Source organism: Larsenimonas rhizosphaerae (genome assembly GCF_026240105.1).
GTDB classification, from domain to species: Bacteria; Pseudomonadota; Gammaproteobacteria; order Pseudomonadales; family Halomonadaceae; genus Larsenimonas; species Larsenimonas rhizosphaerae.
The window spans coordinates 1-115,343 of the sequence record NZ_JAPIVE010000003.1; the positions used below are offsets into that span (position 1 = coordinate 1).

The following is a 115,343-nucleotide window of genomic DNA, read 5'->3' on the forward strand; positions in this document are numbered from 1 at the left end:
TCAATGTTTTTCTTTTCGATCAATCCTGAAAATCAAAACCAAATCAGTAGGTTGCGCTACTTCAGCTGCCTGGCCGTTTGCGACGTCCCCGGCAGCGGATGCGTACTTTACGCTCGCACCGCCCCGAACACAACCCCTTCGATGAAAATTAATTACCCGAAAAGCAGGACCCCCGCTGAGAGGCACTCACAGCGGGGGTCGGGCCCTACATATCGCCGTAAAAAGATTCAGATACTGTCTCTACGCCGAGAAATAGGCTCCATCTTCTGCTCGGCACGCTCAAGCGTCATGGCATAACGCTCAGCCACCAACTGCCGGGAAGCGGTAATGTGACGACGCATCAGGGTTTCGGCGAGCTCTTCATCACCTGCGGCAATCGCATCCACAATGCGGTGGTGCTCGACAAAGGCGCGCTGCGGCCTTGTTCCGGTAGCGCTGTACTGCGTGCGATAAAGACGAACCAGGTAATAAAGGTCATCACATAATGTTGTCATCAACATTCGGTTGTGACTGCCTCTGACAATATGGAAATGAAAATCCAGATCCCCTTCTCGCTGCATGTAGGCTTCATCAGGCGGAAGGTCCTGCTGGCGTTCGTGTGTATCCAGAAGGCGGCGCAAGGCTTCAAGCTCTTCCTGCGTCATATGACGCGCAGCAAGGCGTGCCGCCATGCTTTCAAGCGCTTCACGAATATCAAATAGTTCCAGCAGCTCACGCATCGATAACTTGACGACACGTGCCCCTACATGCGGTACGCGCTCGATCAATCGGTGCGTTTCCAGGCGACGCATCGCCTCACGCAGTGGCCCACGAGAAATACCATAGCTTTTGGCAAGCCCGGGCTCGGTAATACGACTGCCTGCAGGCAGATGGCCACGAACGATGTCGTCCTGCAGTTTCTGGAAAACGCGTTCAGCGATCGTACGAACTTCAGTAGCGGACGAAGTAGTCATGGAAGCGTGAGTTCAACCTGCTTGAGTAACAACATGGCTCTAAAGTGACAAGCCTTCATGGAGACACCATAGCATCAAGGATTGTCGGCTGATATACGCCGCTCAATCAGCCCGGCCAGAAACCGTGGCTTCTGAAACGGCAGAGAGTGATCGGTATCAGGTAACTCATGAAAGGACCATCCAGTTCGAGTCTCAGCCAGATGATGGTGATAATCCTTCATGCTTTGAGGACTATTCCCCCCCACCACACTGATGACATCGTGCTGGCAGGACAGCAGCGTCTCCCGGCAGGTTGTTGAGATGGCGGCCGTCACACAGTCAAGCGCATGTGCAAAGCCTTCATGGCGGCGTGCAAGGCGGCGCACGGCAACCTCTTCCACACGCGAATCACGTGTTCGATGGGGTGAAATCAAATCAAGAAAATGCCCTACCCCTTCTACTGGCGACTCGCCTTCCCGAATAATCCGTGCCGCGGCGCTGTATTCATCACGAACTCTGATGGTCAGGGCCCGGTCCATCCGCTCAAGCAACGCTGGCTCGAGCAGGGTCATGTGATGTATTCGCTCACCTAGACGCGCTTTCAAAAGCATGGCCGCCAGCCCACCAAAGGAGTAACCCGCTATATCCATATCTGCTATCTGCTGCTGATCAAGCAGCTCGCTGATATCATCAACCACATCCGCCATAGAAAAGGGAACATCACGCCCCCCGGGATGCACTGTACGCCCTGCCCCGCGAAGATCGGGAATCAGCACGTCCCGGTAGCGGGAAAGATGAGGCAGCAGGCCACCCCAGCAGACAGCACCCGAGAGCCCGGCCCCATGAAGCAGCAACAGCGGCCGTGTCAGGTCACCTTCCGCTCTCACCAGGCGCTGCCAGTAAACGCATTGGTCTACGCGCGCCATCCTGCCATGTAATTGCTGCCAGCCTTTTGCCATACGGAGCGCTCTTCCAATCCATGTTCGATACGCCAGGATGGTACCATCCAGCACTCGTTTCAAGCCCAGTGCGCCCGTTCAAAACGAAGACTGCCATGACACGCCAGATATTGACTACGCTGCCCTACGCAGAAACACCGCTTGATTACTTTGCAACCATCAAGGAATGCCCTGGTGCAATATTGCTCGATTCGGGAAGGCCCAGGGCTACCTCGGGGCGCTTTGACATTCTATCAAGCGACCCACGCTGCATCCTGACAGTAGACGATAGCGGCATTCACTGGAGCGGTGACGTTCCGGACGCGCTGCTGCAGGAAACAGATCCTCTGGTAGCCCAACAGGCCCTGCTGAAGCAGTTCGATATCACTACGCCGATAACCGACCTGCCCTTTACGGCGGGCCTGCTTGGCTTCTGGAGCTACGACGCCTCTCGCCTCGTCCAGCAGTCTCCTCGTCAGCAGACTCTCCCCGCCACTCCGCCCTGGGTTCGTGTGGGCTTCTATGACTGGGCACTTGTACTGGATCATGATCTGAAAAGCGCCACACTTGTCTGCAGTACAGAAGAAACCCCGGCGCGCGTTGCAAAACTGACCAGAACAACGCCCCCACCTTCAGGCCCCTTTTATTGCCGAACCCCCTTTCAGGCACAGTGGCACCGAGAGCAATACGGGGAAGCCTTTCGACGCGTACAGGACTACCTTCGCGCCGGCGATTGCTACCAGATCAATCTGACCCAGCGGTTCAGCGCCCACGTGGAAGGAGACAGCTGGCGCGCCTACTGCCAACTTCGACATGCCACGCCCACTCCCTTTGCAGGCTATACAACATGGGAAAATGGCGCGCTGCTGTCCCTGTCCCCGGAGCGCTTTCTACAGTGCCATCACGGAGAGTTGATGGCACAGCCCATCAAGGGTACCCGCCCTCGCGGTGAGAGCCCCACCGATGATACGGCTCAGGCCAGCGCACTCATGGAAAGCCTCAAGGACCGGGCCGAGAATGTCATGATCGTGGACCTGCTTCGAAATGATCTAGGCCGGGTATGCACACCCGGTAGCGTGATGGTGCCTGAACTGATGGCACTACACTCGTTCCCGAATGTTCATCATCTTGTAAGCACCGTCACTGGCACCCTGGCCCCTGAACACACTCCCCTGGATGCTCTGATGGCTGCCTTTCCCGGCGGCTCGATCACCGGCGCGCCAAAGCATCGGGCCGTCGAAATCATTGATGAACTCGAACCCGTGGCACGAACGCTCTACTGCGGATCGCTGGGTTATGTCGATGTACGGGGATCGATGGATACCTCCATCATGATTCGAACAGCCGTGATTGATGGCCAGCAGATGCACTTGTGGGGCGGCGGTGGCATTGTGGCGGACTCCGATGAACAGGAGGAGTTTGATGAATCGATCGCCAAGATCCGTCACTTGATGGCAGCCGTGGAAACATGTGCCATGGATGGAAAGCAATAAGCTTTGAACAGATCGATATTGGGAGAGGCCACACTGACTTTGATAGGCTCTATGCCATCAATGGGCGCTGCACGTGGCGGCGGGCAATCACTACCGTGAGGAAAACATGGATATAGACACTATCAACGAACGCTACGGCCAGGACGCTCAGGCGCTGGTCAAATGGGCCCTCGAACAAGGTGGCACCCCCATCGTGACCACCAATTTTCGCCCGTTCGAAGCCGTCATTCTGCACATGGTGGCGCAGTTCAAGCCAGATATCCCGGTAGTCTGGATGGATTCCGGCTACAACACCCCGGCGACCTATCAGTTTGCCGATGAAGTAACCACGGCTCTGAACCTGAACCGCGTTGTTTTTCAGCCTCGCCGCACCCGAGCGCACAGAGAAGCCATCGATGGCGCTGTACCGGCGCTGGACGACCCGGCTCATGAAGCGTTCACTCATGAAGTAAAGCTGGAACCGTTCGAGCGCGCACTGCGTGAGATGGCACCCACCGTCTGGTTTACCGCTCTGCGGGCTTCAGATACCCAGCACCGAGCCAGCATGCAGCCGGTAAGCATCAACAGCGATGGCCTGATAAAGGTTGCCCCCCTGCTGCACTGGTCATCAAAGGATCTCTACGAATACCTTGTGGCGCACGACCTGCCCAACAACTTTGATTATTTCGACCCGACCAAGGGCGAGGAGACAAGGGAGTGTGGCCTGCACCTCTCACATTGATATCCTGATCATGAGACACGAAAAAGCCCGGCTGCCAAGCCGGGCTTTTTCGTGAAGCTCAGACACGCTACCTGACGGGTAGTACCACTTGGTCAAACAGTGAAGCCTCGTGTCTCGGGCCGGCCTCCAGGGCGGCATCCACGCAGTCGCGATCCAGATGACCGGCAAAGCGCTGAAGAAAGTCGTACATGTATCCACGCATGAACGTTCCACGTCGAATGCCAATGCGTGTAATCGAGCTTTCAAACAGATGCCCTGCATCAATCGGCACCAGATCGTGATCAGCAACCGGATCAACCGCCATGTGCGCCACGATTCCAACCCCCAGGCCAAGGCGAACATACGTCTTGATCACATCAGCATCCGAAGCCGTCAGCACCACATTGGGCGACAGCCCCTTGCGCTTGAAGGCCTCGTCGAGTTGCGAGCGCCCGGTGAATCCAAAGGTATACGTGACAAGTGGATGCTCCGCCAGGGCATCAAGCGTCAGCGGCTGGCCCGCCAGCGGATGATCTCGTGGCACCAGCACACACCGGTTCCAGCGATAACACGGCAGCAGAATCAGATCGGAGAAATGCTCCAGCGCTTCGGTACAGATGGCAAAGTCAGCCTGCCCGTCAGACACCATCTGCGAAATCTGCCTGGGTGTGCCCTGCTGGATGTGCAGTGCCACATCCGGATAATGCTGACGAAATTCCTGAATGATCGAAGGCAGGGCATACCGCGCCTGCGTATGCGTTGTCGCCAGCGAAAGATGACCACGCTGCTCATCGCTGTGCTCCTGTGCCACCTGCTTGATATTGCCTACGGTGCATAACACCTGCCCGGCCAGATCAATGATGGCACGGCCGGCCGGAGTCACGCGGGTCAGGTGCTTCCCACTACGTGCAAATATCTCGACGCCCAGCTCATCCTCAAGCAGGCGTATCTGCTTCGAAATACCTGGTTGCGATGTAAAAAGACTCTGCGCCGTGGCAGATACATTGAGGTTATGGCGGGAGACTTCCCATATATAGCGCAGCTGTTGGAGTTTCACGTAGCCCCCGGGCCCTGCGTAAAAGGATTTTTTTAATGCTATCAGGGAATAAAATAATGAACAATCATTCCTTTAAGGAATAAACGAGGCAGAGTAGGATACTCGGCTCGTATTGAATCCATGCCTGTTCCGGAGCCCGTTCCATGGATGTAATGGACCTGTTGATGTATATACTCGCCGGCGCTGGCGTTGGCTTTGCCGTGGGGTTGTCCGGAATTGGCGGCGGGTCATTGATGACACCGTTACTGCTGCTGTTCGGTTTTCCACCCAATGTGGCTGTTGGCACGGACCTCCTTTATGCTGCCCTGACAAAGTGCAGCGGCGCCTTCAGCCACCAGAAGCAGGGACATATTGACTGGAAGGTCGTAAAACGGCTGGCCATTTCAAGTCTGCCATCGGCCGTTCTGACGGTATGGATGCTGGATTACTTTTTCGACGGCAGCCACGCCTACGGCGACCTGATTACCAGCATGCTGGGCATCATGCTGATCGTGACGGCCGGTATCCTGATCTTCAAGACGCCCCTGCAACGCTTTGCCTCACGCCAGGATGGCTGGATACAACGTCACATTCCGGGACTGACGATTGCCTCGGGACTGATCCTTGGCGTTTGCGTAACCCTGTCCTCGGTAGGAGCCGGGGTATTCGGAACGGCCATCCTGATGCTGCTTTATCCGGGGTTTCGCTCCGGCCGCATCGTGGGCACGGACATTGCTCACGCGGTACCGCTGACCCTGATTGCCGGTACGGGCCACCTCTTTCTGGGGAACGTGGACTTTGCACTGCTGGGCGCCCTGCTCATAGGGTCCATCCCGGCCATTCATCTCGGGGCGCGCATGACACGCTTTCTTCCGGAAATGCTACTGCGCACCCTGTTGACCGGATTACTGCTGCTGTTGGGCATTCGTTACGCCTTTTTCTGAGCAGTAACCCTTGGGTTTTTGTTTAAAGCGCCCATTTACTACCTCCACAGGGGGATGTCATTTGCCACATTATCAGGCAACCGCTACCATCCCATGCAATACTGCGACGCAGTTGACTGATCTGGAGAATCTTATGAGTAATAATGTGGATGTAACTTCCGCCAACTTCGAGCAGGAAGTACTGAAATCCGACAAGCCTGTCATGCTGAAATTCTGGGCGCCGTGGTGCGGCCCCTGCAAGATGATGGCACCGGTCGTTGAAGAAGTCGCCGAAGAGAAATCCGACAGCGTCAAGGTGGTCAGCATCAATGTTGATGACGCACCCGATATTGCTGCAGAACAGGGTGTTCGCGGCGTACCGACGGTTGTCATGTTCAAGGAAGGCAATAAGGTTGCCTCTCTTGTAGGTGCTCAGTCCAAACCGCAGCTGGTACAGTTCATCGAACAGAACGTGTAAGCCAGACGGTCGTTATAAAAAAACCCACCTTCCGGTGGGTTTTTTCATGGGCGCCCTATTCTGTCTGCGCTTCTCGTATTTTTTTCCGGCGCCGTCGCGTTGGCCCGATCATGACAGACAGCCACCGGGTATCCGGATGACTATCAAGGGCAATCTTGAGCGACATGGTCAACGGCACTGACAGGAACATGCCTACCGGCCCCAGTATCCACCCCCAGACGACCAGAGACAGAAAGGCGACCAGCGTAGACATGCCCAGTGTCTGGCCCATCACTCGTGGCTCGACAAAGTTGCCCAGAATAAAGTTGATGCAGGCATAGGCTCCTCCCAGCATCGCCGCCTTGATAACCCCGCCTTCAGGCATCACCAGCGTCAGCAGTACCGCTGGAATCGCCGCCAGAATCGAGCCAATATTGGGGATGTAGTTCAGCAGAAACGCCATGACTCCCCAAAGGAAAGCAAACTGAACCCCCAGTAACACGCAAGCCAGTGAGACCAGCAGGCCGGTGACCAGGCTGATTACCGTCTTCACAACCAGATACCGCTGAAGTGTCAGTGAAAATTGCGTAAATCGCCGCATGCTTGCTTCAGGCTGGTCAAGTGCCAGCTCAAGCTTTTTGGGAAAATCGAGGGTTTCATAAAGCACAAAGACAATCAGCAGAAAAACGATCAATGTCTGTGAAAGCGCGCTGCCTACCCCACCCAGCAGCATGGGCATCAACCCGGTAATCTTGTCCGGATCAAAGAAATTTTCAGCCGAATGTCTGCTGACCGGAAGTCCCACACCTGCAAGCCAGTCAAGCGTTGAACCATAATAGGACTTGAGCTTGACCTCCATGTCCGGCAACTGATCGATAAAGGCATTGAGGTGGGAGGCAATCAAGGTACCAAAGGCCGCCATCAGGATAGCCAGACAGGCCAGAACCAGACACACGGAAGGCGTTACCGGTAGCCCCTTTCCATGCAGCCAGCTGACAGGGCGAGAGCACAAAACGGCAATGAATACCGATAGCAGGACGGGAACAACAAGGTCAGCCCCCACCTTCAGGCCGGTGATGATGATCACCAGCGAGGCCAGTGTCACTACCAGGTGATAGGGATAGTGGCGTTCGGAGTGTTCTCTGTCTTCCATGACAAGGTCCTTGAAAGTATAAAAAGCAGGCGAAGGGTATCAGATGCCCAGGCTGCGCAAGGCGCCAACGAGCCGACAGGCCTTGTCATCGAAAAAAAGTGGAGGGACGGCACCGCTTGCCGATTACTCAGCGAGAATAGCCTGCATCGAATCGTTGCAGTTCAAGAAGATCCACCAGAGGCTGAAACTCGTCGCGGTTACGGTCATTCATGTCCATTAACGTGCGGTGAGCATCAAGTATACGCTCACGAAGCCCCTCTTCGTCCACCTTCACCACCGGCAGATCATACAGCGGGCCAACATTGGGAGGCGGCGCCTCACTGAGCGTAACGTACTGCCCGAACCCCATGACCTCGAACATGCGAAGCACATCAGGATGGCTGGCAATGACCACCGGCTGACGGTTCAGGCGCGCCTTTATGGCAAGCGCGATCTTGGCCAGAAACCCGAGCGATGTCGAATCAAGATTAACGACATCGCGCAGATCGATAATCACATCCTCAAGATCCGTCAATCTCGCAAGCGCCGACACCTGCTGATCCAGAGTAGCGCACAGGGTCAGCCGAACGTCACCGGCCAGCTTGAGGATAAAGACATGATCTACATAGGCGGCTTGAATGCGTGCCTCAGTCATCGTGAAAACCACTCAGCATCATGATCGTCAAATCGTCAGGAAGAGCATCCCCGAGCACCAGTGACCCCTTGAGGTCGGCAATGGTCGCGGACTGTGCCACTCGCTGACGCAGCATTTCAACCTTTTCATCAAGAGTATCGGCATGAAGACAATCAAATACACCATCAGAGCATAACCAGAGACTGAACTCGCCTGCCAGCTGGCGCTTGAAAACCGGGAAGTTGACACCGGGGAACAAACCGATGGGCGGCCCTTCTCCCTCCAGTACGCTGACCGATGCCTCTTCCTTTAGAAAGGGCATGGGCATCTGGGCACCAAGCGCGTAATACAGGGCATGATCACGCCGGTCAATCATACCGACCAGCACGGAAGCATGCTTGCCAACCCCGGTCTCGAGGAGGTTGAAGTTCAGACTATCAAGCATCGCAGGCAGCAGGGCTTCAGGACGCTCACCATCCCAGGCAGCGATCGAACGCTGAATGAGCGACTTGATCAATACGGTCACAAACGCTGACGAGGCACCATGCCCAGAAACATCGATAAAGCTGAACAGACTGTAATGCTCACCCAGACGCCGATAATCAAGGAAGTCGCCGGACAGGTACAATGACGGCGCCAGCCAGTAACTGGCTGACACGCTATTGAGCTGCGCAGGCGACAACGGCAACAGTTTACGCTGGATCTGGCCGCCGGCGTACAGGTCTTCACGCAACAGGGTCAGATGAGTCTGAAGCTGCTCGTTCAGTGTCTCAAGCCGGTCCCGATCGCGAACGCTGGCACGGCGAAGCTCGAGGTTATCCAGCGCACGCTGCACCAGACGCAGAAAAAGCGTCTGATTGGCCATGGGGTCAATCAGATAATCCTCCACGCCTGCATCAATGGCGGTCACCACATCGACGTGATCGTAATACCGCTCACTGACAGCAAGCGTTGGATAAAGCTGTGCAACTTCATCCCACTGACGCCCCTCCAGTGCCGTGACATGCACCACTATCAGGGACAGTCGTCGACTCAGGCCTGCCACATCATCCAGCGGAAGGGGCTCGAACCCCTCACGTATCAGCAGCTCCACGAGCTGGTTACGCAAGGGGCCTGGACGGTCCACAACTCCGATCAACGGGCGGGATGCCATCATGAGTGTCCGGTACCGATGAACATGCGCAGCAACACTGAATTATTGAGAGAAATCATCATCACTGATATCCATGTTCCCGGAAGCAAACGGGTCTTCCGTCGCCTTGCCGTCATTGATGAGGAACTGACGGCGTTGCAGGTAGGCATCACGAATGAAGCTGTAGCGATCACCCTGCATCAGTTTTTCCTGCTCGAGGAGTGCCGCCCTGCCATTGACGACATCCACGGCTCGCAGGGAATAACGCACCTTGTCTTCCTCGACATGAGTCACAGGATCAAGATACCAGTTGACCGGGAAGCCGGCCGAATCACGCACCGTACTGGGCCCCAGAAATGGCCATACAATGTAGGGCCCCTGACCGACGCCCCAGGTGGCGAGCGTCTGACCGAAATCCTCGGGCTGCTGGTTCAGCCCCATTCGTGCGGCAGGATCCAGTATGCCGCCCAGTCCCAACGTGGTATTCAACAGAAAACGTGATCCGGCCACGCCGGCATCGGTCAGCTTCCACTGCAGGACACTGTTGAACAGATTGCCCAGCTCGCCAAGGTTGGAAAAGAAGTTGCCCACACCATCACGCACCGGCTCGGGTGTCACATACTTGTACCCCTGAGCGACAGGCTTGAGCGCATACCGGTCGAGCGTGTCATTGAAGGAGAACACGGCCCGGTTGTAGCCCTCCCAGGGGTCAGCCGGGTTCGACTGACCACCGGTACCGGCACATCCGGTCATGACGGCACCGGCCATGACAACGGCAATAACTGCGTTACTGGATCCCATAATTATTCCTTCCACGTTGGTCCCGAGCAGGACCTGTCCCTTGTTCCCTGCGAAAATGCCAGGCGACACCCTCGAGGGCGACTACCTTACACCGCTCACCCGTCTGCTGCAGCATCGAGCTTGCACGATTTATCCTGTCTGACCTTCGGTAATCTCCTTCCAGCGCCGTTCAAGACGCTTCGCGGAGACCGGTTCAAGAGTGCCAAGCTGTTGCGCAAACAGCGAAACGCGCAATTCCTCGATCCACCAACCAAAGTCTACTAGCTCTGTATCCGGTACGCCCTGCTGGAGTGCGCGAGACTGGCGATTGACCAGGCGCTGTTCAAACGCATTGATCTCGTCCATCGCCAGCTGATCACGACGCAGTTCGCGCGGCGCTTTCTCGAGGCGAATCAAGGCCGCCTCCATATACCGAGGATAGTGTCGGAGCCATTCGCCTGAGTCGGTTATAAACCCACGGTAGACCAGTCGCGACATTTGCGCCTTGATATCGGCATACGTACGCGCCAGTTGAAGATTGACCTGGCCCTTTAGCTGCTTGCTGACCTGCAGGTGTCCCTTGAGCGCCGGCTCGAGCTCACGAAGCAGTGTTTCCGCGACAGGCACCACCTCACTACGGCCTGCCTCGATTCGCTCCCGCATGGCCTCGGTATCACGAGGCAGCGGATCATATGCAAAGGCCTTGAGGAAGCTGGCATCGACCACATCGTTTATCAAATCCCGCCGTGAGCCGACATTGGCAAACAGCAACACACACCGCTCAAGTCCGGTCAGCGATTTTGACAGGTAACGCACCTGCTCCGGCAAGGCCAGCATGGCCGCACGCTTTATGCCATGACGATGATGGTAATCGGCCTTGGCCGGATGATCGTAAAGACTGACGCCCAGACTCGCCTGCTCATCCACCAGCGCCGGATAAGCCTCCACGCGGATACCAGCCTGGTCCCGCACAAATGAAGCAGGCAGCGATTGCAGAGGGAAGGCATCGAGGCCGGTCTGTTCAAGATTGTCACTGGCCAGTGCCCGGGTACTGAGCCGCGCCTGCTCGCTGAAGCGACTTTCCAGCTCATCCGCGTCACGTCCCTCGCCCAGAAAGGAGCCATCGTGGGCTACTACCCGGATATTCATGATCAGGTGCGGTGGAAGCTGATCAGGCTGCCAGACATCCAGTGGCAGACGTACCCCGGTCTTTTGCCGCATGAATTCAGCCAGAGCGGCTGAAAGTGGCACGTCCGCCGGCACCAGCGCTTCAAGCGCTGCATCTACCCAGTCGGGGATCGGTACAACCTGACGACGGTACTGCTTGGGGAGGGACTTCATCAGCGCGATCGCGCGATCCCGTAACAACCCAGGCACCAGCCACTCAAGCTGGGCTCGCGGCAACTGGGACAGCATGCTGGCCGGTACGGTAATGCTGACACCATCATCCACGGCACCAGGTTCGAAATGATAACTCAGCGGGTAACGTACGCCGCCCAGATTCAGCTCGTCCGGATAGCGCTGTTCGGTCACTTCCTCGGCGTTGCGCGCCAGCAGGTAGGCCTTGTCCAGCATCAGAACCTGCGGGTCCTGCTGTTCGGCGTGGCGGCGCCACTTCTCGAAACTCTTGCCGTCCACGACCTCCTCTGGCAGGCGGGCTTCGTAGAACTCGGCCAGTGTATCTTCGTCAACGAGAATATCGCGCTTGCGCGCTCGGTCCTCAAGGGCCTCCACTTCATCAATCAGGGCTCGATTGTGTTCGAAGAAAAGACCCCGCGTCTGATACTGCCCTTCTACCAGTGCATGGCGAATGAAAATGGCGCGGCACTCTTCCGGAGCGATGGGGCCGTAATTGATACGACGACGACTGACCACCGGCAGACCAAACAGTGTGACCTGCTCCAGAGCAATCACCTGCGCCCGCTTCATTTCCCAGTGCGGGTCGCTGTAGCTTCGCTTGACCAGATGACCGGCCATGGGCTCAACCCATTCCGGCTTGATTGCGGCCACTTCACGTGCATAAAGGCGCGACGTTTCCATCAGCTCGCCAGCCATTACCCATTTCGGCGTCCGTTTGCCCAGGCCGGAGCCTGGATGAATCACAAAACGCCGGTTGCGAGTTCCCTGGTACTCCCGCTGTTCATGCTTGAGACCAATATTGGACAGAAGGCCTGCCAATAGCGCCCGGTGCAGCTGCTCCCCCTCGGCGGGCGTCGCATCAAGCTCAAGCCCCATCTCACCGATCAGCTGACGCAGCTGTCGGAACGTATCGTGCCACTCGCGCAGCCGGATGTAATTCAGGTAATTATCACGACACCATCGGCGCAATCCGCTGCCCGACCGCTCGGAACGCGCCTCGTCAAATCCCTTCCACAGATTGAGCCAGGCAACAAAGTCCGAGTCCGGGTCCTGCCACTGGCGGTGCTTTTGATCTGCCGCCTCACGCTTGTCAGCCGGGCGCTCCCGCGGGTCCTGCACGCTCAGGGCACTGACCACAATCAATGTTTCACGCACGCTACCCAGCGGGCCGGCCGCCACGATCATCGCAGCCAGACGCGGATCGATCGGCAGCCTGGCCAGTTGACGTCCCTGATCGGTCAATCGGTGACGTTCATCGACAGCCCCCAGCTCGAACAGCAGGCGAAAGCCATCGCTGATGAATCGCTGGCCGGGTGGATCCACAAACGGAAACTCGGCAATGTCTCCAAGTTTCAGGGCCAGCATCGACAGGATGACCGAGGCCAGGTTGGTTCGCTGGATTTCAGGCTCGGTAAATGCCGGCCGCGATAGAAAGTCCTCTTCACTGTAAAGACGTATGCATACACCATCGGCGATTCGGCCGCAGCGTCCCTTGCGCTGGTTGGCACTGGCCTGACTGACCGGCTCCACCGGCAGCCGCTGCACCTTGGCCCGGTAACTGTAGCGACTGATACGCACCAGCCCCGGATCAATGACATATCGGATGCCGGGTACGGTCAGTGACGTTTCGGCCACGTTGGTCGACAGCACAATGCGGCGGCCGGTATGCGAGGAAAAAACCCGGTTCTGCTCGCTGTTGGACAGCCGCGCATACAGCGGCAGGACTTCGGTATCACGCAGTCCGGCCCGCCTCAGCGTATCTGCGGTTTCCCGAATCTCTCGCTCCCCCGGCAGGAAGATCAGTATATCCCGGGGGCCGGTATACCAGTGGTTTGCCCGCTCGATGGTATCGATTTCTTCCACCGCCCGAACAATGCCCTGCTGAAGTGTCAGGTCATCCTCCCCCTCTTCATCACGTACCAGGGGCCTATACAGCGTCTCGACCGGGTAGGTTCGACCGGAGACTTCTACCACGGGAGCATCGTTGAAATGGCTGGAAAACCTTTCTACATCGATGGTCGCGGAGGTAATGATGACTTTCAGGTCCGGCCGGCGCGCGGTCAGACGCTTTAAATACCCCAGCAGGAAATCAATATTGAGGCTGCGTTCATGAGCTTCATCAATGATGATGGCCTCGTAACGGGACAACCAGGGGTCATGCCGGGTTTCTGCCAGCAGTATCCCATCGGTCATCAACTTGACCAGCGTGGTATCGGTGGTCGTATCCGTAAAGCGCACCTGATAGCCGACAGCACCGCCCAGCGGCACCTGAAGCTCTTCAGCCAGACGCGTCGCGACCGAGCGGGCTGCCAGCCGACGCGGCTGGGTATGACCGATCAGACCTCGCTGCCCAAGCCCGAGCTCAAGACACATCTTGGGCAGCTGCGTGGTCTTGCCGGAACCGGTTTCACCGGCAATCACCACCACCTGATGGTCGGCAATCGCCTGCCGAATGGTGTCCCGCTTTTCTGCCACCGGCAGCTCCGGCGGATAGTCGAGGACAAGGGGCTGTGCCTGACGACGCGCACGTTGCGAGGCGGACGCGTCTATCCGGCGCTCGATATCGTCAAGCGCCTGATCAATCGGCTTGCCTTCGGCCAGCCGGCGCTTGAGCCTGTCGAGCCGACGCGCGAGGGCGCCGGCATCACTGCGCATGCAGTCATCGAGTTGACGAAGCAGAGCCTTCCGGCGTGCGGAGGCATCCTGTACAGGTGTAGTCAAAGGAGGTACCACGTATTGGGTAAGTCATGATGGCGCCTTCACCGGCACTCAGGTCGGAAGCGGCCAGAATAATGGGCGTATTGTAGCGGCTGTCAGGGCAGCGTCCACCCTGGCGGCAGACGCTACCCCAGGTCAGGCAGCCTGATCGTCGCGCAATTTGCGACGCAGCACCTTGCCGACGTTGCTCTTCGGAAGCTCATCGCGGAACTCGATCTGCCGCGGCGTCTTGTAGCTGGTGAGGTGCTTCTTGCACCATGCACGCAATGTGTCCTGATCAAGAGCGGGATTGCTGCTGACCACAAAGGCCTTGAGCATTTCGCCACTGTCTTCATGAGCCACGCCCACCACAGCGGCTTCCACGACATCGGGATGTGAGACCAGCACTTCTTCCACTTCCGTCGGGTACACATTGAAACCGGATACGATCACCATATCCTTCTTGCGATCGACAATACGTACCACACCATCCTCTTCCAGTACGGCAATGTCGCCTGTCAGCACCCAGCCATCGCAGATGGTGCCGTCAGTCGCCTCGGCATTCTTCCAGTACCCCTTCATCACCTGCGGCCCTCTGACGCACAGCTCCCCCGGTGACTTGCGAGGCTGCGGCTGCCCCTCATCGTCAATCACCTTCAGGGAAGTACCGGCCACCGGCCGGCCAATGGAGCCCAATCGAACATCATCCGGAGGATTGACGCATACCACCGGGGACGTTTCCGTCATGCCATAGCCTTCCAGCACATCACAGCCGGTTACCTGCTTCCATTGGCCGGCTGTTTCCCGGGAAAGCGCCATGCCACCTGAAATGGTCAGTTTCAATGCTGAAAAATCCAGCGACCTGAATGCATCCTGTTTCAGCAGGCCTGAAAACAGGGTATTCAGCCCGACAAAAACACTGAATCGATGGCGCTTGAGCGTGGCGATGAACCCCTTCATGTCCCGCGGATTGGGAATAAACACACTGTGATTACCGGTCCAGCAACAGAACATGCAATTCACGGTAAAGGTGTAGATATGGTAGACCGGCAAGGGAGCAATCACGATCTCATTGCCTCGCCCAATCGCTCCCTTGAGCACTTGAGCCGTCTGCAGCATGTTGGCGATCAGATTGGTATGGGTCAGCATCGCGCCCTTGGGCTTGCCGGTCGTGCCGCCTGTATACTGCAGTACGGCCAGCTCATCTAGTGCGGGCTTGTGCCGCTCATAGGCAGGCGAGGTCGCCAGCACGTCACGCATCGATACGGCCTCCGGCAGGTGATAGTCAGGCACCAGCCGCTTCAGATAACGCGCCCCCAGATTATAAACCCATCGTCTGGGCGCATCATGCAGGTCAGCCACATCCGTTATCACGACCCGTGTAATACCGGTATGAGGCAGGGCCTCGGCCACCCGATCAGCCATGTGAGACAGCACCAGCACCCCTTTCACACCGGCGTCATTGAACTGACTGACCATCTCCTCGGCGGTGTAGAGGGGGTTGGTATTGACCACGACCATCCCCGCCCGCATCGCCCCGAATACCGCCACCGGATACTGAAGCAGGTTGGGCAATACAATGGCAAAGCGATCACCGCGGTTCAGGCCACTGTGATGCACAAGCCAGGCGGCAAAGCGGTCAGCATATTCATCCAGCGCCTTGTAGCTGAGCGTTTGCCCCATGCAGGAAAAGGCTGTGCGGTCATGGTAACGCTCGCAGGCTTCATCAATGACGGCCAGCACCGAGTCATAACGTTCAAGGTGCTCCAGCGGCTCACCTTCCAGTAACCACGAGGGAGTATTCATGAATAGTTCCTTGTTCTGACCCGGGCCCGGTCATACGCGCCGGCGAATAAAAGGTATGCCATGCTATCACTATCGGTCGGCAGGCCTCGATATTTGCCTGCAAAAACACCACCTTGGTCGAGTACGCTGTCGTAGACAAGGCAGCGCAGCCCGGCATAGCAATCGCCTTCACCGCAGATTAGTCTGTGCTTACATTGATACGCCATAGGACACCCCTTGATGAGTGCTGTATATACGGACAACTCCCGGACCATCGGTCAGACACCCCTGGTCAAAATCAACCGGCTGACCAGCCACCCCAGACTGTTCGCCAAGATCGAAGCCAGAAATCCGGCCATGTCCGTCAAATGCCGTATTGGTGCCAGCATGGTGTGGGACGCCGAAAAACGTGGCGTACTACGCCCCGGCATGGAAATCATCGAGCCCACCTCGGGCAATACCGGTATTGCACTGGCCTTCGTCGGCGCGTCTCGTGGCTACCCGGTGACACTGACCATGCCCTCCTCGATGAGCATGGAACGTCGTCAGGTCCTGATGGCCCTGGGCGCCACCCTTGTGCTGACCGAGCCCGCCAAAGGCATGAAGGGCGCGGTGGATCGGGCAAGGGAAATTCACGATGCCGATCCCGAGCGCTACTTCATGCCGCAGCAGTTCAATAACCCGGCCAACCCGGCCATACATATCGAAACCACCGGGCCGGAACTCTGGGATGCCCTTGATGGCAACATTGACGCGCTTGTTGCTGGTGTTGGCACCGGCGGCACCCTGAGCGGCATTTCGCAATACTTCGAACACCATCGTCAGCATCCCCTGCACAGTGTAGCCGTGGAACCGGCCGAATCACCGATCATCACCCAGCACATGAACAGTGAGACCATCTCGCCGGCACCACACAAGATTCAGGGTATCGGGGCAAACTTCATTCCCGGCAATCTGGACATGTCGATTGTCGATCAGGTAGCAACCGTCAGCAGTGACGATGCCATGGCCATGGCACGGCGCATCATGAAAGAGGAAGGTATTCTCTGCGGCATTTCCTGTGGGGCAGCCATGGTGGCTGCCCTGAGGCTCGCCGATGATCCGGCCTGGGCTGATCGCACCATCGTCGTCATCCTGCCGGACAGCGGGGAACGCTACCTTTCGAGCCCGATGTTTGAAGGCATGTTTGACGACGCCTGATACCTGACAGCCCCTTCAGATGACACAACGCGGCCCACGGGCCGCGTTGTGTCATCCAGCATCAGCTGTCTTCATCAGACCCCAGATGCGGCTCACGCCGCTGCGTCCGGCGACGGCGATTTACCGCAGCCCTGCGCCACAACAGCAACAGCAGTGCAGCAGCAGCCACTGCCCAGACCCAGGGCATGGCGGCATAATGCTTCAACACCGGCGCCAGGGTCTGCCATTTCTGCCCCGCCAGGGCCAGCCAGCCCTGCAGATTATCCGGAGTACCTGCATCGGCCTCGGGAGCACGCTCAGGCATGTCACTGGCCGTGATGTCCCCGCGAGACTGCGCATCGTTCAACGCGGAATCAGCATCCGGATTGAGCAGCACATCCGGTAAGTCAATGGTGCGCTGCGCATTGCCAATATCCACGGTTGCCTGCAGGTGTACCGGTACGGTCTGCGGCGGAATATCAGCCGGCAGCGTAACGCGCCATTCACGTGGAGCTGCAGGTGTTACCGTCAGGGGCTCACCCTGCAGACTGGCCATGACGCGCGCCGTGTCATGATTCAGATCGGCCTTGACGGCCTGGACGCGAATAACCCCTTCACGCGCATCAAGTGAAGCGCTCAGGGCCGGCACGACATTGACACTCTTTACTCGCAGGCGTTGCAGGTCTTCCCCCTCTGCCAGCAGTCTAAGCCGGGCATTTCCCAGCTGACTCACACCGTCCAGTCGCCCCTGGTAGTGGCCATTATCATCGCGACTTTCGAGTTCGGTATTCGCCAGTACCTTGCCCTGATTACTGACCAGACTGGCACGCATCGACAGAGGAGCCACGCCGACATCACCGGCGCGCACCGTGTCACCGTTGCTTTCAAGCCAGGCATCCAGTGGACGCGGAAAATACTGGTACAGCGTAGGAGTCCCGGTATCGACCTGCAGTCGCAACCCGGAATCGATCATGATACGGCTGCCCGGGGCCAGACTACCCTCCACCTTCCACATACCGGGCATGGGAGATGGCAGAGTGACCAGGTCAAACCGGTCACTGGTCTGCCAAAGTGCCTCCCCGGGCGCATCCGCCGTCAACTGCTGCCCATCAGGGCCCACCAGCCGCAAGGGCGAAGCCCCTTCCTCATGAAAAAGCAGGGCGCGGACGCTATCCACGCGATTATCCAGCCGAAAGCGACCCTGTGTCAGCGGCACCTGCTGAAACGGAGCTACCTGGGAAAGTACATCAAGAAAGGAGCGGGTCAGAGCCGCCGAGGTATCTGCAACGCTTGCCAGCCCACCCGTCTGCTGGGACAGCGTGGTCAGCAGTGCTTGGTCGGTGTGATCCGACAGGGCAATGGTATCCACCACAATGCCACGACGCACGAATTCCGGTACAAGCTCGTTCAGCAGCCGATCCCGGGACGCCTGGTCGCGGGCAGTCTTGTCACCGGTAGAAGGCGATGGCAGATCCACCATGCCGTCGGTCAGCAGAATCACATGAACGGGCCCCTGCCCGGAGCGGGCGCCCTGCAGGGCACGGGAAAGCCCCTGCTCGATATCGGTAAACTGCTGATAGCGTGTCAGTGCGGGCAGCGCATCAACGACGGAAGCCCGCCATGCACTGTCGGCTGACGCCATCGGCACCGGATTGTCCACCCGGCTGCCGAAGGTCCAGAGCCCGCCGCGGGCATCAGCGGGCAGCAAGGCACTCCAGAGCCTGATACCGCTGGCCCGAAGGTTACGCGGATCATTGGCCTTCATGCTGCCTGATACATCGACCAGCAACCGAACGGAGGGGGGACCGGGCGTGGAATCAGCCATCGCCGCCGGCCCCCCGGTCAGCAGAAGCATCATCCCCAGCAGGACCATCGTCAATGTGCCGGGGCTGCGCCTGTCTCGACGAATATTCATACATTCTCCCTGCATGGGTGGCGAACTCTCACGTCTGACGAACAGTCGGCTCGCGCCTAGCCTCGGCCGTTCCTGTCGCTCGCCGTTTTGCCGGTGTGTCATTGTCATCGTCATTGCTGCGTGATGAGCCGACGCGGCGTGCCAGCAGCAGCGCCAATCCAAGCCCTGCCACCATCCCGATCACCATGACAAGGCCGGCACCGGACACCTGACCGCCGTCATGCTGCAGGATACCCACGACAAAAACGATCAGCGCAGGCGCCCAGCCGGAGTAGCCCAGCTGCTCCTCGGGCCCTGGAATGGAAAACATGCAGGGCGTCAAAAGCGCACCGGCCACCAGCCCGGTCACCACCAGACGCGGCAGGCGCGCCATGAAGCCGATGGCAAGGTAGCCTGTCACCAGCACCACCAGTGACAGGCCAAGATAGGTAAGCCACAACAGCGGCTGTGAATCTGAAATCAGCACAATGAAACCCCGGTTTACTCGATCTGCAACGGATCAGAGCGCACCCGACCCACGGGTATTCATACCGCGTCAGATACGGTCGCTCTGTGCTATGGTCGCGTTACTTGCACCACTCACGGCATGTTACACGACCTATTATGAAAGCACAGCCAGCGACTCGTTCCCCTGCACAGCTCTTTTATCGCTCCGACGACCCGGATTGGCACTGGCTTGAACAGCGCGATCACCCGGACGTGGAAGCCTTCCTTGTGGCCACCAACGCTGAAAGCGATGCCTGGTTCGAGCCGCTGGAAGCCACCGTCGATCACCTCTATCGGGGTCACCTTGCGCGCCGCGAACTGGCGGTCAAGGGCGTTCCCTCGCCTCTTGATACCCATGTCTACTGGAGCGATACGGCAGCAGATGCGGAGTATCCTGTCTGGTGGCGCCATCCCATCGGCGAACCGGATGCCTCCCAATGCCTGCTGGATATGCCGGCGCTGGCACAGGGAGAAGACTTCATAGAACTCGGAGACATGGCCGTTTCCCCCAGCGAGCGTTACCTTGCCTGGACACTGGATACGCAGGGCAACGAGTACTTTGATCTGTATCTGCGCGATCTGGAAAGCGGAGAAACCCGCAGGCTCACAACGGATATCGGTCCCGAGGTGGTCTGGGCCGAAGATGATGACACGCTACTGTTTACCCGCTATGACGAAACCCAGCGGCCGGCAACGGTCTGGTGGCTAAGTCATGCCCGCAATGAAGAGCAGTGTCTGTTCGAGGAAAGTGATCCGGAATTCTGGGTAGGTATCGACAAGCTCCGTTCACGTCAGTGGCTGCTCATCGACACTGCGTCCAAGACGTCTTCGGAAACGTATCTGGTACCGGCAGGCGCACCGACCACCGCGCCGCGCTGCGTCAGACCACGCAGGCCAGGCGTCGAATACAGCCTCGATCACCGTCCCGGCCGGTTCTACATTCTTCACAACGAAGCCGCGCCCCACTTCGAGCTTGCCGTCGCCCCGGAAGCCGACCCGGCCGCCTGGACACCATTTATCGCTCACCGCGACGATGTCACCCTTGACGGCATGGACTGCTTTGACTGGGGCATCATGCTGGCCGAACGTGACCATTCACAGGCTCAGGTCTATCTGCGGCGCATTGAACTGGATGACGCGCATCAGACGCATCACGACAGCTACCTGGCCCTGCCCTCGCCCCTGTGCCATCAATCACTGGCCGACATGCCCCACTTTGACAGCCGTGTGCTGCGCCTCAGGGAAGAGTCATTCACCATTGCGCCGCGCTGGGTCAGTCTGGATCTGGACAGTGGTAAGCGTACCGTTCTGAAGACGCAGACCGTACATGGCGACCTGCAACCGGACGACCTTCACTGCGAACGTGTCTGGGCCGAAGGCCACGACGGCGAACAGATTCCGGTGTCGGTCGTGATACGCAAGGACCTCGTCGGCAAGGGGCCTCTTCCTACCCTGCTGTACGGTTATGGTGCCTACGGTGAAGTACTGGACCCCTGGTTCTCGATTGCCCGACTGGAACTGCTGTCCCGTGGCATGGCCTTTGCCGTGGCCCATGTCCGTGGTGGCGGAGACCGGGGTGAACCCTGGTATCTGGCCGGCAAGCTCGAGCACAAGCAAAACAGTTTTCACGACTTCCTTGCCGCGCGCCATGCCCTCGTCAATCAAGGCATCAGCGACCCAACCCGCATCGCAGCCTATGGCGCCAGTGCCGGCGGGTTGCTGGTGGGTGCGAGTCTCAATATGGAACCGGAAGCATTCAGCGCTGCCGTGCTGGACGTGCCCTTTGTCGATGTGTTGAGGACCATGGAAAACCCGGCCCTGCCACTGACCACGGCAGAGTACAGTGAATGGGGCAATCCGGATGAGCCGGACGTCAGACAGCGCATTGAAGCCTACTCCCCGCTGGATAACATCGAGGATCTGCCGTACCCGCCGGTTTTCCTGCAGGGCAGCTGGCACGATACCCGAGTCCCCTACTGGGAACCGGCCAAGCTGTATGGCCGCCTCAATCATTTGAGCGCCCTGCGTGGCCCGGTCCTGCTGCGAACCGACATGACCTCGGGTCACGGCGGCGCGTCCGGCCGTTTTGCGGCATGGAAGGATGGTGCGCGCCAGGATGCCTTCATCCTGTGGGCACTCGGAATGGCCTCACGTCATGTGAGCGAATAACGTATCACGCAGGAAACAACAGCCACGGCGCCTGACGCCGCCGTGGCTATTCAATCGGCAGGATCTGAATGATGTGCTCGTCCAGTGCCTCTTCAGGCACATCCCGCTCGGACACGGCCCAGTCGCGGACACTTTTCCCCGTACGGTGCATGCGCCGGTCGTTGCCGCTGATCAGTGGATGCCAGCCTGCCAGACGTCGCCCCTCCGCAAGGCGGCGATAGGCACAGCTGTGGGGCAGCCAGTTGAAGCGATCAATGGCATCACGCGTCAACCGGGTGCAGGCCGGTACGCGCTCGAATCGGTTGGGATAATCACTGCAACGGCAGCTGCCGATATCCAGAAGCTCGCAGGCCACGTTCAGCACGGCCACTTCCCCGGCATCCTCCAGCTTGATCAGGCAGCACTGACCACAGCCGTCACACAGGGCTTCCCATTCGGGGTCGGTCATCTCCTCGAGCGGGACGGTTTCCCAGAAACGCTCACGAAGCATCAGTACCGGCCTTCCGTCGGTGCCCGATACATGTCCAGCATGCCGGGCTCTTTCGCCGGCGGCATCTGCAGGTAAAAGCCCTGCTGACGTACTGATGTCATGACCTTGACTGCCGTTGTTCGTGCCATCGGCTTGTCAGGTATCAGCATGATCGGCATCACCATGATGGGCGGGCCGAATACCTCTCTCAATGCATCCGGCAGATCCTTGAGGGAGTCGCCCCTCACGACGTAGAGATACATCTCATCACGCCGTGAGCTTTTATAGATATCGCACAATAACCGATCAATCATGTCCGTGCTCCGTGTAGTACGTCTCCGCGACCGACTGAATGTCTTCCGCAAGCAACGTCTGGCGCCATCGGGTGACAATTTCGACAGGTTGACCGGCCAGAATCGACATGACCCACCCTTCAATGTCACGGCGGCTGCCCAGCAGTTCTGACGAGATGTTCAGCGCCTCGGCCCTGGCCGTAACCACAGCCTTGAGCGACTTGAACAACGGTTTGAAGGGCGGAACCTGTGGTGCCGGCAGCGATGGGGAAAGAGCCTCCGGCTCAATGGCCAGCACGTCCTTGATCATCGCAAGCAGGGTATCACCTTCCCGTTTCACAAACGGTGGGCGCACCTCATTGATCTGGGACAGTTCAAACCGATTCTTCGGCAGCGCCACGGCCAGATCAAACAGCAGCGTATCGGATGCCAGCCGCTTGCGCGGCATATCCCTCAGGCGAACTTCCTGCTCCCGCCACAGACAAAGGCGGCGAAACGCCTCCAGCTGCCGCGGCTCCAGCCGCCATGCCTGACGGTGACGAAGATAACGATGCTCGTCATCGCGAGGCTGTTCTGCCCGACTGACCAGTGCATCACACTCCTCACGGAACCAGGACAGGCGCTGCGATGTTTCAAGAGATGCCTGCTGGCGCCGCCAGATGGGTTCCAGATACAACACATCCACGGTGGCATAACGCTGCTGCGCCTCACTCAATGGCCGCATCAGCCAATCCGAGCGGGTCGCATCCTTGGGCACATGAACGTCCAGATAATGCTCTACCAGACGCTGATAGCTCATGGAGGTTTCACCTCCGGTAAAGGCTTCGGCCAGCTGGGTATCCGCCAGGGGCGCCGGAACGATTCCCAGCCACTGGCGCAGTACTTCCAGATCCTCGGAGCAGGCATGCAGAAGCTTCAACGGGCCATCGCGGCCCATCAACGAGACCAGCGCCTCATGGGTACCGTCAAGTGCCGCCATATCCACCAGAAATATCCGATCCGGGGTTCCCATCTGCAGCAGAGCCGGTACAGGATGAAAGGTGGTTTCCCGAAAGAATTCGGTGTCGATCGATAATACGTCGCAGGCCGCCAGACATTCACAGGCCGCAGCAAGGGCATCAGGCGTATCGACCCACTGGCCGGGCATCACTTCAGGAAGGGCATTAGTCATTGAAAGGTTGTCGTCCCATAAAGGCGCGGCTCAGCGTCCCGCCGTCCACGTATTCCAGTTCCCCGCCCATGGGTACACCATAGGCCAGCCGTGACAGTGTCACGCCCCGGGGCTTGAGTTGCTGCGCGAGGTAGTGGGCCGTGGCCTCTCCCTCGACGGTCGGGTTGGTGGCCAGAATCACCTCGTCCACCCCGGCCTGTTCCATCACGGCGTCCAGCGCATCAAGTCCGAGGTCATCCGGCCCGATGCCGTCCAGTGGTGACAGGTGGCCATGCAGGACAAAATAGCGCCCCCGGAAGCCGCCGGCCTCTTCAATGGCCAGCATGTCTCCCGGAGACTCGACGATGCACAGCAGCCGGTCTTCTCGACGCGGGCTTTCGCACAGCTCACAAAGCGGCTGTTCGGTCAGGGTTCGACAACGCTGGCAATATCCCACGTCTTCAGCGGCCTGCATCAGTACACGCGCCAGTTGACGACCGCCGTCCCTGTCGCGCTCCAGCAGATGCATGGCCATGCGCTGAGCCGTCTTGGGCCCGACACCCGGCAATACGCGCAAGGCATCCAGCAACTGGTCTACCAGCGGAGAAAACGCCATTAGAACGGCATCTTGAAACCGGGTGGCAGATTCATGCCCTCGGTGACTTCGGACATGCGTTTCTGAGAGGTTGCCTCGACCTTGCGTACCGCATCATTGACCGCAGCTGCCAGCAGGTCTTCCAGAAACTCCTTTTCCTCGGTCATGACTGACGGGTCAAGTTCGATACGCGTCACGTCATGACGGCCATTCATGGTGACCTTGACCATGCCGGCGCCGGACTCGCCATGCACTTCTTCCTTGGCGATATCGTCCTTGGCTGCCTGCATCTTTTCCTGCATTTCCTGCGCCTGTTTCATCAGGCCACCCATGCCACCTTTAAACATGCCGACACTCCTTGTAATGATTGAAAGTAATCGCCGGTTCAAATATTCCGGCTGTTGGATCAGGCATCAGGCTCGAACGATACCACGGAGGTCTCGATCAAACGGCCTTCAAAAGCCTGCTCCAGTGATTGAATATGGGGATCACGACGCAGTGCATCAACGGCTCGGGCCTGGCGCTCTGCGGCCAATCGGTCCCGAAGGCGTTTGGGCGTTTCAATCGCGTTATCCACCGCCTCGACGTCAAAGATGACCCGGCGCGGCGTATTGACCGCGCTCAGGGCTCGCTCAAGTCGGTCGCGATGCACCTCCGACAGCATGGCGCTCTGGGAGGGATCGAGCAAGAGCGTCAGTGTATGGCCATCGTCCTGCCCCAGGGCACAGTGCGCGACCAGATTGGCTGTCAACCCACTCAGGGAGAGGTGCCGGAACAGCGCCAGCCAGGCAGCATGGTCCAGCACATTGCCCGATACCGTGGACACCTCATCAGATGATGGCGCCTCGTCGAGGGGGGCCGGACGCGGATCGGTAATCGGCGCCGGCTCAGGCGACGGCACCAGTGTCGCGTCGGCCACTGTGGCATCATCTTCCGACACTGCGGCATCATGCGCCGATGACGGGACGTCCTGCCAGTCCGGCGTATCATCATCAAGCGACCAGGGGGGCGGCTCGGGCACCTCACCGGCCGAAACGTCAGTCGTCTCGGCCGGGGGCGTAAAAGGGGAAGAAGTGCCTTCGGCCGCCTCCCGAGTGTCGGGTTCATCGAGCGGCGGAGCATTATCAAGGGCCGCGGCAGGCTCAGGGACATGCGATAAACGCCCGGCTTCACTGTGCTCTACCGGGGCCTGCGACGGTGCCGTGATCGGCAACGGCGTCTCTGCCGGGCGCGGCACTCCCTGCGGGCGAAATGCGAGCATGCGAAGCAGCGTCATTTCAAGAGCGGCACGCGGCTCAGGCGCCTGATTCATGTCAGCACGGCCCTGCAGCGCCATCTGGTAATAAAGCTGCACATCCTCGGCAGTAAAACGCGTTGCCAGATCAATTACAGCCTCGCGATCACCATGGGCATTATCCACGGCATCGGGCACCATCTGAGCGATGGCCAGCCGGTGAAACAGCCCGGTCATTTCATCAAGCACACCACTGAAATCAGGGCCCTGCTCTGCCAGCTCGGCAATTTCAGCCAGCAGGCGGCGAGCATCCATGGCAGCCAGCGCTTCTGCCAAAGCCATGACGTGATGGTGGTCCAGCGTGCCGAGCATGGTCGCTACATCATGACCTTCTACCCGGCCGTGACCAAAGGCAATGGCCTGATCCGTCAATGACAGCGCATCGCGCATCGACCCGTTGGCAGCGCGGCCCAGCAGCCACAGGGCGCGCTCGTCAAAGCTCACCCCTTCCTGCCCGAGCACGTAAGTCAGGTGAGAGACGACCTTTTCCGGCGGCATGTGCTTGAGCGAAAACTGCAGACAGCGCGACAGTACCGTAACAGGCAGTTTCTGGGGGTCGGTGGTGGCGAGCAGGAACTTGACGTGGGGAGGCGGCTCTTCGAGGGTCTTGAGCAGCGCATTGAAACTGTGTGTCGACAACATGTGAACCTCGTCGACCAGATAGACCTTGTAACGGCCCTGGGTCGGCGCGTACTGGACGTTGTCGAGTAATTCACGAGTGTCTTCCACCCGGGTACGGGACGCAGCATCGACTTCGATCAGATCGACAAAACGGCCCTCGTCGATCTCGCGGCAGGTTTCGCACACGCCACAGGGCGTGGAGGATACGCCCTGTTCGCAGTTGAGACACTTCGCCAGAATGCGCGCCAGCGTGGTCTTGCCGACGCCGCGGGTACCGGTAAACAGATAAGCGTGGTGCAGCCGCTCCTGATCCAGGGCATTGATCAATGCACGCGATACATGTTCCTGTCCGACCAGTTCGTGAAAAGTGCGCGGCCGCCATTTACGGGCCAGAACCTGATAACTCATGAAGCACGCCTATCCTTGGGCAGAACCCGACACGAAACTCGGACGTTCATCGGGCAAAGCCGCTGTACGCCACCTGGGCCGTTCATTCTATAGAGTGCAGACGTTGAGGCAAGACAGAAGGCAAACGCGGCAGGTTTTACCCCGCAGAAATGGAGGCGGCCCCTCTCAGCCACATCCCGGCACACGACTCCATCACTACCGTTGCTCCCTTCCGGGCCTGGCGGGGTTCGCGATTTCACGTTGCGGGAGGACCAAAAGGAGCCACCATAACGCAGCAGGTAAAGGCGCAGTAAAGTGCGTCTCTGCTGAATTGGGCGGCATCATAACAGCGCCCTGAACAGATCACAAGGCGCATTTCCCTGGCGCCGGCGCATCGACTCATTACGGCAATGATCGACCCATTGCATATCGCAGGATGCGAGCACTCGCACAATGCGCGAAGATACTCTTCTCTGACGCAGGAGACCTGCCCGATGCCCATTTTACTTGTCGAAGATGATGTTCTGCTGGCCGAAACGCTGGTTGCCCTGCTGAAGCAGGCCGGCAACGCGGTGGAACATATTGCCGATGGCGCCCGCGCGCTGGACAGGGTCAGTTGTGATCCCCTGCCGGACTGGCAACTGGTGCTACTGGACCTGAACCTGCCAGGTGCCGGTGGACTTGACATACTGGCCCGCTTTCGCTGCCACAATACACATACACCTGTCATTATTCTGACCGCCCGCGGAGCCATTGCCGACCGAGTCAAGGGACTTGATCTCGGTGCGGACGACTATATTGCCAAGCCCTTTGCGCTGGATGAGCTGGAAGCCCGCATTCGTGTTCAGCTTCGTCGTCATGACAGCCGCAATGAGCTGTACCGGCTGGGGCCACTGGCCTTTGATGGCATCACCCAGCAGATCACCGTGGAAGATACTCCCCTGCCCCTGCCCCCCCGCGAACTGCGCTTGCTGGGATGTTTCCTGCGGCACGCCGGCAAGGTGGTGGACAAGGCCACCTTGCTGAAAGAGGCATTCGGTGATGACGAAGCCATCGCCGACAGTGCATTGGATGTGTATATCCACCGCCTGCGACGTCGCCTGCCTGACGATATCGTGTCACTTCGCACGGTACGCGGGCTGGGCTATATACTGGACAGGGCATGATGACCTCCACAAGCCTTGCACGGCGCTTGAGCCTGTGGCTGCTGATTCCGCTGGCCCTGTGCGGTGCGGTACTGCTCGTCACTGCCTGGAACAGCGCACGCCATACCGCTGATCGGTCCTATGACCGATTGCTGGACGCGGCGTCGCGCGCCATGGCAGAACAGGTAAGGTGGCAACATGGTCATCTCTGGTTTGACCTGCCGGCCTCGGCACTGGACATCCTGGCCCCGAGCGGGCAGGAACGAGTGTTTTATACACTGGTGGACCGCACAGGCACTGCCCTCAGCGGCAATGCCCATTTGCCCGCGCCAGCCGACCACGACCATCCGTCGGCTGACTTTTCGACCACCACCCTGCCCTGGCACGGCATGATGATTCGGCTGGGGGTGCGTCAGGTCACGCCGTCGGGCTGGGGCGAACCGTCACCGTTTGAAATTCGCGTTGCCCATACCCTGGAAGCCCGTGACCATCTGGCCAGAGAGCTGTTCATGGCCTCGGCATGGCGTCTGCTGGCCATGCTGATACTGGCGGCACTGGTGGTGGTCTGGCTGATCCGACGCTCACTGTCGCCCCTGAGGGTGATTCGTCGGGAGCTTCGACGCCGCAGTGCCAATGACCTGTCGCCACTGGCTCTGCCCACACCCCGTGAACTCAAGGAGCTGGTCAATGCCCTGAACGACCTGCTGGCACGCCAGCGTGGCGCTCACGCCGAACAGCAGCGATTCATCGGTGATGCGTCACACCAGCTGCGTACCCCTCTGGCCGGCTTGAGCGCCAGCGCCGAACTGGCGTTGCGTCAGGAAGATCCGGCCCAGTGGCACGCGGCGCTCAAGGTGCTGCACGTGACCAGTACGGATGCGGCACGCCTGGCCTCGCAGCTCCTGTCCTGGACGCGCTTGCATCATCCCGAGTCAGGCATTGAGAACGAGGCCCTGACCCTGTCGACCGTCGCTAGACACGGCGTGGTGCGCGCCATGGAGCAGACCGGCTTTCGCCATATTGATGTAGGCCTTGATACCGAGCAGGGGGATGCCACGATTACCGGGGCCGGCTGGCAACTGGAAGAAGCCCTGGCCAACCTGCTGGATAATGCACGCCGCTACGGAGCAAGCTGCATTACCGTCGGCACCCGGGCAGACCCACCATCCCTGTGGGTTGAAGATGATGGCCCTGGCATCGAAGCACACGAACGCGCCGAGCTGATGAAGCCTTTCAGACGAGGCGGCCAGAACGGGCCGACCGGCAGCGGCCTTGGCCTGGCCATTGTCGATGGCATTGCCCGGGCGCATGGCGCCGACCTGACACTGACCACCCCTTCCCGGGGCGGGCTGCGTGTCACGCTAACCTTTCGGACACCATCATGAGCTTTCATTTGAAACACCGCCTGACTCACCGCGGACTGCAGACCGTCGCCCTGATCATTCTACTGGTCGGCAGTACCGCTCACGCCAGCGCTGCTCGTCCGCAAACGACCCTGACACTTGAGGCACAAACGCCTCAGCATGCTCAACTGCGGATTGATGGTGCGGTAGACGAACACATCATTGCTCCGGTACTGACCGCCTTTCAGGTCGCCAACCCGCATGTACGGGTGGTGTATCGCAACTTTTCCACTGAAACGCTTTATCGCCATTACGATCACCTGCCCGATCAGGACAGTGCGGATCTGGTCATTTCATCCGCCATGTCACGGCAATATGCCCTGGTCAACGAGGGGCATGCCCAGCCTCTGGGGGCCAGCATCAGTGATCACTGGCCACGCGACGCCCTGTGGCGCAATGAGCTGGTGGGACTGAGCTTCGAGCCGATCGTCATGGTGTTCCGCCAGGACCTGCTGAAGGATGCCCTGCCCCGCAGCCATGAAGCCCTGCTTGAGTATCTGACGACCCACAGGGAGGCCCTGCAGGACAAGGTCGTTACGTATAACCCTGCCAAAAGCGACACCGGATTCACGTTCACCGCTCAGGATGCCCAGCAGTCGCCGGGATACTGGTCACTGATCAATGCCCTTGGCGGGGTGCATGCCGTACAGCTTGACTCAACGCGCCCCATGCTTGAAGGGCTGGCTGCCGGGCGTTATGTGATCGGCTACAACCTGATCGGCTCCTATGCCTTTCAGGCCGCGCGGGACAATCCGGCACTGACGGTGGTGGTTCCCGAGGATTATGCCCTGGTGCTGCAGCGGCTGGCCTTCATACCGCGCTCTGCGCGACATCCGAACGCGGCGCGCCACTTTCTGGCCTTTTACACCAGTGAGGCCGGACAGCAGGTAGTGGCTACCCAGGCCATGCTGGGTGCCCTCCACCCGGCAACACGTGGCCCCGGGTCGGCCAGTGCCCTCAAGATGGGATTTGGCGGCAGTTTGCGCCCCATTCATTTAAGCCCCGGCCTGATGGCACTGGTGGACCCCCTCAAGCGTCAAAGCGTACTGAGCCGCTGGCAGCGCGAATTCACCCGCAACACGCCACACCCGGATGACAGCATCCGCTGACCAGGGCATGCTTGCCCGCCGAAGATGCAAGGAGACTACCGCGATGGGAAATGTTCGCGCTGATCAGATGCTGGTCAGCCAGGGGCTGGCACGCTCCCGCACACGGGCGCAACGATTGATCAGGCATGGCCGGGTACACATCGAGCGCCAGGGACGGCAGATCCTGCTGACGCGCCCGGGCGAAAAGTGTCCCGAAGGCAGCAGGTTCATCGTCACTCCGGACCCGGAAGATACTTACGTATCTCGGGCAGGTCTCAAGCTGGAGGCCCTGCTGACGCATACCAGTGTACCTCTGGAAGGGCTCGCCGTGCTCGATGTCGGCCAGTCCACGGGCGGCTTTACCGATTGCGCACTTGCCCACGGCGCCCGCCAGGTCATCGGGATCGATGTCGGCCACGAACAGCTTGACGATGAATTACGCAAGGATGCGCGGGTCATCTGCATCGAAGGCTGCAATGCCCGCACCCTGACGCTGGAAACGATTGCCGAATGGGCGCCTGAAGGGCCCGACGCTGTCGTGATGGATGTGTCCTTTATTTCCCAGACTCTGATTCTGCCGGCACTGGCGGCACTGATGCCTTCCGGGACGCCCCTGCTCTCGCTGGTCAAGCCACAGTTCGAGCTGAGCCCGGACGCGATCAACACCCGCGGCCTGGTCCGCTCGACCGATGATTACGATACCGTTCGTACCCGGCTGGCCTCGTGCTGTGACACCGTGGGGCTCGACCTGCTGGCATGGATCGACAGCCCGATCACCGGTGGAGACGGCAATCGGGAGTTTCTGATGCATGCCCGTCGCCGCTGATCAGGGGGATGAAGGGTCAGGCGTTTGCCGTGTCTGCACGCAGGACGCCTGACCCTGCTGATTGTGGAGCCATACATCCATCTGCTGGAAGGCAATGCGAATACCGGCCTCGCGGAACATGCGATCCACACACCGATTGATTTCATCAGTGACCGGCAGACGATCGCCGAGGTCACTGACATGTACCCGCACTTCAAAGTCAAAGGCATTGACGTTGTAGGCCATGCAGAACACCAATGGCTCCGGATCTCGCAACACACGTGCATTGTCCTGACACGCCTTTAAAAGCAGCGTGTGGACCTCATCGAGATTGGCCCCGTGTGCTACACCGAACTTCAGCACAACCCGCGTGATGTTATCCGACAGGGACCAGTTGATCAGCCGGTCCGTCACGAAGGTCTTGTTGGGAATGATGATTTCCTTGCGGTCAAAATCGGTCACGGTCGTGGCCCGGATCCGGATCCGACTCACTGCGCCATGCAGCTCTCCCAGCGTAATGGTATCGCCGATACGGATCGGGCGTTCAAACAGGATAATCAGGCCTGAAATGAAGTTGGCGAAGATTTCCTGAAGACCAAACCCCAGCCCGACACCCAGCGCCGCTACCAGCCACTGCAGCTTGGCCCAGGCGACACCCAGCGTACTCAGCGCATAGACGATCCCGCTGACCACGATGACATAAGACAACAGCGAGGTTACCGCATAGGCCGTGCCGGGCTTGAGTGACATCCGCGACAGCACCATGACTTCCAGCAAGCCGGGCAGGTTCCGCGCCATAACGCTCATCAGACCGAACGTTGCCAGAGCAATGAGCACATTGGCCAGCGATACCTGGGTCATCTCACCGTCGGCGGCACTGGCCGCATGAATGGTCCAGACCGTGACCGTATCAAGATATGACAATACCGCCAGCAAATCGGCCCAGATAACGTAAAGCAGCGCACTGAACGACAGGATCAGGATCAGCTTGGACAGGCGCAGCGACTGCTGATTGACCTGCTCCATGTCCAACGGCGGCTCTTCGATGGTATCAAGCCCGCCCCCTTCTGCGCCCTCCTGGACCTGTGCCCGGCGACGCGCCACTGCACGGCGATAGGCAAGCCGACGCGCGGCAACAGCCAGCCCTCTCACGACACTGGCTTCCACCACGATCCAGAGGGCAAAGATATACAGCGTATTGATGAAGCGGCCGGTGAGCCGCAGCGCGGTGTATTCGTAACCCAGACATACCAGCACACCCAGTATCAGCGGCACCATGGCCAGCACCAGCCCCAGCAGGAGCCGAAACAGCCGCACACCGATGTAGGGCGTATGTGCCAGTACCACCCGCACAAGAAAGACACTCATGGCGACCAGGCCAATCAGCAACAGCAACAGCCCGGCCGGATGGTCGGCCAGCTGGCTGTCTGCGTTTTCGGCGAGAGCGGTAATCATCAGGACAGGGATCATCGCCATGCCCAGCCACAGGAACAGGCTGCGCAAGCGGGCAACATAGCCCGGCGCCCAGTGAAAATGGCGCTCGGCTACGCCGTCACGCACCAGTAGGCGACGCATGAGGGCAAACACGCCCCAGGCCAGTGACAGACGAAGCAGCCCTTTTCCCAGAGACAATGAAAATCCTTCTCCGCCATAGTGGAGCAGCCCCCCCAGAGCACCCAGCAGCAACGGGCCAGTGGAAGACAGAATCCAGTTCAACAAAATCGCCTTTGGCGTATGCAGCTGGCTATCCCGCTTGAGTCGTCCGACTTCATCATGCAGCATCAAAAGCCGTTTCTTGATGCGACGTCGGAAAAAGGCCACCAGCCCGGCAAGCCCCAGCGGTAGCAACATGACCAGGGCCCGCAGAGAAGGCACCTGCCACAGGCTGGCTACCGCATTTCCCCAGGAAGGGTCGTTCAGATCCCGCCACAACGATGACGGCAGTGCGCGCAGCCAGCCAACACCCAGGGGCTGCCCATTGGCCGCCCAGAACAGCTGTTCCTGAATGGTGTGATTGACACTGTCACTGATCGAGACCAGCTGCTGCTGATTGAGCTGTAAATCAATTGCCCTGCCCAACAGATTGCCGTACTCGCGGTCGAGCTGGTCCAGAAGGTCTCGCCGTGCCGCATAAAGCTGCATAAGACTGCTGCGCACCTGATCGGAAACCTCGGCGACATTGGCCTCTTTCATTTGCTGACTCAGAAAGGTGTCGGGACTGGCCAGTGCGTCACGGGTCTGAGACAGATCAAACTGCTCGAGGCGCACCTGCCCGATTTCTTCCTTCAAGCCGCGATCCATTTTGACATCAGCAAGATCATCACGCTGCTGACGCAGGATGCGCGATAGCAACAGACTGCCTTTCACGGCATCAATCTGCTCACGCAAGGTGCGCTGCACCTGACGCACGTTATCAAGCTCCGTACTGGCTGAAATACTTTCACGGATCAGCGTATTGACGCGGTCCGTGGTATCCAGCAGCTTTCGGCTTAACGCCCGATTGCGATCGAGCGCCTGCTCGATCAGCGGTGAATCAAGGGTGGCTTCACCATCGGTTCGGGTGGCATCGGCAATTGCCTTTTCAGACTGATCACGGCGCTTTTGATTGATCAGGGACTGCAACACCAGAAGGTTGTTGTTTTCCTGCTCAATCTGACGATCCAGCAATTCGCGATGCGCCAGTGCCACATCGCGCAGGGCGGTATTGTTTTCAAGCTGGCGCCGATTGTAGTCAATACGCTGATTCAGCAATGCCTTGCGTACCACCAGAGACTGCCGCATGACATCGGACAGGGGCTGGCCGCTCTCGTCTTCATTGCTGCCAAGGGTGGACTCGATCGCCTGCAGATCGTTTTGAGCATTACTGATAACCGACTGCGCGCGCTCAGGCAGTGTCTGGGCGTTGATCAGTGCCCGGTTGGTATCAGCCATGGTGGATTGACGCTGCTTGAGCAACTCGATGGATTTACCGGCCCGATCCACCAGTTCGCTCAGACTTTTTGTCTGCAGGGCATCGGTATCGGCACTGGCCGACTCATTGAGCGATCGAAGCGCCTCGCGGTAACGCCGCTGGCGGGACGCTGCATGGTTGATCCTGTCATCAAGATCTTCCAACTGAGCGCGCAATGATGTTAATGCTGTCCGGTCATCAAGCGTCGCCTCCAGGGTTGCCAGCTCCCGCTTGTCATCGGCATTCGAAGACGCAGTGGAGGACAGGCGGGCAATCTGCTGCTCCAGAGTCGCTGCCTCCGGAATCGACGTATCCTGTGCCAGTGCCGCATCGCTTGCGATCCAAAGGCATGCCATCACCACCAGCGCCTTCAAGACGCCACACCATCCCTGCCCTGTCATTGTTTGCCTGCCATCCGTTGTTCATGCCCTGTGCGGCGCCATCATAATCCCCCCGGCGGCGGGTAAAAAGCGTGTCCCGATGAATGTGACACTTTCTCAACCGGCTTAAACGCTGATTAACAGCTCGAACACTTTTATTATCCGGATAGTGCCTTGTGTGGGGGAGCGATATACTGCGCCCACTTTTTGAGGCTGGCGCCGTATCCGTGCGGCCTTTCAATGTTCCTTCGCCTCGTACAGGTATCCATATGGCTCGCTTGATTCGCTGTTTGCTGCACTGGCCGTTACTGGCTCTTCCCCTGATTCCTGCATTGGTTCACGCAGCCGACCTCGGCGAATCGTCTACCTCGGATAATGAAAAAACACGGCAGGTGGCTGACCAGTCACAGCGGCGCACTGCCTTTGAACGTCACGCCGAAGCCAATCCGCTGGCGATTACAGTCTATCGGCGCAACTACCTGCTGCCGATGACGTACAACTTTAATCCCGATGAAGGCAATTTCCGGTACATCAGCGGAGAACCGGTCGATAACCGCGAAGTGCAGTTCCAGCTCAGCTTCAAGATCAAGCTGCTGGATGATGTCTGGAACGACAACGGAGATCTTTTCTTTGGCTATACCCAGCGCTCCTGGTGGCAGGCATATAACTCGGATGCCTCGGCCCCCTTCAGGGAAACCAATTATGAGCCGGAGGTGTTTGCGAGTTTTGACAACAGCCTGTCGCTACTGGGCTGGACCAACACCATTAACCGCCTGGGGGCAGTGCATCAGTCCAACGGCCGCTCGGATCCTCTTTCGCGCAGCTGGAATCGCCTGTATGCAGAAAGCATCTTCCAGAATGGCAACTGGTGGCTGAGCGTCAGACCATGGTGGCGCATTCCGGAAAGTGACAGTGATGATGACAACCCGGATATCGAAAATTATCTGGGCTATGGCGACATCATGCTGGGGTATGCTCGCAACAACCAGGAGTTGACCTGGTCCATCAAGGGCAATCCGGGCAAGGGCCACTATGGCAACCAGATCGACTATTCGTTTCCGCTCCACGACAAGCTTCGGGGGTTCGTCCAGTACTATAACGGCTATGGCGAAAGCCTGATCGATTATGATCATTACACGCGCCGCCTCGGCGTAGGCCTGAGCTTCAATGCCTTTTCGGCCGGCCTTCCCAGCGCACCGGACCATGCCCCTCTTCCAGTGGCAGCAGCCAACGGCAGTGATGCGCCGGATCCGTCGGAAACAGTCCGCATCCGCCGCACGCTGGAATCAAACATTGAAAACAACCCGCTGGCCATCTCGGCGTATCGCCGCAATTACATCCTGCCGGTGACCTACAACACGCGCCCCAATACCCGCTTTTTCGACCAGATCGGAGATGGTTCGAACGTCGACAATGCGGAAATCAAGTTTCAGTTGAGCCTCAAGGTCAAGGTCTGGGATGACCTGTTTGGCAGTAATGGGGATATCTATTTTGCCTATACGCAACGCTCATGGTGGCAGGCCTACAACGATGATGCCTCGGCCCCATTCCGTGAAACGAATTACGAGCCGGAAATCTTTGCAAGCTTTGATAACAGCCTGACCCTGCTGGGCTGGACCAACACACTGAACCGCATCGGGTTTGCCCACGAATCCAATGGTCGCTCGGACCCTCTTTCCCGTAGCTGGAATCGCATTTATGCCGATACCACCTTCCAGCGTGGCAACTGGTGGCTGACCGTCACACCGCACTGGCGCATTCCTGAAGGCGACCGGCAGGACAATAACCCCGACCTTGAAAACTATATCGGCTACACCGACATGATGCTGGGTTATGCACGCCATGGTCAGGAAATCACGTGGACGGCCAAGGGCAATACCGGCAAGGGCAATTACGGCAATCAAATCGACTATTCCTTCCCGCTGCACAACAAGTTGCGTGGCTTCATTCAGCTCTATGAAGGCTATGGTGAAAGCCTGATCGACTACGATCATTACAGCCGCCGCATCGGTCTTGGCTTCAGTTTCAACGCATTTCAGGCCGGGATGCCCGGTTATATTGAAGACTAACCGATTACTGCTATGCTGGAGTTGAACACCCTAAATCACCGGAGGACGCTACATGGCCATGCAGCCTATTGAACCGCAGGATCAAGCTCGTAATGTGAGCAAGGAACAGCTTTATGATGATCTTCGCCAGCTTTCAAGCACCGTTGAAGAACTGATGCAGGCTACCGCGGATGATTCTCGAGAGAATGTTTCTCGCGTACGCGAGCAGGCTGAACAGCGCCTGGCAGCAGTCAAGAGTCGTCTGAGTGAAAAAGGCGAATACGTACGGGAACAGGCGCTCGAGAAATTCGACTGCGCTGATAACTATGTCCATGAAAATCCGTGGGCCAGCGTCGGTCTTGCTGCAGGCGCCGGTGTGGTTCTCGGGTTGCTGCTCGGACGTCGCTGATGCCACAGAATGACGGACCTTTCGAGCGCCTTTTCGGCGCATCGCGTAACGTCATAAGCTCGATGATCAACGCAGGCGAAACTCGCCTGCGTCTTTTTGTTGTAGAGCTTGAGGAAGAACGTTCACGCCTGATGCTGATGCTCATTCTTGCAGGCATCGCCATGCTGCTGATCGCATTCGGCATCGGTATGCTGATGCTGCTGATTGTGGTCATGTTCTGGGAAGATCACAGACTGATGGCCATGGGCATAGCCTCCGGCATTCTGATCGCTCTGGGCCTTCTACTGGCATGGCGCGTTCGAGCCATCGCACGACGCCCAAGCCTGCTGAAATCGACGCTGAGTCAGTTCAGCGAAGACCGACAGCATCTGGAGCAGCATCGTGAAACTTCGTGAGCTGGAAATTCGCCGTGCCCAACTGGAACACCAGGTCATCCAGGATCGGCTTGATATAAGCCACAGTGCACGGGACTGGCTGGAAGCGACAGCCCCGATGGACAGGGGATGGCAGAAGATAGCCCGCTACAAGGGTGTACTACTGACAGGGGCAAGCCTTGCGACTGCATGGCGGGCCCGACGCAACAGGCGTCATGAGCGCAAGGGTATCGCAAGGCATCTGCGCAAGGGTATTCTGGCTTACACCATGTTCAAGCGCGTCAAGGGGTTGCTGTCCCGCTAGGCGGGGCGCGCCTCTTTCAGGCCATGCGCCCGCCCCCTTATAAAGCCCGTCCGCAGGCGACACCACTGGCCCATGCCCACTGGAAGTTGTGACCTCCCAGCTGTCCGGTGACGTCCAGCACCTCACCTATGAAATAAAGCCCCGGCTGATTGACCGCTTCGAATGTCTTTGAGGATACCTCACGGGTATCCACACCGCCCAGCGTTACCTCTGCAGTACGCCACCCTTCCGTGCCCGACGGTTTGAGGAACATGGCCGAGAGGTGCTGACTGATCTGCAGGCACTGCGCATTGGAAAGGGCTGCCAGAGTGCCTCCCATGTCATACCAGTCACTGAACGCTGCTGCCAGCCGATGAGGCAAGAATGCCTTCAACCAGGTCTGAAGCTGCCGGCGAGGTGTCTCTGCTCGCGCCTGCTTTAGCAGCTCAAGAACATCCTGACCGGCAAACCAGTCGATGACAATGTCCTCTCCCTCACGCCAGTGCGTGGACAGCTTCAGCATGGAGGGACCGGAAAGCCCACGGTGAGTCATCAGCACCGGTTCCCGATAGCAGCCGTCACCACAACGAGCCTCAACAGGCACGGCCAATCCGGACAAGCCGGAGAAGCGCGTTTTCCACTCACCACTGAAAGTGAAGGGCACCAGGGCAGCCCGCACCGGCAGTACATTAACGCCAAACTGGCGCGCCAGGTCGTATCCAAATCCGGTCGCCCCCATCGTCGGGATCGACAAGCCGCCGGTTGCCACGACGACAGCATCAGCCTCGATGCTTCCGCGAGACGTTTCCAGCCGATAGCCGCCCTGCTCCCAAGCCGTTACCGAGGCAATGGTGGTCGAGAGCGACAGGGTCACCCCTGCCCACTCACACTCGGTCAGTAACATGTTGGCAATATCCCTGCTCGACTCCTCGCAAAAAAGCTGACCAGGCTCTTTCTCGACATACGAAATACCATGGCGCTCTACCAGCTCCAGAAAGTCGCGTGGTGTATAGCGTTTCAAGGCCGAAATACAGAAATAGGGGTTGTCGGAAAAGAAATCTGCCGGCGTCGAATTCAGGTTGGTGAAATTACATCGACCGCCCCCGGACATCAGGATTTTTTTGGCCGCCTTGTTTGCATGGTCAAGCAGCTGCACATGATGCCCACGATAGGCCGCCGCCGCCGCACACATCAGCCCGGCCGCACCTGCACCAATCACTATAATGTCGCGCGCTTCTGTCATGTCGTTATCGCTTTAACCATCACTGCCCGGCCTCATTACTTGAAAAAATATCGTCCTGATACAGCAGCGCCGCATCGTGTGCGGCGCTGCAACCTGCTTATCCGTTTATTTCTTCGGATCAGGCGGCGTCTCGACATGGCCACCAAACTGCTTGCGCATCGCTGACAACAGCTTTTCACCATACGTATTATCGCTACGGGAACGGAACCGCGTGAATAGCGCCGCAGACAGCACATTGGCTGGTACTGCTTCCTCGATGGCCGCCTCGATGGTCCAGCGCCCTTCACCTGAATCGTTGACCTTGCCGCTATACCCTTCAAGGTCATTATCTTCGGCCAGCGCAATGGAGGTCAGATCCAGCAACCAGGATGAAATCACGCTGCCACGACGCCACAGCTCGGCAACATCCGCCAGCTCGATGTCGTAGCGCATGTTCTCGGGCAGCTCTTCCTTGTTACGGTTCTTCAGGATATCAAACCCTTCGGCAAACGCCTGCATCATGCCGTATTCAATGCCGTTGTGTACCATTTTTACGAAATGGCCCGAGCCATTCGGCCCGCAATACATATAGCCCTGCTCAACACGCGGATCGCGCGTGGCACGAGATGGGGTCTTGTCGATATCCCCCTTGCCAGGAGCCAGCGTTTCAAAGATCGGATCCAGCTTTTCAACGACCGGTTGTTCACCACCGATCATCAGGCAATAACCACGTTCTCGTCCCCATACGCCACCGGACACACCCACATCTACATAGTGGATACCCTGCTCGGCCAGTTTTTCGGCGCGACGCACATCATCCTTGAAGTTTGCATTGCCGCCGTCGATCAGGGTGTCATCGCTGCCAAGCTTGCCTCGCAGCGTCTCGACCGTCTGTTCCGTAATATCGCCGGCCGGCAGCATCAGCCAGATGACACGGGGCGCAGGCAACGCGTCAATCAGCTCATCCAGAGATCCAACCCCCTGCGCACCTTCGTCAGACAATGTGCTGACCGCCTCGGCACTGGCATCAAAGACGACACACTCATGGTCGGCATCCATCAAGCGACGGGCAATGTTTGCCCCCATTCGACCCAGCCCGATAATCCCTATTTTCACGAAAACGCTCCTTGCTTGCACAGCATGCATAATGGCTCAGACCAGAGGGCCCGGTAATCTGGGAAGGATTCTAGCAAAAAGAGCGAAATACCGGCTAATACCGAAGCAACTTTCTTTTACAGCAAAAAGGCAGGGATACTTTGAAAATGTAACTTTGAAAAATCTTAAGGTAACCAAATGAAATCACTTGAGCACAGCTTCAGTCGTCTTACTGCCTCATCCTCGACCCAAGTCAATCGTGACACAAGACAGTGATGAGAGGGACCGCACCATGGCAACACCATCCAGGGAGACATTTGTAGCGCTGGACTGGCTGCGCTTCGCACTGGCCATCTATCTGGTAATGTTTCATACGCTGAAAAATTATCCGGAAGTACAGGCGCTTCCCATGGTACATAGCCTGTTAAGCCTCGGCTTTTTCTCGACCAGTACATTTTTCGTGCTGTCGGGCTTTCTATTGACGCACGTATACCTGGGGCCGGGCCGACGCGCCGAGATCAATAAAAAGAGCTTTTTCATTAAACGGTTAAGCTCTCTCTACCCGATCCATATACTGGCCCTGCTGCTGGCCATCCCCCTGGCGCTCACAGCCTCGGGCTCGATGGGCACCGTGATGGTAGACCACAATGTCAACGGCTGGCACATGAATGCGCCCGAGACGCAGGCCTACGCCCTTGATACAACAGGGTGGCTGGTCAACCTGGGGCTCAACCTCTCGCTGCTACAGGCATGGAATCCGCTATATACCGTCTTCAATCAGCCGGCATGGTCACTTTCCGCCCTGCTGTTCTTTTATATTACCTTTCCCTATCTGGCACCCAGGCTGCGCGCTACATATCGGCCCGCTCTGCTGCTGACCGTACTGTGCCTACTCTATCTGACCCCCTCGCTGTACATGTTTTTCAGCGACACCGTCACCCCCATCGCCCACGGCATGATGCATCGCAATCCGCTGCTGCGGCTGCCGGAATTTCTTGCAGGTATCGTGCTGTACCGGGTGTATGATCTGAAGCCCGCATGGCTGGCTGCCCTCACCGGACATACCGGCAAATGGTGGTCAATCGGATTCATCCTGCTGTGCCTTTGGGCCACGGCCATGCTGTACCAGTTCGTCGGCGGCCAGTGGTATTACCTGGTTCATAATGGCCTGTTACTGCCGGCTCAACTGCTGCTGGTCATGCTCTGTGCGCGCAGTCGACTTGACCCTCGCACATGGAGCGCAGGCGTTGCTGCCCGCCTGGGCATCGCCTCGCTGTCGATCTTTGCACTGCATATTCCGCTGTCCATGATGGCATCAAAAATTGAAAAGGCGAGCTACGCCCTGTTCGACATCATTACAACGGATGCCACTCTCGGCATGCTGCCCCATCTGGCAACTCAGGAAGAAAGAAGCCTATGGGTATACCCGATCTATCTGGCAGTGGTGATCGTAGCAAGCGCCCTGTTTCAGACACGTCTGGTCAATCGAATGCGAGACAGGCTGCGTGCACGGTTCCTCAAACCAAAACGCGGTACCAGAACCACCTACTCCTCACAAGCCTGAAGTACACCCTCTGCCCCCGGCATCTGCCGGGGGCAGAGGATTATCAACCCCGTGAATACTTCCACATCAATGCCAGCGCAACCTTTCAGGCAGACAGTCGTATTTCCGGACGCGTAACGAGCAACGTATCGACCGTCGCTCTCCCCACTCCGCCCCCCCTGTCAAGTCGTCTATGCTTTGGAAACATTTACTCATCCGTCAAAGGATATGACGCATGACCGCACCTGCTCCTGATGTTCGACGTACCCTGCTGGCCGCCATACTACTGGGCATCGGTTTCATGGCGGCCATTGATGAAATCATCTTCCACCAGTTACTGGTCTGGCATCACTTCGTGGAGAGCGACAGCACCGTTGCAGCCATCATTTCGGATGGCGTGCTGCATACCATGGAGCTGGTATTGCTTGTAACCGGGGCGGCGATGATGCTCAGACTTCACGAAACCCACCATCATGCGCCTGGCTATCGTGGCCCGGGATTTCTGCTTGGCATGGGCGGCTTTCAGGTATTCGATGGCATTGTGGATCACAAGCTGCTGGGGCTGCATCAGGTACGCTATGTCGACAACCTGATTGTGTACGACCTGGCCTGGAACGGCGCAGGTATCGCCCTTCTGGCCGTCGGTTATGTGCTGCTTCAGCGAGCCCGGCGCGGGCAGGCCAGCACTCAGCTGTCATGATGGCACTGAGGTTGCTCACTGCGCTGGTGGGGTGCGCGTATGTGCTCGGTGTATGGCAACAAAAGCAGCGCGGACAGTCCTGGCCCGGTTATCGCACGGCCCTGTTCATTTCAGGCATTGTTCTGATCGAACTGGGCCTGTCGCCCATCGTGATGCATCTGGCTCACCATGATCTGCGGGCCCACATGATCCAGCATTTGATGATCGGCATGTATGCGCCTGTCGCGCTGGTGTTCGCCTGCCCCATGACATTGTTGCTCAAGACCCTGCCGACACGGGGCGCCCGAGGGCTCGTCGCCTTGCTTGGCCACCCTGCCGTCCGACTCTGGAGTCACCCGATAACCAGTGTAATATTCAATATCGGCGGTATGGCCATGCTGTACCTCACCGGCCTGTACGTGGCCCAGCTTCACTCACCGGCACTGGCACTTCTGGTTCATTTTCATTTTATGGCCGCCGGCTGCCTGTTTACCTGGGCCGTGGCCGGGCCGGACCCGGCACCCTATCGTCCCGCCCTTCCTGCTCGACTGATCGTTCTTGTCATCGCCATGGCATGCCATGCCGTACTGGGAAAATGGATGTACTTCATTCAGGCCCCGGCCATGCCAGGCGCCACGGTACAGGACATCACCCAGGCCGCCCAGTGGATGTTCTACGGCGGAGAACTGGCCGAAGCGATACTGGTGTTTGTACTGGTACGCCAGTGGCTGGCCCGCGAACGCCCTCCTCATACTACCCCGCGGGCCTTGTGGACAGGACCATGACGGCGAACCAAACGCCACCGGCTCGTTGAAAGGAGATCCTGTACCTCAACGGCGATTGAAACCCTCTGGCCTGACACGAAAAAACCAGCCATGAAAGGCTGGTTTTCATTAACTCTCAACAATACAGAAATATTGTCCTGAACACACTGCGAAGCCTGATATCGCCCCGGTAAACGGGGCGGACCTCAGCTTGGCAGGTACTCACGGCTCCAGCTTTCCGATACAACGCCGTCTTCAATCAAGCGGTCGATGTCATCAGCTGAGTGGCCGAGCTCCTCAAGGACACTTCGGGTCGACGCTCCGTACTTTTCAGAAGGCACCATGGGATAGATCCTTCCCCGCCTCGGGCGAATCGCATAGGGATCAAGCTGTGTAATCACATGCCCGCTGGGATGGTCCTCGTAGACAGAAAAGGAATAGCTGCCCCGATCGATGCCCGTGGCATGCTCATCTGCCGGATGGGCATTGTAGGAGCGAAGCGTTTCGAGGTTTTCACACACGGCCGCAGCGATATCGGCGGCCTGCAACCGCTCTACCCAGTCCAGGGCGCGCATGGTCACAAACCGGGGGGCCAGAAAAGCGGCGCGTTCGCTTGCCGGCACCTCGGCCAGCCCTTCCAGGCCCTCGACATTGGCGAACTTGTGCAGTTCCTGCTCATAGGCGCTGATCAGCAGGATGCCATCAGATGCTGAATAGAAACGTGACAGATCATCGTAGCCATTGACTTCCCGCCCTGCCGGCTCATCAAAGAGCCCGCGACGCTCATAGTCGTAACAGAATGGCATCTGAGCCAGACCGCTCAGGGCGGACAGCGAGGTCTTCACCCGATCCACCCTGCCGGTCTTGAGCTTTTGATACAGCGCTGTCGCTATACCGAGCGAAGCGCCGAAACCACACATGACATCAATGGTGCCAACGTGAGCGTGCTCTTCAGGCGTGTCCATGCTGCCGCCAAAGCGCAGCATGATGCCGGTGGTCGCCTGCACCAGATCGTCGTAACCGAGGTAATTGGTCCGTGGGCCGGGCAGTACACCGCTGAAACAGTCCAGTTGACAGAAAATGGCCTGGGGATTCAAACGCTTCATGCCTTCTTCGGTCAATCCCATGCGGCTCACCTGCTTGTCGGTGGCATTCCAGACCACCACATCGCTCTGGCGGATGAGCTCCTCGAGAATCTCGCGTCCTCGTGGCTGCGTGACATCGGTCAGCACGGATCGCTTGGAGCGCATGTGAGACAAACCGAAGATGACCGTGTTCCAGCAGTCATAAAAGGGCTTGGCTGGATCGATCTTGATGATTTCCGCTCCGAAGCGAGCCAGATAAGCCACGGAATGCGGCCCGGCGATCACGTTGCACAGATCAAGAACCCGAACCCCCTCAAGCCAGCCATCGCGAGCATTCTTGGCACGCACCCTTGGCAGTTTGGTCTCGATCCGAAGCAGAGCGTTCAACGCTTCCTGATAGTTGACCCAGCGGCGTGGTGCAGGCGACAGCATCTCCGCACTGCTGCCCTGCAACCACACCATGGGGCCAGGCTGGGTCATGACGCCGAATTCCGGGTCGTCCACCTCGACCATCAGGCCGGACGTTTCGGCATGGTCATCGTGGATCCACTCCTGCAACCAGCGCTGCGGAGCACCGGGAAACTTGCCGCGGCCAAAGATCTTTTCCCACTCCTTGGACGTTCGGGTAATGAAGACCTCTTTCATCCGGGCGGCGATATGATCGGCCCAATGCTTGGGCAGAGGGTAGACCCCCAGTGACATGTCGGATGCCCATTCGCTGACCGGACGATAGGTATCCGGTTCCTCGTTCATGCCCTCGGCAACCAGTTCATCATAGATACCCAGTACCTTCAGACAACGCTTGGCATGCTGATTGTGGCTTGGACAGACCACATAGAACATGCGCCCATCCTTGCACTTGTAGCTGCGATAAAAGGGGTCCAGCAGCTCCTGAAGCTCATCGTAGCTGAGGTTCATGGGCAGACCTTCGATGCGCCGGCGCTCGATCTCCTTCTCGCGCTGCGTCTTGTAGCGCTCCGGCAGGCCGTCGATCCTGATCGAGTTGTAGGTAAGGCCCTCCATCAGAGCGCAGACCAGCGGCACTTCGATTTCATCCCCCAGCCCCGTGCGTTCACGCGCCTGTAGCGCCAGTACCACCGAAGACGCCGCCAGCATGGTGCCGTAGGCAGAACCCAGCGGCAGCGGTGAAAATGACGGATTGATTCCCATCAGTACCCGGTTGAGCCCCATATCCGTGAAAACGCCGGAATTGGCCGCAATGACGCTTTCGAAGGCATGCCAGTCACGGCGCAGCTCATCATTGGAGGCAAAGCCGGGAATCGACAGGGTGATCAGCTCCGGGCGCTCCTCACGCAACGCCGTGAAGTCGATGCCGAGACGCGCCATCACGCCGGGACGAAAACTCTCGATGACAATATCGGCTTCCTCGATCAACGCCAGAGCCTGCTCACGGCCCTCCTGTTGCTTGAGGTCGATGGACACGATCAGCTTGTTGCGATTGAGCGTCGCATTGGCAGGTGATGTCCAAAGCGGTCCCTTTGGGGGATCGACGTGGACGACCGTAGCACCCAGATCTGCCAGGATCATCGCCACCGCGGGGCCAGCAATGAACTGACCAAAGTCGATAACCTTGACATCTTTCAATGGCAGGTTTGAATGGGGATTTAATGCCATTATGAGTTTCCTTATCACGCCGATATGTTACTTGTTTGGAACATCAGGAGGCCTTACGGCCTCCTGACAGGATCAATTACTTGCGTTGATCGTCAATGACCAGATGAGGCTCCAGAACCTTCTTGGCGAAGTCCTGACGCAACCAGCGGATAAGCGACCAGGTCAGAATACCCAGCACCGGGATCATGGGCAGGGCCACCACGATGGTTGACGTCTGGACGGCCTTGAGACCACCCAGCTGAATCAGGGCTACCCCGACCCCCGCAATCAGGAAGGCCCAGGTCAGGCGAATGGAGCGCCTGGGCTCCTGATAGCCGGACAGTTTACGAGACGTAACCGACGCCAGAACGTAGGCAGAGCTGTCCAGGGTAGTTGCCAGGAAGATGAAACAAAGCAGGATGAATAGCCCCGTGACCACCTGCGAGAAGGGCAGCGTATTGAGAATGGCCTCTACGGCTGCCGGTATACCGCCTTCATCGAGGATGCCTGCCACATTCAGGGCCCCACTGATCTGCAGTTCGAGCGCATAACCGCCCCAGATGGCGAAGAAGACCCAGCAACCCAGTGCACCGAATACCATTTCCGCAATGATGAGCTCACGTATGGTACGTCCTCGAGAGATACGAGCCACAAACAGACCCATCATGGGTGCGTAGGCAATCCACCAGGCCCAATAAAAGACCGTCCAGTCCTTCCAGAAGGTTGAACCACCAACCGGATCGGTCCAGAGGCTCATTTCCACGAAGTGAGAGGTCATCTTGCCAAGACTGTTCACCCACCCTTCAATCATGAACAGCGAATCCCCGACGATGAAGGTGAATGCGAGCAGAAAGATGGCCAGCCAGACATTGATATCGGACAGGATACGAATGCCCTTCGCCAGCCCGAACCAGACACTGGCAGAGAAAATGGCGGTCCAGACCAGCAACACGCCGACATCGAGCATGAATGACGGTTCGACACCAAACAGCCCGCTGACCAGTCGAGACACCAGCGGTACCGCAAGACCCAGTGACGTACCTACACCACCGACGATACCGAACACGACAACTGCATCAAGAATCGATCCGATCCATCCATCGGAATGACGACCCAGAACGCCTCGGGAGGCCACGGACAGCCGGACGCCGGGGCGATTGTGGACATACATCGAATAGGCAATGGGAATGGCAGGCAGGCAATAAAATGCCCAGGGCGTGAATCCCCAGTGGAACTGACCGTAGGTAAGGGCCCATTCAGCCGCAGCATTACTTGAGGGCTCTATGTCAAAGGGCGGGCTTGTAAAGTAGTAAATGGGCTCGACCCATGCCCAGTTGACGATCGCAATACCGATGCCACCGGCAAAGATCATCGCCACCCAGCTGAAATACGAAAACTCAGGCGTGTCATCCGGCCCACCCAGACGCACATTGCCATACCGGCTGAACGCCAGCCCGACAAGAAATAGAACGACACTCAGCCCGGCGATCATGTAAAGCCAGCCGAATTTTCCGGTAGCAAATGCGAAGGCCGTATTGACCAGAGCAGTCCCCGATTCCGGGAACATGATCAGCGGGACTACCAGCCCCACAATAACCAGGACAGAGGGTATAAAGACCCTCAAGTCGAGGCTGTCATCCGATGTTGTTGGTGTGCTCATTGGGTAACCCTATTAGTTATTGAACTTTTTCTTTCAGGTTTAAGCGGTGGAAACTACAAGCGCCTTTATCTAGCGATGGCGAAAAACCGGCGCGCGCTTCTTGACGAAAGCGCTCATGCCCTCCTTCTGCCCCTCGGTGGCGAACGCCGCCTGAAACAGCAGACGCTCCTGACGCAACCCTTCGGCAAGGGGCGTCTCGAAGGCCGCATTGACGGCTACCTTGGCCATCTTCACGGCCGGTGCGTTATAGCCGGCAATGGTATGGGCTGCCTCGAGCGCGTGTTGCATCAGCTCCTCTTTCGGTACCACCCGGGCAACCAGACCGATTTCCTTCGCTTCCCGGGCACCGATATTGCGACCGGTCAGTACCAGATCCATCGTCATCGCCTTACCGATCGAACGGGCCAGGCGCTGCGAGCCGCCAATGCCAGGCAAGATGCCCAGCTTGATTTCCGGCTGACCGAACTGAGCGTCATCCGAGGCGATGATCAGGTCACACAACAAGGCGAGCTCACACCCGCCACCAAGCGCAAACCCGCCGACCGCGGCAATGATCGGCTTTGAAATCTGACGCACCTGATCCCAGGGCGACAGAAAGTCATCCATGTAAAAGTCGGTGAAGGGCTTCTCGGCCATCTCCTCGATATCCGCACCGGCCGCGAAGGCTCTCGGACTGCCGGTGATCACGATTGCACCAATATCCGGATCAGCGTCCATATCACGCAGCACGGCAAGTGTTTCCTCGGCCAGTTGCCGATTGAGCGCATTCAGATTCCGTGGACGATTCAGGATGATGAGCCCGACCCGCTCGCGCCGCTCAACGATGATCATCTCCGGGCCGGTATCGGCCTGCGCATCAGAAGAAGGGGACTCGTCGGGTTTCGATTGTGGCTGGCGTTCCGCTGTCTTGTTCATCTTCCAACTCCCGTTTATTCCTGGTAACCCACTGATTTTTTTCAGGCAGCTCCTTGGCTCATGCGCCCATCCGGCAGGGAGCAGACATGCCTGTTTCCATGTGAACGTGCACTGATTCTCCCTGACGCCCTCTTTCACCGACCTGAGGAATCACGCCAGATCAACACAGGCACGCTACTCGGTCGGATCGAGCTGTCGCGCAGCGGATGACGTCTGAGCCGCTGCCCCGGCTACCCCTCCATCTGAACGTCTGGCGCCAGATTCAGGGGATCCCGCGGGATAAAATGTTTGCCATGAGAGATCCACATCAGACGCCTGGAACGCCGCATCACGCTCTTCCGACGCCGTTGGCAGGTGATAGGAACGCTTGCGTGCCATCAGTTCAGCCAGAATGGCTTCTCGATGTTGTCCGAGCCCCGGTGCCCTTGAGGGAACGTGACGGTCGAAATCCTCGCGCCCGGTCATCTTGATGGGATTACCCGCTGTCCTGAAGGGCTTGCCGGCGCTACCCTCAACCTGAACGATCATGTTGCGCGCCTGTAGTTGCGGATGATCGAACAGCTTGTCGATGGTATTGATTGGTGAACAGGGCACCCCCTCCTCGTTGAGCAGATCCACCCAATGCTGCACGGGCTGCTCCAGCAGGATCTTCTCCATTTCAGCGACCAGTTCGGGGCGATTCCGGCATCGCAGGTCGTTACTTAGGAAGCGGGGATCAAGGGCAAGTCTGGCCGCCCCGATGGCATCGGCCATCAGGAGGAACAGGGTATCGTTGCCGGCGGCGATAACGAGCTTGCCATCCTTGGCGTTGAAGCTTTCGAAGGGCGCCAGGGAGGGGTGGCTATCACCGGTCCGGTTCGGGACTTTCCCCTCAACGTCATAGCGAGCCAATGCGGTCTCCATCAATGCTGCCTGGCAATCAAGCATGCCGATATCGATGCGAGTGCCCTGAGCATCCCTGGTTCGGCTATAAAGAGCCGCAACGATACCGACCGCGGCAAAGAGCGCCGCACTCAGATCGCCAAAGCTGGTTCCCACCCGTGAGGGCTCGCCGTCGGGCCATCCTGTCAGGCTCATGATGCCGCCCATGGCCTGCACAACCATGTCGTAACCGGGCAACTCGCTGAAGGGGCCGGTATGACCGAACCCGGAGATCGAAGAATAGATCAGATGTGGGTGCGTCCTGGCGAGACGCTCAGGCCCGTACCCCAGGCGATCCATCACGCCGGGCCGAAAGTTTTCCACCAGTACATCGGACTCGTCCAGCAAACGTTCCAGCAGCTCACGATCGCGAGGCGACTTGATATCCAGAACGATGCTTTCCTTGTTCCGGTTGAAGCAGCTGAAATACGCGCTTTCGCCTTCGACGAACGGTCCGAATTCCCGTGTATCATCACCGGTTCCGATTCTTTCGACCTTGATGACACGGGCTCCGAGATCGGCCAGCACCATGGTGCAATAGGGCCCGGCAAGCACCCGGGAAAAGTCAAGCACGGTAATCCCGTCAAGTGGACCCTTCTTGAGCTCCGTTTGCGCTGAGGTGACCATCGGTGTTCTCCCCAATTCCTGTAGAATTTAGTGTGACGCCAGAATCCAGCCTGCTGCCTTCTCGGCGATCATCAACGTCGGCGAGTTGGTGTTACCGCTGGTGATGGTCGGCATGATGCTGGCATCTACCACACGCAGGCCGGAGACGCCCCTGACTCGAAGGTGAGAATCCACCACCGCCATGGGATCATCGTCACGCCCCATTTTGGCAGTACCTACCGGATGGAAGATGGTGGTACCGATGTCCCCGGCCAGCCGGGTAAGATCATCATCGCTTTGATACTGAACCCCTGGCTTGAACTCCTCGGGTTCATATTTGGCGAAGGCCGGCTGAGAGGCGATGTGGCGCGTGACGCGCAGCGAGTCGGCAGCCACCTGGCGATCCTCGGGCGTGCTCAGGTAATTGGGAGAGATGGCTGGTGGCTGACGAGGGTCGCGGCTCTTGATACGTACCGTGCCCCGGCTGGTCGGGTTGAGGTTGCACACACTCGCCGTGATGGCCGGGAAATCATGCAAGGGCTGTCCGAAGGCCTCGAGACTCAGCGGCTGAACGTGATATTCGAGATTGGGTTGCTCGTAGTCCTTTGAACTTCGAGTAAAGATACATAGCTGAGACGGTGCCATACTCATCGGCCCGGAGCGTTTCAACGCGTATTCCAGCCCGATTTTTGCCTTGCCCATCAGCGAGTTGGCCATGGTGTTGAGTGTCTTGGCGCCCTTGACCTTGTAGATCGAACGAATCTGCAGGTGGTCCTGCAGGTTTTCGCCCACGCCGGGCAAATCCGATACCACAGAAATATCGTGCTCAGCGAGCAGCGATGCTGGTCCAATGCCGGAGACCTGCAGCAGTTGTGGCGACCCAATGGCACCGGCGGAGAGCACTACCTCACGGCGGGCCGTTACCACGACCTCCTTCCCGTCACGCTCGACCGTGGCACCAGAACAGCGGGGCTCCCCTCCCTCGCCCGATTCAAAATCGAGCTTGAGCACCTGGGTCGAGTGCCAGACCGTCAGATTATTGCGCTGCGTAACCCCCCGCAGGAATGCCTTGGAGGCATTCCACCGCCAGCCAGAGCGCTGATTGACTTCAAAAGCGTCCACCCCTTCGTTATCACCGCGATTGAAATCGCGGGTACGGGGAACGCCAGCCTCTACCGCGGCAGTGGCGAAGTCCGCCAGCACCTGCCACTTCAGGCGTTGCCTCTCGATGCGCCACTCACCACCATGACCATGGAATTTATGGTGATCGGCATCGGCATCACCCCCGTCATCCAGACGATAATGATCTTCGTGCTTCATGAAGTCCGGCAGGCAGTTGTCCCAGCGCCATGCATCATCACCGGTCATCTCGGCCCAGCCATTATAGTCCCGGGCCTGACCACGCAGATAAAGCATGCCATTGATGCTGGAACAGCCACCGAGGATCTTGCCCCGCGGGTAGATCAGCGAGCGGCCATTCAGGCCGGGATCGGGCTCGGTACGGAATCGCCAGTCGGTCCGCGGGTTATTGATGCAGTACAGGTAACCCACCGGAATGTGAATCCAGTGATAATTGTCACGACCGCCAGCCTCGATCAGCAGCACCCGATTCACCGGGTTCGCACTGAGTCGATTGGCGAGCAGGCAGCCGGCGGTACCGGCGCCCACCACGATATAATCGAAGGCATGAGTAGTGTTGGTCTGATCAGCCATGGCGTGCTCTCGCGGAGTATGCCGGCGCGCCTGCCCCAAAGGCGTTCGTCGCAGCCGGCATATCCGTCAGTCAGTGGAAGGAGGAATTATTTGGCCGTTGGCATGGCGAACTCGGCGCCCGCATCAATGGAATCCGACCAGCGCTGCATGATCGACTTCTGCTTGGTGTAGAAACGCACCCCTTCTTCGCCATAGGCATGGGTATCGCCGAACATCGAACGCTTCCAGCCACCGAAGCCGTGCCAGGCCATGGGAACCGGGATCGGCACGTTGATACCCACCATGCCGACCTGAATACGCCGACCGAATTCGCGAGCCACGCTGCCGCTCTCGGTAAAGCAGCTGACGCCGTTACCGAACTCATGATCGTTGATCAGCTGAATGGCGGTGGCCACGTCCGGCACACGCACACAGGCCAGTACCGGCCCGAAGATCTCTTCCTGGTAAATGGTCATCTCGGGCGTCACATGATCGAACAGGGTACCGCCCATCCAGAAGCCCTCGGTGCACCCCTCGCCGGTAGTGGCCGTATCAAAATCGCGACCATCGACGATCATCTCGGCGCCTTCGGCCACACCCTTCTCGATGTAACCGGTAATGCGCTGATGCGCCTGAGCAGTAACGATGGGGCCCATCTCGGCATCAAGTTCCAGGCCATTCTTGACCTTCAGATCACGCGCCCGCTCAGCCAGCCGCGGCACGATCTTGTCGGCCACGTCGCCAACCAGCACCGCTACGCTGATCGCCATGCAGCGCTCGCCAGCGGAGCCATAAGCGGCACCAATCAAGGCGTCGACGGCCTTGTCCAGGTTGGCATCCGGCATCACGACCATGTGGTTCTTGGCGCCACCCAATGCCTGGACGCGCTTGCCATTGCGCGCGCCGCGTTCGTAGATTGAATTGGCGATGGGCGTGGAACCGACGAAAGACAACGCCATGACGTCAGGATGATCGATCAACGCTTCCACTGAATCCTTGTCGCCCTGGACTACGTTGAAGACGCCATCCGGCAAACCGGCCTGCTTGAGCAGATCAGCGATCATCAGCGATGCGCTGGGATCCAGCGGGCTCGGCTTGAGTACAAAGCTGTTGCCGGCAGCGATTGCGACCGGAACCATCCACATGGGCACCATCACCGGGAAATTGAACGGCGTAATACCTGCAACGACGCCCAGAGGCTGACGAGTTGTCCAGTTATCGATCCCTCGGCTGACCTGCTCGGTGTAGTCACCCTTGAGCAATTGCGGAATACCACAGGAGAACTCGACGATATCAATGCCACGCGCCACTTCACCCTGGGCATCGGTAAACACCTTGCCATGCTCACGGGTGATGGCCTCTGCCAGCTCGTCCTTGTGTGTATTCAGCAGCTCGAGAAACTTGAACATCACTCGCGCCCGGCGAATCGCCGGCGTATCGGCCCAGGAAGGAAAGGCAGCCTTGGCAGCGGCCACGGCACTGTCCACGTCCGCGTCGGAGGCCAGGGCCACCCGACCGGTCACCTGGCCTGTAGCCGGGTTGGTGACGTCCTGATACCGATCGGATTCGCCTTTAGTCTTATAGCCATTGATATAATGCTCGATGCTCTCGGTCGTCATGTCTGCCTCTCGCTTCATGTTGCACTGCACACTGAATCGCCCGTGCTGCCGGGCCTGGTAGCCAACAACCTAACTCAAGGCCGTGTGGAATCAATTGAGAAAGCCAAAAACACGATATAATATTTACTAATATCCTGTCGGTTGCCGCCGTCATCATTCCAGAGGAGATAGCCATGCATGATCTGAAGGCACTGCGCGCGTTTGTGGCCGTGGCCCACCAGGGCAGCGTGTCTCGGGCTGCCGAAGCGCTGCACCTGACTCAACCGGCGGTCAGCCTCAAACTCAAGCAGTTGCAGGAAACCCTGAACCTCACGCTGTTCCAGCGCCATGCCCAGGGCCTCACGCTGACGTCCGACGGCCACGCCCTGCTGCCCTCTGCGGAAGCAGCGCTGGCGTCACTGCAGGCCTTCAAGATCAGCGCTCAGTCAATGCATCACACGCTACGCGGACGACTGCGCATCGGCACCATCGTCGATCCGGAATTCATTCGTCTGGGTGCCCTGCTGCACCGACTGGTACAGCGAATCCCCCAGGTAGAAACGGAATTGCATCACGGCACCAGCGGTTTTGTGCTCGACTCATTGCTGCGACGCGAACTGGATGTCGGCTTTTATCTGGAATCACCGGGCCAGATGCCGAACACAGGGGAAGGAGCACCGGTGGTGGAGATGATCGAGCTGACGCATTTCGACTACAACGTCATCGCGCCGGCCGGCTGGTCAACACGCCTGACACGAACCGACTGGCCTTCCCTGGCCGCCCTGCCCTGGATCGTGACCCCGCCCCGTTCTGTTCACTACAGACTGCTGACGCAACGAATGCTGGCACACGGCCTCACGCCGAATCGCGTGGCTCAGGTCGATCAGGAACCCTGCATGATTGATCTGGTACGGGCAGGTGTCGGTCTGGCTCTGGCGCGTGATTCCAATGCCCTGCAGGAACGCCAGGAGCGGGGCCTCGTCATTGCCAAGGGGATTAGCCTGCCCTGTGCACTGAGTTTCGTATGGCTCAAGGAGCGGCGCGATGAGCCGGTTATCGCTGCCACACGCGGCGTGCTGGGCGATATCTGGTCATCGTGAGCAATGTCATGACGGGATCAAGCTGGTCAACAGGCCAGTTTTCCATATCAGCACCATTTGACGCATGAAAACAAAGAAGACGGGAAGTTTGGAAAGTGGCTTGCGAGATGCGCAGCCCAAGAGCGCAGCACATTGGAGAGAATTGATAGTGAGGGGAGAAGGATATGTATGGCCAGAAACGAAAAAACCAGCCGTAAAGGCTGGTTTTCAGATTCGTGGCGGAGGGGGAGGGATTCGAACCCTCGAAGCCTTGCGACTTACACACTTTCCAGGCGTGCTCCTTCGACCACTCGGACACCCCTCCGCATTGTTCGCCTGAAGCGACTCGCGTCGTTCAGAACGGCGCACATAATATCGCCCAAACTTTTAAATTGCAAGGATAAATCCTGTCAGCCCGGCCAGCGCTCGACAAAATCCATCGGGTCAGGATCGTCTACCGGCTTGATCGGCCCTGCAGGGTGGCCGATATACAAGAATCCGACGATTACGTCGTGTTCCCGCACGCCCAGACCGCGTCGTACGACAGGATGAGCAGCCAACGGGCCGGTACGCCATATCGCACCCAGCCCCTGGGCATGCGCGGCGTACAGCATGGCATGGGCCGCGCATCCTGCGGAGATGACCTGCTCCTGGTCCGGGATTTTTGGCTGGCCAGGCTGCACACGGGCCACCACGACCACGATCAGCGGCGCGCGGAGCGCCTTGGCACGGGTTCCTTCCAGCCGCCGAGGGGTAGCGTCGGGGGTATCGTGCTGCTCTGCGTCGGCAAACAGATCACCCAGCCGGCCACAGGCGCCCTCTCCCTTGATTTCAATAAAGTGCCAGGGCCGTAACGCGCCGTGATCCGGCGCACGCAGGGCAGCGCGGTACAGGGTACGGCACTGGGATTCGGAAGGCTCCGGCCCTTCCAGGCGGGAAACGGAACGGCGCGCGGACAAAAGCGTCAGGGCATCCATGAAATACTCCGCAGGTTACGCTGGGTTTGTGATTATGCCGAGGCGGTGGCCGATCATTGCCGCATCGTCCGGAGACTTTCCGGAGCAGCCTTGTCGGGCGTGGCTCGCCATGGGCTGATATCAAGGCCACCACGACGCACGTAGCGCGCCATGACCATCAGTGATTCCGGGGCCGCATAGGTCATCAGATCCATGAACAGGCTTTCCACACAGTGCTCGTGAAAATCCTGCTTCTGCCGGTAGGAAATCAGGTAAGCCAGAAGCCCTTCATGATCGATACGCGGCCCACGGTAATCGATGACCACGCTTCCCCAGTCAGGCTGGCCGGTCACCGGGCAGTTTGACTTGAGCAGGTGCGAGTGCAGGGTTTCCTCGACGATATCGCCACGAGTATGCAGAAGCGATGGATCCGGCGTGTAGGTGGCCACGTCAATGTCCAGATCGTCCAGGCACTCACCGGGTAGCGGCGATGGCGCCAGGAGCACATCCTCCACCCCGAACAGGGCAACACTGACCTCGGCCCCTGCGGCGTGGGAAAGGTCACGCATCAGACAGTCGCGCACCTCGACCGAGCTGCCGAAGCGGGTCTGATTGAAGCTGTTGAGATAAAGCTTCCAGGACTTGGACTCGATCAGGCGTGGTGACGCTGCGGGCACATTGAAGCGCGCAATGGCAACTATCGGCTTGCCCCGCGCATTCAGCCAGGACAGTTCAAAGGCCTGCCACTCATCTTCACCGACAAAGGGAAGTACATCCCTGTCGAGCCCCAGCGCTGCGCGATTGAGTATTCGCTCGATGGGAAACAAGAGGGTCGGGTCATACTGCTCGGGGTAGGCCGAGCTTCGTCCCAGCGGGGACGCCGTTACGGCATTCAAGTCGTCGGTCACGTTGAACTACTTCCTGTCATTGAATCAGCTGCGTATGCCCTGGCCGCGCTTGAGCAACCACAGCGCCAGCGCATAGAGCACTACGATAAAGGCCACAATGGCCACCATGGCTCCGCCTGCACTGATATCGGACACACCCAGAATGCCATAACGGAACGTATTCACCATGTACAGAATCGGGTTGATCATCGATACCATCTGCCAGAAGTCGGGGAGCATATGAATCGAATAAAACACCCCTCCCAGATACGTCAGCGGCGTTAAAACGAAAATCGGAACAATGGAAATATCATCGAACTTCTTGGCAAGCAGGGAGTTGATGAATCCACCAATGGAAAACAGGACGGCCGTAAGCACAACCACCAGCACGGTCAGCAACGGATGATGTACCTGCACATCGGTGAAAAACAGGGAAACGGCGGTTACGATTGCACCAACGGCCAGCCCACGGGCCACACCACCAATGACAAACCCAAGCAGGATAATCCAGTCCGGCATGGGTGATACCACCATTTCCTCGACGCTGCGCTGAAACTTGTTCGAGAAAAACGAAGAGGCCACGTTGGAATAGCTGTTGGTGATCACGGACATCATGATCAGACCCGGCACGATATAATCGATATAGGGCACACCGTCCATCTCGCCGACGCGCTGACCGATCAGATTGCCAAAGATAATGAAGTACATGGTCATCGTGATCGACGGCGGCAGCAGGGTCTGCGGCCAGATACGCATGAACCGACGGACTTCCTTGGTCACGATGGTCCAGAGTGCGATAAGCAGCTGACGTTGACTCATCAGCGGATTCCTCCCGTTTCAGCCTGTTGATCGTGCACCAGGCTTACAAACAATTCTTCCAGCCGGTTGGCCCGGTTACGCATTGACACCACATCGATGCCTTCACGGCTCAATACAGTGAACACATCATTGAGCCTCTGACCCTTCTTGACCGACAGCATCAGCTGGGCATCATCCACACGTGTCAGCTCGATGCCCTCCACCCTGGGCACGGTGGTAATCGGGCTGGCCACATCCAGAATGAATGTTTCGGTATCCAGCTCGGTCAGCAGGGCACGCATGCTGGTGTTCTTCACGATCTGGCCATGATTGATGATGGCAATGTTGCGGCACAGGCTTTCAGCTTCTTCCAGATAGTGCGTCGTCAGGATGATGGTCGTCCCCTCCTCCTGATTGATACGACGCATGTATTCCCACATGCTGCGGCGCAGCTCGATATCCACCCCGGCCGTGGGTTCATCCAGAATCAGCAGTCGCGGCCGGTGAATCAGGGCGCGAGCAATCATCAGTCGGCGCTTCATGCCTCCGGAAAGCATCCGGGCACCGTCATCGCGCTTGTCCCACAGCCCCAGATCCTCCAGTAACTGACGTGCCCGCGGCCTGGCTTCCTTCATGGGAATGCCATAATACCCGGCCTGGGTCAGCACGATATCGTAGACCTTCTCGAACTGATTGAAGTTGAACTCCTGAGGCACTACACCCAGGTGATATTTGGCCAGCGAGAAGTTGGTATCGATATCGGTACCGAACACCTTGACCTGACCGGCCGTCTTGTTGACCAGCGAGCAGACAATGCCGAGTGTGGTTGACTTGCCGGCCCCGTTCGGACCAAGCAGTGCAAAGAAGTCCCCTTCGGGAACATCAAGATCGATGCCTTTCAAGGCATGAAACTGATTGCCGTAGACCTTGGACAGGCCACGTATGGAGAGTGCCGGTTCTGGCATAACACATCCTGTAATTCAGACGGGCAAACGAAAGATACTTCAGGGCGCAACAGGCCCGGTCACGTGCAGGGTAGCCGCAAAAGCCCGTCACCGTATCCGGCACGGGGATTTCATGACACTGAGCATGACATTCAGGATGACAAGGATAGCACGCAAACCAAATGAAGGCGGAGTTCCCCTGAAAGGCACAACGGCATCGTGCCGTGTCATAGAGAGACAAACGCAGATATCAAGACAGGAAATAATAAACAAGACGGTGCACTGGAGCGGGAAAGGAGATTCGAACTCCCGACCCTCGCCTTGGCAAGGCGATGCTCTACCACTGAGCTATTCCCGCATGCACAACAACTGCAGAAGTGGCGTCCCATAGGGGGTTCGAACCCCTGTTACCGCCGTGAAAGGGCGGTGTCCTGGACCACTAGACGAATGGGACACATTTGGAGCGGGAAAGGAGATTCGAACTCCCGACCCTCGCCTTGGCAAGGCGATGCTCTACCACTGAGCTATTCCCGCTTTATATGGCATGGATCAAAGTGGCGTCCCATAGGGGGTTCGAACCCCTGTTACCGCCGTGAAAGGGCGGTGTCCTGGACCACTAGACGAATGGGACGCAATTGGAGCGGGAAAGGAGATTCGAACTCCCGACCCTCGCCTTGGCAAGGCGATGCTCTACCACTGAGCTATTCCCGCAGATCCAAACTCTTCAAGACAAAATGGCGTCCCATAGGGGGTTCGAACCCCTGTTACCGCCGTGAAAGGGCGGTGTCCTGGACCACTAGACGAATGGGACGCTGCTCTCGTCTTAACGAGTGGCGCGCATATTACAAAGGTCGCCCAAAAGAGTCAACCCTTTCATCGCGTTAAGATGCAATTTACAGCGGCTGCCCATATCGTCTGCTTCTGACAGCTTCTACACTGAATCATGAGCCCCTCGCAGGCACTGTCATTACTCAAGGAGATTAATGTGAGCAAGATCACCAAAACCGATGCAGAATGGCGTGAACAACTGACCCCGGAACAGTACCGTGTGACCCGTGAACAGGGCACCGAGCGGCCATTCACCGGTGATTACCAGGTCAGTGAAGGCCAGGGCATCTACCACTGCATCTGTTGTGGGGCACCGCTGTTTGAAAACGAGCACAAGTTCGAGGCGCACTGCGGCTGGCCCAGCTTTGACCGCCCTCTTGCCGAGGCGTCAGTGGAAGAACATACCGACACTTCACATGGCATGCGCCGGATAGAAGTGACCTGCAAGCGCTGTGATGCCCACCTGGGCCATGTCTTTCCGGATGGCCCGAGCGACACCACCGGCCAGCGCTACTGCATCAACTCCGTCTCACTGGACTACCATCCCAACGAGTGATCTGTACGGGCCTGCCTGACATTGGGCAGGCCCGACTGCAAATAGTGGCTTGGTCCCCCGCCTGGTTTGATATCATGCCGTCAGACACATGATTGATGCACGAGGATGTAGTTATGCTTGGCTGGTTCCCAGGACACATGAACAAGGCACGCCGCCAGATCAAGGAGGCGCTGCCTGAAATTGACGTCGTCATCGAGGTGCTGGATGCCCGCCTGCCCTACTCCAGCGCCAATCCGATGCTCGCTGAGCTCAATCATCACAAGCCGGTACTGAAAATACTGTCTCGCGCAGACCTGGCCGATCCGGAACGTACTCGTCAATGGGCCGATTACTTCAACAGCCAGCCCGATACCCGCGCCCTCGCCGTCACGACCACCCAGTCGCGCGAACTCAAGCCCATCGCTGCCCTGTGCCATGAACTGGCCGGCCATATTCGGGCAGATCGGGACGTACGCGTCATGGTCATGGGCATTCCCAATGTCGGTAAATCCACCCTGATCAACGGACTGGCCGGCAAGAAAATTGCCAAGGTTGGTAATGAGCCTGCAGTCACCAAACGGCAACAGCGTATTCGCATCGGCCACGGCATCGCCCTGACCGACACACCCGGCGTGCTCTGGCCCAAGATCGAAGACCAGGCCAGCGCTTTTCGACTGGCCGCCAGCGGCGCCATTCGCGACACCGCTCTGGATTACGTGGAAGTGGCAACGGTCGCCGCAAGCGAGCTGCTGGCGCGCTATCCGGAGGCCCTCAGGTCTCGCTACGGGCTGAGCGAAGGAGACATGGCAACCGGCGATACGGCACTGGCTGCCATCGCCCGAAAGCGTGGCGGGCTCAGGAGCGGTGGCGAGCTTGACCTCCATCGCGGCGGCGAGGTGCTGCTGCATGAACTGCGCCAGGGCACTCTGGGCCGGTTGACGCTCGAAGGGCCGGAAGATATCCGGCTGGTTGAAGAGCTTCGAGCCGAACGTGAAGCGCGAAAGGCCGCAGAGCAGCAGGGAGCGCCACCGGCGTCCGGTGAGTGACCCCCTCTTGTGTACATCACTGATCGCGGTATGCTGCTGTATCGCGTGTAGCGCCCTTTAAGCCATCAACCTGTGAATGCCACCCATGCCAAACCCGATTCGCAAGTCTCATAAGCTCGACAACGTCTGCTATGACATTCGGGGGCCCGTACTTGAACACGCCAAACGGCTAGAGGACGAAGGTCACCGCATCCTGAAACTCAATATCGGTAACCCGGCGCCGTTCGGCTTCGAAGCACCGGAAGAAATACTTCAGGACGTGATGCGCAACCTGCCGACCGCACAGGGCTACAGCGATTCAAAGGGGCTTTATTCGGCGCGCAAGGCCGTCATGCAGGAATGTCAGCGTAAAAACATCAAGGGCGTCGGGGTCGAGGACATCTTCATCGGCAACGGGGTTTCGGAGCTGATCACGATCTCGCTGCAGGCACTGCTCGATGACGGCGACGAAGTGCTGGTGCCCATGCCGGACTACCCGCTGTGGACCGCCGCTACCAATATGGCAAGCGGCCATGCCGTGCACTACGCCTGCCGGGAAGAAAACGACTGGGAACCCGATATCGAGGATATTCGCGCTAAAATCACCGCGCGCACCAAGGCCCTTGTCGTGATCAACCCCAATAATCCGACCGGCGCAGTCTATAGCGACAACGTGCTCAAGAAGATTCTGGCGATCGCCCGTGAGTTTGGCCTGATCGTGTTTTCCGACGAGATCTACGACAAGATTCTTTACGATGGCACCGAACACACCTCCACGGCCGCGCTGGCCGATGACGTGTTCGTGATCACCATGAACGGACTTTCCAAGAGCTATCGTTGTGCCGGCTTTCGCTCCGCCTGGATGATTCTTTCCGGCGAGCGGCGTCATGCAGAGGATTTCATTGAAGGCCTCAACATGCTGGCCTCGATGCGCCTGTGCGCCAACGTACCGGCTCAAAACGCCATCCAGACCGCACTGGGGGGCTATCAGTCGATCAATGATCTGGTGCTGCCCGGCGGGCGACTGCTCGCTCAACGTGATATGGCATGGGAAAAGCTGACTGCCATTCCAGGCGTTACCTGCGTCAAGCCCAAGGGGGCACTCTACATGTTCCCGAGGCTCGACCCCGAGGTCTACGCGATAGAAGACGATCAGAAACTGGTGCTCGACCTGCTGCTCGAAGAAAAAATGCTTCTGGTACAGGGCACTGCCTTCAACTGGCCTTCACCGGATCACCTTCGGATCGTGACCCTGCCCTGGGTGGATCAGCTTGAGGAAGCCATCGACCGGCTGGGACGCTTCCTTGCTCGCCGGCGCTGAGCCACACTAAGCCGAGGCTTAACAGCCTCTTGAAACCTTTTGTGTCGCACCGTATCTAATAGACCATTGGATAAGGTGCGCCCTGTTGCATCACGCCTCTGTCCTGATTATTCGATAACCAAGGAGCCCCTCACCATGATGAGGATCTTGCTGTTTCTGGGTACCAACCTGGCCGTCGTTCTGGTCGCCAGTGTAACCCTGCAACTGCTGGGGGTTGGCAGCTACCTTCAAGGCAGCGGCATCAACATGACCAGCCTTTTGATTTTCTGCTTCGTTTTCGGGATGGCCGGATCTCTGGTATCGCTGTTCATGTCCAAGAAAATGGCCAAAATGAGCACGCGGGCCCATATCATTACCCAGCCACGCAATGCCACCGAGCAATGGCTGGTCGAGACCGTGACCGAGCTTGCGGCCAGCGCCGGCATCAAAACGCCGGAGGTTGGTATATTTCCCGCACAGCAATCCAACGCCTTTGCCACCGGCTGGAACAAAAACGATGCCCTCGTCTGCGTGTCCGAAGGGCTTTTGAACAACATGCGCCAGGAAGAGGTACGTGCGGTCATCGGCCACGAAATCGGTCACGTTGCCAACGGCGATATGGTTACCCTTTCTCTCATTCAGGGGGTATTGAACACCTTTGTCATGTTCTTTGCCCGTATTGCAGCGCAAGTGATCGACAGCTTCCTGCGCCGTGATGATGAAGGAGGCGGTCTGGGCTTTTTCGGCTATATGGCCGTCGTTTTCGTACTGGAAATTGTCTTCGGCATTGCTGCTTCGATCATTGTGGCCTGGTTCTCACGCTGGCGTGAATATCGTGCCGATGCTGCCGGTGCCCGGCTGGCTGGTTCAGGTGCCATGATCAACGCCCTGTCACGTCTCAAGCGTGAACACGAGGTGCCCGACCAGATGCCTGAAAGCCTGACCGCATTCGCCATTACCACGGGGCAAACCCGCAAGCTCATGGAGCAGCTGTTCGCCAGCCATCCCCCGCTGGACCAGCGCATCAAGGCGTTGAAGGAAGCAGCGTACCGTCAGTAGGCGTTTCCATTCAGCCATTTCCTTTCATTGAAACGCCCCTTTCGGGGCGTTTTTTCATGAAGTCATCCGTTGGTCCGGGCGTGACACACAAAGCCAAGAGCCTCAATGGCAGACCGCCAGCCGGCAGGCGCTGTCACATTGACCGAAGAAAACTCGCGACGTGCCGGATATTCGCGCCGATAGCGGTCAAATCCGGCTGAAATGCCATATTGCTGCCAGTAGCGCGACACAAGGTCCATATCGCGTCGCACATCGTAATGGCACAAAACCAGTGCTTCCCATAACTGTTGCTGACCCTCTACTGCATCAAGCGTGATTCCCGACACAACAGGGGCCGATATCACATCACTCCAGCGACGAGACGGCACGTTCCCTGCCGCATGACACCAGGCCTCATACAGCATGGCGGTACCTCGCAGGCGCCCTTCCTGGCTATACCCGGCAATATGGGGCGTGGCAATGTCTACAAGGCGCGCGAGTTCAGGATCAATGTCAGGCTCCTGTTCCCAGACATCCAGCATTACCACAAGATCGTTGTGAGCCAGCAGGCGCGCCTTCAGGGCCGCCGTGTCGATGCAGTCGCCCCGCCCGGCATTCAAAAGCCAGGTGCCCGGTGCCAGAGATCCGATAAGGTCCTGATCCAGTAAATGATGCGTCGGGTAACGCCCTTCTCTTACCAACGGTGTATGACAGCAGATGACATCTGCCTGCTCGATCAGAGCCGCCAGTGAAATAAAGTCGCCCGCAGATTCACGCTCGGCCCGGGGCGGGTCACAGACCAGACACGTCACCCCCATGGCGCGAAGGCGAGTCACCAGTCGGCTGCCTACCTGACCGGCCCCCATGACTCCGACAGTCCTGTCTGTCAGCGTCTCGCCCGAACGCTGGCAGGCAAGCATCAGACACGACAGAACATAATCCACCACACTCTCCGCATTGCAGCCAGGTGCGCTGGCCACGGGAATGCCGGCCTGCTCCAGCCAGGAAAGATCAAGATGATCCGTTCCGATGGTTGCCGTACCGACAAACCGTACCGGCGTGTCCTGCAGAAGCGCACTGTCAACACGTGTCACGGAACGTACCAGTAATACATCTGCATCCGTCAGTTGCTCACGGCTCAGGCGGCGACCATCAACACGGGTCACTCGTCCGTGATCACCGAAAAATGCCTCTACCTGTGGCATGTTGCGATCTGCCACAATATGCATGATTACACTCCTTGATTGAATGCGGTCATCGTCGCTACGCTGCGGCGCCTGACCTCTTGTCACGGCGCCCGGTACCATTAAAATCCGGGCATTATTACACTGAAAAAAAAGCGGCCTGACCGCACCACCACAGCCAGGGAGTTACCCGGGTGATTATTCGCTGGGAAAGTGAGCACGATTACGTCCTGGTGCACGTGCACCAGGACATGTTCGGTGACTGGATCGTCAGCCGTGCCTGGGGGCAGATCGGCACCCAGTTCGGCGGTTTGAAACACATGCTGGCCGATAGCCGGACCCAGGCCATGATGTGGGTTGACGATATCAATCATATCCAGCTGTCACGCCACTTCCGCAAGGTCCTGGAAACCCAGGACCATACACCGGAAGCGCGCGATGCCATGCGCCAGTTATCGCTGCTGGATCAATGATTCAGCCTATGCCGAATCATGAACACGTGATGAATGTTGGGCCGACGCTTGAAGTCCGGGTCCAGCATGTCATCACCACAGGCAGTGACGGCGAACCGTTCCGCCACGTCCGGATCCAGCTTGAACCGCCGCAGATTATTTGAAAACAGAAGTGTGCCCATTGGCGACAGGCGTTTCATGGCCTTGTCGATCAGGCTGACGTGATCACGCTGAATATCCAGTACGCCGCGCATTTTTTTCGAATTGGAAAAGGTCGGCGGGTCCATGAAAATGAGGTCGTACTCGCCTCTTGCGGTGGCCAGCCAGTCCATGCAATCAGCCCGCTCCAGTGTATGGCGACGCAGATCCAGGCGATTAAGGCGGTAGTTTTCCTCGGCCCACTCCAGATACGTATTGGACATGTCCACGCTGACACTTTCCCGTGCACCGCCAAGGGCAGCATGAACGGTAGCCGTGGCGGTATAACAGAACAGGTTCAATACCCGCTTTCCGGACGCGTGCTCCCCCACCCAGCGCCGGGCCGGACGGTGGTCAAGAAAGACGCCGGTATCGAGAAAATCCCGAAGATTGACCTTGAACCTGGCCTCGCCCTCGGTCACGGTCAGCGCATGGCGGCTGCGGCTCTGGCGTTCGTACTGTGAGGTGCCGCTCTGACGCTGACGGGTCTTGAGATGCACCCGCTCAGGCGACACCTCCATGACCTGCGTCACCGCGGCCACAGCGTCCATCAGTCGACGCTCGGCCTGACGCGGGTCAATGTTCCTGGGTGGTGCGTACTCCTGGATATGTACATCCTGATCATATACATCGACTGCCACCGCAAACTCCGGCATGTCGGCATCGTATAATCGGTAGCAGGTGACACCACTTTTTCCAAGCCACTTCGACAGCTGACGACGGTTCTTGACCAGGCGATTGATCAGCATCTGAGCCTGCTCGCCAAGTACCGGCGCGGCAGCCTGTGCATCTTCCTGCGGTGCTGATGTCTCACCGGCTGGCTTTACCTGTGCCTCTTCGATCGGACAGATCAGTAACTTGCACTCCAGTGCGCCATTACGGAAGTTGTAACGCTTGTGCGCCCTGAGCCCCAGACGATGCCCCAGTTCCGGGTTACCGGTAAAGACAGCAAGCTTCCATCCGACCCCAAGCTGACGCGTTTTGTGGCCCAGCGCTGCATACAGTGGAATCAGTTCCGGGATATCCCCCAGTCGCTCGCCATAGGGTGGGTTTGTCATCACAAGACCCGGCGTTCCTGACGTGGCCTCCGGTGTCCATGCCTCTACCGGCTGAAGCGAAAACTCGACCAGTGAAGATACTCCTGCACGCTTGGCATTGTTTCTCGCTGCATCAATGGCCGCTGCATCGCGATCAAAGCCAAGCAGCTTCAGCGAGGAGTGCTTGATATTACGCCGCGTTTCCGTGCGCGCGTCCGTCACGCACTTCTCCCATAGAGCCTCATCGTGCGCCGCCCAGTTCTCGCAGCCAAAGAATTCACGATACGCGTTGGGTGCAGCCCCTACTGCCATCATGGCCGCCTCGATGACCAGCGTGCCGGACCCGCACAGGGGGTCAATCAATGGAGCCTGGTGCTCGGCCATCGCCGGCCAGCCGGCACGAAACAGCAAGGCAGCCGCCAGGTTCTCCTTGAGTGGCGCCTGCGCCCCATCAAGCCGATAGCCCCGCATATGCAGACTATCACCGGACAAGTCCAGTCCCAGCGTCAGACGTCCACGGTGCAGGTGCGCATAAATTCGACTATCTGCGTGCTTTGGATCGATCTCCGGACGGGTATCAAAGTGGCGCATCCAGCGGTCCACGATACCATCCTTGATGCACTGGGCACCGAACATCGTATGGCGCACCTGATCAGTGCGTCCGTGGAAATCAACCCTCAACCGCTTTCCAGGCAGCAAAATGGTTTCCCAGGGGATCTCTGCACTCGCCTCGGTCAGGCCTTCACCGCCATCGGCCTCAAACTGGCCCAGCACGACGATTACCCGGTTGGCCAGACGTGAGCGCAACAGGATGCCATACACGATTTCAAGCGGTGCACGGACGAAAACACTTGCCGGAGCCTGGCGAACCACCTCGGCACCAAGCTCGCCGAGTTCGACCTCAAGTAGCCCTTCCAGCCCCCATGGACAGGTCACACAATAGTCGTACTGTATCGGAGGGACGTCTGATTTCATCTTGTTAATTCACCGCTGAACAAGGAATTGGAAGAATGAGCATTGATATATGACAAAAAGATGTAAACGATAAACCTGTTATGACAATTTGATGCTCGACACTGGTTCTCATTATCGCTATAGATGGAGGTGGTAGCTACCCGAACATAACGCCGGCTCTACGCGATCGCTTTTTCAAAGCGGTCACTTTCTTCGAGATATAAGAGGTTATCCGATGAAAAGTCAGAAACGAGATCGTCTTCAGCGTGCTTACGTCCAGGGTTACAAGGTAGGTGTTACCGGACGCTCAAAGGATTATTGTCCGACGCAGGAACTGAATTTCCGTGAACAGTGGATGAGCGGCTGGAGAGAGGGCCGAGGCGATCAGTGGTCAGGAATGACCGGCGTGTCCGGCATTCACAAGTCGCCCATGGCGGGCTGATCCGCTGTCTGACACACCGGCAGTAGTGCTGCAGCGCAACTGCCGGTCAGGGCCCGATAATACCACCGGGCCCTGATTGATACTTGATCACATCGGGTGCGCTAGCGCCCGAATACATTCCTCTACCAGTGCCGGACCACGGTAGATAAGCCCTGAATAGAGCTGAATCAGGTCCGCCCCTGCACGCCGCTTTTCAAGGGCATCCGCTGCAGACAATATACCGCCCACACCAATGATCGGCATTTCCGGCAGCCTTTCACGAAAGGCACGGATGATTCGCGTTGAGGCTTCACGTACCGGAGCGCCTGACAACCCGCCCTGTTCATCACCGTGAGCAAGGGATGACACGCTCGACTTGTCGATGGTGGTATTGGTGGCGATCAACCCGTCGATGCGATGACGGTCAAGACAATCAGCGACCAGCTGAACCTCTTCATCACTCATGTCCGGTGCAATCTTGACCACCAGCGGCACCTTTCTTCCCGCCTTGTCATCCAGCCGGTCCGTTTCACCGCGCAGCTCACCCAGCAACTGATCCAGATGATCTCCGAACTGCAGGTTTCGAAGCCCGGGCGTATTGGGCGAGGAAATATTGATGGTGACGTAGTCGGCACTGCCATGCACCGCACGTAACGCATGAAGGTAGTCCAGCGCGGCCTCATCAACAGCCGTGGTCAGGTTCTTGCCGATATTGATGCCGACAATCCCCCGATAGCGACTAGCATCTACCTGCCGCACCAGGTGGTCTACCCCGGCGTTATTGAACCCCATTCGATTGATGATGGCCTGCCGCGCCGGCAAGCGGAACAGGCGCGGCTTCGGATTACCCGGCTGAGGCCTCGGCGTCACCGTACCTACCTCTACAAACCCGAAGCCCAGCGCCCCCAGCCCATCCAGATGATCCGCGTTCTTGTCCAGCCCGGCTGCCAACCCCACCCGATTGGGAAAGCTCAATCCCATCAGGGTGACCGGCTCGGCGACTTCCATGGTCTGGGCAGAACGCTGCCCCAGGCCCAGTCGGTGGGCCTGATCCATGATCGATAGCGTCAGGCCATGGGCCTGTTCGGGGTCTAGACGAAACAGCAGGGGGCGCACCAGCGAATACATGGCAATCAGGCTCTTGATAGCAATCGAAAACGGGACGGAAGTATATGGGCCCTGTCACCCGAGGTCATCAGGCGACAAGGCAAGACAGCACCCTCAGGATGCATCAAGCTGGCGAATACGCAGCGTAAAGCTGTTGGTACCCGAGCGGGCCGAGCCAAATTTCTGCCCCTCGATATGTACCGTATACGTGCCGGGCTCAAGACGCTGCTCAATGTGGAAATCTCCATCGGCACCCTGTCCGGAATTTTCGGCCACGATATTTCCCTGAGCATCCTTGAGCTGCGCCTTGATGCGGTAGGTGCCGCGATAGCCACCAAAAGTGGCGCTTTCAAGCGACACACGCCCGGGCTGTACTACCTCGAATTTCAACACATCGTCATTGGTGCGAATCGGCACCTCCCGCACGATAGTGGTCTGGCTGGCCACCTCGGAGGTGGTCGTCGCACCAGCCCGATTCGGTGCCTCAGCAGTCTGGCGCGGCGCAGCGCCTTCAGGCCCTGCCGGTGCACCGCCGCCTGCCTGGTTCGAAGCGCCGGATGGCTCGGCATGCCCGGCAGAAGTCACTGCTGCCGAGGAGGCTGTCGTTGCAGTAGAAGATGCCGCGCTGCCTGCTTCGGGAGCAAGACGAGTCACCCTGTTACTATCAGCCAGGCCATTTTCCTGCCGGGTAACGGCGTCGGCATTACGGACCCAGATCGTGACACTCTGATTCCCGCCACTGGTGGGCCCACGGCTTTGACCGGTCACGGTCACCGTGTATTCCCCGGGTGTCAGGTGCTTGCGAATATTGAAACCGTTAGAGCGCTCATTGCCCTGATCTTCCGCCAGCACTTGTCCGCTCTGGTCCTTGAGCGAGGCCGAGACACGATAGTCGCCGCTCTCCCCCGGGAAACTCTGGCTGCTGATCAGGTAATCACCTTCCTCCTGGACCTGGAAAGTGTGATCGACCGGGCGATTGCCTAAAAAGATGGTCTGACTGACACCATCGGAAGCCGACGTAATGTAGCTTGAAACATCGTTCTGACTCGCAGCAGCCTCGGCACGCTCAAGTGCAGCGCTTTTGGCCAGCACAGGCTGTGCGGACAACATGGCACAAACACCAGCACCCAGAATCCATGGAAAATAACGTGCGTTCATGTACGTCTCACTATTGTTGTACCCGGCATGCCCCACCAGGGCCCGGATGATATTGAATGATACCTGTCCCGGCTCGATGGCCGGACGTGCTGACTGGCTGTCGCTACCTTACTGGCGTGCGTCATCAAGCTCAATACTGTCACCTACCGCAATCGTGGCCTTGTCACCACGTATCAGTACAGCATTTTCACCAAAATAGGCGCCGGGCGTCGCAACGTGCTTCATGGCGGCCAGGCTTTTCAGCGGCTCCTTTCCAGTCGGCGTCCCCGTCTGCTGGTCAACGGTGGTGACCTTGCAGCGCTGGCACGGCTTGCAAAGCCTTAACTGCCAGCCCGTCGAGGATATCATGGCACAGGCATGCTCCTGCCAGGCGCTCAGATCGGACCCGGCAATCACGATATTGGGCCGAAATCGGTTCATGGGTACCTGCGCCTCTCCCAGCGTCTGGTTCAACGCATCAAGTGATGACTCAAGTGCCACCAGAAACGGAAAACCATCGGCAAATCCGGTCATTACCTCTTCATCGTCCTGCAGCCAGTCAGGATCCACATGGCGCGCATTGTCTTCCGGCACCCGATAAAGGCGCAATGGAAGCCCCTTGTGCGGCCCCAGCTGATGCGTCAGCCATTCACTGGCGGCGTCCCCCTGATCGATACCTTCCAGCGTTTCGGAAAAGACCGTCACCGGCGCCCGTGGCCCGGTCTGATCAATCGGCACCTGAAGCGCCTCACCACTGTCGCCCCTGATGATCAGATGACTGTCGGTGAGCGCGACCTGCAAGCGCGCCATCGCAGGGCATACACGCTGAGTCAGAAAGCGCCCATCATCGGTGGCAACCATCCAGCGCCGATCCATGGCCAGTCCTTCCGGGGTCAGGGTTGCCTCGCTCAGAGCAATCGCGGCCATTGATTTAACCGGATAGATATAAAGACCGGTGACTGATGCCATGCTCAGGGCTCCTTGTTAAGTGTGGAAAACGGGCAGTAGTGACGGCAGTTACAGACCAGGCCGGGCAACCACTCTGCTGATATAACGCTATCACAGATTGCATGCAGGACCTTGATTCGCTTGAATACCGGACATGAAAAAGGCACGCCTTTCGGCGTGCCTTCACGTTACTGCAGGGTTTACTGTCGGTCAGGAAGTGCCATCAGGGCTTTTACAGCGACCGCAAACAGGGCAAAGCTTGGCGAGCTGCTGGAATGCACCTCTTCAAGCAGCCGACGCCAGCGCTCGATGTACTGACGATTGTTCTCGAGCCACTGCTCGATACGCTCATCAACATCGTCCGAAGCCCCCTCGAGACGTAGAACGCTGCTGGTCAGAATCAACTGCTGACGGTCCATGTCATCGCGCAGGGCTTCACGGGCCATGGCTTCCCAGCCATCACTGGCATCAAGCTGCTGGATCTGCTCGATCATCCAGGGCAGCTCAAGGTGCTCACCGACCAGGTAATAGGTACGGGCCACACGGTCGAGCGCATCATCTTCCTCTCGTGAAGACTCGATAATGCCAAGCCCCGCGTACAGGTGATCCACCGCGCCGAGTGTGGAGGCCAGGTCTTCAGGCACACCGCTTTCCACATAGTGATCCCGCGTTTTCAGGAACTGGTCGTGTGCTTCACCGCGCAAATGCCCATCAACACTTTCACGCAGTGTCTTGAGCCGTGGTCCGAAATGCTCAACCATCTTCTCGACCTGAAGGCCGGAAGCCCCCTGATGCAGGAACCAGCGTGTAGCACGACGCACAAGGCTCATCAGCTTGAGCATGGCGTCATACTGCAGATCGCTGTCGATGGTATAGTCCAGAGACTCGATGGATTGCCACAGTGTCGGCAGCTGGAAGCTGTCACGAGCAATGACATAAGCCTTGACCACATCAGCCGCGCCACAATTCGAGCTATCCATCATGCGGCGCACAAAGGGAATCCCCATGTGGTCCACTACATCGTTGGCGACCTGCGTTGCCACGATTTCCTTTTTCAGGCGATGGGCATACATCTGATCCTTGAAACGCTCCTTGAGCGTCGCCGGGAACGCGTTTTCAAGATGCCGTTCAATGTAGGCATTGTCGGCAAGATCCGTCTTGTCCAGCGCTATCTTGAGGTCACTCTTGGCATAGGAGATCAGCACGGAAAGCTCCGGATGCGTCAGCCCCTCGCCCTGCTCGGCACGAGCTTCAAGCTCCTCGTCATCCGGCAGGCCTTCAAGCTCCCGATCAAGCACCCCTTCCTGCTCCAGGGCATGAATGAAACGACGGAAAGGCGCGATGGTTTCCTGACTCAGTCGGGAAGACAGGGACAATGCCTGGGTCTGACGATAATTGTCACGAATGACCAGATCACCGACTTCCTCGGTCATGTCGAGCAGCAGCTCGTTACGCTGCTTGTCCGTCATGTCGCCCTTGCGGACAATGTCGTCGAGCAGGATCTTGAGATTCACCTCGTGATCCGAGCAGTTGACGCCACCGGCGTTGTCGATGAAATCCGTATTCACGCGCACGCCATGACGTGCGGCCTCACGACGACCACGCTGGGTTACCCCCAGGTTGCCTCCCTCACCGATCACCTTGCAGTGCAGTTCGTCCCCATCAACACGCAGGGTGTCGTTGGATTTGTCGCCGACATCGGCATGCGTTTCATCGCTGGCCTTGATGTAGGTACCAATTCCGCCATTCCAGATCAGGTCGATATGGGACTTGAGCAACGCCTGAATCAGCTCCGTCGGCGACATGCGATCAACATCAAACCCGAAACGCTCCTTCATTTCTGCCGTGATCTCCACGGACTTGGCATCTCTGGAGAATATGCCACCGCCCTGGGAGATCAAGTCCTTGTTGTAATCATCCCAGCTGGAGCGGTCCAGCTCGAACAGGCGCTTGCGCTCCTTGAAGGACTCAGCGATATCCGGGTTCGGATCGATAAATATATTGCGGTGGTTGAACGCCGCGACCAGTTCTATCTGCTCGGAAAGCAGCATGCCGTTACCGAACACATCGCCGGCCATGTCACCGATGCCGAGGACACTGAACGGGCTGGACTGCGTATCGTGGCCCAGTTCCCGGAAGTGACGCTTGACCGACTCCCAGGCACCACGAGCAGTAATGGCCATCTTCTTGTGGTCATAACCATGCTCGCCACCGGAGGCAAACGCATCGCCAAGCCAGAAGCCATATTCCTCGGACAGCGCATTGGCGATATCCGAGAAGGTGGCCGTACCCTTGTCAGCCGCAACCACCAGGTACGGATCATCTTCATCATGGCGTACCACATCCTTCGGCGGCACCACACTCTGATCCTTCAGGTTATCGGTGATATCCAGCATGCCGCGGATCAGCGTCTGATAGCAGGCAATACCTTCCTTCTGGATGGCATCACGATCACCGCCTTCCGGCAGACGCTTGCAGACAAAGCCGCCCTTGGCGCCTACCGGCACGATAACTGCATTCTTGACCTGCTGCGCCTTCACCAGACCCAGAATTTCCGTGCGGAAGTCCTCGAAGCGATCCGACCAGCGCATACCGCCGCGCGCCACCTTGCCACCGCGAAGATGCACCCCTTCCATCCGGGGCGAATACACGAAGATCTCGAACAGGGGCCGCGGTTTCGGCACATCCTTAAGCTTGCGTGGTTCCAGCTTGAAGGAAATGTAATCCTTAGGCTGCCCATCGCTGCCGGACTGGTAGAAGTTCGTTCTGAGCGTAGCCTGAATCAATTCGATATAGCGGCGGAACAGCCGATCGTCATTGAGGCTTGAGACGTCATCCAGCATTTTTTCGATGTCGCTGACCTGACTCTGCTCATCGCGACTGTCGACTGCAGGATCAAACCGGGTATGAAACAACGCCACCAGCTTGCGGGCAATACCCGGATAATTGGTCAGGGTATTGGCAATATACAGCTGGGACAGGCCAAACCGGATCTGCTTCAGGTAACGCGCATAACCTCTCAACAGCGCCACCTCGCGCCAGTCAAGCTCGGCGGCAATGATCAACCGGTTGAACGGGTCGCTTTCAGCGTTGCCGGTCCAGATGCGGGTAAAGGCATCCTTGAAGGTGTCCCGCATCTTGTGCAGGTCCACCGGCGCATCACTGGGATGTTCCAGATCAAAGTCATGGATCCAGTAAGGCTGGTCGCTCCGCTCGATCCCGTAAGGCCGTTCGCCCAGAACGCGCAACCCCATGTTTTCAAGCAGCGGCAACACGTCAGACAGCGGGATGGGGCGTCCGGCATGGTAGATTTTCAGATTGACGCCCTGACGCTCTTCCTCTGCCAGCCGGTAAAGGCTCATGGCAATGGGCGCACCCTGCTCCACTTCACTGATGTAGTTGATATCCAGTACTGCGGCACGCGGGCTGTAATCATCACGATAACCTGCCGGGAAGGCTTCGCTGTACAGCGTCATCATCCGGTTGGCCTTTTCCTCGCCCATGCTTTCCACCAGGGCGTTATGCAGCTCGTCACGCCAGCTTCGCGCAAGATCGATGACCTTGTTTTCGAGTTGACGCAAATCAAAGGCTGCCGGCTCATCGCCATTGAAGCGCAGGATCAACTGCACACGCGCCAGCACTGACTCGGACAGATAGGTATTGAAGTCACCGAAGGTGGCATCCAGGTGGTGACACAAAAGGTCCTGCACCTTGATACGCAGATCGGTGGTAAAGACGTCACGCGGGATAAAGACCAGACAGGAGTAAAACTTGCCATAGCGGTCTTCCCGGATGAAGAGCCGAACCCGGCGGCGTTCGCGAATGCTGAGGATGCCCATTGCGGTATCACACAGCTCACTGACAGACATCTGGAAGAGATCATCCCGCGGGAAGACTTCAAGAATCTGCATCAACTGCTTGCCGTTGTGCCCACGCGGGTCCACGCCAGCTTCGGCCATGACGGTTTCGATCTTGCGGCGCAGTACCGGAATATTGCGCGGCGATTCGTTATAGACCGACAGGGTATAAAGGCCCAGGAAACGATACTGCCCAATCACGCGGCCCTGGTCATCGAACCGCTCAATGGTGATGTAATCCGGGTAGGTCGGGCGATGCACGCGTGCGTGGTATGCGCTCTTGGCAAAGGACACCAGCTCGGGGATCAATACATACTCCCCCCCATGGTGATGGTGATCGATGTCCGGGTCCTTGTTCAGCACCTCGTTGTAGTGCGGCCGATCGAGCTTGAGCACGCCCAGCTCGGACCCCTCGACACGTTCAAGCCTGGGCGCATCATCGTTGCCCTGAATCACGTCATAGGCTTCATATCCCAGGAACGTGAACCGGTCATCCATCAACCATTCCAGAAAGGCGCAGGCCTCTTCGGCATCACTTTGATCGATGTCATCAGGGCGATGTTCGCGGGTTTCACGGATGGCCTGCTGAGCCTGAGTACGCATCGCATCGAAATCGCTGACTGCGCAGTGCACTTCACCCAGGGCGCTTTCGATACTATCGGCCAGATCGTCCAGCGTGTCTTCATTGCTGTGACGATCAATTTCGATATAGATCACTGATTCCCGCGAGGTGCCTTCGGAATGCTCGCGCTGAACGGCACGTTTGAGCGAGACCACCTGATAGTGATCGTCACGTTCGACATCCAGTACGGCATTGTGAATCGCGTGGACGGTAATATTGCGATAATTAAGCTCGATACGTACCGAATCGACCAGAAACGGCATATCGCTTTGCAGCACTTCAATTACCGTATGCGTGGACTGCCAGCCGTGACTTTCAAAGCCCGGGTTGTACACCCGAACCTTGGGCGCCTTGGGGTCATTGGAATTAATGAAGTGCCAGAGCGATAACGTGGCACCATAGATATCATCCATGTGCCGCTCATACAGATCATCCAGCGGCATGGTGGCGTAATAGGCACGGGCGAAGTCGCTGACAGCGCGAGCCTGGGGATCATCAAGCCGCTCATGAAAGCGGTCTTCAAGATCCTTTAAAAACTCTTCCTTGTCCTGGCTCAAGACATGTTGCATCCGATCACCTCGATCGAGTTGACTAGTGTGCGGTGCGCAGAGCGCATTGTGATATCAGACTAATACAGTTTCAGCATCAGCAGGCAATGAATGCCGATTTTTGACATGGCCCATAACAGGCCGGCATGACCGTTATCGACCGACGAGCACCACACCGCACTCGCAATGATGGGTATAGGGAAACTGATCGAACAGCGCCATGCGCTCAATGGTATGCGTACGACAGAGCTGTTTGAGGTTATCGGCCAGGGTGTCCGGGTTGCAGGAAATGTAAACAATGCGCTGGTAACGAGCTATTTCCTCACAGCTCTTTTCATCAAGACCGGCACGAGGTGGATCAACCAGTACCGTGGAAAAGTCGTAGCCATCCAGCGCCATGTCACTGACACGCCGACCGGTTTTCTCTCCGGCCAGTGCCTGTGAAAACTCCTCGCTCGACATCCGGGCGATAACGGCATTGTCGACATGATTCGCCGCCAGATTGACCTGTGCCGAGGCCACCGAAGTGCGGGAAATTTCCGTACCCAGCACACGCCTGAAGTTCGAGGCCAGAGCAATGGTAAAGTTGCCGTTGCCGCAGTAAAGCTCAACCAGATCCCCCCCGGCGTCTACCGAGGCGACGCCTCTGGCCGATGGCGTGGTTGCATCACGCGCCCAGGCAAGCATGTCAGCACAAATACTGGCGTTGGGTTGGGTAAAGCTGTTTTCTACCTGCTGATAATGAAGGGTATGCCCATCTACCTGAAGATGTTCGGTGACAAAGTCACGGGTCAATACCCAGCGCTGTTTGCGAGCACGACCGATGATGGCCACGTCCAGCCGAGCTTCCAGCGCTCGAGCTTCCTCCGCCCAGGCCTCATCAACCTTGCGGTGATAAATAAGCGTCACCAGTGCTTCACCGGACAGGGTGGTGAGAAACTCGACCTGAAAGAGGCGGTGGCGCAGTACATCCGAGACCATCAATGCTTCCCGCAGCGACACCATCAGCTCGTTGATACGCCGGCTGGCCGCGGGATATTGATCCATCCGAACTATTTTCTTTTCGCCGGGATTGTCTGGATCAGCATCGTACATGGCGAAAAACAGGTCATCGCCGTCATGCCAGACACGAAACTCCGCTCGCATCCGATAGTATGTGGCAGGCGATGAAAAAACCTCCAGCGCCGGAGGCTCGAACTCAGCGAATCGACGCTCGATAAACGCCTTTTTTTCCGATAGCTGCTGTTCGTACTGCGTGGGGTCGATCCGTGGAAGACTCAAGAAAAACCTCATTCATACTGAAAATTGATGTTCAGGGCACAGGAAAGGGCACATTCAGGCCAGTCGGGCTGTCAAACCCATTGTAGCGACACTGGCGATGCAAACGGGAGTGCCGCGGCGCAGTCGCCCATACCCGGACAGGCCCTGCTTCGCCTCCAGTGGCTGCTGGCATGCCGGGCATCACGTCAAACAGGACGGTACCAAGCCGCCGGGCGATGGCGTCGGCACTGTCAAACCAGCGAACGGTGCGAGGTAACAAGGGTGTCAGTAATGGCAGTATCAGCGGAAAGTGAGTACACCCCAGAACAACTGCCGATAGCTCCATCACGTCGGAAAGCCGGGCCGCAACGGATCGGATGGCCGCATCGCTGACACGCTCCCCCGCCATACGCATCTCGGCGACCTCGACAAGGGCATCTCCATCGACACGGTATACGCAACTGTTGCCGGCAAAGGCCTTGATCAAATCAGCGGTATAGCAACGCCCGAGCGTTGCAGAGGTCGCCAGCAACGCCAGCGGCTGTCCGGCGGCATGATGCGCGGCCGGTTTGATGGCAGGCACGGTACCGATGACGGGGACCGTCAGCCTGGCTCTCAACGATGAGAGCGCCAGCGTGCTGGCCGTATTACAGGCCACTACCAGCGCCTGTGCATGGCACACTGACAAGGCCGCTGTAACAACTGCCTCGATGCGGGCAAGCAGCCAGTCATCGTCACGTATCCCATAGGGCAGCGCGGCATTATCACAGACATAGTGCCACTCACAGCCCGGTAACGTGCGTCGACACGCGTCAAGAACCGAGAGGCCGCCCGCACCGGAATCAAATACCATTACCCGTGGCCGTCCCATTACCTACCCTTGCCTGACTGTAAAAGCGGCATGATACCAGCATTCAGGCGCGGCAAAAGCAACCCTCTTTCCGACAGGGTGAGTGATTATGAGCACTCCGGACTACCCAAAATACCAGGGCTCGTGCAAAAATAACCGTCCGCTTGATAAGGACATCAGTCCACAAGAATCCCCTACCGGTCAGGGCTGATAAAAACATCACAACAAGGATGAACCATGGCTTTTGCACGCAAGAATGCTCTGTTTATTGTCGCAGCCGTCTGCCTCATGGCAGTGTTGCTGGTGGCGTACAATGTTGCACACGACGGCGATAAGAAAGCAGCTCCGAAATTGAGCTACTCACTGATTGAAGGTTATGGCGGCACATTCCCTCGTCCTGATGCCGCTGAGCAGCCCAGCCTCGACAAGACCTACAAGGTTGTCTTTGACGTAACAAGTGCGATCAATGACACCACTGCCGTACATCCGGGCCTTGGCCGCGTGGCACGTGCGGTTAATATCTTTGGTGATTCCGGCGTCCCGCTGGACCATCTCAAGTTCGTTGCCGTTATCCACGGCCCGGCAACCCGCACCATTCTCGATGACAAGCAGTACGACAAGCGTGCCGGCGGTGACAACCCGAACCATGGACTGATTCAGGCGCTTACAGATGCCGGCGTCAAGGTCATTGTTTGCGGTCAGTCCCTGAATCATCTGGGCGTTGAAGACAGCGATATCGACAAGAACGTCATTATCGCACCTGCTGCCCTGTCGACACTGGCCATTTACGGCAACGACGGTTACGCCTACGAGCACCTGTAACCACGGGCAGTACACATGAAAAAGGGCCGGCATGTTTGCCGGCCCTTTTTCATGTCATGACACCAACACTGCCTGCCTTGCCTGCAGCTACACCGCTACGGCGGGCTCCCCCTTGAATTCCCGATAAAGCTCCGGGTAATCATCCTGCAGCCGCTCGAGATGGATATGTGCATTTTCCGGAAGCGCGGCACACAGCTGCTGATAGTCTTCCTCATCGAGCTGCTCGGTGATCAGTGGGAACAGCTCCTGCCGCTCGCTTTTAAGATAAGCGCGGTGTTCCTGAAGGTAGGACTTGAGATTATCGGCAAACTGATCCATCGACATGACCGCATCCATCAGAATCATGTCTATGTCATCGCTCAAGCGTTTCAGATGTCCCTGCATACGCTTGTAATCAGCTGACAGCCGCTCAGCCAGCTCGTCAAGCTCCGGATTACGCTCCTTGAGCCGCTCGCCACAGAGGTTTTCCAGCGGGATGGTAAACTGATCCATGTACTCGAGGATGTAATCCACGACCTCACGAATGAGGCGAAAATCAGGCCGTATCCCGTCCGAAAGCTTCTTTTGCTTCAGGGATAACACATGAAGCAGGCGGGCCATATTGGCGTGATCCTGGCGCAGTTGCATTAGCATGACAGCGTCTCCCGAATAATAGCATTGCAATTCATTCTAGTTCAGCTTGCATGAATATGTGATGACAGTCCCCGTCTATTGGTCGAGTAACTGTCGACACACCTTACCCCCGCTGCCTGCTGCTGGCTCGATCAAGCTCGGCAAGCCATGCCAGCTTCTCACTGATACGCTTTTCAAGCCCCCGATCAACAGGCATGTAATAACGGGCCCCCTCAAGCGGTTCCGGCAGGTAGCGCTCTCCGGCAGCATAGGCATGCGGTTCATCGTGAGCGTAACGGTAGCCGTCACCGTGACCCAGTGAAGCCATCAGCGCCGTCGGCGCATTACGCAAGTGCGGTGGCACATCATGCCCGGCACTCGTCCTGACATGTTCACGTGCCTTGTTATAGGCGCTGTAAACCGCATTGCTCTTGGGTGCACTGGCCAGATAAAGAATAGCCTGGGCCACGGCAAGTTCACCCTCCGGGCTCCCCAGCCGCTCCTGAACATCCCAGGCCGACAGGGACAGACTCAAGGCTCGCGGGTCAGCATTGCCGATTTCCTCACTGGCCATTCTGACCACGCGCCGTGCGATGTACAGCGGGTCAGCTCCCCCGTCGAGCATTCGACAGAACCAGTAAAGTGCAGCGTCCGGCGCGCTCCCGCGCACCGATTTATGCAGCGCGGAGATTTGATCGTAAAAAAGATCTCCCCCTCGATCCAGGCGCCGCGTACTCTCGCTGAGCACCTCTTCCAGTACGGATTGATCGATTACGCCATCACCACCGTCACGGGCCGAAGACATGTCAACGCAGATTTCAAGCAGATTCAGTACGCGCCTCGCGTCACCATCCGCGGCCCGGGCAATGCTTTCACGGATATCACCAGGCACCTCAATGGCCAGCCCCTGCAACTGAACGTCCTCGGCAAGAGCACGATCAATGACCGTTACCAGCTCCTGCTCGGACAACGCCTTCAATACATGAACGCGCGCTCTGGAAAGCAGGGCATTATTCAATTCAAATGACGGGTTTTCCGTGGTAGCACCAACAAAGATGAAGACCCCTTCTTCTATCCATGGCAAGAATGCATCCTGCTGCGCCTTGTTGAAGCGGTGCACCTCATCCACGAACAACAGGGTTCGAGTGCCCTGGTGAAGGCGCTGCTGCGCCTGCTCGGCAGCAATGCGTATGTCCTTGACGCCGGATGACACCGCCGAGAGCGTGGCAAAATGTGCCTTTGTATACTGCGCCATCAGCCGCGCCAGCGTCGTTTTTCCTACACCGGGCGGCCCCCAGAAGATCATCGAATAAAGCTGATCATGCTCCAAGGCACGCCGCAGCGGCTTGCCTTCACCCAGCAGATGCGTCTGGCCGATATAGCCATCAAGCCGCTCGGGACGCAACCTGGCCGCCAGTGGCTGGCCAGGCTGTAGGTCACTGGCAAACAGATCGCTCATTGCCCCTCACGAATCACATCAGCGCCATCAGGAATGGAAAACCTGAACTTGTCGGGAGCCACACGCGCATTGGGCGTGGCATTACTGAAGGAAATGTCGGTTTGTTGCCCGGTACTGTCCGACAGTTGCAGCCCCGCCAGTTGCTCACCGGTGAAGGTAAGCTGCATGGACTCAAACAGGGAATCGTTGGACTTCGGGGTCAGCGAAAAGATCTCGGTAGCCCCCTGCTGACGGCTGGATACGCTGTAGTTTCTGGCCAGCTGATCTGTCTGACCGGACAACAGCAGTGCCGGCGTATGAGTCACCCGCTCATCAAGCTGCCGCACGGTAACCTGCTCCAGATCCGGGTCATACAGATAGACCTTCTGCCCGTCGGACACTACTGTCTGGCGATAAGGGGAATTGACTTCCCAACGAAAGCGCCCCGGGCGCGACAGCCACATGTGCCCACTGGAATCCTGCTGGCTCATGCCCTGCTGGTCTACCACTTCCTGCTTGAAGTCAGCCGAATAACTGTTCAATGGCTGAAGCAGCTTCGTCAGGCGTTCAACATCGTTATCGTCTGCCGATGCCAGCGGCGAAATCAGCAGGGCAGTCAGCCCTGCCGCCATCACATTTGGAAATTTCAATCGACCACTCCTTGTTGATTAATGACCTACGGGCGGTGGCGCCAGAACCTCACGGCTGCCATTGGTGCCCATCGAGGACACCACCCCGGCCATCTCCATGGCTTCGACCAGTCTAGCGGCGCGGTTGTAACCGATCTTGAAACGGCGCTGAACGGCTGAGATGGAGGCGCGACGTGACTCGGTAACATATCCGACAGCCTCGTCATACAAAGCGTCCTGCTCGGCATCATCACCCTCGCCTTCCGCTTCAAGGCCGGTCAACGCATCGGCCGTCACCCCGCCGGACAGGATTTCTTCTATATATTCGGGCGTTCCACGGCGTTTCCAATCCTCGACCACACGATGGACTTCATCGTCATCGACAAACGCCCCGTGCACCCGCACCGGGATTCCCGCACCGGCCGGCAGGTACAGCATGTCACCATGGCCCAGCAGATGCTCTGCACCGCCCTGATCCAGAATCGTGCGCGAGTCGATACGCGATGACACCTGAAACGCAATACGCGTTGGAATATTGGCCTTGATCAAGCCGGTGACAACATCCACGGATGGACGCTGGGTGGCCAGAATCAAATGGATGCCTGCCGCACGCGCCTTTTGGGCCAACCGTGCAATCAGCTCTTCGACCTTTTTCCCGACGATCATGAACATGTCGGCAAACTCATCGATAACCACCACGATGTAGGGCAGTTTTTCAAGCGTGGGCGGTGCCTGGTGCATTTCCCAGGGTTGAGGTTCCCATAAGGGATCCTGCACCTGAGCCCCCTGACTCTCGGCCTCATCGAGTCTGGCGTTGAAGCCGGCAATATTACGCACGCCCATGGCCGCCATCAGCTTGTAGCGTCGCTCCATTTCGGCCACACACCAGCGCAGCGCGTTGGCGGCTTCCTTCATGTCCGTGACTACCGGCGCCAACAGGTGCGGAATGCCGTCATATACCGACAGTTCAAGCATTTTTGGATCGACCATGATCATGCGAACTTCATCAGGCGTCGCCTTCAAAAGCATCGAGATCAACATGGCATTAACGCCTACGGATTTACCCGATCCCGTCGTACCGGCCACCAGCACATGAGGCATCTTGTTCAGATCGGTCACGATGGCGGCCCCACCGATATCCTGACCCAGCGCCATGGTCACTGGAGACATGGCCTGCTGATATACATCGGAATCGATGACTTCACGCAAGCGAATCATGGCTCGATTGGGGTTGGGAATTTCGATGCCGACAGTAGGCCGGCCCGGGATCACCTCAACCACACGCACACTCTTGACCATCAGTGAGCGAGCCAGATCCTTGGCCAGATTACTGATCTTGGATACCTTGACCCCTGGAGCGGGCCGAATTTCAAATCGGGTAATGACAGGCCCGGGCCAGGTATCCACCACTTCTGCCTTGACGCCGTATTCACGCAAGCGCACTTCCAGCAACTCGGCCATGTCGTCGAGTTCTTCGGTCGTATAGGTCGGCTCATGCGCCGACGGCGTCGTCAGCAGTCGATAGGAAGGCATCTCCCCGGTAATTTCAGGCACGCCATCCGCAGCCGGTCGCTGCGTCTGTAAATGCTCCACGGTCCAGAGGATCGGGCTATCGGTATCTTCCCGTACGTCACGGTCCGTGGGCTCGCTCACATCCTCTACGTCTTGATCCGGTTGCGGTTGCGGTTGCGGTTGCGGTTGCGGTTGCGGTTGCGGTTGCGGTTGCGGTTGCGGTTGCGGTTGCGGTTGCGGTTGCGGTTGCGGTTGCGGTTGCGGTTGCGGTTGCGGTTGCGGTTCAAGCGTATCGTTCATGTGTGACGAAGCCACACTGATGTCATCATCGTAAGGCGAAAGAGGAGCGGCATTTGGCGCCTCTTGATCAGGGGCCTCATCGATGTCGGCCTGAAAGGCTGCCGTTTCAGAGGTGTCATCATCCCGAGCACTCATGGCAACAGGAGCAAACTCATCCTCTTCATCGGCAGTCTGAAGGTTGCTGGACCAGGTTGAAAGTTCTTCATCGCGCCTGTCCGCACGCAACTCGCCTGAGCCTGATATATCGGTAGCAGCCGTGGCAGGTGCCGCTTCACGCGGCGTTACGATGTCATCATCACCGGTGATCGGCTCAGGAACCGGCTCAGGCACACGACGACGAGTGACATCCGCCACCTCTTCACGCGGCCTGACAATGGGGGCAGACTCGCGCCGGGGAGATGACGCCGAAGGTGCAGGCGTTTCCGGCATGACTGGCGAGGGAGCAACAGGCTCGGCCACCTCTTCCTGAGAAGAAACCGCTCGGAAAGGCACATCTTTTGACACCGAGGCAGAAGCAACTTCATCAGGCTCCTCATCGCGACGCGCCGATACCCGTGCAGCTCGCTCAACCACATCATCATCACGCCGTGCAGACAGGGAAGGACCACGCGACACACGGCCGTCAGGCTCATCGTCTTCGGGCATTAATCTGGCAGGAGCCTCAGCGGATACAGGGCTGGGGGCTGCTGACGCGACGCTGCCTGATGCCGTGGAGCGCGTATCATCATGACGCATCGACGGCGTGGCAAGCGGCGCCTCCCAGGGGATATCACTGCTTTCCTCGGAGGCTGGTCGAGTCACGGTTGAGGGATGATCTACAGGCGCAGCAGGATCACTGCCATACAAATCCGGCACGACGTGACGTGACTTGAAGCGTTGCCACAGGGAAGGCCGTGACGAGGAGACAACAACCTCTTCAACGTCGTCGTCAGTGTCCTCGGCGACCTGACTATAAGCCTCTTCAAGCTCTTCCTGAAAATCACGTTCGGCATAACGGGCATAGGTCAGCTCTTCCTCTTCTCGCCTGACCCGCCGCTGCTCTCGTCGTTCGGCCAGATGGTTTCGTGCCAGCCCCATATGCCCCATGCACCACCGCACCAGCGCGTAGCTTCGGCGGCCGGTTTCATCAATGATGGTCCACCAGGACAGACCGGTGAACAGCGGAAACCCGCACAGAAAGAATCCGATGGAAATCAAAGTCGCGCCATAATGACCTACAAGGTCATAAAGCCCGGCGGACAGGCCTGATCCAAGTATGCCGCCTGCACCGGCAGGCAGGTCTGCCTCTAGATTGTAAAAATGTACGGCACTGAGCGTGCAGGTTGCCATCAGCACCAGAAACAGGCCGGCGCACCGCACCGCAAGCACTGTCGGATCCCAGACGATCGTGGCCTCACGCGTGCGAAGCAGCCGCCAGGCGCCATAGCCCAGCATACCTGGCCACCACAGGGCGCCCAGGCCGAAAAGGCTGTACAGCACATCGGACAGCCAGGCCCCGGTGTGCCCCATCCAGTTACTGACCTCCTGCTCGGTACCGCTGTAGGACCAGCCCGGATCCGTCTGCGAGTAGCTGAACAGTGAAAGCAGCATAAAGACGCAGGCAATCAGCAAAATGATGACTACGCCTTCCTTGGTAGCACCGTGCAGATGCGCTGTCAGACGTTCGGCCTGCTGACGTGCGCGGGTTGCCCGGGCGCGATTGTTTGCCGGCTTCTTTTTGCCGGTCGCAGCTTGCTGTCGTTTATTGGCACTCAACCTGGCCATCCCCCTTCACCACGTTGCCATGATTATGTCGTCATCATTAAGTACTGTGGACATGATACCGGCCCCTGCGAAGGTATCACAGGCCCATCAGGTATTGTCGCACAGTGGATTGCATGCTTTATTGCAATAAATACACACTGTTATCTGCCCTTTAAAGACAAATGCACCGAACACTGGCATGCGCCGTGGATGCATTGCCTGTCTGGGCTCGACACCCTACAGAGACTTGTCATGCTCCCATGGCTTCCGCCCTCCCCCGCTGCCTTCCCTCCTGTCAATACGGCTCTGGAAGAACCGGATGGCCTGCTGGCTGCTGGCGGAGATTTGACCCCCGACTGGCTGATCAGTGCCTACAGTAACGGAATTTTTCCATGGTTCAGCGACGACCAGCCGATCCTCTGGTGGTCACCCGACCCACGCATGGTTCTTTTCCCGCAGGAATTCAAACCGAGACGAAGCCTGGCCAAGCGCTTTCGCAATGCCGGCTTTACCTTCACATTCAATCAGTCATTCAAAGACGTCATGACAGCCTGCGCCCAGACCCGGGCCGATCAGGAAGGCACCTGGATCACTGATGACATGATGGCCGCATATCATGAGCTGCATCGGCAGGGATACGCTCACAGCGTAGAGGTGTGGCGCGAAAACACACTGGCAGGCGGACTATACGGTGTCGGACTGGGTGAGTGTTTTTTCGGCGAATCCATGTTTTCACGAGAAGCGGATGCTTCAAAGTGCGCGCTGACCTATCTTGTAGCACAGGGAATGCCTCGAGGACTGACATTGATAGACTGCCAGATGCACAGTAATCACCTGGCTTCCCTGGGCGCTCGTCTTATCGCACGTGACAATTTTTTACGTTACCTTGAACCCTGTCAGGCTACACGCCCCCGAGCAATATGGCTGCCGGACGCTACCGCCGTCCCATAAGGACAACAAAACAGGCTGGAGCAAAATAAGGTGATCCCTTGAGCAATCCGACAACAACCAGAACGCAGGATCTGCGCTTTTTCCTGACGGCACCACACAGCTGCAGCTACCTTGAAAACAAGGAAGCCATTACGCTGTTCATGGATCCGGAACAACCCATCAATCAGGATGTTTACAGTGCACTTTCCCTGATGGGATTTCGCCGAAGTGGTCAGCACCTTTACAGACCACATTGCAACAACTGCAAGGAATGCCTCTCGGTACGTATCCCGGTCGAAGACTTTACACCGAATAAAACACAGCGTCGGCTGTTTAAACGTAACCAGTATTTAACAGTCAATAACCTTCAGGCGTCGTTCGTTGAAGAGCACTATCTCCTTTATGAGCGTTATATCGCCGCACGGCATCAGGACGGTGACATGTATCCGCCGTCCAGGGAGCAGTACGCCAGCTTCCTGACTCATAACAACGAGTTTTCACGGTTGATCGAATTCAGAAACGGCGCCGAGCTGGTGGCCGTGGCTGCCATGGATGAGCTATCGCATGGCCTTTCAGCAATCTACACCTTCTACTCACCGGCTCCTGAACATGCTCCGCTGTCTCTGGGTACGCATGCCGTTCTCTGGCAGATAGAGCAGGCAAAATCACTAGGGCTACCCTATGTCTATCTGGGCTACTGGATAGAGCGAAACCGTAAAATGGCCTACAAGACCCTGTTTCGTCCCATCGAATATCTTGAAGGACGCAGCTGGCAAAGGCTGATTGATTGCAGCTAGCTTTGCCTAACCGGCCGTCATCAGGCAAAATGCAGCACTATTGTTCCAGGGACCTGTTAACGAAGGCTTCCCTGTTACTCTACGTTTTAACGTAACCGGAGGAAATGCCGCATATGGCGCGTGAAGATCATATTGAAATGGAAGGTGTCGTTATAGACATGCTGCCAAACACCATGTTCCGTGTCGAACTGGAAAATGGACATGTTGTAACAGCACATATTTCCGGAAAGATGCGCAAGAACTACATCCGCATCCTTACAGGTGACAAGGTCAAGGTAGAGCTGACACCTTACGACCTGTCCAAGGGGCGTATTGTTTACCGGTCACGCTGAGCCCGCCTCAGGGACGGTCGTGGTACCGTTGCCCTGCTCTTTCCTGAAAAGCGCCCGTGACTGCAGGCTGATCATTTTCATGCCAGCCTGACAAAAAACGCCCCGTCTTTCGACAGGGCGCTTTATTTTGCGTGTGGATTTTTGCTATTCAGGCAAGCTCCACTTCCGACACCAGACTCAGATCGTCTCCGTCGACGGTGACACGCACCGTGCCTCCCTGATCCGCAAGATCCCCAAACAGAATCATCTCTGCCAGCGGTTTCTTCAGCTTGTCCTGAATCAGACGGGACATCGGCCGCGCTCCCATGTCTGGATCATAGCCATGCTCAGCAAGCCAGGACTTGGCCTCATCGGACACATCCAGCTGAACACGTTTCTCGTCCAGTTGCGCCTGAAGCTCGATCAGGAACTTGTCTACCACGTTGCGTACGACAGCCAGATCAAGCGCATGGAACTGAATGATGCCGTCGAGCCGATTCCGGAACTCAGGCGTAAACGTTTTCCGAATGGTTTCCATTGCATCGGTACGATGATCCTGATGCTGGAAACCAATGGAACGTCGAGAAGCTTCCTCTGCGCCGGCATTTGATGTCATGACCAGAATCACATTGCGGAAGTCCGCCTCGCGTCCGTTGTTGTCAGTCAGCTTGCCGTGATCCATGACCTGCAACAGCAGATTGAACACTTCAGGGTGCGCCTTCTCGATCTCATCAAGCAGCAGCACACAGTGCGGCGCCTTGGTGACTGCCTCTGTCAGCAGACCACCCTGGTCGTAACCGACATACCCCGGGGGCGCACCGATCAGACGTGATACAGCGTGCCGCTCCATGTATTCAGACATGTCGAACCTGACCAGCTCGATGCCCATCAGCATGGACAGCTGCCGTGCCACCTCGGTCTTGCCCACCCCGGTCGGGCCGGCAAACAGGAAGTTACCAACCGGCTTGTCCGGTGAACCAAGTCCGGCGCGGGAAAGCTTGATGGCCGAGGTCAGGCTGCCGATGGCTTCATCCTGCCCAAAGACCAGCATTTTAAGATCACGTTCCAGCGTCGACAGGAGTTTGCGATCCGAGCTGGTAACGCTTTTCGGCGGAATACGCGCGATGGAAGCAACGATTGACTCGATCTGCTCGACACCAATGGTATCGATTCGCGCTTCCGGTGGCAGCAGGCGCTGATGAGCACCGGCCTCGTCGATGACATCGATGGCCTTGTCCGGCAGATGCCGGTCATTGATGTATCGAGCAGCCAGCCTGACCGCCGTTTCGACAGCCTCATCGGTGTACTTGAGCTGATGATGCTCTTCAAAGCGGCTGCGCAAGCCCTTGAGGATGCGGATGGTGTCATCAACGGATGGCTCCATTACGTCCACCTTCTGGAAGCGACGCGCCAGCGCACGATCCTTTTCAAAGATTCCGCGGAATTCCTGAAAGGTCGTGGATCCCAGACAGCGTAACTCTCCGGAAGACAGCAACGGTTTGAGCAGGTTGGAAGCATCCATCACACCACCCGAAGCGGCACCAGCCCCGATAACGGTATGAATTTCATCAATGAACAGAATCGAGTTCGGCTCTTTCTTGAGCTCGCCCAGCAGTGCCTTGAGTCGTTTCTCGAAATCACCGCGGTACTTGGTGCCTGCCAGCAGGGCGCCAAGATCAAGTGAATACACGACAGCATCAGCGATCACCTCGGGCACGTCTTCCTCGACGATGCGCTTGGCAAGACCTTCGGCAATGGCGGTTTTACCCACTCCGGCTTCGCCCACCAGCAGAGGGTTGTTCTTGCGACGGCGTGCCAGAATCTGCACGACACGCTCAAGCTCATGATCACGGCCGATCAGCGGGTCAATCTTGCCCAGACGCGCCTGCTCATTGAGGTTGGTGGCATACCCCTTGAGAGGATGTGAGCCACTTTCTGCTCCTCCCTCTTCACCATCATCGCTGCTGTCGGAAGGCCCCGGGTGCGGCTGCTCCTGCCCGGATACCTTGGAAATACCATGCGCCAGATAATTGACGGCATCGACACGTGCCACGCTTTGATGCTTGAGGAAATAAACCGCCTGACTTTCCTGCTCGGAAAAGATCGCCACCAGCACATTGGCACCAGTCACTTCGGTCTTGCCGGATGACTGGACATGAAACACGGCGCGCTGGAGCACACGCTGAAACCCGAGCGTAGGCTGAGTCTCACGATCATCCTGCCCTTCTGGAATCAACGGCGTTGTCGAGTTGATGAAATCCTGCAGATCGGTACGCAGCTTGTCGATGTTGGCACCACAGGCCCGCAATACATCTGACGCAGAGGCATTGTCCAGCAACGCCAGCAGGAGATGCTCAACGGTCATGAACTCATGACGCTTGGAGCGCGCCACGGTAAACGCCGTGTTCAGGGTCAGTTCAAGTTCTTTGCTTAACATGGCAGTCCCCTTCTTGCCGCATTCGGCACTTCAGTCGACCTGTTCGACATCACATAACAGTGGATGTTGACACTCTCGAGCGTATTCATTGACCTGATGACATTTGGTTTCCGCGATATCGCGCGTGAAGATCCCGCAGGTCGCCTGGCCCTGAGTATGGACAGCCAGCATGATCTGCACTGCCCGTTCATTATCCATCGCAAAGAAAGTCTGCAGCACCTCAACGACGAACTCCATGGGAGTATAATCGTCATTGTGCAGCACAACTTTATACAGCGGAGGCTCCTTCAGTTCAGGGTCGCTGAGCTGCTCGGCGACATCGCTGTCCTCGTTTCCCTCCGGAGAGGACGGCGGATTCATACCGGCGAGCCAAACTCCTTTCACCTTGGTGTCGTGCATAGTTGAGTCTTCTTTGAACATAAGAGGCAGGGCATTCGAGCACAAGGGAGATTGCCGAAAAACGTCAATATCGCCATGACTCATCCCTGCATGCCTTGTTGAAAGATGGTGGCGAGAGGCAGAAGATGCAACTCGTAACCACTAAATGAGTGAATACGATTATTCCGCTTTACTCTATACCTGCTGATACAGGGTTGTACCATGGCGCCTGTAGTCTGCTCGGATGAAGCAGGCCACATTTATATCGCCATATCCGGCAATTGCCTTTTACCCCTCTATAGGATCGCCGTGAGTACCATTTATCTTGTGAACAAACCCTTTCATATGCTGCCCCAGTTCACTGATGACCAGGGGCGCAGAACGCTGGCAGATATCATTACAGTGCCAGGCATTTATCCGGTGGGGCGGCTTGATTATGACAGTGAAGGGTTGATGCTCTTGACCGATGACGGCGCGCTGAACCATCGTATCAGCCACCCACGCTACAAATTGACCAAGGTCTACTGGGTTCAGGTCGAGGGCCTGCCGAACGACCAGGCCCTCTGCCAGCTTCGCCAGGGCATCAGACTGAAGGATGGCCCCACCCGGCCGGCGCAGGTACGCCATATCGATGCGCCAGCGCTTCCGGAGCGTGATCCGCCGGTCAGATTCCGTGCCAACCAGCCCACCAGCTGGCTTGAAATCCGTATCAGTGAGGGACGAAACCGTCAGGTACGCCGAATGACAGCAGCCATCGGACACCCCACCCTGCGACTGGTACGTCAGGCCATCGGAAGCTGGCAGCTTGGCCAGCTCGCCCCGGGTGAGTGGCGAAGCGAACAACTGCACGCCCCTCGCCCCGACAGGCCACGGTCTGCACGCAGGCCTATCACCAGGAACCGTCGCTCATGAGGCGCTGGACGCCCCACACAACGGTTGCCACGGTGATTCAGCATGAACATGCCTTTCTACTGGTGGAAGAGCGGCAGGGACCTGGGCCAACCGTCTTCAATCAGCCCGCCGGTCACCTGGAACAGGGGGAGACACTGTTCGACGCTGCCCGCCGTGAAACACGTGAAGAAAGTGGCTGTACCGTCGCACTCGATGGCTATCTGGGCCTTTATGTACATACCAGCTCCGCCGGCGTTACCTATCATAGCCATAGTTTTCTGGCGCACGTTACAGGTCATGTTGATGCGCCCCTCGATACTCCGATTGTTGCCGCGCACTGGCTGACGCCTGATGCCATCAAGGCGCTGTCCATCGATGGTCGACTGAGAAGCCCACTAGTGCTCAGGCGTGTGCAGGATGCACTGGCCGGCCGCCGCTTTCCGCTTGAGCTTGTTGTCGAGGGATAAGCACTGACAGGGGTTAAGCGCGCCTGATGCATCAGGTATACTCGACACAACTACAGTCACTTCTATTTGATCGCCGAGCGTGTCATGACCTCTTCCAACGCTTCGCCCGCCCCTTCGAGCCTCAAGGTCATCGCAGGCATGTCCGGGGGCGTCGATTCTTCCGTATCAGCCTGGCTATTGCTGCAACAGGGTTACCAGGTCGAAGGCCTGTTCATGAAGAACTGGGATGAAGACGACGGTACCGAATACTGTACCGCCAAGGATGACCTGGCAGATGCTCAGGCCGTCTGTGACAGTCTGGGCATCCGATTGCATACGGCCAACTTTGCTGCCGACTACTGGGATAACGTGTTCGAGCATTTCCTGGCCGAGTACAAGTCAGGCAGAACGCCCAACCCCGATATCCTTTGCAACAAGGAAATCAAGTTCAAGGTCTTCCTTGAATACGCTGAACTGCTGGGCGCTGACCTGATCGCCACCGGCCACTATGTCCGCCGCGGAGAGCGCGATGGTCAGGCCGTTCTGCTCAAGGGGCTTGATGCCAACAAGGATCAAAGTTATTTCCTGCATGCCGTGGGCAGTGATGCCATTGGCCGCACCCTGTTCCCGGTCGGCGAACTTGAAAAGCCTGAAGTACGACGGATTGCCGAAGAACAGGGCCTGGCCACGGCCCGAAAGAAGGATTCCACCGGAATATGCTTTATCGGAGAGCGACGCTTCAAGGATTTCCTGAGCCAGTATCTGCCGGCACAACCCGGGCTTGTTGAAACGGAAACAGGCGATGTGATCGGTGAGCACCAGGGGCTGATGTATTACACCCTGGGCCAGCGCCAGGGGCTGGGCATTGGCGGACTGGCCAGATACAGCGAAGACCCCTGGTATGTGGCTGCCAAGGATCTCGAGCGCAACGTACTGGTCGCGGTACAGGGCAAGCATCATGACCTGCTTTACACCCAGATAATTGACAGTGAAGTCGTTGACTGGGTGGCCGGACACGCACCAGCCACGCGCTTTCGGGCTACCGCAAAGGTGCGTTATCGCCAGCAGGATCAGCCCTGCCAGGTTGAATCACACTCGGATGGCACGGTGACGGTCGTATTCGATACGCCTCAGCGCGCTGTTACTCCAGGACAATCCCTGGTTCTGTACAAGGACGATGTTTGCCTGGGCGGAGGCGTTATCCGTACGGCCAGCAAGCGTCAGGACACCGCAGCATGACGACCATTGAAGAACAGGCATTGGCCCTTGCGGGTGTGTTTCAGGCAGCCGCGGTAGCCGATGAACTGGCACGCACGGGCCAGTGCAATGAACGTGACCTGCACACGTTGCTGTCTGCCACCCTTCAGACCGACCCTGATCGCTTCGAGGATATCTACGGAAATCACACGAACAATCTTCGCAAGGGCATGGACACCCTGACAGAGGCCTTTGATCGCACCCAGGCCTCCTCCGATGTGATGCGCTACGCCTTCTCCATGGTGCTGCTGATGAACAAGTTCAGAAAGAACCCCGACATGATGGATCATGTCGGCCAGCGGCTGGAGCGTATCAAGGCACAATCGGAGCACTTCGGGCTTGAACACGAAAACGTGGTGGCAAGCCTGGGAGAGCTTTACAAGGACACCCTGTCAACGCTGAAGTATCGCATTGTCGTTCAGGGTGACCCCAGCCTGCTGCAGAGCCGCATGATGCCCGAACGGATTCGTGCGGTATTGCTGGCAGGCATTCGTTTTGCCCTGTTGTGGCATCAGCGCGGTGGACGCCGCTGGTCGCTGCTGTTTCAACGCGGGAAACTCAAGGAAGCCCTGAAACACATGGATGGTCGCTGAATTGCAGCCTGTGTTTTCAACTCATTGTTACTCACTGCCAGAACACGCCGGAACTCGACATGCAACTTTCTTCACTGACAGCGTTATCCCCCATTGATGGCCGCTACGGCAGCAAGACCAGCGACCTGCGCGAGCATTTCAGCGAATTCGGCCTGATCAAGGCCCGCGTTATCGTCGAAGTCCGCTGGCTTGAGCGGCTGGCTGACCATCCCGGCATCGAGGAACTCGGTGCCCTGTCCGACGATGCCCGTGCGTTTCTGAACCGGCTGATCGCTGACTTCGGTGAACAGGACGCAGCACGCATCAAGGACATCGAGCGAACCACCAATCATGATGTCAAGGCCATTGAATACTACCTGAAGGAAAGGCTTTCACATCATGACGAGCTGAACGCCATCAGCGAGTTTGTCCATTTCGCCTGCACCAGTGAAGACATCAACAACCTCTCTCATGGCCTGATGCTGCGTAGCGGCCTGAACGATGTGCTGCTGCCGGCCATGCGGGATGTTGTCGAACAAGTCGTGGCACTGGCGCATCAGCATGCCGACCAGCCGATGCTGTCCAGAACTCACGGCCAGACCGCCAGCCCCACCACCCTTGGCAAGGAAATGGCCAACGTTGCCGCGCGCCTGCGCCGTCAACTGCGCCAGATCGAGTCCACCGAAATACTGGGCAAGATCAACGGCGCCGTGGGCAATTACAATGCCCACCTGGCCACCTATCCGAACGTTGACTGGGCCGACAATGCCCAGGCATTTGTCGAATCCCTGGGGCTGACCTTCAACCCCTATACCACCCAGATCGAACCGCACGATTATATTGCCGAGCTGTTTGACAGTGTATGTCGCTTCAATACGATCCTGATCGACTTTGATCGGGACGTATGGGGATACATCTCGCTGGGCTACTTCAAGCAGCGCACGGTCGAAGGCGAGATTGGTTCATCGACCATGCCCCACAAGGTCAACCCGATTGACTTTGAAAACTCCGAAGGCAACCTCGGTCTGGCCAATGCCATTCTGGGCCACCTGGCTCAGAAACTGCCGATTTCCCGCTGGCAGCGTGATCTGACCGATTCCACGGTCCTGCGTAACCTTGGTGTCGGGCTGGCTCATGGGTTGATCGCCTATCAGGCATCAATCAAGGGCATCAGCAAGCTTGAAGCCAACCCTACACGCCTGATGGATGATCTGGATAACAGCTGGGAAGTACTGGCAGAGCCGATCCAGACCGTCATGCGCCGCTACGGAATCGAGAAACCGTACGAGAAGCTCAAGGAACTAACCCGCGGCAAGCGTATTGACCAGGTGGGCTTTGCGGCCTTCATCGATACCCTCGCGCTGCCTGATGCAGTCAAGGCCGACCTCAAGGCCATGTCACCGGCCAGCTATATCGGCAATGCCGCTGCTCAGGCTCGCGCCCTGTAACTTTCGTGCCGGGGCCGTGCCCCGGCCCCGCTCCTCTTTGCAAGACCTCCAAACCATGCCCCATGAACCGAATACTCCGCTGTCCCTGCTGGGCGGTCTGTCTACCGCTGACTTCCTGCGCGATTACTGGCAGAAAAAACCCCTGCTGATCCGGGGAGCCTATCCGGATTTTGACAATCCGCTCAGCGCGGAAGAGCTGGCCGGACTGGCCTGTGAGGAAGGTGTCGAGGCGCGCCTCGTTGAGGAACACGGGCCGGACAAGGCGTGGCAGGTATCGCACGGGCCCTTCGATGAGGCGACCTTTGCCAGACTCGGTGAGCAGGACTGGACACTGCTGGTACAGGCCGTTGATCACTATGTGCCTGATGTCGCTGCATTGATGGAGGATTTCAGCTTCATCCCCCGCTGGCGGCTCGATGACATCATGATCAGTTATGCGCCGCCAGGTGGCAACGTGGGGCCCCACGTTGATAACTACGATGTATTCCTGCTTCAGGCCAGCGGACAGCGCCGCTGGCAACTGGGCGGCCTGCAGGACGAAGATGCTCCCCTGATAGAAGGCATAGACCTTCGAATACTCAGTCGCTTTGAAGTAACTCCCGATCAGGACTGGGTACTCGAACCCGGCGACATGCTGTACCTGCCACCCCGGCTCGCTCATCACGGGGTCAGCATAAGCAGCGACTGCATGACCATATCCGTCGGGTTTCGTGCACCGTCTGCCGATGAAATGGTGACCTCGTTTGCCGATTTCCGGGGTGAACAACTTCGGGATGATCAACGCTACAAGGATCCGGACCTGACTCCTCAGCCTCACGAAGGCGAGATCGGGCCGGAAGCCCTGGCGCGCGCCCGAGAGCTGATCCTATCGACGCTGGATAATCCGGCAGCACTGGCCGCCTGGTTTGGCCGCTACATGACCCAGCCTCGCTACCCTGGCCAGCTCGCCGAAGCGGATAACCCCCTCGGCGCTGAAGCGCTGACGGCCTGGCTTGAGGAAGGTGGGGAGCTTGTCAGGGCACTCGGATCACGGTTTGCCTATCACACCGACAGGGGCATCAGCACCCTGTTCATTGATGGTGATGGCCTCTCCTGCACAGAGGAGCTTGCTCGTGCGCTGGCTTCCAGTACACCGATCGATCAAACCCTTCTGACTCTCGATCCTCAGGCAGCAGCGCTGCTGGCCGGTCTTGTCACTCGTGGCTCCCTGCTACTGGAAGATGAATCGGAGGAAGACGATGACTGAGTCTGCCATCACCATTCGTGCAGGTGAGTGGGACACCCTGTCCCAATGGTGCCGCCCCCTGCGTGAACTGGTCTTCATCAATGAGCAGGGCATTACACGCGAAGAAGAGTGGGATGGTCTGGACCGGCGTGCCCTGCACTTTGTACTGTTTGCTGATAATCAGGCCGTCGGCACGGCCAGACTCCTGCCGGATGGCCATGTAGGTCGAGTGGCCATCCATCCCGAATGGCGAGGCAAGGGGCTGGGCCAGGACCTGCTTCGTCAGGTATTGCTGGAGGCCCATCATCAGGGCCATACTCATCTGATGCTTTCTGCCCAGCTGCACGCCCTGTCGTTTTATGAACAACTGGGGTTTACCGCACAGGGTGAACCCTATACGGAAGCGGGTATTCCCCATCGCGACATGAGTTGTGCGCTGGACTGACCGGATCCATCATCCGGAACCTTTTGAAACATTCAAACTCAAAGCTCCAGGTTTTAGAACAGTGTTTCAATCAAATAATGCCGGTTGATGGCATGATGCAGGAGTCACCATGAAACAGATTTCCTATACCGCTCTCGCGCTGGCCGGTGTTCTGTCACTGGCGGGCTGTGCCAACAGTGACATCTATTCGGGCGACGTCTACAGCGGCAATCAGGCCAAGACAGCCCGCAATGTCAGCTACGGCAACGTTACCGGTGTGCGACCGGTAACCATCCAGTCAGGCAACGAAAATGATACCGGCATCGGTGGCATCGGTGGTGCACTGCTCGGTGGTCTGCTGGGCAGCCAGTTCGGAGGTGGCAGCGGCCGTCTTCTAACCTCTGCAGCAGGCGCAGTAGGAGGTGCGGTCGCCGGCTCCAGGGTGGAACAGTCGGTCAACAGGGTCAGCGCCTACGAAATTCAGGTGCAGCGTGATGATGGCCAACAGGTTGTGGTAGTACAAAAGGCCGATCACCCCTATAACGTGGGTGATCGTGTGAGATTGATCGGAGCCGGCAATGATCTTGCCGTGACGCCGGCCAATTAAGCTGTTACACCGGCAGAACGCGGGTGAGACGTAGCGAAGTCCAGAGTATGATCTATAGTTCTGCTTAGCTGGCTAATCAAACACCACTTGCAGATATCAAGGACATCTCATGCGCTTACCCGCACTTGCTCTGGCCCTGACGGCCTTCTCACCCGCAGCCCTTGCGAGCGGCACCGTGAGCCTGAAGCTGGACAACGATATTTTTACTGGTGATGGCGATGGCCACTATACCAATGGCCTGGAAGCACAGTGGACCTTTTCACCGGGCAAGGATCACTGGACCAGAGACCTTTCCAGCGCACTTCCCCTATGGTCCAGAGGCACCCTGGCAGCCGTCAGCTACCATCTGGGCCAGCAGATCTACACACCTGAAAATACGGATGCTCATGATCCGGTCAAAGATGATCGACCCTATGCAGGTTATCTGTATGGCGGAGTGTCACTGTTCCAGGATGCACAGCAGCATAAGCTAAGAATTGCGGATACCCTTTATATCGAGGCCGGCATTGTAGGTCCGGCCGCCGGTGGCAAGACCGTGCAGAACAATTTTCACCACCTGATCGACAGTGACAGGGCAAATGGCTGGCATAACCAGCTTCATAACGAACCCACACTGACCGTTGGCTGGAACCGGGCCTGGTGGGTACAGGATACCCTTGGCAGCCTTGCTCTGGAGTACGGCCCGAATGCCGGTTTCGCGCTGGGCAATCTCCATGATTACGCTGAAACCGGGATGATGGTTCGCATCGGCAAGCACCTGAACGATTTCCACGGCATACCTGCAGTAGCCCCCGGCCGCAGTACTCGCACCCTCTTCACTCCCTCCCGGGCAAATGGATGGTATGTCTTTACGGGCATTACCGGTCGCTACATGGCCCATAATCTACTGCTGGACGGCAATACCTTTGAAAACAGTCCGGAAGTGGATCGACGTCCCTGGGTAGGTGATCTCGTGGCTGGTGTGGCATTCAGCGTCAGTCGCTGGAATCTGGCTTTTACCAGTGTCTGGCGAACACATGAATTCGAACAGCAGCATCGAAGCGACCGCTTTGGTTCTGTCATATTGTCTACCAGTCTTTAATCGCCCTCTTCAACGTATGAAAAGTACAACCATGGCCTGAACAATCAACCACCAGACTGATTACATCAGGTTTCAATAATCGTACTATCGATACCAAATCCTGACTGATTTCTTTACATGAAAAATTTTACTGCGCCTTCATGGGCGCCACTGTTACAACGCCACCACATCAATACCTTCGACGCCCTGTGGAATCTTGATCTCGAGCCCGTTGACGTGCCCAACCTGGAGCGTGGTGGCCATTCTGAAGTCAGCCTGTTGACACTTGAAGATCAACGGTTTTTTGTCAAACGGCAGACCAATCATCTCGGACGTAGCCTGCAACGTCCCTTTGGCGAACCTACCTTTGCGCGTGAATTTCGAAATATTCAACGCTTTGAAGCACTGAATATCCCCGCCCTTGAAGCGGCCTGGTTTGGAGAACGTCGATCACAGGGGACATGGCGCTCGATTCTGGTAACGCCTGCCCTGGAAGGGTACAGCGACCTGATTGCCTGGCATGCCCGCTGGAATCAACTGTCTGAACATGAACAAGTGAGTGTTATCGAAGCCAGTGCACGCCTGCTGGCAACACTTCACGACACTGGCTGGATGCACGGCAGCCTGTATGCCAAGCACGTTTTCCTCAAGTCACAACCAGGCCACTGGGAAGCACGACTGATAGATCTTGAAAAATCACGTCCGCTGCTCCGCAGGACAGCCGAGCGGCTGAGGGACCTGGATGTGTTCACGCGCCGCCTGACCGCCTGGCAGCCCGAAGACTGGACGACCTTTTTTACCGCTTATGCCGGCACCGTAGAGTCAGGCAGATTCTGGCAGGAGAAGCTGAATAAGCGATTGAAGCGAAAAGGAAAGTCATAGCACTTCCGTCTGATAGTCTTTAGCAATCGCCATGATAGTCAAAAGTAAAAAAAAATAGAGTGACAAATCGAACAGTGTTTCTTATAGTGTCTTCATCGTTTAGAAACACCGTTCGCAAATAGACGAACACTGACAGGCTTTCAAGGGAGTACACATCATGAAACTCGCTAAACTGATTTCCGCTACCGTTATTGTCGGCGCTTCTGCAATGGCCGCTCAGTCTGCACTGGCTTATGGCGCAGGTGATGTCTTTGTTCGCGGTGATGTTTCCAAGACCGACTCCGCAGCCAGCGGCAAGTACGATGATGATACCGGCTGGACTGGCGGTATCGGCTACATGGCTACTGACAAGCTGGGTGTCGAGCTGAATACCAGCGATCGCACCAAGTTTGAAAATGAAAATACCGGTGCCAGCTTCAAGGCGCGTCCCTACAGCCTGCTGGCTCAGTACTACCCGCTGGGTGGCACGGATGCCAAGGTACAGCCTTATGTAGGCGGTGGCATGACCTACGTTCGCTTCAATGGCGAAAACAGCAACCAGCAAAGCATCGACAGCTCTGCATGGGGCTGGACTGGCCAGGCCGGTGTTGACCTGAACGTCACCAACAACTGGGCACTCAATGGATTCGCTCAGTACACGGATGTCAGCGCTCAGCAGAGCGGCGACAGCGGTCACCTCGACCTGAACCCGCTGACTGTCGGCGGTGGTGTGACTTACCGCTTCTGATCGTCGATTGCCATGTCGACTCAAGGCCGCCCTCGGGCGGCCTTTTCAATGCCTGTAATTCCTGGTAAAAAACTCAGGTATTTAAATCTAATCTAATTAAGATTAATGTGTGACAACTTGTCTCACGACAGACGTTTATCCCGCCGTTAAGGTGTCGCTACGAACAGTGTTCGCAAAAAAACCAAAGCGATACATCCTACAAGGGACAAACGTCATGAAAACCGGTCATCTCCTCCCGGCACTGATCATTGCAGCTGGCACCCTCCCCCTTTCTCAATCGGCACTGGCGTCCTATGGCCAGGGCGATTTCTTCACCCGAATCGGCGTGGCCAAGGTATCTCCCAAAAGTGACAACGCCAATGTAGGCGGTGCTGACCTCGACGTTGACGACTCCTCCGGTTTCGCCATGACCCTGGGGTATCGTTTTCTGGACAACTGGGGCGTCGAACTGTTGGCCGCACAGCGCTTCAAACACGATATCAACCTGGACGGTGACAAGGCAGGATCAACCAAACATCTCCCGCCGACGCTGACACTGCAATACTATCCGCTGGGTGGCACTGATGCGCGAGTCCAGCCTTACGTAGGTGGCGGCGTCAACTACACTCGCTTCAGCAGCGAAAAGCTGGACAGCGGTGCCAGTCTCGACATGGATGACTCCTGGGGATGGGCGGCCCAGGCCGGGGTAGATCTGCTGATAAACGACCACTGGGCAGTTAACGCAGCAGCCTGGTATCTTGACATTGACTCCGACGCGACAATCGGCGGAGCCACCAAAACGACAGTACATATCGATCCCATTGTCGTCATGGGCGGTATCAGCTACCGCTTCTGAGTCTTTTCTGCAAAATAAAGGGCAGGCACATCGGTGCCTGCTTTTTTGTCAGCGCAGCAGTGATCTGGGATAATCCGCGTCCCCCGTGTTTGACACGCCTTCGCTGATTACCAGTACAGATACTCATGCCTTCTACTCCCCGATTAACCCTGTCCAACGCCCTCGCCCTGGGCCTCATGACCTTTGCGCTGTTTCTGGGCGCCGGCAATCTTGTCTTCCCCCCTCAGGTCGGTCAGCAGGCCGGTACCGATGTCTGGCCGGCTGCCCTGGGCTTTTTAACCACCGGAGTAGGTCTGCCGGTACTCGGCATCGTGGCTGTCGCCGTGTCAGGTGGTGGGCTTGACCGCATTCTTTCACCGCTGCCACGCTGGGCAGCCACGCTGTTCGGACTGGCCATATATCTGAGCATCGGGCCCATGTTTGCTATGCCGCGTACGGCTACCGTGTCATGGAGCATGGGTGCAGAACCCTTTTTCGGTCAGGCATCGTCGCTGGATCAGACCCTGTACATCATCGGCTTTTTCAGTATTGCCGTTACGCTGTCCCTGATGCCCGGCAGGCTGGTCGATGTAGTTGGCAAGTGGATTACACCACTGCTGATCATTCTGCTGGTGATTCTGGCCGGTGCCACCGTTCTCTTTCCTCAGGGCCCTTTGGGTAGCGTATCTCCGCAGTGGCAGGATGCCCCTTTTGCTCAGGGTTTTCAGCACGGCTACATGACCATGGACATGCTGGCGTCAATGGTCTTTGGCATCCTGATTGTCAATGCCATACGCAGCAAGGGCGTGACCGATACGGCCAGCCTGACACGCTACACCCTGCTGGCCGGACTGGTCGCAGGCATCTGCCTGTCGGGCGTATACCTGCCACTGACGTACATGGGAGCAACAAGCCACCTCGTCGCGCCCGGCGCCGGCAGTGGCGAACTGATCCCTGCTTACGTCAATGCCCTGTTCGGCCCGACGGGCAATGTATTACTGGCCGCCGTCATTACACTGGCCTGCCTGACGACGGCCATCGGCCTTCTGACCGCCTGTGGCGAATACTTTCACGGCCTGATGGAGCGTGTGTCCTATCGCACCATCGTCATCATCCTTGGTGTACTGGGTGTGGTGGTAGCATTACAGGGGCTTTCCACGCTGATACAGGTTTCTGTACCCGTTCTGAGTGCCCTTTACCCTCTGGCCATCGTAGTGATCCTGCTCAGTCTCGTGCGTCCGTTCCTGCCCCACCCTGGAAGAATGTTCAATGCAGCCTTGCTACTGACTCTGCCCGCCGGGCTGCTGGACGGACTGGCTGCCGCCCATCTTCTGGATGCCTGGCCAGCCCTGAGCACCTTCAAGGAAGCACTGCCGCTGGCCAGGGAACAGGCCGACTGGCTGATGCCGGCACTGGCAGGCATTGGTCTGGGGGCAATTCTTCAGTTTATTCCGTCCCCCGACCGGCGTACTGAAACGGCCTAGGCATCATTCATGATGCCGTCGATACGCTCCAGAGCCTGAATCAGGGGTAGCCGTTTACCTGTCGGATATTCCTTCAGGTAAAGCTCCGCGGCCGGTGCGATGCTTGAAGGTGACGGGAAAGCCGTACCGGCATCAATCAGAGCCTGTAATCGAGCCAGCAGGACGTAACGAAGCCATTGCGGCAAGGACATGGTATCAACGCAAAAAGGCTCACGGCTCATGAAGGCCTGGGGCTGGGGCACCTCCTGCTTCCAGACATCAGCGGCCTTCATGGCCGCTTCGAGTTCACGCATCGCCTGCTGCATTGCTTCACTTTGCGACATGAATTACCTCACATTGGGATTTGACTGTGCTGCCCCCGATATCATGCACAATTACCCTGAATGAGCATGTGGATAACACGGGGACAACTTCGTGTAGCCTTGAGCGCATGCCGCTCGCGGCAAACTGATTACTTTTTAACCACCTCGATTGAACATCGAATGTACATTCATGATTTCAGGAGCAGGGACACACCATGTCAGCACCGCCCTTGACGCTATCAGGCATTTTCGAACAGGCCAGTATTTCCCCCCGGCTATATCATCTGGGACGAGAAATAGCGCCCTGCTCCCCAGAAACCTTTCAGGCATTTGAAGACCAGCGATTGCCCTGGCCACTGCCCTGGCAGCAGCGAGCACGGGTCGCTATAACCTTCGCGCCTCCTGGCGACAGTACATCAACCCCTCTGGTCTGGTTTCTGGCCTTTCCACTGGATGAACAGGGCCTTCTGGAGCCCGCCATGCGGGACGGTTTTATCCACCGCCTGCTGGCAACACTTGGTCAACAGCCACTGGATGCACTGGCTCCCGTGGAAGGAGTGGATCCACTCATGAAGGACAATCCGCTGGCCTTTGATCCGCCGCCACTGACCATGGCACTGTTTCATGCCCTGGCTGCACGTGATGCAGGTCAACCGGCCAGTCGTTTTTCCGAAATGGCAGAGAGCTATTTTAACGGGTTGTCGACGCGTGAGCACGGATCATCGCTTGGCTGGCAGGGCGTGGCTGACATTGTGGCGAGAAAGGATGAGACCCGTGAACGCCAGTGGGCAATGTGTCTTGATGCACTTGATGATCAGGCACTGCAGGCGCTTTGTGCCTGCCTTGAATTCTTCCCGCCAACAACGCCTGAACTGCTTGAAGCCCTGGCCGAACAAAATAGCGTGCGTACCGGAGAAGTAGCGTATAGTTGCGCACGCGCGGGACTGGCGAGCCGGGAAGGCCGTGCATCCCAATGGGCCGATACCCTGCTTGGTCGTGATGTCCTGGCCGATGAAGACCTCGCGATTCTGGCAGTGCGAGGCTGGCATCATCTGGAACATGAAACCAGACTTGCCTCCTTTCTGGAGCACCTCGCGCGCTCGTCTACACTGGATATGTCCAGATGGCTAAAAGAGCTGGCACTGCTGCCAAGACTTCGACTGCCCCTGATCATGATGCTGCGCGACGCCCCGGAAGATTCGGCGCTGGCCCTACGACTATCACCTGTGACCCGACACTGACTCATGACATCACTGCCCTATGAACCTCGTGCCATTATCGGTCGGCGTGAAATAGTCACGCTGCCCGAACTTGAGCTGACACTGCCATGCAAGGTGGATACCGGTGCACGCACCTCCGCCCTGCATGCCGAGCATATTCATTCCTTTGAGCGTGAAGGCCACTGGTATGTGCGCTTTACCAGCTGGGGCGGTAATGACAACAATATATCGCGCCAGTTCGAGCTGCCGCTGTATGACCGACGCCAGGTCAAAAGCTCGAATGGACACAGCGAAAATCGCTGTGTCATCCGTACCCTGATGAAACTGGGCGAGCTTTCCTATGATATCGAGCTGACACTGGTCAATCGCCAGGAAATGCGTCATCCCATGCTGCTTGGGCGTCGCGCCATGCGCCGGCTACTGGTTGCTCCGGGCGCTTCATTTTTGCACGACACACCCTAGATCACGGACTGGTCGTTACAATTACAAGGACATCTGCCATGCATATCGCTATTTTGTCACGCAACCGTTCACTGTATTCAACACGTCGCCTTGAAGAAGCGGCCAGAGAACGTGGTCACACTGTCAGGGTTATTGATACGCTGCGGTGTTACATGAATATCGCCTCTCACCGCCCCACTATTCATTACAAGGGTGAGGAACTCGAAAAGTTCGATGCCGTTATCCCGCGGATAGGGTCATCGGTCACCTTTTACGGCTGCGCCGTATTGCGCCAGTTTGAAATGATGGGCACCTATGTGCTTAACGACTCCGTATCCATTACCCGCTCGCGCGACAAGCTCCGGTCATTGCAGTTGCTCTCGCGCAAGGGCCTTGGCCTGCCGGTTACCGGGTTTGCACACTCTCCGGATGATATTCCGGACCTGATCAAGATGGTCAAGGGCGCACCGCTGGTTATCAAGTTGCTGGAAGGCACCCAGGGGATTGGCGTGGTACTGGCTGAAACCAATCAGGCAGCAGAAAGCGTCATTCAGGCCTTCATGGGCATGAAAGCCAATATCATGGTTCAGGAATATATCAAGGAAGCCAAGGGCGCGGACCTGCGCTGCTTTGTTGTCGGAGACAAGGTAGTGGCCGCCATGAAACGTCAGGCGGCTGATGGCGAATTTCGTTCCAATCTTCATCGGGGCGGCACGGCAAGCGCCATTCGCATTACCCCCGAGGAGCGCTCGACTGCCATCCGAGCGGCCAAGGCCATGGGCCTGCGTGTAGCCGGTGTGGACCTGCTGCGCGCCAATCATGGCCCGGTCATAATGGAGGTCAACTCGTCACCCGGCCTTCAGGGAATCGAATCCACCACCCAGGCGGATATTGCAGGTTTGATTATTAGCCATATTGAAAAAAACGCGACCGAAAAGCCACGCGTTCCGCCAAAGCCACGTGGCTGAGGTTTGATCCGGGGTCGGGCTCTGGCACACTGACCACAGCATTTCTACTTTAGCGTCACCGGAGGTGACTGCGCATGTTTCTCGATAATCGCCAGGTGGCGATGGACAGCCTGCTCGAAGCGCTGGCTGACAGTCTGGATTACTACCAGGACAATGTTGAACGCCTGCGTGATTCGGTACGCGATGCACTGACGCCCTGGTTCAACCAGCGTACGGCAGACCTCAAGACGCTGCAGACCCAGTGCAAGACTCATCTTGACCTGCTGCCTCGGGATGCCGATGTCGAGCGTGATGATTACATGTGGCTCTGGAGTCGGCTGAAAAGCTTCGTGGGTGATGACAGTCAGGTACTGATCAATGAGCTGCTCGAGCAGGAACGTGTTCTGATGCAGTCCCTGTCCACGGCATTTACCCACGATCTGCCGGAAGATATCGATAAAACACTGGAACGCCTCTGGTCTGACTGCAGGTCCCTGATTCGGGAACTGTACCGTCAGCAGAAAAAGGAGAGGGGCCACCGCCCTCCCAAACAACGTCGCGCCGGTAAACGCCAGCGCACGTCTTCAGGAAAGTAACGCGGCCACGCCCTATCCGGCCGTCAATGGCACCGTGGGCCCGAGAAAATGCGGGCGTCGGTGCCAAAGATAGAGATCCCCTACCGTTGCAGCCCGCGCCAGCCATTCCCTGGCGCGCATCTCGACATCCAACCGTGGGGCGTCGGCATGAGCCACGCAGCCCTGTACATTCATGCCCAGCTGGTCGGCAATGAACAGTGCGCGCGGCAAGTGCCAGCTCTGAGTTACCAGCAGTGCCTGATCGACCTTGAACACCTGCTGCGCACGCACCAGGGTGTCGAAGGTACTGAAACCGGCAAAATCCAGCGTCATGGCACTGTCAGGCACTTTCTGCCGATGCAGGTCACGCCACATGTAACGTGGTTCATTGTAATAGCGAGTACGGTTATCACCGGAAAGCAGTAGATGATCAACCAGCCCCAGCCGGTAGAGCTGAGCGGCAGTATTCATGCGAGCATGAAAGTGCGGGTTCGCTCCTCCCCCACGCAGGCCGTAGGATGTTCCGAATACGATGCCTACAGGCACGGGAGGGCAATCAAGAATGTCGGTATGTATCTGGTCGCGTGTGGACAGGATGACCCATGCATTCAGGGCTGCAAGAATGGCCAGCCCTGTCATTAGAGACCAGGCCGTAGCCCGGATAGCCACTGCGGCCAGTTTTTTCATGCCTGCCCCGTTACCGCGAAAATAGGTCCGCTGCTAGAACATGCCCAGTTCAAGCTGAGCAGTTTCGCTCATCATGTCACGAGACCAGGGCGGATCAAAGACCAGCTCGATATTGACCTTGCTGATCTGAGGCGCCCCCAGAATCTTGTGGCGCGCATCCTCGGCAATCACATCTCCCATGCCGCACCCGGGTGCGGTCAGGGTCATCCGAATATTGACCACACGCTCACCGGAAATCAGCGTATCGAGCCGGCACCCATAGACCAGACCGAGCTCCACGATATCCACCGGTATTTCCGGGTCAAAGCAGGTACGAAGCTGCTCCCATATAAAGGCCTCGATCTCGTCATCGGAAGCGTGTTCATCCAGCGTCGGCCGGGGAACGGAGGACAGTCCAAGCGCATCCAGCTGATGCCCTTCGACAAGATACAGGCGACCTTCAAGAGCCACACTGACCGAGCTGCCCATCGCCTGCATGACCTGAACGACAGCATCTTCATTCAGCGTAACCGATTTGCCGAACGGGATCGAAATGGCCTCTACATCACGCTGAAGGGGCATTTGCTGCCCCTTCGTTACTCCTTGAAGCTTGTTCGCCATCATCGACTCCTCAGCGCACCATGGCCAGAACGCGCTCAAGCGCGTCTACAAAGGCATCGACTTCTTCCAGCGTGTTGTACACCCCGAAAGAGGCGCGGCAGGTAGCGTCCAGCCCAAAGCTTCGTAACAGCGGCTGTGCACAGTGGTGGCCGGTACGAATGGCGACACCGAACTGATCAATCAGAAGACCGATATCCTGAGAGTGGGCACCTTCAACAACAAAGGAAATCACTCCGCATTTTTCAGGCGCCTGGCCAATGATGCTCAGCCCGTCAATGGACTGCATGCGCTCTGTTGCATGCGTGAGCAGACGCTGCTCCCAGTCACTGACCAGGTCAAAGTGCAGACTGGTCAACCAGCGAATGGCCCTGTCCAGTGCCACGGCCTCGGCAATGGCCGGCGTTCCCGCCTCGAACTTGTGAGGCGGCGCCGCAAAGGTCGTACCATCATCGAAGCTTACGCGGGAAATCATTTCTCCACCGCCCTGCCAGGGCGGCATGGCATCAAGCAGCTCGTAACGCCCGTAAAGTGCACCAATACCGGTAGGACCATAAATCTTGTGGCCGGAGAACGCGTAAAAATCAACGTCCATTTCGGTCACGTCAACCCGGGCATGTGCCACGGCCTGCGCACCATCCACCAGAATCAATGCACCGTGATCATGCGCGATGTCGGCCATCTCACGGATCGGATTGATCGTACCCAGTGCGTTGGATACATGAGTAACGGCAACGAGGCGTGTGCGCTCGGTAAACAGGGCCTGATAGGCCTGCATATCGAGTACACCGCGCTGGTCGACGGGAATCACCTTTACCGTAATGCCAAGCGAGGTGGCCAGCATCTGCCAGGGCACGATGTTGGAATGATGCTCCATGGCGGAGATCATCACCTCGTCCCCTTCCCGAAGATTGGCACGCCCCCAGGTATTGGCAACCAGGTTAATGGCCTCGGTGGTTCCTCGGGTGAAGATGATTTCCTCAACCCGAGCGGCATTGAGGAACTCACGCACTGTGTCTCGCGCCTGCTCGAATGCCGCAGTCGCCTCGTCAGCCAGGGTATGCAACCCGCGGTGAATATTGGCGTTGTAACGCCGAAAGTAGTCATTCCATGCCTCAAGCACTGGCTCCGGCGTCTGCGTGGTGGCCGCATTGTCCAGATACACCAGGGGTTTGCCGTCATGGAGTTCACGCCCCAGGATCGGAAACTGGGCACGAATCGCATCTACATCCAGCATCAGTGCTGAGTCCATCATCATGCGTCAGCGGCCTCTACAAGATCCTGAAGATTGAAACGGTCCGGCAACTTCCCGGCAACCGCTCGCTCGATCCGAGTGGCAATGGACGGCAATGTGACACTTTCCATGACCTCGCCGGCAAAGGCCAGCGTCAGCAGACCGCGCGCCATTGCTTCATCAATGCCGCGGGCGCGAAGGGCAAAAATCGCCTTTTCGTCCAGCTGCCCCGTGGTCGTGCCGTGGGAGCACTGCACATCGTCGGCGTAGATCAACAGTTCAGGCTTGGTATCAATCTCGGCCCGGTCGGACAGCAACAGGTTGGCATTGCTTTGATAGCCACGAACCTGCTGTGCATCACGTTTGATATGCACCAGACCATTGAACACACCTCGAGCACGGTCATCCAGGATGCCCTTGTAGTTCTCGTTGGAGAACGTACGCGGGGCGTTATGGTGGACCTTGGTGTGGTTATCCATATGCTGGCGCCCACGGCCGAAAAAGAGGCCGTAATAATCGCATACGGCATTTTCGTCATTCAGCTCGGCAACAATGTCATTACGGGCAATTGCAGCGCCAAGATTGAGGTTGAACGAACGAAAATGGCTGTCACGGGTCTGCTCGATGTGCAGGCTACTGATGTGGAATTCGCTGGTCGCTGCTTCCTGCAGGCGGTAATGCACTACCTGTGCGCCCTTGCCAGTAAAGACTTCACTGACCACATTGGTCAGATTGGCTGCCTCACTGTCACCGGTGTAATGCTCGATCACCGTGACCTGGCTCTGACTGGCAGCATCGATCAGTATTCGGGGGTGGCTCATCACCGGCGTTTCGTGGTGACGCGAGACGAACAGCAGATAAACCGGCTTGTCCAGCACCACCCTTCGGCCGATGCGAATCACTGCCCCTTCGCCCATGAACGCTGTATTCAGTGCGGAGAACGGTGAAAAATCCACGTTATTGAGACGGCCCAGCTGCCCCCCCACGGCTTCGTGATTATCAGCCAGCGCCCGAGACAACGGCTCGACCGTGACATCACTGCCCAACGCATCTACATCAGACAATGACGAGTTGAAGATGCCATCCACGAACACAAGACGATACGCGTCGATGCCTATAGAAAACGCGTCGCACTGCTCGGCACTCAGCTCGTTGCTGTCAGCCAGCGTAAAGCTCTGACGCGCAATGGCGGACACATCCGTATATTTCCACTCTTCATCCTTGCGGCCGGGAAACCCCACGGCCTCGAAACGGGCAGCGCCTGCCTGACGCCGCGCGGCTATCCAGCTTGGTTCGGCATCCAGGGGCTGCCGCGCACCGAGCTGGTCCAGAAAGCCCTGCACTTGACTCATGCCACACTCCCTTCGGTCAGCCAGTCGTAGCCGCGCTCTTCAACATCCAGTGCCAGACTCTTGTCACCGCTTTTCACCACGCGGCCGTCCACGAGAACGTGAACTACATCGGGAACGATATGGTCAAGGAGGCGCTGATAGTGAGTCACCATCAGGATGCCACGGTCGGCACCGCGCAATGAGTTGACCCCCTCCGCCACTACTTTCATGGCATCGACGTCCAGCCCGGAGTCGATCTCGTCCAGCAGTGCCAGACGGGGTTGCAGGACCAGCATCTGAAGAATTTCGTTGCGTTTTTTCTCACCGCCGGAAAAGCCTTCATTGACAGCACGCTGCAGAAAGCTGTTATCCATTTTCATGTAGGCCAGCTTTTCACGGATCAGCTTCATGAACTCGGGCGCAGGAATTTCCTCTTCACCACGTGCTTCACGCTGGGCATTGAGTGCTGCTTTCAGCAGATATACATTCTTGACGCCCGGAATCTCGACCGGATACTGAAAGCCCATCAACAGGCCGGCACGGGCCCGTTCCTCGACTTCCATTTCCAGAAGGTCCTTTCCTTCAAATGTAATGCTGCCCTGCGTCACCTCGTAACCGTCATTACCGGCCAGTACTGCAGACAGTGTGGACTTGCCCGCCCCGTTCGGCCCCATGATCGCGTGCACTTCACCCGGATTGATCGTCAGGTTGATTCCTTTCAGGATTATCTTGCCATCTACGCTGGCGTGCAGGTCTTTAATCTCAAGCATGGTCAAACCTCAAAAAATGTACCGTGGCGCCGCCCCGGGCGACGCCTCGCAATAGGGGTAGCGCGCAATCAGCCTACCGAACCTTCAAGCGTGACGCTCAACAGTGCTTCGGCTTCAACCGCAAACTCCATCGGCAGCTCCTGGAAGACATCCTTGCAGAAGCCATTGACGATCATGCTGACCGCATCTTCTTCATCAATGCCGCGGCTCTTGCAGTAAAACAGCTGGTCTTCACCGATCTTGGAGGTTGTTGCCTCGTGCTCGACCATCGCCTTGCTGTTGCTGATTTCCTGATAAGGGAAGGTATGAGCACCGCACTTGTCCCCGATCAGCAGCGAATCACACTGGGTAAAGTTGCGCGCATTTTCGGCCCGCGGTGAAATCTTGACCAGCCCGCGGTAGGACTGATCACTGCGACCTGCGGCAATACCCTTGGAAACGATGGTGGAGCTGGTGTTCTTGCCGATGTGAATCATCTTGGTGCCGGTATCTGCCTGCTGGCGACCGTTGGTGACCGCTACCGAATAGAACTCACCCTTGCTGCCATCGCCACGCAGCAGACAGGAGGGGTATTTCCAGGTAATGGCAGAACCGGTTTCAACCTGCGTCCAGCTGATGCGCGAGCGATCGCCGCGACAATCACCTCGTTTGGTCACGAAGTTGTAGATACCGCCCTTGCCGTTTTCATCACCCGGATACCAGTTCTGTACCGTGGAGTACTTGATGTAGGCATCTTCCATCGCCACCAGCTCGACAACTGCCGCATGAAGCTGGTTTTCGTCACGCATCGGCGCCGTGCAGCCTTCCAGGTAGGATACCTGCGCCTGTTTTTCGCAAATGATCAGCGTTCGCTCGAACTGACCGGTATTGGCGGCATTGATACGGAAATAGGTGGAAAGCTCCATCGGGCAGGTAACGCCTTCCGGAATGTAAACGAAGGAGCCATCGGTAAAGACCGCAGCATTCAGGGCAGCAAAATAATTATCGCCCCGCGGTACGACCGTACCCAGATATTTCTTGATCAGTTCCGGATGTTCGCGGATGGCTTCGGAGATGGAGCAGAAGATCACGCCGGCATCAGCCAGCTTGTCCTTGAAGGTCGTCGCCACGGAGACGGAATCAAAAACGGCATCTACTGCCACGCCGGCCAGGGCTGCGCGCTCGTGCAGGGGAATACCAAGCTTTTCGTAGGTTTCCAGAAGCTTCGGATCCACCTCGTCCAGGCTCTGAGGACGATCCTCGGGACGCTTGGGCGCACTGAAATAGGAAATGGCCTGATAATCAATCGGCGGGTAATCAAGGTGGGCCCAGCTCGGGCTTTCCATCTTCAGCCACTGATGATAAGCCTCAAGCCGCCACTGAAGCATCCAGTCAGGCTCGTTTTTCTTCTGGGAGATGAAGGCAATGGTGTCTTCAGTCAGTCCCGGAGGCGCTGTATCACTTTCGATGTCCGTCACAAACCCTTGGGTATATTCGCGACGAACGAGCTGTTCCATCTCTTCACTAGCCATGGTGCTCTCCCTGGTCGGGCTCTTTTTTATGTCGGCCCGAAGCATGAATCTGTTGCCTAGGCGTCGCTGATGCTCGCCACGGAAACACTTTGAATAGGCAGCATGAGAGGCAGCTTGATTGGCGCAGTCTGCGCCAGATCTGCCAGTGTCACGCTATCGAGAAACTGCCGTATGGCCATCGAGACACGCTGCCAGTTGTCGGCCACGCCACAGGTTGCTGCCAGTTCACAGACACTGCCGTCCTGACTGCACTCCGTCATGGCCACTGGCCCTTCAATGGCACCGATAATCTCGCTGACCGAAATCTGATGGGGCGAGCGCGCCAGACGATAACCGCCCTGGGCCCCCCGCCGGGACGTCAGAAGCCCCGCCTGCATCAACATTTTCAGTGTTTTGCTGACGGTAGGCCTCGGTACGCCAACGGCGTCAGACAATTCCGCGGCGGCGTGCGCGCTGTCCGGATAGCGCGCTATCTGCGCCATCACGACCGCTGCGTAATCGCTCATCCTGGATAGTCTCAACATGTACCGTGTTACCTCCCGCCGTATTGAGGACCATTCTAGTCCTCATTGGTTTTGATGTGAAGGTTGAGTGCGTTATCAGCCTGATAGGATCACGTTAATGGCGTTTCATGGCTTTTAATGAAAATGACAACCATTACCAAACATTTGCAACCGACCCCTTCCCCTGGCCGAAACATAAAAAAAGCGCCCCCTGTCGGGAGCGCTTTAGCCAATCACGATCACTCAGTCATCGAGGAACGGGTTGCGCAGTACGATCGTTTCATTACGATCCGGACCGGTGGAAATGATATCGATGGGCGTCCCCACCTGCTCTTCCAGGAAGGCGATGTAACGGCGTGCATTCTCCGGCAGCTCATCAAGCTTGATGATACCCACCGTCGACTCACTCCAGCCCGGCAGCTCATGATAGACGGGCTCAATGGCGCTATAGCCCTCACTATCTACCAGGTTGTCGATCAGATCGCCATCCTTGGTGCGGTAACCGGTACAGACACGGATGTTTTCAAGACCATCGAGCACGTCCAGTTTGGTCAGGCAGATCCCGGAGACCGAGTTGATCTGGACGGCATGACGCAGCGCCACGGCATCAAACCACCCACAGCGACGCGCACGGCCGGTCGTTGCGCCGAACTCATGCCCCTTCTCTGCCAGGTGACGACCAAATTCGTCAAACAGCTCGGTCGGGAACGGCCCCGAACCTACTCGCGTGGTATAGGCCTTTGTAATACCCAGCACATAATCAAGGTACAACGGACCGACACCGGACCCTGTCGCAGTACCACCTGCGGTGGTATTGGAGCTGGTTACGTACGGATAGGTACCGTGATCGATATCCAGCAATGATCCCTGGGCTCCCTCGAACATGATATTTTCGCCGGCCTTGCGGAAATCATGCACCAGACTTACGGTATCGCAGACCATCGGGCGAAGTTCATCGGCCATGGCCATGGCATGATCCAGCACCTGCTGGAAGTCTACCGGCTCTTCGCCGTGATAATGCTGAAGCACAAAATTGTGGTAATCCAGCACTTCACCCAGCTTGCTGGCGAACCGTTCGCGGTGAAGCATATCGCCAAGGCGCAGGCCACGACGAGCGACCTTGTCCTCGTAGGCGGGACCAATACCACGCCCTGTTGTACCGATCTTGGCAATGCCACGGGCCTTTTCGCGTGCCTGATCAAGCCGCACATGATACGGCAGAATCAGCGGACAGGCCGGAGACAGGCGCAGGCGCTCACGTACCGGCACGTCATTGTCTTCCAGCTCCTTGATTTCATCGATCAGTGCTTCAGGTGACAGAACGACACCGTTGCCGATGATGCAGGTAACATCCGGACGCAGGATGCCTGAAGGAATCAGGTGAAGGACCGTTTTCTTTCCATCGAGCACCAGGGTATGGCCTGCGTTGTGACCGCCCTGAAAGCGAACCACCGCAGATGCTGATTCGGTCAGCAGATCCACGACCTTGCCCTTGCCTTCGTCACCCCATTGAGTGCCGAGTACTACAACGTTCTTGCCCATGACGTTCATCTCTACCATATCGACTGGTTAAAAAAAAAACGTGCGGCTGACGCCTATCCGTTATTGGCCAGAGGACGGACCTGCCACTGTCCGCCATCCACTACCAGCTCGCGATGACACCGGTGTCCGGTCCAGGCATCCTGACCCGGCAGCGCCTGTACAACGCGCTCCCCTTCTGCACGCAGAGCCTGAACGGCCTGCTGAAGGGTCGGGTCATCAAGCGATGGCGCCAGAATGCCATCCACGGGTGGCTCGGAATTTTCGAGCGAAGCCAGCAGCTTGAGATCCATGGAGCATCCGGTCGCGGGCCGTGGCCGACCAAAGGCACCGCCGGTACCGTCATAGCGCCCCCCCTTGGCCAGTGCCTGGCCGTATCCCTGCACATAGGCGGCAAACACCATGCCGGTGTGGTACTGATACCCACGAAGCTCGGCAAGATCAAAGTAAAGCGCCACATTACCGTGACTGGCGATCAGCCGGGAATGAAGTTGCGCCAGGTAATCAAGCGCAGCCATCACCGGCGCCGGGGCACCGGTAAAGAGCTCGCGCGCCTGATCGATGACTTCCGCCCCACCATGCAGCCGCGGCAACGCCTTGAGCATGCCAGCAAGAGACGCGTCATCAACGCCTGCATCAACAAGGCCATCGATATCCTCAAGCGCCTTGCGCTCGATGGCTTCGAACAGCTGATGACGCAGGGAAGCGTCCAGGCCGGCAGCTTCCATCAGAGCGCGATAAATACCGATATGGCCAATGGCCAGATGTATATTGTTCGCCCCGGCGACACTCAGGCTGGTCAGCACCAGTTGAATGATTTCGACATCGGCATCAATGCCTGCATGGCCGAAAAGCTCAAGTCCTACCTGCACCGGGCTGCGACCGCCCTGATGCTCATCAGCCTGAGCACGCAGCACATGGGCGCAGTAACAAAGCCGTACCGGGCCTTCGCGGCGCAGCGAATGGGCGTCCATCCGGGCGACCTGAGGGGTAACGTCAGCGCTGATCCCCATCATGCGACCGGTCATCTGATCGGTCAGCTTGAAGGTCTGGAGGTCCAGATCGGTACCGGTGCCCGTCAACAGGGAATCAAGAAATTCTACCGGCGGGGGGACAACCATGTCGTAGCCCCAGCGGTAATAGGTATCAAGCAGCGTGCGACGGAGCGATTCCATGCGCAGTGCCTGAGGAGGCAGTACTTCATCCATGCCATCAGGAAGAAGCCAGCGGTCAGAGATGGTCATATACCGTGTCCTGCGTAAATCCAGTGCTGCAGCGAAGGTGGTGGCCGGTGGGCCAGTAGCCTGACCCAACGACATCTCCGGGATGTCATCGACGGGTTGTGCACCATCAGGCGCACAAAAAAACCGGGCTGAAAGCCCGGTTTCGTCAAGAGTCTAACATGTTTTACGTCTGGATAAAGACCCCGATTGGTCCTTTATCACGGCGCTGTCGACTCGCCTGTCGGTGACCTGAAGTACTTGAAAAAGTCACTTTTCGGATCAAGCACCATCATGTTTTTGCTGCTGCTGTCGAAGCTGTCACGATAGGCTTCAAGCGACCGATAGAAGCGGAAGAAATCCTCGTTCTGGCGGTAGGCACCGGCATAGATGGTGGATGCCTTCGCATCCCCCTGGCCACGAATGGTCTCGGAGGTTTCGCGTGCATCGGCCAACAGGGCCTTGCTTTGCTGATCGGCCTTGGCCTTGATTTCCTCGGACTCCTGACGCCCTTCGGCACGATAGCGCTGCGCCTCACGCTGACGCTCACTGCGCATGCGCTCGTAAACGGCCTGAGACACTTCATTGGGCAGATCGATACGCTTCACGCGAATGTCCAGAATAGCCACACCGAGCTCGCTACGCATAGCCGCATCAAGGTCATTGGTGGGCTTGTCCATCGTCTCTTCCTTCAGCGCCTTGCTATCCTGCTTTTCGGGCTCGGGCTTCTCCTTTTGCTGAGCAGCCGCCACGGACCGATCTGCCACGATATCGCTGAGTTCAAGTCGACCAAACTCATTACGCAGACGCTCGTCAACGCGAGGAGCAATCAGGCGCTCTGCCATCTGCTCGTCACCACTGGTGGCTTCGTAGTAGCTTTGCGGATTGATGATCTTCCACTTGACGTAGGAGTCAACAATAACGGCCTTCTTGTCCTTGGTGAGATAGCGACTTGCCGACGCATCCAGTGACATGACACGACCATCAAAGGTCTTGACCGTATTCAGAAGCGGCCATTTGAAATGAAGGCCGGGCTGAATATCCTTTTCGACGATCTCGCCAAAGCGCAGCTTGATGGCTCGCTGAGTCTCATTGACGATGTACATGCTGCTGTTGCCGATCCAGGCCACAACGGCCAGCACCGCGATGATGGCCAGGGCGCGATTATTAAGCATTAGCGACCCTCCCGGGTAGTGGAATACTGCTGACGGACAGGCTCAACGACCTTGCGGGAGATATCCCGGAGTTCATCAAGATTGACGCCCTTCGAGGAGGAAGCCTGGCTCGAGGATGCACTACCTGTTCCGCTTTCAAGGCCATCCAGCGGCAGAATCAGCGCGTTACCCTGCGTCAGATCCACCAGTGCCTTGCCGGTATGCGAGAAAATATCGCTCATGGTATCCAGGTAGAGCCGGTCACGTGTGATATCCGGAGCCTGAACATAGGCGGAATTAAGACTCAGGAAGCGGTTGGCCTCACCCTGGGCACGGGATACGGCATTCTTGCTGTAAATGTCCGCTTCACGTTCGATCCGGTAAGCCTGACCACGTGCCTGTGGAAGAACCGAGTTGGCATAGCCGCGGGCATCGTTGATGGCACGCTCACGATCTTCACGAGCACGGATGACATCATCAAAGGCATCCTGTACCTGATCAGGTGCAGATGTACTTTCGACGTTGACCGCCTTGAGCTGAAGACCCACGCCATAGGCGTTGAGGTAGGACTGAAGACGCGTGGTGACGTTGGATGCCAGCAGTTCACGACCGGATGTCAGAATATCATTCATCACGGTCTGGCCAGCGACATAACGCAGCGCGGAGTCCGTGGCATTTTCAAGACTGAGTTCCGGTGCACGAACGTTCAGGATGTAGTCACGCGGGTTGGATACCACGTACTGAACCGACATCTTGACCTTAACGA

General features: G+C 57.6%; 100 protein-coding genes, 7 tRNA genes, 1 other RNA gene and 2 pseudogenes (1 of these 110 running past the window's edge). 45 read left to right on the top strand and 65 right to left on the bottom strand.

Annotated elements, in window-relative coordinates; all coding sequences use genetic code 11:
- Nucleotides 1-227: 227 nt before the first annotated feature.
- Together OQ287_RS10050 and OQ287_RS10055 are read right to left on the bottom strand one after the other, a co-directional pair.
- Entirely contained in the window at nt 228-953 is a 726-nt protein-coding gene (locus OQ287_RS10050) for a GntR family transcriptional regulator (RefSeq protein WP_250939386.1), read from the bottom strand.
- Nucleotides 954-1,027: 74 nt separating this feature from the next.
- Nucleotides 1,028-1,891, bottom strand: coding sequence for an alpha/beta fold hydrolase (locus OQ287_RS10055; protein ID WP_265896350.1), 864 nt, complete (start codon nt 1,889-1,891; stop codon nt 1,028-1,030).
- 95 nt (nt 1,892-1,986) lie between these two features.
- Between OQ287_RS10055 and pabB the strand changes: the two genes are divergently transcribed.
- Together pabB and OQ287_RS10065 are read left to right on the top strand one after the other, a co-directional pair.
- Complete coding sequence (gene pabB / locus OQ287_RS10060) at nt 1,987-3,363, top strand: aminodeoxychorismate synthase component I (RefSeq protein WP_265896351.1); 1,377 nt, start codon at nt 1,987-1,989, stop codon at nt 3,361-3,363.
- Between the two features lie 106 nt (nt 3,364-3,469).
- Nucleotides 3,470-4,084: a phosphoadenosine phosphosulfate reductase domain-containing protein gene (locus tag OQ287_RS10065; RefSeq protein ID WP_265896352.1), complete on the top strand. Its 615-nt coding sequence runs from the start codon at nt 3,470-3,472 to the stop codon at nt 4,082-4,084.
- A gap of 67 nt (nt 4,085-4,151) precedes the next feature.
- Here the strand turns inward: OQ287_RS10065 and cysB are convergent, their stop codons facing one another.
- A complete protein-coding gene (cysB, locus tag OQ287_RS10070; protein ID WP_250939392.1) occupies nt 4,152-5,120 on the bottom strand; it encodes an HTH-type transcriptional regulator CysB in 969 nt (322 codons plus the stop codon).
- Nucleotides 5,121-5,263: 143 nt separating this feature from the next.
- On the opposite strand from cysB, the gene OQ287_RS10075 reads away from it, so the two are divergent.
- Entirely contained in the window at nt 5,264-6,043 is a 780-nt protein-coding gene (locus OQ287_RS10075; protein WP_322974122.1) for a sulfite exporter TauE/SafE family protein, read from the top strand.
- Nucleotides 6,044-6,176: 133 nt separating this feature from the next.
- Nucleotides 6,177-6,500 carry a thioredoxin gene (trxA, locus tag OQ287_RS10080; protein WP_250939395.1) on the top strand — a complete coding sequence of 108 codons (324 nt, stop codon included), beginning with the start codon at nt 6,177-6,179 and terminating at the stop codon, nt 6,498-6,500.
- A 55-nt stretch (nt 6,501-6,555) separates the two neighbouring features.
- Here trxA and OQ287_RS10085 read toward each other — a convergent pair whose 3' ends face one another.
- The 6 genes from OQ287_RS10085 to OQ287_RS10110 form a co-directional block, all read right to left on the bottom strand.
- A complete protein-coding gene (locus tag OQ287_RS10085; RefSeq protein ID WP_250939397.1) occupies nt 6,556-7,632 on the bottom strand; it encodes an AI-2E family transporter in 1,077 nt (358 codons plus the stop codon).
- Between the two features lie 127 nt (nt 7,633-7,759).
- On the bottom strand, nt 7,760-8,266 hold the full coding sequence (locus tag OQ287_RS10090; RefSeq protein WP_265896354.1) for an STAS domain-containing protein: 507 nt from the start codon (nt 8,264-8,266) through the stop codon (nt 7,760-7,762).
- On the bottom strand, nt 8,259-9,401 hold the full coding sequence (locus tag OQ287_RS10095) for a PP2C family protein-serine/threonine phosphatase (protein WP_250939401.1): 1,143 nt from the start codon (nt 9,399-9,401) through the stop codon (nt 8,259-8,261). Before OQ287_RS10095 ends, OQ287_RS10090 begins: the two co-directional genes overlap by 8 nt.
- A 39-nt stretch (nt 9,402-9,440) precedes the next feature.
- A complete protein-coding gene (locus tag OQ287_RS10100; RefSeq protein ID WP_250939403.1) occupies nt 9,441-10,178 on the bottom strand; it encodes an MlaA family lipoprotein in 738 nt (245 codons plus the stop codon).
- Between the two features lie 129 nt (nt 10,179-10,307).
- Nucleotides 10,308-14,171, bottom strand: coding sequence for an ATP-dependent RNA helicase HrpA (gene hrpA, locus OQ287_RS10105; protein ID WP_407658257.1), 3,864 nt, complete (start codon nt 14,169-14,171; stop codon nt 10,308-10,310).
- A 198-nt stretch (nt 14,172-14,369) separates the two neighbouring features.
- Nucleotides 14,370-16,019 carry an AMP-binding protein gene (locus tag OQ287_RS10110; protein WP_265896355.1) on the bottom strand — a complete coding sequence of 550 codons (1,650 nt, stop codon included), beginning with the start codon at nt 16,017-16,019 and terminating at the stop codon, nt 14,370-14,372.
- A 219-nt stretch (nt 16,020-16,238) separates the two neighbouring features.
- On the opposite strand from OQ287_RS10110, the gene cysK reads away from it, so the two are divergent.
- A complete protein-coding gene (cysK, locus tag OQ287_RS10115) occupies nt 16,239-17,198 on the top strand; it encodes a cysteine synthase A (RefSeq protein ID WP_265896356.1) in 960 nt (319 codons plus the stop codon).
- A gap of 61 nt (nt 17,199-17,259) precedes the next feature.
- On the opposite strand, the gene OQ287_RS10120 is transcribed toward cysK, so the two are convergent.
- Together OQ287_RS10120 and OQ287_RS10125 are read right to left on the bottom strand one after the other, a co-directional pair.
- Nucleotides 17,260-19,092 (bottom strand): VWA domain-containing protein, encoded by a 1,833-nt coding sequence (locus OQ287_RS10120; protein ID WP_265896357.1) that lies wholly within the window; start codon nt 19,090-19,092, stop codon nt 17,260-17,262.
- 28 nt (nt 19,093-19,120) lie between these two features.
- Complete coding sequence (locus OQ287_RS10125) at nt 19,121-19,558, bottom strand: hypothetical protein (protein ID WP_250939412.1); 438 nt, start codon at nt 19,556-19,558, stop codon at nt 19,121-19,123.
- A gap of 137 nt (nt 19,559-19,695) precedes the next feature.
- Between OQ287_RS10125 and OQ287_RS10130 the strand changes: the two genes are divergently transcribed.
- Complete coding sequence (locus tag OQ287_RS10130; protein ID WP_265896358.1) at nt 19,696-21,747, top strand: S9 family peptidase; 2,052 nt, start codon at nt 19,696-19,698, stop codon at nt 21,745-21,747.
- Nucleotides 21,748-21,793: 46 nt separating this feature from the next.
- On the opposite strand, the gene OQ287_RS10135 is transcribed toward OQ287_RS10130, so the two are convergent.
- From OQ287_RS10135 to ffs, 7 genes are all read right to left on the bottom strand, one after another.
- Nucleotides 21,794-22,237, bottom strand: a complete 444-nt coding sequence (locus OQ287_RS10135) for a YcgN family cysteine cluster protein (RefSeq protein WP_265896359.1) — start codon at nt 22,235-22,237, stop codon at nt 21,794-21,796.
- Nucleotides 22,237-22,530, bottom strand: coding sequence for a YcgL domain-containing protein (locus tag OQ287_RS10140; protein WP_250939419.1), 294 nt, complete (start codon nt 22,528-22,530; stop codon nt 22,237-22,239). Before OQ287_RS10140 ends, OQ287_RS10135 begins: the two co-directional genes overlap by 1 nt.
- Nucleotides 22,523-23,680 (bottom strand): ribonuclease D, encoded by a 1,158-nt coding sequence (gene rnd, locus OQ287_RS10145; protein ID WP_265896360.1) that lies wholly within the window; start codon nt 23,678-23,680, stop codon nt 22,523-22,525. The genes OQ287_RS10140 and rnd overlap by 8 nt, the downstream gene beginning before the upstream one ends.
- Nucleotides 23,673-24,275 carry a recombination mediator RecR gene (gene recR / locus OQ287_RS10150; RefSeq protein WP_250939422.1) on the bottom strand — a complete coding sequence of 201 codons (603 nt, stop codon included), beginning with the start codon at nt 24,273-24,275 and terminating at the stop codon, nt 23,673-23,675. Before recR ends, rnd begins: the two co-directional genes overlap by 8 nt.
- Nucleotides 24,275-24,601, bottom strand: coding sequence for a YbaB/EbfC family nucleoid-associated protein (locus tag OQ287_RS10155; RefSeq protein WP_265896361.1), 327 nt, complete (start codon nt 24,599-24,601; stop codon nt 24,275-24,277). Before OQ287_RS10155 ends, recR begins: the two co-directional genes overlap by 1 nt.
- A gap of 59 nt (nt 24,602-24,660) precedes the next feature.
- On the bottom strand, nt 24,661-26,577 hold the full coding sequence (gene dnaX, locus OQ287_RS10160) for a DNA polymerase III subunit gamma/tau (RefSeq protein WP_265896362.1): 1,917 nt from the start codon (nt 26,575-26,577) through the stop codon (nt 24,661-24,663).
- Nucleotides 26,578-26,737: 160 nt separating this feature from the next.
- Nucleotides 26,738-26,834, bottom strand: an RNA gene (ffs, locus tag OQ287_RS10165) — signal recognition particle sRNA small type.
- A 216-nt stretch (nt 26,835-27,050) separates the two neighbouring features.
- Between ffs and OQ287_RS10170 the strand changes: the two genes are divergently transcribed.
- Genes OQ287_RS10170 through OQ287_RS10185 form a run of 4 tightly spaced genes read left to right on the top strand, consistent with a single transcriptional unit; the run spans nt 27,051 to nt 31,018 of the window.
- Nucleotides 27,051-27,722, top strand: coding sequence for a response regulator transcription factor (locus OQ287_RS10170; RefSeq protein ID WP_265896363.1), 672 nt, complete (start codon nt 27,051-27,053; stop codon nt 27,720-27,722).
- Entirely contained in the window at nt 27,719-29,086 is a 1,368-nt protein-coding gene (locus OQ287_RS10175; RefSeq protein ID WP_265896364.1) for a sensor histidine kinase, read from the top strand. Before OQ287_RS10170 ends, OQ287_RS10175 begins: the two co-directional genes overlap by 4 nt.
- Entirely contained in the window at nt 29,083-30,213 is a 1,131-nt protein-coding gene (locus OQ287_RS10180) for an ABC transporter substrate-binding protein (RefSeq protein ID WP_265896365.1), read from the top strand. Before OQ287_RS10175 ends, OQ287_RS10180 begins: the two co-directional genes overlap by 4 nt.
- 43 nt (nt 30,214-30,256) lie before the next feature.
- Nucleotides 30,257-31,018: a TlyA family RNA methyltransferase gene (locus OQ287_RS10185; RefSeq protein ID WP_265896366.1), complete on the top strand. Its 762-nt coding sequence runs from the start codon at nt 30,257-30,259 to the stop codon at nt 31,016-31,018.
- On the opposite strand, the gene mscK is transcribed toward OQ287_RS10185, so the two are convergent.
- Nucleotides 31,019-34,348 (bottom strand): mechanosensitive channel MscK, encoded by a 3,330-nt coding sequence (mscK, locus tag OQ287_RS10190; protein WP_265896367.1) that lies wholly within the window; start codon nt 34,346-34,348, stop codon nt 31,019-31,021.
- Nucleotides 34,349-34,596: 248 nt separating this feature from the next.
- Here mscK and OQ287_RS10195 point away from each other — a divergent pair, with 248 nt between their 5' ends.
- From OQ287_RS10195 to OQ287_RS10210, 4 genes are read left to right on the top strand one after another with little or no spacing between them, the layout of a single operon-like run.
- Nucleotides 34,597-36,396: a phospholipase A gene (locus OQ287_RS10195; protein ID WP_250939429.1), complete on the top strand. Its 1,800-nt coding sequence runs from the start codon at nt 34,597-34,599 to the stop codon at nt 36,394-36,396.
- 52 nt (nt 36,397-36,448) lie between these two features.
- Complete coding sequence (locus tag OQ287_RS10200) at nt 36,449-36,784, top strand: DUF883 family protein (protein ID WP_250939431.1); 336 nt, start codon at nt 36,449-36,451, stop codon at nt 36,782-36,784.
- Nucleotides 36,784-37,179, top strand: coding sequence for a phage holin family protein (locus tag OQ287_RS10205; RefSeq protein ID WP_250939433.1), 396 nt, complete (start codon nt 36,784-36,786; stop codon nt 37,177-37,179). The genes OQ287_RS10200 and OQ287_RS10205 overlap by 1 nt, the downstream gene beginning before the upstream one ends.
- Nucleotides 37,166-37,462, top strand: coding sequence for a YqjK family protein (locus OQ287_RS10210; RefSeq protein ID WP_250939435.1), 297 nt, complete (start codon nt 37,166-37,168; stop codon nt 37,460-37,462). Before OQ287_RS10205 ends, OQ287_RS10210 begins: the two co-directional genes overlap by 14 nt.
- Before the next feature lie 37 nt (nt 37,463-37,499).
- On the opposite strand, the gene OQ287_RS10215 is transcribed toward OQ287_RS10210, so the two are convergent.
- Together OQ287_RS10215 and gnd are read right to left on the bottom strand one after the other, a co-directional pair.
- Nucleotides 37,500-38,684, bottom strand: coding sequence for a BaiN/RdsA family NAD(P)/FAD-dependent oxidoreductase (locus OQ287_RS10215; RefSeq protein ID WP_265896368.1), 1,185 nt, complete (start codon nt 38,682-38,684; stop codon nt 37,500-37,502).
- A gap of 105 nt (nt 38,685-38,789) precedes the next feature.
- Nucleotides 38,790-39,779 (bottom strand): phosphogluconate dehydrogenase (NAD(+)-dependent, decarboxylating), encoded by a 990-nt coding sequence (gene gnd, locus OQ287_RS10220; RefSeq protein ID WP_250939439.1) that lies wholly within the window; start codon nt 39,777-39,779, stop codon nt 38,790-38,792.
- Between the two features lie 271 nt (nt 39,780-40,050).
- Here gnd and OQ287_RS10225 point away from each other — a divergent pair, with 271 nt between their 5' ends.
- From OQ287_RS10225 to OQ287_RS10235, 3 genes are all read left to right on the top strand, one after another.
- Nucleotides 40,051-41,322 carry an acyltransferase family protein gene (locus OQ287_RS10225; RefSeq protein ID WP_265896369.1) on the top strand — a complete coding sequence of 424 codons (1,272 nt, stop codon included), beginning with the start codon at nt 40,051-40,053 and terminating at the stop codon, nt 41,320-41,322.
- Nucleotides 41,323-41,536: 214 nt separating this feature from the next.
- Nucleotides 41,537-42,001, top strand: coding sequence for a DUF2243 domain-containing protein (locus OQ287_RS10230; protein ID WP_250939443.1), 465 nt, complete (start codon nt 41,537-41,539; stop codon nt 41,999-42,001).
- On the top strand, nt 41,998-42,765 hold the full coding sequence (locus OQ287_RS10235) for a cytochrome c oxidase assembly protein (protein ID WP_250939445.1): 768 nt from the start codon (nt 41,998-42,000) through the stop codon (nt 42,763-42,765). The genes OQ287_RS10230 and OQ287_RS10235 overlap by 4 nt, the downstream gene beginning before the upstream one ends.
- Nucleotides 42,766-42,950: 185 nt before the next feature.
- On the opposite strand, the gene OQ287_RS10240 is transcribed toward OQ287_RS10235, so the two are convergent.
- The 6 genes from OQ287_RS10240 to OQ287_RS10265 all read right to left on the bottom strand — a co-directional run bounded on the left by OQ287_RS10240 (nt 42,951) and on the right by OQ287_RS10265 (nt 52,856).
- Nucleotides 42,951-45,464, bottom strand: coding sequence for a CaiB/BaiF CoA-transferase family protein (locus tag OQ287_RS10240; protein WP_265896370.1), 2,514 nt, complete (start codon nt 45,462-45,464; stop codon nt 42,951-42,953).
- Between the two features lie 76 nt (nt 45,465-45,540).
- Nucleotides 45,541-47,103 (bottom strand): BCCT family transporter, encoded by a 1,563-nt coding sequence (locus OQ287_RS10245; RefSeq protein ID WP_250939449.1) that lies wholly within the window; start codon nt 47,101-47,103, stop codon nt 45,541-45,543.
- A gap of 69 nt (nt 47,104-47,172) precedes the next feature.
- Entirely contained in the window at nt 47,173-48,018 is an 846-nt protein-coding gene (locus OQ287_RS10250; RefSeq protein ID WP_407658247.1) for an enoyl-CoA hydratase-related protein, read from the bottom strand.
- Between the two features lie 174 nt (nt 48,019-48,192).
- Complete coding sequence (locus tag OQ287_RS10255; protein ID WP_265896371.1) at nt 48,193-49,566, bottom strand: CaiB/BaiF CoA transferase family protein; 1,374 nt, start codon at nt 49,564-49,566, stop codon at nt 48,193-48,195.
- A gap of 27 nt (nt 49,567-49,593) precedes the next feature.
- On the bottom strand, nt 49,594-51,258 hold the full coding sequence (locus OQ287_RS10260) for a GMC family oxidoreductase (protein ID WP_265896372.1): 1,665 nt from the start codon (nt 51,256-51,258) through the stop codon (nt 49,594-49,596).
- Between the two features lie 86 nt (nt 51,259-51,344).
- Entirely contained in the window at nt 51,345-52,856 is a 1,512-nt protein-coding gene (locus OQ287_RS10265) for a CoA-acylating methylmalonate-semialdehyde dehydrogenase (RefSeq protein WP_265896373.1), read from the bottom strand.
- Nucleotides 52,857-53,029: 173 nt separating this feature from the next.
- On the opposite strand from OQ287_RS10265, the gene OQ287_RS10270 reads away from it, so the two are divergent.
- Nucleotides 53,030-53,935 carry a LysR family transcriptional regulator gene (locus tag OQ287_RS10270; protein WP_250939457.1) on the top strand — a complete coding sequence of 302 codons (906 nt, stop codon included), beginning with the start codon at nt 53,030-53,032 and terminating at the stop codon, nt 53,933-53,935.
- A 216-nt stretch (nt 53,936-54,151) separates the two neighbouring features.
- Here the strand turns inward: OQ287_RS10270 and OQ287_RS10275 are convergent.
- The 11 genes from OQ287_RS10275 to OQ287_RS10325 form a co-directional block, all read right to left on the bottom strand.
- Nucleotides 54,152-54,239 (bottom strand) — tRNA-Ser (locus OQ287_RS10275).
- Nucleotides 54,240-54,324: 85 nt separating this feature from the next.
- Nucleotides 54,325-54,891 (bottom strand): nitroreductase family protein, encoded by a 567-nt coding sequence (locus tag OQ287_RS10280; RefSeq protein WP_265896374.1) that lies wholly within the window; start codon nt 54,889-54,891, stop codon nt 54,325-54,327.
- A 53-nt stretch (nt 54,892-54,944) separates the two neighbouring features.
- Entirely contained in the window at nt 54,945-55,778 is an 834-nt protein-coding gene (queF, locus tag OQ287_RS10285) for an NADPH-dependent 7-cyano-7-deazaguanine reductase QueF (protein ID WP_250939461.1), read from the bottom strand.
- 24 nt (nt 55,779-55,802) lie between these two features.
- Nucleotides 55,803-56,576 carry an ABC transporter permease gene (locus OQ287_RS10290; RefSeq protein ID WP_250939462.1) on the bottom strand — a complete coding sequence of 258 codons (774 nt, stop codon included), beginning with the start codon at nt 56,574-56,576 and terminating at the stop codon, nt 55,803-55,805.
- Complete coding sequence (locus OQ287_RS10295) at nt 56,576-57,520, bottom strand: ABC transporter ATP-binding protein (protein ID WP_250939464.1); 945 nt, start codon at nt 57,518-57,520, stop codon at nt 56,576-56,578. The genes OQ287_RS10290 and OQ287_RS10295 overlap by 1 nt, the downstream gene beginning before the upstream one ends.
- A gap of 262 nt (nt 57,521-57,782) precedes the next feature.
- Nucleotides 57,783-57,857: transfer RNA gene (locus OQ287_RS10300), tRNA-Gly, on the bottom strand.
- A gap of 20 nt (nt 57,858-57,877) precedes the next feature.
- Nucleotides 57,878-57,953, bottom strand: a tRNA-Glu gene (locus OQ287_RS10305).
- A gap of 5 nt (nt 57,954-57,958) precedes the next feature.
- Nucleotides 57,959-58,033 (bottom strand) — tRNA-Gly (locus OQ287_RS10310).
- 21 nt (nt 58,034-58,054) lie between these two features.
- Nucleotides 58,055-58,130: transfer RNA gene (locus OQ287_RS10315), tRNA-Glu, on the bottom strand.
- 5 nt (nt 58,131-58,135) lie between these two features.
- Nucleotides 58,136-58,210, bottom strand: a tRNA-Gly gene (locus OQ287_RS10320).
- Nucleotides 58,211-58,234: 24 nt separating this feature from the next.
- Nucleotides 58,235-58,310, bottom strand: a tRNA-Glu gene (locus OQ287_RS10325).
- A gap of 174 nt (nt 58,311-58,484) precedes the next feature.
- Between OQ287_RS10325 and msrB the strand changes: the two genes are divergently transcribed.
- From msrB to htpX, 4 genes are all read left to right on the top strand, one after another.
- Entirely contained in the window at nt 58,485-58,883 is a 399-nt protein-coding gene (gene msrB / locus OQ287_RS10330; RefSeq protein WP_250939466.1) for a peptide-methionine (R)-S-oxide reductase MsrB, read from the top strand.
- Nucleotides 58,884-58,996: 113 nt separating this feature from the next.
- A complete protein-coding gene (gene ylqF, locus OQ287_RS10335) occupies nt 58,997-59,908 on the top strand; it encodes a ribosome biogenesis GTPase YlqF (RefSeq protein WP_265896375.1) in 912 nt (303 codons plus the stop codon).
- Between the two features lie 85 nt (nt 59,909-59,993).
- Nucleotides 59,994-61,208, top strand: coding sequence for a pyridoxal phosphate-dependent aminotransferase (locus OQ287_RS10340; RefSeq protein ID WP_265896376.1), 1,215 nt, complete (start codon nt 59,994-59,996; stop codon nt 61,206-61,208).
- Between the two features lie 135 nt (nt 61,209-61,343).
- A complete protein-coding gene (gene htpX / locus OQ287_RS10345; protein ID WP_250939472.1) occupies nt 61,344-62,246 on the top strand; it encodes a protease HtpX in 903 nt (300 codons plus the stop codon).
- A gap of 62 nt (nt 62,247-62,308) precedes the next feature.
- Here the strand turns inward: htpX and pdxB are convergent, their stop codons facing one another.
- Nucleotides 62,309-63,454: a 4-phosphoerythronate dehydrogenase PdxB gene (gene pdxB, locus OQ287_RS10350; RefSeq protein WP_265896377.1), complete on the bottom strand. Its 1,146-nt coding sequence runs from the start codon at nt 63,452-63,454 to the stop codon at nt 62,309-62,311.
- 149 nt (nt 63,455-63,603) lie between these two features.
- Here pdxB and OQ287_RS10355 point away from each other — a divergent pair, with 149 nt between their 5' ends.
- Nucleotides 63,604-63,882 carry a hypothetical protein gene (locus tag OQ287_RS10355; protein WP_250939477.1) on the top strand — a complete coding sequence of 93 codons (279 nt, stop codon included), beginning with the start codon at nt 63,604-63,606 and terminating at the stop codon, nt 63,880-63,882.
- Here OQ287_RS10355 and rlmKL read toward each other — a convergent pair.
- Complete coding sequence (rlmKL, locus tag OQ287_RS10360) at nt 63,876-66,071, bottom strand: bifunctional 23S rRNA (guanine(2069)-N(7))-methyltransferase RlmK/23S rRNA (guanine(2445)-N(2))-methyltransferase RlmL (RefSeq protein ID WP_265896378.1); 2,196 nt, start codon at nt 66,069-66,071, stop codon at nt 63,876-63,878. The genes OQ287_RS10355 and rlmKL overlap by 7 nt on opposite strands.
- 214 nt (nt 66,072-66,285) lie before the next feature.
- Between rlmKL and rmf the strand changes: the two genes are divergently transcribed.
- Complete coding sequence (gene rmf, locus OQ287_RS10365; RefSeq protein ID WP_250939481.1) at nt 66,286-66,492, top strand: ribosome modulation factor; 207 nt, start codon at nt 66,286-66,288, stop codon at nt 66,490-66,492.
- An 87-nt stretch (nt 66,493-66,579) separates the two neighbouring features.
- Here the strand turns inward: rmf and OQ287_RS10370 are convergent, their stop codons facing one another.
- The 6 genes from OQ287_RS10370 to murI all read right to left on the bottom strand — a co-directional run bounded on the left by OQ287_RS10370 (nt 66,580) and on the right by murI (nt 76,803).
- The gene (locus OQ287_RS10370; RefSeq protein ID WP_250939598.1) at nt 66,580-67,599 is read right to left on the bottom strand and encodes a quinone-dependent dihydroorotate dehydrogenase; all 1,020 of its coding nucleotides are present in this window, start codon (nt 67,597-67,599) and stop codon (nt 66,580-66,582) included.
- Between the two features lie 93 nt (nt 67,600-67,692).
- Nucleotides 67,693-68,736: a hypothetical protein gene (locus OQ287_RS10375; RefSeq protein ID WP_265896379.1), complete on the bottom strand. Its 1,044-nt coding sequence runs from the start codon at nt 68,734-68,736 to the stop codon at nt 67,693-67,695.
- Nucleotides 68,737-68,844: 108 nt separating this feature from the next.
- Nucleotides 68,845-69,684, bottom strand: coding sequence for an MOSC domain-containing protein (locus tag OQ287_RS10380; protein ID WP_265896380.1), 840 nt, complete (start codon nt 69,682-69,684; stop codon nt 68,845-68,847).
- A 179-nt stretch (nt 69,685-69,863) separates the two neighbouring features.
- Nucleotides 69,864-74,711, bottom strand: a complete 4,848-nt coding sequence (locus OQ287_RS10385) for an NAD-glutamate dehydrogenase (protein WP_265896381.1) — start codon at nt 74,709-74,711, stop codon at nt 69,864-69,866.
- Nucleotides 74,712-74,843: 132 nt separating this feature from the next.
- On the bottom strand, nt 74,844-75,971 hold the full coding sequence (gene trmA / locus OQ287_RS10390) for a tRNA (uridine(54)-C5)-methyltransferase TrmA (protein WP_250939489.1): 1,128 nt from the start codon (nt 75,969-75,971) through the stop codon (nt 74,844-74,846).
- A gap of 31 nt (nt 75,972-76,002) precedes the next feature.
- A complete protein-coding gene (murI, locus tag OQ287_RS10395; RefSeq protein ID WP_265896382.1) occupies nt 76,003-76,803 on the bottom strand; it encodes a glutamate racemase in 801 nt (266 codons plus the stop codon).
- A 234-nt stretch (nt 76,804-77,037) separates the two neighbouring features.
- Between murI and OQ287_RS10400 the strand changes: the two genes are divergently transcribed.
- Complete coding sequence (locus OQ287_RS10400) at nt 77,038-77,622, top strand: DsrE family protein (protein WP_250939491.1); 585 nt, start codon at nt 77,038-77,040, stop codon at nt 77,620-77,622.
- Nucleotides 77,623-77,709: 87 nt separating this feature from the next.
- Here the strand turns inward: OQ287_RS10400 and OQ287_RS10405 are convergent, their stop codons facing one another.
- The 5 genes and pseudogenes from OQ287_RS10405 to OQ287_RS15350 form a co-directional block, all read right to left on the bottom strand.
- Nucleotides 77,710-78,255, bottom strand: coding sequence for a hemerythrin domain-containing protein (locus OQ287_RS10405; RefSeq protein ID WP_250939492.1), 546 nt, complete (start codon nt 78,253-78,255; stop codon nt 77,710-77,712).
- Nucleotides 78,256-78,358: 103 nt separating this feature from the next.
- Nucleotides 78,359-79,693 carry a replication-associated recombination protein A gene (locus OQ287_RS10410; RefSeq protein WP_265896383.1) on the bottom strand — a complete coding sequence of 445 codons (1,335 nt, stop codon included), beginning with the start codon at nt 79,691-79,693 and terminating at the stop codon, nt 78,359-78,361.
- Nucleotides 79,690-80,322 carry an outer membrane lipoprotein chaperone LolA gene (lolA, locus tag OQ287_RS10415; RefSeq protein ID WP_250939494.1) on the bottom strand — a complete coding sequence of 211 codons (633 nt, stop codon included), beginning with the start codon at nt 80,320-80,322 and terminating at the stop codon, nt 79,690-79,692. Before lolA ends, OQ287_RS10410 begins: the two co-directional genes overlap by 4 nt.
- An 18-nt stretch (nt 80,323-80,340) precedes the next feature.
- Nucleotides 80,341-81,909 (bottom strand): annotated as a pseudogene (locus tag OQ287_RS15345) (DNA translocase FtsK); the annotation flags it as partial.
- A 1,332-nt stretch (nt 81,910-83,241) separates the two neighbouring features.
- Nucleotides 83,242-83,877, bottom strand: a pseudogene (locus OQ287_RS15350) (DNA translocase FtsK 4TM domain-containing protein); the annotation flags it as partial.
- A gap of 231 nt (nt 83,878-84,108) precedes the next feature.
- On the opposite strand from OQ287_RS15350, the gene aat reads away from it, so the two are divergent.
- The 3 genes from aat (at nt 84,109) to infA (ending at nt 85,915) form a co-directional block, all read left to right on the top strand.
- Nucleotides 84,109-84,807, top strand: coding sequence for a leucyl/phenylalanyl-tRNA--protein transferase (gene aat / locus OQ287_RS10430; RefSeq protein ID WP_250939495.1), 699 nt, complete (start codon nt 84,109-84,111; stop codon nt 84,805-84,807).
- Between the two features lie 38 nt (nt 84,808-84,845).
- Nucleotides 84,846-85,583: an arginyltransferase gene (locus OQ287_RS10435; RefSeq protein WP_265896384.1), complete on the top strand. Its 738-nt coding sequence runs from the start codon at nt 84,846-84,848 to the stop codon at nt 85,581-85,583.
- Between the two features lie 113 nt (nt 85,584-85,696).
- Nucleotides 85,697-85,915 carry a translation initiation factor IF-1 gene (infA, locus tag OQ287_RS10440; RefSeq protein ID WP_250939497.1) on the top strand — a complete coding sequence of 73 codons (219 nt, stop codon included), beginning with the start codon at nt 85,697-85,699 and terminating at the stop codon, nt 85,913-85,915.
- Between the two features lie 148 nt (nt 85,916-86,063).
- Here infA and clpA read toward each other — a convergent pair whose 3' ends face one another.
- Complete coding sequence (clpA, locus tag OQ287_RS10445) at nt 86,064-88,331, bottom strand: ATP-dependent Clp protease ATP-binding subunit ClpA (protein ID WP_250939498.1); 2,268 nt, start codon at nt 88,329-88,331, stop codon at nt 86,064-86,066.
- A 30-nt stretch (nt 88,332-88,361) separates the two neighbouring features.
- Nucleotides 88,362-88,730: an ATP-dependent Clp protease adapter ClpS gene (gene clpS / locus OQ287_RS10450; protein ID WP_407658249.1), complete on the bottom strand. Its 369-nt coding sequence runs from the start codon at nt 88,728-88,730 to the stop codon at nt 88,362-88,364.
- Nucleotides 88,731-89,018: 288 nt separating this feature from the next.
- Between clpS and OQ287_RS10455 the strand changes: the two genes are divergently transcribed.
- The 13 genes from OQ287_RS10455 to brnQ all read left to right on the top strand — a co-directional run bounded on the left by OQ287_RS10455 (nt 89,019) and on the right by brnQ (nt 100,546).
- Entirely contained in the window at nt 89,019-89,621 is a 603-nt protein-coding gene (locus OQ287_RS10455; RefSeq protein WP_250939499.1) for a pseudouridine synthase, read from the top strand.
- Nucleotides 89,618-90,067 (top strand): NUDIX domain-containing protein, encoded by a 450-nt coding sequence (locus OQ287_RS10460; RefSeq protein ID WP_265896385.1) that lies wholly within the window; start codon nt 89,618-89,620, stop codon nt 90,065-90,067. The genes OQ287_RS10455 and OQ287_RS10460 overlap by 4 nt, the downstream gene beginning before the upstream one ends.
- Before the next feature lie 84 nt (nt 90,068-90,151).
- Entirely contained in the window at nt 90,152-91,285 is a 1,134-nt protein-coding gene (mnmA, locus tag OQ287_RS10465) for a tRNA 2-thiouridine(34) synthase MnmA (RefSeq protein ID WP_250939501.1), read from the top strand.
- On the top strand, nt 91,282-91,896 hold the full coding sequence (gene hflD / locus OQ287_RS10470; RefSeq protein ID WP_250939502.1) for a high frequency lysogenization protein HflD: 615 nt from the start codon (nt 91,282-91,284) through the stop codon (nt 91,894-91,896). The genes mnmA and hflD overlap by 4 nt, the downstream gene beginning before the upstream one ends.
- Nucleotides 91,897-91,955: 59 nt before the next feature.
- Nucleotides 91,956-93,323 (top strand): adenylosuccinate lyase, encoded by a 1,368-nt coding sequence (purB, locus tag OQ287_RS10475; RefSeq protein WP_265896386.1) that lies wholly within the window; start codon nt 91,956-91,958, stop codon nt 93,321-93,323.
- Nucleotides 93,324-93,378: 55 nt separating this feature from the next.
- Nucleotides 93,379-94,569, top strand: coding sequence for a cupin domain-containing protein (locus OQ287_RS10480; RefSeq protein WP_265896387.1), 1,191 nt, complete (start codon nt 93,379-93,381; stop codon nt 94,567-94,569).
- The gene (locus OQ287_RS10485) at nt 94,562-94,993 is read left to right on the top strand and encodes a GNAT family N-acetyltransferase (protein WP_250939505.1); all 432 of its coding nucleotides are present in this window, start codon (nt 94,562-94,564) and stop codon (nt 94,991-94,993) included. Before OQ287_RS10480 ends, OQ287_RS10485 begins: the two co-directional genes overlap by 8 nt.
- A 109-nt stretch (nt 94,994-95,102) precedes the next feature.
- Complete coding sequence (locus tag OQ287_RS10490) at nt 95,103-95,579, top strand: outer membrane lipoprotein (protein ID WP_265896388.1); 477 nt, start codon at nt 95,103-95,105, stop codon at nt 95,577-95,579.
- 109 nt (nt 95,580-95,688) lie between these two features.
- Nucleotides 95,689-96,660: a lipid A deacylase LpxR family protein gene (locus OQ287_RS10495; protein ID WP_265896389.1), complete on the top strand. Its 972-nt coding sequence runs from the start codon at nt 95,689-95,691 to the stop codon at nt 96,658-96,660.
- A 117-nt stretch (nt 96,661-96,777) separates the two neighbouring features.
- Nucleotides 96,778-97,521 (top strand): lipopolysaccharide kinase InaA family protein, encoded by a 744-nt coding sequence (locus OQ287_RS10500; RefSeq protein WP_265896390.1) that lies wholly within the window; start codon nt 96,778-96,780, stop codon nt 97,519-97,521.
- 157 nt (nt 97,522-97,678) lie between these two features.
- Nucleotides 97,679-98,248 (top strand): OmpW/AlkL family protein, encoded by a 570-nt coding sequence (locus OQ287_RS10505; RefSeq protein WP_250939509.1) that lies wholly within the window; start codon nt 97,679-97,681, stop codon nt 98,246-98,248.
- A 214-nt stretch (nt 98,249-98,462) separates the two neighbouring features.
- Entirely contained in the window at nt 98,463-99,083 is a 621-nt protein-coding gene (locus OQ287_RS10510) for an OmpW/AlkL family protein (protein ID WP_250939510.1), read from the top strand.
- A 125-nt stretch (nt 99,084-99,208) separates the two neighbouring features.
- On the top strand, nt 99,209-100,546 hold the full coding sequence (gene brnQ / locus OQ287_RS10515) for a branched-chain amino acid transport system II carrier protein (protein WP_265896391.1): 1,338 nt from the start codon (nt 99,209-99,211) through the stop codon (nt 100,544-100,546).
- On the opposite strand, the gene OQ287_RS10520 is transcribed toward brnQ, so the two are convergent.
- Nucleotides 100,543-100,869 (bottom strand): YqcC family protein, encoded by a 327-nt coding sequence (locus OQ287_RS10520; RefSeq protein ID WP_250939512.1) that lies wholly within the window; start codon nt 100,867-100,869, stop codon nt 100,543-100,545. The two genes, brnQ and OQ287_RS10520, sit on opposite strands and share 4 nt — an antisense overlap.
- A 194-nt stretch (nt 100,870-101,063) precedes the next feature.
- On the opposite strand from OQ287_RS10520, the gene OQ287_RS10525 reads away from it, so the two are divergent.
- From OQ287_RS10525 to OQ287_RS10540, 4 genes are all read left to right on the top strand, one after another.
- Nucleotides 101,064-102,089 (top strand): DUF3549 family protein, encoded by a 1,026-nt coding sequence (locus tag OQ287_RS10525; protein WP_265896392.1) that lies wholly within the window; start codon nt 101,064-101,066, stop codon nt 102,087-102,089.
- Between the two features lie 3 nt (nt 102,090-102,092).
- On the top strand, nt 102,093-102,530 hold the full coding sequence (locus OQ287_RS10530) for an ATP-dependent zinc protease family protein (protein WP_250939514.1): 438 nt from the start codon (nt 102,093-102,095) through the stop codon (nt 102,528-102,530).
- A 38-nt stretch (nt 102,531-102,568) separates the two neighbouring features.
- A complete protein-coding gene (gene rimK / locus OQ287_RS10535) occupies nt 102,569-103,477 on the top strand; it encodes a 30S ribosomal protein S6--L-glutamate ligase (protein WP_250939515.1) in 909 nt (302 codons plus the stop codon).
- 74 nt (nt 103,478-103,551) lie between these two features.
- Nucleotides 103,552-104,052, top strand: coding sequence for a hypothetical protein (locus tag OQ287_RS10540; RefSeq protein ID WP_250939516.1), 501 nt, complete (start codon nt 103,552-103,554; stop codon nt 104,050-104,052).
- A gap of 12 nt (nt 104,053-104,064) precedes the next feature.
- On the opposite strand, the gene OQ287_RS10545 is transcribed toward OQ287_RS10540, so the two are convergent.
- The 11 genes from OQ287_RS10545 to hflK all read right to left on the bottom strand — a co-directional run.
- Nucleotides 104,065-104,718: a SanA/YdcF family protein gene (locus OQ287_RS10545; RefSeq protein ID WP_250939517.1), complete on the bottom strand. Its 654-nt coding sequence runs from the start codon at nt 104,716-104,718 to the stop codon at nt 104,065-104,067.
- Nucleotides 104,719-104,751: 33 nt separating this feature from the next.
- Nucleotides 104,752-105,318: a putative Fe-S cluster assembly protein SufT gene (sufT, locus tag OQ287_RS10550; RefSeq protein WP_407658250.1), complete on the bottom strand. Its 567-nt coding sequence runs from the start codon at nt 105,316-105,318 to the stop codon at nt 104,752-104,754.
- Nucleotides 105,319-105,328: 10 nt separating this feature from the next.
- Nucleotides 105,329-106,573: an aminotransferase class V-fold PLP-dependent enzyme gene (locus OQ287_RS10555; RefSeq protein WP_407658251.1), complete on the bottom strand. Its 1,245-nt coding sequence runs from the start codon at nt 106,571-106,573 to the stop codon at nt 105,329-105,331.
- Nucleotides 106,570-107,901 carry a Fe-S cluster assembly protein SufD gene (sufD, locus tag OQ287_RS10560; protein WP_250939519.1) on the bottom strand — a complete coding sequence of 444 codons (1,332 nt, stop codon included), beginning with the start codon at nt 107,899-107,901 and terminating at the stop codon, nt 106,570-106,572. Before sufD ends, OQ287_RS10555 begins: the two co-directional genes overlap by 4 nt.
- Nucleotides 107,898-108,650: a Fe-S cluster assembly ATPase SufC gene (sufC, locus tag OQ287_RS10565; protein ID WP_250939521.1), complete on the bottom strand. Its 753-nt coding sequence runs from the start codon at nt 108,648-108,650 to the stop codon at nt 107,898-107,900. The genes sufD and sufC overlap by 4 nt, the downstream gene beginning before the upstream one ends.
- Nucleotides 108,651-108,718: 68 nt before the next feature.
- Entirely contained in the window at nt 108,719-110,161 is a 1,443-nt protein-coding gene (gene sufB, locus OQ287_RS10570; RefSeq protein WP_250939523.1) for a Fe-S cluster assembly protein SufB, read from the bottom strand.
- 56 nt (nt 110,162-110,217) lie between these two features.
- A complete protein-coding gene (locus tag OQ287_RS10575) occupies nt 110,218-110,685 on the bottom strand; it encodes an SUF system Fe-S cluster assembly regulator (RefSeq protein ID WP_250939525.1) in 468 nt (155 codons plus the stop codon).
- A 222-nt stretch (nt 110,686-110,907) separates the two neighbouring features.
- Nucleotides 110,908-112,206, bottom strand: a complete 1,299-nt coding sequence (locus tag OQ287_RS10580) for an adenylosuccinate synthase (protein WP_250939527.1) — start codon at nt 112,204-112,206, stop codon at nt 110,908-110,910.
- A gap of 53 nt (nt 112,207-112,259) precedes the next feature.
- A complete protein-coding gene (locus tag OQ287_RS10585) occupies nt 112,260-113,447 on the bottom strand; it encodes an ATP phosphoribosyltransferase regulatory subunit (protein ID WP_265896393.1) in 1,188 nt (395 codons plus the stop codon).
- 197 nt (nt 113,448-113,644) lie between these two features.
- Nucleotides 113,645-114,598 (bottom strand): protease modulator HflC, encoded by a 954-nt coding sequence (hflC, locus tag OQ287_RS10590; protein ID WP_250939531.1) that lies wholly within the window; start codon nt 114,596-114,598, stop codon nt 113,645-113,647.
- Nucleotides 114,598-115,343, bottom strand: partial view of an FtsH protease activity modulator HflK gene (gene hflK, locus OQ287_RS10595; RefSeq protein WP_250939533.1) — the 3' portion only. It continues 484 nt past the right edge of the window; 746 of the gene's 1,230 nt are visible here — the last part of the coding sequence; its start codon lies beyond the right edge, outside the window; it ends in the stop codon at nt 114,598-114,600. Before hflK ends, hflC begins: the two co-directional genes overlap by 1 nt.

Bases quoted from the DNA above. Each gene is read 5' to 3' on its own strand.
- OQ287_RS10050 (WP_250939386.1), bottom strand. From the start codon at position 953: ATGACTACTTCGTCCGCTACTGAAGTTCGTACGATCGCTGAACGCGTT.
- OQ287_RS10055 (WP_265896350.1), bottom strand. From the start codon at position 1,891: ATGGCAAAAGGCTGGCAGCAATTACATGGCAGGATGGCGCGCGTAGAC.
- pabB (WP_265896351.1), top strand. From the start codon at position 1,987: ATGACACGCCAGATATTGACTACGCTGCCCTACGCAGAAACACCGCTT.
- OQ287_RS10065 (WP_265896352.1), top strand. From the start codon at position 3,470: ATGGATATAGACACTATCAACGAACGCTACGGCCAGGACGCTCAGGCG.
- OQ287_RS10075 (WP_322974122.1), top strand. From the start codon at position 5,264: ATGGATGTAATGGACCTGTTGATGTATATACTCGCCGGCGCTGGCGTT.
- trxA (WP_250939395.1), top strand. From the start codon at position 6,177: ATGAGTAATAATGTGGATGTAACTTCCGCCAACTTCGAGCAGGAAGTA.
- OQ287_RS10085 (WP_250939397.1), bottom strand. From the start codon at position 7,632: ATGGAAGACAGAGAACACTCCGAACGCCACTATCCCTATCACCTGGTA.
- OQ287_RS10090 (WP_265896354.1), bottom strand. From the start codon at position 8,266: ATGACTGAGGCACGCATTCAAGCCGCCTATGTAGATCATGTCTTTATC.
- OQ287_RS10095 (WP_250939401.1), bottom strand. From the start codon at position 9,401: ATGATGGCATCCCGCCCGTTGATCGGAGTTGTGGACCGTCCAGGCCCC.
- OQ287_RS10100 (WP_250939403.1), bottom strand. From the start codon at position 10,178: ATGGGATCCAGTAACGCAGTTATTGCCGTTGTCATGGCCGGTGCCGTC.
- hrpA (WP_407658257.1), bottom strand. From the start codon at position 14,171: ATGCGCAGTGATGCCGGCGCCCTCGCGCGTCGGCTCGACAGGCTCAAG.
- OQ287_RS10110 (WP_265896355.1), bottom strand. From the start codon at position 16,019: ATGAATACTCCCTCGTGGTTACTGGAAGGTGAGCCGCTGGAGCACCTT.
- cysK (WP_265896356.1), top strand. From the start codon at position 16,239: ATGAGTGCTGTATATACGGACAACTCCCGGACCATCGGTCAGACACCC.
- OQ287_RS10120 (WP_265896357.1), bottom strand. From the start codon at position 19,092: ATGAATATTCGTCGAGACAGGCGCAGCCCCGGCACATTGACGATGGTC.
- OQ287_RS10130 (WP_265896358.1), top strand. From the start codon at position 19,696: ATGAAAGCACAGCCAGCGACTCGTTCCCCTGCACAGCTCTTTTATCGC.
- OQ287_RS10135 (WP_265896359.1), bottom strand. From the start codon at position 22,237: ATGCTTCGTGAGCGTTTCTGGGAAACCGTCCCGCTCGAGGAGATGACC.
- OQ287_RS10140 (WP_250939419.1), bottom strand. From the start codon at position 22,530: ATGATTGATCGGTTATTGTGCGATATCTATAAAAGCTCACGGCGTGAT.
- rnd (WP_265896360.1), bottom strand. From the start codon at position 23,680: ATGACTAATGCCCTTCCTGAAGTGATGCCCGGCCAGTGGGTCGATACG.
- recR (WP_250939422.1), bottom strand. From the start codon at position 24,275: ATGGCGTTTTCTCCGCTGGTAGACCAGTTGCTGGATGCCTTGCGCGTA.
- OQ287_RS10155 (WP_265896361.1), bottom strand. From the start codon at position 24,601: ATGTTTAAAGGTGGCATGGGTGGCCTGATGAAACAGGCGCAGGAAATG.
- dnaX (WP_265896362.1), bottom strand. From the start codon at position 26,577: ATGAGTTATCAGGTTCTGGCCCGTAAATGGCGGCCGCGCACTTTTCAC.
- OQ287_RS10170 (WP_265896363.1), top strand. From the start codon at position 27,051: ATGCCCATTTTACTTGTCGAAGATGATGTTCTGCTGGCCGAAACGCTG.
- OQ287_RS10175 (WP_265896364.1), top strand. From the start codon at position 27,719: ATGATGACCTCCACAAGCCTTGCACGGCGCTTGAGCCTGTGGCTGCTG.
- OQ287_RS10180 (WP_265896365.1), top strand. From the start codon at position 29,083: ATGAGCTTTCATTTGAAACACCGCCTGACTCACCGCGGACTGCAGACC.
- OQ287_RS10185 (WP_265896366.1), top strand. From the start codon at position 30,257: ATGGGAAATGTTCGCGCTGATCAGATGCTGGTCAGCCAGGGGCTGGCA.
- mscK (WP_265896367.1), bottom strand. From the start codon at position 34,348: ATGACAGGGCAGGGATGGTGTGGCGTCTTGAAGGCGCTGGTGGTGATG.
- OQ287_RS10195 (WP_250939429.1), top strand. From the start codon at position 34,597: ATGGCTCGCTTGATTCGCTGTTTGCTGCACTGGCCGTTACTGGCTCTT.
- OQ287_RS10200 (WP_250939431.1), top strand. From the start codon at position 36,449: ATGGCCATGCAGCCTATTGAACCGCAGGATCAAGCTCGTAATGTGAGC.
- OQ287_RS10205 (WP_250939433.1), top strand. From the start codon at position 36,784: ATGCCACAGAATGACGGACCTTTCGAGCGCCTTTTCGGCGCATCGCGT.
- OQ287_RS10215 (WP_265896368.1), bottom strand. From the start codon at position 38,684: ATGACAGAAGCGCGCGACATTATAGTGATTGGTGCAGGTGCGGCCGGG.
- OQ287_RS10225 (WP_265896369.1), top strand. From the start codon at position 40,051: ATGGCAACACCATCCAGGGAGACATTTGTAGCGCTGGACTGGCTGCGC.
- OQ287_RS10230 (WP_250939443.1), top strand. From the start codon at position 41,537: ATGACCGCACCTGCTCCTGATGTTCGACGTACCCTGCTGGCCGCCATA.
- OQ287_RS10235 (WP_250939445.1), top strand. From the start codon at position 41,998: ATGATGGCACTGAGGTTGCTCACTGCGCTGGTGGGGTGCGCGTATGTG.
- OQ287_RS10240 (WP_265896370.1), bottom strand. From the start codon at position 45,464: ATGGCATTAAATCCCCATTCAAACCTGCCATTGAAAGATGTCAAGGTT.
- OQ287_RS10245 (WP_250939449.1), bottom strand. From the start codon at position 47,103: ATGAGCACACCAACAACATCGGATGACAGCCTCGACTTGAGGGTCTTT.
- OQ287_RS10250 (WP_407658247.1), bottom strand. From the start codon at position 48,018: ATGAACAAGACAGCGGAACGCCAGCCACAATCGAAACCCGACGAGTCC.
- OQ287_RS10255 (WP_265896371.1), bottom strand. From the start codon at position 49,566: ATGGTCACCTCAGCGCAAACGGAGCTCAAGAAGGGTCCACTTGACGGG.
- OQ287_RS10260 (WP_265896372.1), bottom strand. From the start codon at position 51,258: ATGGCTGATCAGACCAACACTACTCATGCCTTCGATTATATCGTGGTG.
- OQ287_RS10265 (WP_265896373.1), bottom strand. From the start codon at position 52,856: ATGACGACCGAGAGCATCGAGCATTATATCAATGGCTATAAGACTAAA.
- OQ287_RS10270 (WP_250939457.1), top strand. From the start codon at position 53,030: ATGCATGATCTGAAGGCACTGCGCGCGTTTGTGGCCGTGGCCCACCAG.
- OQ287_RS10280 (WP_265896374.1), bottom strand. From the start codon at position 54,891: ATGGATGCCCTGACGCTTTTGTCCGCGCGCCGTTCCGTTTCCCGCCTG.
- OQ287_RS10290 (WP_250939462.1), bottom strand. From the start codon at position 56,576: ATGAGTCAACGTCAGCTGCTTATCGCACTCTGGACCATCGTGACCAAG.
- OQ287_RS10295 (WP_250939464.1), bottom strand. From the start codon at position 57,520: ATGCCAGAACCGGCACTCTCCATACGTGGCCTGTCCAAGGTCTACGGC.
- ylqF (WP_265896375.1), top strand. From the start codon at position 58,997: ATGCTTGGCTGGTTCCCAGGACACATGAACAAGGCACGCCGCCAGATC.
- OQ287_RS10340 (WP_265896376.1), top strand. From the start codon at position 59,994: ATGCCAAACCCGATTCGCAAGTCTCATAAGCTCGACAACGTCTGCTAT.
- htpX (WP_250939472.1), top strand. From the start codon at position 61,344: ATGATGAGGATCTTGCTGTTTCTGGGTACCAACCTGGCCGTCGTTCTG.
- pdxB (WP_265896377.1), bottom strand. From the start codon at position 63,454: ATGCATATTGTGGCAGATCGCAACATGCCACAGGTAGAGGCATTTTTC.
- rlmKL (WP_265896378.1), bottom strand. From the start codon at position 66,071: ATGAAATCAGACGTCCCTCCGATACAGTACGACTATTGTGTGACCTGT.
- rmf (WP_250939481.1), top strand. From the start codon at position 66,286: ATGAAAAGTCAGAAACGAGATCGTCTTCAGCGTGCTTACGTCCAGGGT.
- OQ287_RS10370 (WP_250939598.1), bottom strand. From the start codon at position 67,599: ATGTATTCGCTGGTGCGCCCCCTGCTGTTTCGTCTAGACCCCGAACAG.
- OQ287_RS10375 (WP_265896379.1), bottom strand. From the start codon at position 68,736: ATGAACGCACGTTATTTTCCATGGATTCTGGGTGCTGGTGTTTGTGCC.
- OQ287_RS10380 (WP_265896380.1), bottom strand. From the start codon at position 69,684: ATGGCATCAGTCACCGGTCTTTATATCTATCCGGTTAAATCAATGGCC.
- OQ287_RS10385 (WP_265896381.1), bottom strand. From the start codon at position 74,711: ATGCAACATGTCTTGAGCCAGGACAAGGAAGAGTTTTTAAAGGATCTT.
- murI (WP_265896382.1), bottom strand. From the start codon at position 76,803: ATGGTATTTGATTCCGGTGCGGGCGGCCTCTCGGTTCTTGACGCGTGT.
- OQ287_RS10400 (WP_250939491.1), top strand. From the start codon at position 77,038: ATGGCTTTTGCACGCAAGAATGCTCTGTTTATTGTCGCAGCCGTCTGC.
- OQ287_RS10405 (WP_250939492.1), bottom strand. From the start codon at position 78,255: ATGCTAATGCAACTGCGCCAGGATCACGCCAATATGGCCCGCCTGCTT.
- OQ287_RS10410 (WP_265896383.1), bottom strand. From the start codon at position 79,693: ATGAGCGATCTGTTTGCCAGTGACCTACAGCCTGGCCAGCCACTGGCG.
- aat (WP_250939495.1), top strand. From the start codon at position 84,109: ATGCTCCCATGGCTTCCGCCCTCCCCCGCTGCCTTCCCTCCTGTCAAT.
- infA (WP_250939497.1), top strand. From the start codon at position 85,697: ATGGCGCGTGAAGATCATATTGAAATGGAAGGTGTCGTTATAGACATG.
- clpA (WP_250939498.1), bottom strand. From the start codon at position 88,331: ATGTTAAGCAAAGAACTTGAACTGACCCTGAACACGGCGTTTACCGTG.
- clpS (WP_407658249.1), bottom strand. From the start codon at position 88,730: ATGCACGACACCAAGGTGAAAGGAGTTTGGCTCGCCGGTATGAATCCG.
- OQ287_RS10460 (WP_265896385.1), top strand. From the start codon at position 89,618: ATGAGGCGCTGGACGCCCCACACAACGGTTGCCACGGTGATTCAGCAT.
- mnmA (WP_250939501.1), top strand. From the start codon at position 90,152: ATGACCTCTTCCAACGCTTCGCCCGCCCCTTCGAGCCTCAAGGTCATC.
- hflD (WP_250939502.1), top strand. From the start codon at position 91,282: ATGACGACCATTGAAGAACAGGCATTGGCCCTTGCGGGTGTGTTTCAG.
- purB (WP_265896386.1), top strand. From the start codon at position 91,956: ATGCAACTTTCTTCACTGACAGCGTTATCCCCCATTGATGGCCGCTAC.
- OQ287_RS10480 (WP_265896387.1), top strand. From the start codon at position 93,379: ATGCCCCATGAACCGAATACTCCGCTGTCCCTGCTGGGCGGTCTGTCT.
- OQ287_RS10485 (WP_250939505.1), top strand. From the start codon at position 94,562: ATGACTGAGTCTGCCATCACCATTCGTGCAGGTGAGTGGGACACCCTG.
- OQ287_RS10490 (WP_265896388.1), top strand. From the start codon at position 95,103: ATGAAACAGATTTCCTATACCGCTCTCGCGCTGGCCGGTGTTCTGTCA.
- OQ287_RS10495 (WP_265896389.1), top strand. From the start codon at position 95,689: ATGCGCTTACCCGCACTTGCTCTGGCCCTGACGGCCTTCTCACCCGCA.
- OQ287_RS10500 (WP_265896390.1), top strand. From the start codon at position 96,778: ATGAAAAATTTTACTGCGCCTTCATGGGCGCCACTGTTACAACGCCAC.
- OQ287_RS10505 (WP_250939509.1), top strand. From the start codon at position 97,679: ATGAAACTCGCTAAACTGATTTCCGCTACCGTTATTGTCGGCGCTTCT.
- OQ287_RS10510 (WP_250939510.1), top strand. From the start codon at position 98,463: ATGAAAACCGGTCATCTCCTCCCGGCACTGATCATTGCAGCTGGCACC.
- brnQ (WP_265896391.1), top strand. From the start codon at position 99,209: ATGCCTTCTACTCCCCGATTAACCCTGTCCAACGCCCTCGCCCTGGGC.
- OQ287_RS10520 (WP_250939512.1), bottom strand. From the start codon at position 100,869: ATGTCGCAAAGTGAAGCAATGCAGCAGGCGATGCGTGAACTCGAAGCG.
- OQ287_RS10525 (WP_265896392.1), top strand. From the start codon at position 101,064: ATGTCAGCACCGCCCTTGACGCTATCAGGCATTTTCGAACAGGCCAGT.
- OQ287_RS10530 (WP_250939514.1), top strand. From the start codon at position 102,093: ATGACATCACTGCCCTATGAACCTCGTGCCATTATCGGTCGGCGTGAA.
- rimK (WP_250939515.1), top strand. From the start codon at position 102,569: ATGCATATCGCTATTTTGTCACGCAACCGTTCACTGTATTCAACACGT.
- OQ287_RS10540 (WP_250939516.1), top strand. From the start codon at position 103,552: ATGTTTCTCGATAATCGCCAGGTGGCGATGGACAGCCTGCTCGAAGCG.
- OQ287_RS10545 (WP_250939517.1), bottom strand. From the start codon at position 104,718: ATGAAAAAACTGGCCGCAGTGGCTATCCGGGCTACGGCCTGGTCTCTA.
- sufT (WP_407658250.1), bottom strand. From the start codon at position 105,318: ATGGCGAACAAGCTTCAAGGAGTAACGAAGGGGCAGCAAATGCCCCTT.
- OQ287_RS10555 (WP_407658251.1), bottom strand. From the start codon at position 106,573: ATGATGATGGACTCAGCACTGATGCTGGATGTAGATGCGATTCGTGCC.
- sufD (WP_250939519.1), bottom strand. From the start codon at position 107,901: ATGAGTCAAGTGCAGGGCTTTCTGGACCAGCTCGGTGCGCGGCAGCCC.
- sufC (WP_250939521.1), bottom strand. From the start codon at position 108,650: ATGCTTGAGATTAAAGACCTGCACGCCAGCGTAGATGGCAAGATAATC.
- sufB (WP_250939523.1), bottom strand. From the start codon at position 110,161: ATGGCTAGTGAAGAGATGGAACAGCTCGTTCGTCGCGAATATACCCAA.
- OQ287_RS10575 (WP_250939525.1), bottom strand. From the start codon at position 110,685: ATGTTGAGACTATCCAGGATGAGCGATTACGCAGCGGTCGTGATGGCG.
- OQ287_RS10580 (WP_250939527.1), bottom strand. From the start codon at position 112,206: ATGGGCAAGAACGTTGTAGTACTCGGCACTCAATGGGGTGACGAAGGC.
- OQ287_RS10585 (WP_265896393.1), bottom strand. From the start codon at position 113,447: ATGACCATCTCTGACCGCTGGCTTCTTCCTGATGGCATGGATGAAGTA.
- hflC (WP_250939531.1), bottom strand. From the start codon at position 114,598: ATGCTTAATAATCGCGCCCTGGCCATCATCGCGGTGCTGGCCGTTGTG.